85 protein-coding genes, 1 other RNA gene, 3 pseudogenes and 1 riboswitch are annotated in these 95,734 nt (G+C 57.6%); of the genes and pseudogenes, 57 read left to right on the forward strand and 32 right to left on the reverse strand.

Annotated elements, in window-relative coordinates:
• Positions 1–121: 121 nt before the first annotated feature.
• The 4 genes from B5F12_RS05290 to B5F12_RS05305 form a co-directional block, all read right to left on the reverse strand.
• On the reverse strand, positions 122–577 hold the full coding sequence (locus tag B5F12_RS05290; RefSeq protein ID WP_087231411.1) for a low molecular weight protein-tyrosine-phosphatase: 456 nt from the start codon (positions 575–577) through the stop codon (positions 122–124).
• A gap of 103 nt (positions 578–680) precedes the next feature.
• On the reverse strand, positions 681–884 hold the full coding sequence (locus B5F12_RS05295) for a hypothetical protein (protein WP_087231414.1): 204 nt from the start codon (positions 882–884) through the stop codon (positions 681–683).
• The gene (locus tag B5F12_RS12160) at positions 863–1,273 is read right to left on the reverse strand and encodes a hypothetical protein (RefSeq protein WP_242954902.1); all 411 of its coding nucleotides are present in this window, start codon (positions 1,271–1,273) and stop codon (positions 863–865) included. The genes B5F12_RS05295 and B5F12_RS12160 overlap by 22 nt, the downstream gene beginning before the upstream one ends.
• Before the next feature lie 233 nt (positions 1,274–1,506).
• Positions 1,507–1,878 carry a hypothetical protein gene (locus tag B5F12_RS05305; protein WP_087231417.1) on the reverse strand — a complete coding sequence of 124 codons (372 nt, stop codon included), beginning with the start codon at positions 1,876–1,878 and terminating at the stop codon, positions 1,507–1,509.
• Between the two features lie 123 nt (positions 1,879–2,001).
• Between B5F12_RS05305 and B5F12_RS05310 the strand changes: the two genes are divergently transcribed.
• Positions 2,002–2,526: a TetR/AcrR family transcriptional regulator gene (locus B5F12_RS05310; RefSeq protein WP_087231420.1), complete on the forward strand. Its 525-nt coding sequence runs from the start codon at positions 2,002–2,004 to the stop codon at positions 2,524–2,526.
• 67 nt (positions 2,527–2,593) lie between these two features.
• Here B5F12_RS05310 and B5F12_RS05315 read toward each other — a convergent pair whose 3' ends face one another.
• The 6 genes from B5F12_RS05315 to B5F12_RS05340 all read right to left on the reverse strand — a co-directional run bounded on the left by B5F12_RS05315 (position 2,594) and on the right by B5F12_RS05340 (position 7,448).
• Complete coding sequence (locus tag B5F12_RS05315; RefSeq protein ID WP_087231423.1) at positions 2,594–3,349, reverse strand: hypothetical protein; 756 nt, start codon at positions 3,347–3,349, stop codon at positions 2,594–2,596.
• Positions 3,350–3,410: 61 nt separating this feature from the next.
• Positions 3,411–5,033 (reverse strand): recombinase family protein, encoded by a 1,623-nt coding sequence (locus B5F12_RS05320; RefSeq protein WP_087231426.1) that lies wholly within the window; start codon positions 5,031–5,033, stop codon positions 3,411–3,413.
• A gap of 99 nt (positions 5,034–5,132) precedes the next feature.
• On the reverse strand, positions 5,133–5,327 hold the full coding sequence (locus B5F12_RS05325; protein WP_002334813.1) for a hypothetical protein: 195 nt from the start codon (positions 5,325–5,327) through the stop codon (positions 5,133–5,135).
• A gap of 72 nt (positions 5,328–5,399) precedes the next feature.
• Complete coding sequence (mobV, locus tag B5F12_RS05330; RefSeq protein WP_087231429.1) at positions 5,400–6,344, reverse strand: MobV family relaxase; 945 nt, start codon at positions 6,342–6,344, stop codon at positions 5,400–5,402.
• Positions 6,345–6,527: 183 nt separating this feature from the next.
• Positions 6,528–6,923 carry a replication initiator protein A gene (locus B5F12_RS05335; protein WP_087231432.1) on the reverse strand — a complete coding sequence of 132 codons (396 nt, stop codon included), beginning with the start codon at positions 6,921–6,923 and terminating at the stop codon, positions 6,528–6,530.
• Positions 6,924–7,034: 111 nt separating this feature from the next.
• Positions 7,035–7,448 (reverse strand): cysteine-rich VLP domain-containing protein, encoded by a 414-nt coding sequence (locus B5F12_RS05340; RefSeq protein WP_002588751.1) that lies wholly within the window; start codon positions 7,446–7,448, stop codon positions 7,035–7,037.
• 340 nt (positions 7,449–7,788) lie between these two features.
• Here B5F12_RS05340 and B5F12_RS05345 point away from each other — a divergent pair, with 340 nt between their 5' ends.
• The 7 genes and pseudogenes from B5F12_RS05345 to B5F12_RS05375 form a co-directional block, all read left to right on the forward strand.
• Complete coding sequence (locus tag B5F12_RS05345) at positions 7,789–8,586, forward strand: helix-turn-helix transcriptional regulator (RefSeq protein WP_087231435.1); 798 nt, start codon at positions 7,789–7,791, stop codon at positions 8,584–8,586.
• 24 nt (positions 8,587–8,610) lie between these two features.
• Complete coding sequence (locus tag B5F12_RS05350) at positions 8,611–9,381, forward strand: nucleoside phosphorylase (RefSeq protein WP_002578723.1); 771 nt, start codon at positions 8,611–8,613, stop codon at positions 9,379–9,381.
• A 24-nt stretch (positions 9,382–9,405) separates the two neighbouring features.
• Positions 9,406–10,182, forward strand: coding sequence for an aminoglycoside nucleotidyltransferase ANT(9) (gene ant(9) / locus B5F12_RS05355; protein ID WP_002578722.1), 777 nt, complete (start codon positions 9,406–9,408; stop codon positions 10,180–10,182).
• Positions 10,183–10,381: 199 nt separating this feature from the next.
• A pseudogene (locus B5F12_RS05360) lies at positions 10,382–10,510 on the forward strand (zeta toxin family protein); the annotation flags it as partial.
• A gap of 90 nt (positions 10,511–10,600) precedes the next feature.
• The gene (locus B5F12_RS05365) at positions 10,601–11,638 is read left to right on the forward strand and encodes an IS1595-like element ISSag10 family transposase (protein WP_058962567.1); all 1,038 of its coding nucleotides are present in this window, start codon (positions 10,601–10,603) and stop codon (positions 11,636–11,638) included.
• Positions 11,639–11,661: 23 nt separating this feature from the next.
• Positions 11,662–12,156, forward strand: a complete 495-nt coding sequence (lnu(C), locus tag B5F12_RS05370) for a lincosamide nucleotidyltransferase Lnu(C) (RefSeq protein WP_019543803.1) — start codon at positions 11,662–11,664, stop codon at positions 12,154–12,156.
• An 81-nt stretch (positions 12,157–12,237) separates the two neighbouring features.
• Positions 12,238–12,660 (forward strand): annotated as a pseudogene (locus tag B5F12_RS05375) (chloramphenicol phosphotransferase CPT family protein); the annotation flags it as partial.
• Positions 12,661–13,384: 724 nt separating this feature from the next.
• Here B5F12_RS05375 and B5F12_RS05390 read toward each other — a convergent pair.
• Positions 13,385–13,510, reverse strand: coding sequence for a helix-turn-helix transcriptional regulator (locus B5F12_RS05390; RefSeq protein WP_087231441.1), 126 nt, complete (start codon positions 13,508–13,510; stop codon positions 13,385–13,387).
• Between the two features lie 148 nt (positions 13,511–13,658).
• A complete protein-coding gene (locus B5F12_RS05395) occupies positions 13,659–14,480 on the reverse strand; it encodes a DUF5131 family protein (RefSeq protein WP_087231444.1) in 822 nt (273 codons plus the stop codon).
• Positions 14,481–14,771: 291 nt separating this feature from the next.
• On the opposite strand from B5F12_RS05395, the gene B5F12_RS05400 reads away from it, so the two are divergent.
• Positions 14,772–14,969: a YlcI/YnfO family protein gene (locus B5F12_RS05400; protein ID WP_087231447.1), complete on the forward strand. Its 198-nt coding sequence runs from the start codon at positions 14,772–14,774 to the stop codon at positions 14,967–14,969.
• Between the two features lie 319 nt (positions 14,970–15,288).
• Here B5F12_RS05400 and B5F12_RS05405 read toward each other — a convergent pair whose 3' ends face one another.
• The 6 genes from B5F12_RS05405 to B5F12_RS05425 form a co-directional block, all read right to left on the reverse strand.
• Complete coding sequence (locus tag B5F12_RS05405; RefSeq protein WP_204221482.1) at positions 15,289–15,519, reverse strand: hypothetical protein; 231 nt, start codon at positions 15,517–15,519, stop codon at positions 15,289–15,291.
• Between the two features lie 250 nt (positions 15,520–15,769).
• A complete protein-coding gene (locus B5F12_RS11695) occupies positions 15,770–16,003 on the reverse strand; it encodes a DUF6440 family protein (RefSeq protein ID WP_143482336.1) in 234 nt (77 codons plus the stop codon).
• Entirely contained in the window at positions 15,997–16,488 is a 492-nt protein-coding gene (locus tag B5F12_RS05410) for a hypothetical protein (protein WP_087231450.1), read from the reverse strand. The genes B5F12_RS11695 and B5F12_RS05410 overlap by 7 nt, the downstream gene beginning before the upstream one ends.
• A 475-nt stretch (positions 16,489–16,963) precedes the next feature.
• Positions 16,964–17,875 (reverse strand): radical SAM mobile pair protein B, encoded by a 912-nt coding sequence (locus B5F12_RS05415; RefSeq protein ID WP_087231453.1) that lies wholly within the window; start codon positions 17,873–17,875, stop codon positions 16,964–16,966.
• A complete protein-coding gene (locus B5F12_RS05420; RefSeq protein ID WP_022190736.1) occupies positions 17,863–18,552 on the reverse strand; it encodes a radical SAM mobile pair protein A in 690 nt (229 codons plus the stop codon). Before B5F12_RS05420 ends, B5F12_RS05415 begins: the two co-directional genes overlap by 13 nt.
• Positions 18,553–18,580: 28 nt before the next feature.
• The gene (locus tag B5F12_RS05425) at positions 18,581–19,084 is read right to left on the reverse strand and encodes a flavin reductase family protein (protein WP_087231456.1); all 504 of its coding nucleotides are present in this window, start codon (positions 19,082–19,084) and stop codon (positions 18,581–18,583) included.
• 150 nt (positions 19,085–19,234) lie between these two features.
• On the opposite strand from B5F12_RS05425, the gene B5F12_RS05430 reads away from it, so the two are divergent.
• Positions 19,235–19,588: a helix-turn-helix domain-containing protein gene (locus tag B5F12_RS05430; RefSeq protein WP_087231459.1), complete on the forward strand. Its 354-nt coding sequence runs from the start codon at positions 19,235–19,237 to the stop codon at positions 19,586–19,588.
• Positions 19,589–19,847: 259 nt separating this feature from the next.
• Here B5F12_RS05430 and ssrA read toward each other — a convergent pair.
• Positions 19,848–20,193, reverse strand: a transfer-messenger RNA (tmRNA) gene (gene ssrA, locus B5F12_RS05435).
• A gap of 91 nt (positions 20,194–20,284) precedes the next feature.
• Between ssrA and B5F12_RS05440 the strand changes: the two genes are divergently transcribed.
• Positions 20,285–20,638, forward strand: coding sequence for a four helix bundle protein (locus B5F12_RS05440; protein WP_087231631.1), 354 nt, complete (start codon positions 20,285–20,287; stop codon positions 20,636–20,638).
• A gap of 84 nt (positions 20,639–20,722) precedes the next feature.
• Here B5F12_RS05440 and B5F12_RS05445 read toward each other — a convergent pair whose 3' ends face one another.
• Positions 20,723–21,244, reverse strand: coding sequence for a peptidylprolyl isomerase (locus tag B5F12_RS05445; protein WP_087231462.1), 522 nt, complete (start codon positions 21,242–21,244; stop codon positions 20,723–20,725).
• Between the two features lie 217 nt (positions 21,245–21,461).
• Positions 21,462–21,923 (reverse strand): SsrA-binding protein SmpB, encoded by a 462-nt coding sequence (smpB, locus tag B5F12_RS05450; RefSeq protein ID WP_087231465.1) that lies wholly within the window; start codon positions 21,921–21,923, stop codon positions 21,462–21,464.
• A gap of 216 nt (positions 21,924–22,139) precedes the next feature.
• On the opposite strand from smpB, the gene B5F12_RS05455 reads away from it, so the two are divergent.
• The 25 genes and pseudogenes from B5F12_RS05455 to B5F12_RS05575 all read left to right on the forward strand — a co-directional run bounded on the left by B5F12_RS05455 (position 22,140) and on the right by B5F12_RS05575 (position 51,753).
• Positions 22,140–23,123 carry a LacI family DNA-binding transcriptional regulator gene (locus B5F12_RS05455; RefSeq protein WP_158096756.1) on the forward strand — a complete coding sequence of 328 codons (984 nt, stop codon included), beginning with the start codon at positions 22,140–22,142 and terminating at the stop codon, positions 23,121–23,123.
• Positions 23,124–23,273: 150 nt separating this feature from the next.
• Positions 23,274–24,653, forward strand: a pseudogene (locus B5F12_RS05460) (PTS transporter subunit EIIC); the annotation flags it as partial.
• Between the two features lie 186 nt (positions 24,654–24,839).
• The gene (locus tag B5F12_RS05465; RefSeq protein WP_087231471.1) at positions 24,840–26,240 is read left to right on the forward strand and encodes a glycoside hydrolase family 32 protein; all 1,401 of its coding nucleotides are present in this window, start codon (positions 24,840–24,842) and stop codon (positions 26,238–26,240) included.
• 164 nt (positions 26,241–26,404) lie between these two features.
• Positions 26,405–27,220 carry a glutamate racemase gene (gene murI, locus B5F12_RS05470; protein ID WP_087231474.1) on the forward strand — a complete coding sequence of 272 codons (816 nt, stop codon included), beginning with the start codon at positions 26,405–26,407 and terminating at the stop codon, positions 27,218–27,220.
• Between the two features lie 16 nt (positions 27,221–27,236).
• Entirely contained in the window at positions 27,237–27,677 is a 441-nt protein-coding gene (locus B5F12_RS05475) for a DUF1934 domain-containing protein (protein WP_087231477.1), read from the forward strand.
• Between the two features lie 34 nt (positions 27,678–27,711).
• Entirely contained in the window at positions 27,712–29,460 is a 1,749-nt protein-coding gene (gene argS, locus B5F12_RS05480; protein WP_087231480.1) for an arginine--tRNA ligase, read from the forward strand.
• 260 nt (positions 29,461–29,720) lie between these two features.
• Positions 29,721–31,010, forward strand: coding sequence for a glycosyltransferase family 2 protein (locus tag B5F12_RS05485; RefSeq protein WP_087231483.1), 1,290 nt, complete (start codon positions 29,721–29,723; stop codon positions 31,008–31,010).
• An 852-nt stretch (positions 31,011–31,862) separates the two neighbouring features.
• Positions 31,863–32,309, forward strand: coding sequence for a ribosome maturation factor RimP (gene rimP / locus B5F12_RS05490; protein ID WP_087231486.1), 447 nt, complete (start codon positions 31,863–31,865; stop codon positions 32,307–32,309).
• 14 nt (positions 32,310–32,323) lie between these two features.
• Positions 32,324–33,514 (forward strand): transcription termination factor NusA, encoded by a 1,191-nt coding sequence (nusA, locus tag B5F12_RS05495; protein WP_087231489.1) that lies wholly within the window; start codon positions 32,324–32,326, stop codon positions 33,512–33,514.
• Between the two features lie 43 nt (positions 33,515–33,557).
• Positions 33,558–33,830 (forward strand): YlxR family protein, encoded by a 273-nt coding sequence (locus tag B5F12_RS05500; protein WP_087231492.1) that lies wholly within the window; start codon positions 33,558–33,560, stop codon positions 33,828–33,830.
• A complete protein-coding gene (locus tag B5F12_RS05505) occupies positions 33,827–34,234 on the forward strand; it encodes a hypothetical protein (RefSeq protein WP_087231495.1) in 408 nt (135 codons plus the stop codon). Before B5F12_RS05500 ends, B5F12_RS05505 begins: the two co-directional genes overlap by 4 nt.
• Positions 34,234–36,561, forward strand: a complete 2,328-nt coding sequence (gene infB, locus B5F12_RS05510) for a translation initiation factor IF-2 (protein WP_087231500.1) — start codon at positions 34,234–34,236, stop codon at positions 36,559–36,561. Before B5F12_RS05505 ends, infB begins: the two co-directional genes overlap by 1 nt.
• 78 nt (positions 36,562–36,639) lie before the next feature.
• Positions 36,640–37,560, forward strand: coding sequence for an N-acetyl-gamma-glutamyl-phosphate reductase (gene argC, locus B5F12_RS05515; protein ID WP_087231503.1), 921 nt, complete (start codon positions 36,640–36,642; stop codon positions 37,558–37,560).
• Positions 37,561–37,578: 18 nt separating this feature from the next.
• Positions 37,579–37,968, forward strand: coding sequence for a 30S ribosome-binding factor RbfA (gene rbfA, locus B5F12_RS05520; RefSeq protein WP_087231506.1), 390 nt, complete (start codon positions 37,579–37,581; stop codon positions 37,966–37,968).
• A gap of 2 nt (positions 37,969–37,970) precedes the next feature.
• Positions 37,971–38,921 (forward strand): DHH family phosphoesterase, encoded by a 951-nt coding sequence (locus tag B5F12_RS05525; protein WP_087231508.1) that lies wholly within the window; start codon positions 37,971–37,973, stop codon positions 38,919–38,921.
• A 17-nt stretch (positions 38,922–38,938) separates the two neighbouring features.
• Positions 38,939–39,811 (forward strand): tRNA pseudouridine(55) synthase TruB, encoded by an 873-nt coding sequence (truB, locus tag B5F12_RS05530; protein WP_087231511.1) that lies wholly within the window; start codon positions 38,939–38,941, stop codon positions 39,809–39,811.
• Positions 39,812–39,828: 17 nt separating this feature from the next.
• Complete coding sequence (locus tag B5F12_RS05535; protein WP_087231634.1) at positions 39,829–40,740, forward strand: bifunctional riboflavin kinase/FAD synthetase; 912 nt, start codon at positions 39,829–39,831, stop codon at positions 40,738–40,740.
• Positions 40,737–40,919: a DUF554 family protein gene (locus B5F12_RS05540; protein WP_087231514.1), complete on the forward strand. Its 183-nt coding sequence runs from the start codon at positions 40,737–40,739 to the stop codon at positions 40,917–40,919. Before B5F12_RS05535 ends, B5F12_RS05540 begins: the two co-directional genes overlap by 4 nt.
• A 305-nt stretch (positions 40,920–41,224) precedes the next feature.
• The gene (locus B5F12_RS05545; RefSeq protein ID WP_087231517.1) at positions 41,225–42,001 is read left to right on the forward strand and encodes an enoyl-CoA hydratase-related protein; all 777 of its coding nucleotides are present in this window, start codon (positions 41,225–41,227) and stop codon (positions 41,999–42,001) included.
• 508 nt (positions 42,002–42,509) lie between these two features.
• Positions 42,510–43,361 (forward strand): 3-hydroxybutyryl-CoA dehydrogenase, encoded by an 852-nt coding sequence (locus B5F12_RS05550; RefSeq protein WP_087231520.1) that lies wholly within the window; start codon positions 42,510–42,512, stop codon positions 43,359–43,361.
• Positions 43,362–43,427: 66 nt separating this feature from the next.
• Complete coding sequence (locus B5F12_RS05555) at positions 43,428–44,591, forward strand: acyl-CoA dehydrogenase (RefSeq protein WP_087231523.1); 1,164 nt, start codon at positions 43,428–43,430, stop codon at positions 44,589–44,591.
• Between the two features lie 20 nt (positions 44,592–44,611).
• On the forward strand, positions 44,612–45,415 hold the full coding sequence (locus B5F12_RS05560) for an electron transfer flavoprotein subunit beta/FixA family protein (protein ID WP_087231525.1): 804 nt from the start codon (positions 44,612–44,614) through the stop codon (positions 45,413–45,415).
• Between the two features lie 18 nt (positions 45,416–45,433).
• Complete coding sequence (gene acrA, locus B5F12_RS05565) at positions 45,434–46,540, forward strand: acryloyl-CoA reductase electron transfer subunit beta (protein WP_087231529.1); 1,107 nt, start codon at positions 45,434–45,436, stop codon at positions 46,538–46,540.
• A gap of 299 nt (positions 46,541–46,839) precedes the next feature.
• Entirely contained in the window at positions 46,840–49,860 is a 3,021-nt protein-coding gene (locus B5F12_RS05570) for a tetratricopeptide repeat protein (RefSeq protein WP_087231532.1), read from the forward strand.
• 85 nt (positions 49,861–49,945) lie between these two features.
• Positions 49,946–50,037, forward strand: a riboswitch (ZMP/ZTP riboswitch).
• A 51-nt stretch (positions 50,038–50,088) separates the two neighbouring features.
• Positions 50,089–51,753, forward strand: coding sequence for a formate--tetrahydrofolate ligase (locus B5F12_RS05575; RefSeq protein ID WP_087231535.1), 1,665 nt, complete (start codon positions 50,089–50,091; stop codon positions 51,751–51,753).
• A 55-nt stretch (positions 51,754–51,808) separates the two neighbouring features.
• Here B5F12_RS05575 and B5F12_RS12275 read toward each other — a convergent pair whose 3' ends face one another.
• Entirely contained in the window at positions 51,809–52,885 is a 1,077-nt protein-coding gene (locus B5F12_RS12275; RefSeq protein ID WP_087231538.1) for a metalloregulator ArsR/SmtB family transcription factor, read from the reverse strand.
• A 232-nt stretch (positions 52,886–53,117) separates the two neighbouring features.
• On the opposite strand from B5F12_RS12275, the gene B5F12_RS05585 reads away from it, so the two are divergent.
• Entirely contained in the window at positions 53,118–58,850 is a 5,733-nt protein-coding gene (locus B5F12_RS05585) for a S8 family serine peptidase (protein WP_158096757.1), read from the forward strand.
• A 330-nt stretch (positions 58,851–59,180) separates the two neighbouring features.
• Here B5F12_RS05585 and B5F12_RS05590 read toward each other — a convergent pair whose 3' ends face one another.
• Positions 59,181–59,354 carry a 4Fe-4S binding protein gene (locus tag B5F12_RS05590; RefSeq protein WP_087231544.1) on the reverse strand — a complete coding sequence of 58 codons (174 nt, stop codon included), beginning with the start codon at positions 59,352–59,354 and terminating at the stop codon, positions 59,181–59,183.
• Between the two features lie 167 nt (positions 59,355–59,521).
• Between B5F12_RS05590 and B5F12_RS05595 the strand changes: the two genes are divergently transcribed.
• The 7 genes from B5F12_RS05595 (at position 59,522) to argF (ending at position 69,207) form a co-directional block, all read left to right on the forward strand.
• Entirely contained in the window at positions 59,522–61,600 is a 2,079-nt protein-coding gene (locus B5F12_RS05595) for an ATP-dependent Clp protease ATP-binding subunit (protein WP_242954903.1), read from the forward strand.
• Between the two features lie 211 nt (positions 61,601–61,811).
• Positions 61,812–63,026: an argininosuccinate synthase gene (locus tag B5F12_RS05600; RefSeq protein ID WP_087231551.1), complete on the forward strand. Its 1,215-nt coding sequence runs from the start codon at positions 61,812–61,814 to the stop codon at positions 63,024–63,026.
• A 532-nt stretch (positions 63,027–63,558) separates the two neighbouring features.
• Positions 63,559–64,947, forward strand: a complete 1,389-nt coding sequence (gene argH / locus B5F12_RS05605; RefSeq protein WP_087231554.1) for an argininosuccinate lyase — start codon at positions 63,559–63,561, stop codon at positions 64,945–64,947.
• Positions 64,948–64,960: 13 nt separating this feature from the next.
• Positions 64,961–66,196 carry a bifunctional glutamate N-acetyltransferase/amino-acid acetyltransferase ArgJ gene (gene argJ / locus B5F12_RS05610; RefSeq protein WP_087231557.1) on the forward strand — a complete coding sequence of 412 codons (1,236 nt, stop codon included), beginning with the start codon at positions 64,961–64,963 and terminating at the stop codon, positions 66,194–66,196.
• 20 nt (positions 66,197–66,216) lie between these two features.
• On the forward strand, positions 66,217–67,074 hold the full coding sequence (argB, locus tag B5F12_RS05615; protein WP_087231560.1) for an acetylglutamate kinase: 858 nt from the start codon (positions 66,217–66,219) through the stop codon (positions 67,072–67,074).
• Positions 67,075–67,088: 14 nt separating this feature from the next.
• Entirely contained in the window at positions 67,089–68,270 is a 1,182-nt protein-coding gene (locus tag B5F12_RS05620; protein ID WP_087231563.1) for an acetylornithine transaminase, read from the forward strand.
• Positions 68,271–68,295: 25 nt separating this feature from the next.
• Positions 68,296–69,207, forward strand: coding sequence for an ornithine carbamoyltransferase (argF, locus tag B5F12_RS05625; RefSeq protein WP_087231566.1), 912 nt, complete (start codon positions 68,296–68,298; stop codon positions 69,205–69,207).
• A 326-nt stretch (positions 69,208–69,533) separates the two neighbouring features.
• On the opposite strand, the gene B5F12_RS05630 is transcribed toward argF, so the two are convergent.
• The 5 genes from B5F12_RS05630 to B5F12_RS05650 all read right to left on the reverse strand — a co-directional run bounded on the left by B5F12_RS05630 (position 69,534) and on the right by B5F12_RS05650 (position 73,820).
• Entirely contained in the window at positions 69,534–69,785 is a 252-nt protein-coding gene (locus B5F12_RS05630) for an IreB family regulatory phosphoprotein (protein ID WP_087231569.1), read from the reverse strand.
• Positions 69,786–70,117: 332 nt separating this feature from the next.
• Complete coding sequence (locus tag B5F12_RS05635; RefSeq protein WP_087231572.1) at positions 70,118–71,494, reverse strand: SH3 domain-containing protein; 1,377 nt, start codon at positions 71,492–71,494, stop codon at positions 70,118–70,120.
• 25 nt (positions 71,495–71,519) lie between these two features.
• Positions 71,520–71,810, reverse strand: coding sequence for a hypothetical protein (locus tag B5F12_RS05640; protein ID WP_087231574.1), 291 nt, complete (start codon positions 71,808–71,810; stop codon positions 71,520–71,522).
• Positions 71,811–71,950: 140 nt separating this feature from the next.
• A complete protein-coding gene (locus B5F12_RS05645; protein ID WP_087231577.1) occupies positions 71,951–72,229 on the reverse strand; it encodes a DUF1294 domain-containing protein in 279 nt (92 codons plus the stop codon).
• Positions 72,222–73,820 (reverse strand): ATP-binding cassette domain-containing protein, encoded by a 1,599-nt coding sequence (locus B5F12_RS05650; RefSeq protein WP_087231579.1) that lies wholly within the window; start codon positions 73,818–73,820, stop codon positions 72,222–72,224. Before B5F12_RS05650 ends, B5F12_RS05645 begins: the two co-directional genes overlap by 8 nt.
• A 379-nt stretch (positions 73,821–74,199) precedes the next feature.
• On the opposite strand from B5F12_RS05650, the gene rpoB reads away from it, so the two are divergent.
• The 4 genes from rpoB (at position 74,200) to B5F12_RS05670 (ending at position 83,709) form a co-directional block, all read left to right on the forward strand.
• Complete coding sequence (gene rpoB / locus B5F12_RS05655; protein ID WP_087231582.1) at positions 74,200–77,952, forward strand: DNA-directed RNA polymerase subunit beta; 3,753 nt, start codon at positions 74,200–74,202, stop codon at positions 77,950–77,952.
• A gap of 18 nt (positions 77,953–77,970) precedes the next feature.
• Positions 77,971–81,858 carry a DNA-directed RNA polymerase subunit beta' gene (gene rpoC / locus B5F12_RS05660; protein ID WP_087231585.1) on the forward strand — a complete coding sequence of 1,296 codons (3,888 nt, stop codon included), beginning with the start codon at positions 77,971–77,973 and terminating at the stop codon, positions 81,856–81,858.
• 140 nt (positions 81,859–81,998) lie between these two features.
• Positions 81,999–82,562, forward strand: coding sequence for a DUF3793 family protein (locus B5F12_RS05665; RefSeq protein WP_087231588.1), 564 nt, complete (start codon positions 81,999–82,001; stop codon positions 82,560–82,562).
• A gap of 715 nt (positions 82,563–83,277) precedes the next feature.
• Positions 83,278–83,709 carry a flavodoxin gene (locus B5F12_RS05670; RefSeq protein WP_087231591.1) on the forward strand — a complete coding sequence of 144 codons (432 nt, stop codon included), beginning with the start codon at positions 83,278–83,280 and terminating at the stop codon, positions 83,707–83,709.
• Positions 83,710–83,760: 51 nt separating this feature from the next.
• On the opposite strand, the gene B5F12_RS05675 is transcribed toward B5F12_RS05670, so the two are convergent.
• Both B5F12_RS05675 and B5F12_RS05680 read right to left on the reverse strand, forming a co-directional pair.
• Positions 83,761–84,429: a response regulator gene (locus B5F12_RS05675; RefSeq protein ID WP_087231594.1), complete on the reverse strand. Its 669-nt coding sequence runs from the start codon at positions 84,427–84,429 to the stop codon at positions 83,761–83,763.
• A 5-nt stretch (positions 84,430–84,434) separates the two neighbouring features.
• Complete coding sequence (locus B5F12_RS05680) at positions 84,435–86,051, reverse strand: sensor histidine kinase (RefSeq protein WP_087231597.1); 1,617 nt, start codon at positions 86,049–86,051, stop codon at positions 84,435–84,437.
• Positions 86,052–86,223: 172 nt separating this feature from the next.
• Here B5F12_RS05680 and B5F12_RS05685 point away from each other — a divergent pair, with 172 nt between their 5' ends.
• Genes B5F12_RS05685 through atpC form a run of 8 tightly spaced genes read left to right on the forward strand, consistent with a single transcriptional unit; the run spans position 86,224 to position 92,432 of the window.
• Positions 86,224–86,925: a F0F1 ATP synthase subunit A gene (locus B5F12_RS05685; protein WP_087231637.1), complete on the forward strand. Its 702-nt coding sequence runs from the start codon at positions 86,224–86,226 to the stop codon at positions 86,923–86,925.
• 40 nt (positions 86,926–86,965) lie between these two features.
• Positions 86,966–87,184 (forward strand): ATP synthase F0 subunit C, encoded by a 219-nt coding sequence (gene atpE, locus B5F12_RS05690; RefSeq protein ID WP_087231601.1) that lies wholly within the window; start codon positions 86,966–86,968, stop codon positions 87,182–87,184.
• Positions 87,185–87,198: 14 nt separating this feature from the next.
• Positions 87,199–87,687 carry a F0F1 ATP synthase subunit B gene (gene atpF / locus B5F12_RS05695; RefSeq protein ID WP_087231604.1) on the forward strand — a complete coding sequence of 163 codons (489 nt, stop codon included), beginning with the start codon at positions 87,199–87,201 and terminating at the stop codon, positions 87,685–87,687.
• Positions 87,684–88,208 (forward strand): ATP synthase F1 subunit delta, encoded by a 525-nt coding sequence (gene atpH, locus B5F12_RS05700; protein ID WP_087231607.1) that lies wholly within the window; start codon positions 87,684–87,686, stop codon positions 88,206–88,208. Before atpF ends, atpH begins: the two co-directional genes overlap by 4 nt.
• A complete protein-coding gene (atpA, locus tag B5F12_RS05705; RefSeq protein WP_087231610.1) occupies positions 88,205–89,725 on the forward strand; it encodes a F0F1 ATP synthase subunit alpha in 1,521 nt (506 codons plus the stop codon). The genes atpH and atpA overlap by 4 nt, the downstream gene beginning before the upstream one ends.
• Positions 89,713–90,591 carry an ATP synthase F1 subunit gamma gene (gene atpG, locus B5F12_RS05710; protein WP_087231613.1) on the forward strand — a complete coding sequence of 293 codons (879 nt, stop codon included), beginning with the start codon at positions 89,713–89,715 and terminating at the stop codon, positions 90,589–90,591. The genes atpA and atpG overlap by 13 nt, the downstream gene beginning before the upstream one ends.
• A 36-nt stretch (positions 90,592–90,627) precedes the next feature.
• Entirely contained in the window at positions 90,628–92,028 is a 1,401-nt protein-coding gene (atpD, locus tag B5F12_RS05715) for a F0F1 ATP synthase subunit beta (protein WP_087231616.1), read from the forward strand.
• Complete coding sequence (gene atpC, locus B5F12_RS05720) at positions 92,028–92,432, forward strand: ATP synthase F1 subunit epsilon (RefSeq protein WP_087231619.1); 405 nt, start codon at positions 92,028–92,030, stop codon at positions 92,430–92,432. The genes atpD and atpC overlap by 1 nt, the downstream gene beginning before the upstream one ends.
• A 56-nt stretch (positions 92,433–92,488) precedes the next feature.
• On the opposite strand, the gene sigK is transcribed toward atpC, so the two are convergent.
• The gene (sigK, locus tag B5F12_RS05725; RefSeq protein WP_087231622.1) at positions 92,489–93,178 is read right to left on the reverse strand and encodes an RNA polymerase sporulation sigma factor SigK; all 690 of its coding nucleotides are present in this window, start codon (positions 93,176–93,178) and stop codon (positions 92,489–92,491) included.
• A 262-nt stretch (positions 93,179–93,440) separates the two neighbouring features.
• On the opposite strand from sigK, the gene B5F12_RS11700 reads away from it, so the two are divergent.
• A complete protein-coding gene (locus tag B5F12_RS11700; protein ID WP_143482337.1) occupies positions 93,441–94,778 on the forward strand; it encodes a HEPN domain-containing protein in 1,338 nt (445 codons plus the stop codon).
• Between the two features lie 143 nt (positions 94,779–94,921).
• Here B5F12_RS11700 and B5F12_RS05730 read toward each other — a convergent pair.
• Positions 94,922–95,734, reverse strand: an 813-nt coding sequence (locus B5F12_RS05730) for an IS3 family transposase (protein WP_143482338.1), incomplete at its 5' end; no start/stop codon positions are given.

The following is a 95,734-nucleotide window of genomic DNA, read 5'->3' on the forward strand; positions in this document are numbered from 1 at the left end:
GCAAATTCGTAAACAGCACTTATGCGATTGAACCGCCGTGTACCGAACGGTATGCACGGTGGTGTGAGAGGACGGCTACTCAACTAATGGGTAGCCTCCTACTCGATTTGCCCAGGTGATATTAGTGCTGGCGCAGCTGTGCCAGAAGGCCGTTGCAGCCCTCCCATACATCCCGCCAAGTGGCCTCGAAGTTGCCGGTGTACCAGGGGTCTGCCACCTCTCCTGGACGGTCTGTGTAGTCCAGAAGCTGGTGGATTTTCCCCTGGGGATCGCCGCCGCACATACGCTGCATGTTGCGGATGTTGGCGTCGTCCATACCAATGAGCAGGTCGTAGCTCTCATAGTCCGCCTTGCGCAACTGGCGGGCGGCGTGGCCAGAGCAGGGGACACCGTGGGCGGCCAGGGTGCGGGCGGCAGGGGGATAGACGGGGTTGCCGATCTCTTCGGTGCTGGTGGCGGCAGAGGCAATGGAGAACTGGTCCGCTACCCCGGCCTCTTTGACCAGATGTTTCATCACGAATTCCGCCATGGGGCTTCGACAGATGTTGCCGTGGCATACAAACAAGATCTTTGTCATTTCAATGATTTCCCTTCTGTTGCAGGATACAGGTATTGTACCACATCAGGGCCCTGGTTTCATCCTAAATTTCCAGGCGGAATGGAGAGGGGGGCGGGGCAACTTACCGCTTCGACTCCTCCAGCTCCCGTTTCAGCCGTGCTTTTGCCTCCTCTACGCTCTCCCCGTCCCGGGTGAGATAGCGGTCCACAAAGGCGTCTTCCATTTTGGTGTAGCCACCTACCACGCGGTCTTGAATGGCGCCAAAGGTGGCGGTGACTTTTTCTGCGATTTTTTCATTTGCGTTTACAAGTTTGGATTTTGCCATGGTTCAACTTCCTTTCTCGATTTCCAGATTAGATAAATGCCTAGAGATAGAATGAAGGCACAGACGGCAGCACCGGTCAGGGCATTCATCCACTGGGAAGGTGTGTGTTCCGATGTGCCGAAGGAGACCAACATGGACCGCTGCAACGTCAATACCGAAGCCGCCACCTCCGCATATCGGATGTTGCGGATGACCACCGACAGGGGAGAGGTGTCCCAATGCCGAACTCTTTGGACCGCGGCCACCGTAATTTTATAGAAGGTATAGGTGGCTATAGTAATCATCGTCACCGTGTCATAGGCGGTGGCAATGTGCTGAGAGAGGCTGATTTCTATGATCCAGGTCAGGCTGCCACTGAGTACAAGGAGCAGAATACCGCATACCACCATCACAAATCGCCAGGATACGATGCAATTTCTTCTTGCACTTGCCCGTCCGGTTAACAGAGCACAGAACCGAGCCACAGCCAAGATGCTGTAGAAGATACACATCGACCGATACCAAAGCGAGGCATAGACAAAGCCCAAGATACCGTGGTACAGGGCATACAGGCAGTTTCCCACCAGAGGGAGCACGGCGGAACGAAAAAAGGGGGCCGTATAGAAACGATGGCGTAGGGGTCTCAAGCCCGGATGCCCTTGGTCAGGGGGAGCAGGCAGAGCAGCACCACAATCCCCACAAGGCCGATGCCAATCCCCAGAACCAGCTGATTCCATACCATGGTAAAGCACATGCCTATGCCCAGGGCCAAGGCCCCCACAATGCCCACGGCCACGGATGCCACCGCTTTCCGGGAAATCTGGATGGGCTGCTTGTGCTCCATGTGCCGCCATACCGCCACGGCGACCAGTCCAAGCGCAATGCCGGCACAACCCAGCGCCACACCGGGGCCAAAAGAATACCAGTCGGGAATGAGCGCCATGCACATGCCAAGGGCAAAGAGTACGCCGCTCACGGTTCCCAGCAGCATGGCCACAAACGTACTTTTCTTCATGATTTGCACCTCCAAAATTCATTAACACAACAGTTGTTGCCTCAGTCTAAGTGTAGTATAATTTCCGCCAGAGGAGAAAACAATCATCAATGTCACAACAAGTGTTGAGATAAAGGAGAGCATATGAATACACCCAACAATAAGCGCAGGCGGGAGTCGGTGGAACGCATGGAGAAGATATTCCTGGACCTGTTGCAGACCAAGGAACTGGGCCAGATCACCGTCTCTGAGCTGTGCAAGCGGGCGGGGGTGAACCGAACTACCTTTTACGCCAATTTTGCGGACATCTACGCCCTGGCGGACTCCATCCGGGACAAACTGGAGACCAACTTGGCCGAGTTGTATCAAGAGGAGATTACCTCAGGCGTCAACAGCAACGACTATCTCAAACTGTTCCGCCATATTCAGGCCAACCAGATTTTCTACCGTACCTATTTTAAACTGGGGTATGACAACAACTATAAAATCATTGCCTATGATATGGAGCTGGCAAAAAGACATTTCCAAAACCGCTTTATTCGCTATCACATGGAGTTTTTCAAAAGCGGTCTGACCAGTATCATCAAACTGTGGCTGGAAGGGGGATGCCAGGAGACCCCAGAGGAGATGTTTGAAATCGTGAAAAGCGAGTATCGGGGGAGAGAGTAGATAGAAAAATAGAATGAGCCACCTGCCCCAGAGAGAAGGGCAGGTGGCTTGAAAACGTGTATGATCATTATGAGAAGACCACGGAAAAGTAATATGCAAAGTCCATGGATGGCTCTGCGTGTCCTTGCTCCAATTGCTCTAGGGAGAGGGGCGCCAGTCCCCATTTCCCATAGCCCAGCGCCAGCAGGCCTTGCTCAGTATCATCGGCGATGGGAAGGGTTCCCTCTACCTGAGTGGAGCCTCGGATGTAGGAGGTAATGTCCTCGACACCCTCTAGAATGGGGAGTTCCTTGGTGTGCGTGGTGCCATCGTTGGTGACCACCAGACGCACTCTGGAAGCTTCAAATTCCGGAATGAAGGCCAGCATACCGTCGGACCAGGCGGTTTCGCCTGTGGATAAAAGATCTGCCACCGCTGTTTTGCCTACCAGCTCTCCGGAGCGATACTCATACTGATACACCGTCAGTTGGTGATAAGGTTTTTTGGCGTAAAACCGGAAGAGCATGGCTCCATCGTTCTGGGACAATAGCTCCGCTGTCGTTACCTCCGGGCCATTCTGGTCTAGTGCCTGGATGTAGTTTTGAGGTTGGGAGAAGTGCCTGTAGAGGACCACGCCCAGGCAGCCGCAAACCAGCAGGGTGAGGGCCATCAGAGTGGCGATGACCTGCTTGAGCCTTCGCTGTCGATGCTGGCTGTCCTGGGTCACTTGGATGAGATTGTCTTCCGATTTGGCTGGGAGGTCTTCCCGGGGGATGTCTTCTCCGGCGAGAAACTCGTTGATGGTGATGCCCAGAATCTCGCACAGTTCCAGATAGACGGACACGTCTGGCAGGCAGATACCGGTTTCCCTTAGTTAAAGATATTGTTGGGTATCTCAAGATGTGTCATTCGATTTTGCCGATAAAGCGGTAGAAGATTTCTACCTCCCGTTCCCGGCTTCCGTCCTCACTTTTGACCGCTTCATGGACAAGGATTTTTTCAATCAGCGTATTCAGAAGTTCAGCCGTCAATTCTGTGGGATTGACATACTGTTTCATCAGACCTATCCACTTTTCAGCGTCAACCGCTGTCTGGGCGGCGGCCTCCATCGCTTCGTGAAGCCGTTCAATTTTTGCGTCCAATTCTCGCTGTTCGCCCTGATACTTTTCGGACAGCATATTGAAATTGTATTCTGTAATGCGTCCGGCAGACCAGTCCTCATACATTTTTGCAAACAGGGTGTCTACTTCTGCTTTGCGCTTTTCCGCCTTTTTCAGTTCGGCTGTCTGCCGCTTCCTTGCAGTATTGCGTTCCTTGTCGCTGGCGTTAAGTAGCCGTTTCAGAAGTTTGTCCCCATCCTGCTGTGCCAGCACAGACCAGTATTGCAGACGGGAAAGGACATAGGCGTAAAGCACATCATAGCGGATATAGTGCATGGAACACTGGTGCAATCCTTGCCCGTACTTGCTACAATGGTAGTGGGCATAGGGATTTTTGTTCTGGCTGTTCATACCATAGGCCAGCGACCAGCCGCAGTCCGCACATTTTACCAGCCCGGAAAATATCTGTGTTGTGCCGTTCTTCTGCCGTCTGCGCCTGTTGCAAATCTGCTCCTGTACTTGACGGAACACATCTTCGGAAATAATCGCTTCGTGGGTGTTCTCCACACGATACCATTCCTCTTTTGGCTTGCGTACTTTCTTCTTGTTTTTGAATGAAATATTGGTCTGCTTATTGTGGACGCTGTGTCCGATATAGGTTTCCTCTTTCAGAATACTTTTCACCTGCGCTATCGTCCACGCATAGGCTTTTTCCTCCGGCGCTCCGGCATAGATATTTGCGAAAGTGCCGTATCTCTGGAAATTCAGCCAGCCGGGAGTAGGTACTTTTTCTTCGACCAAAATCCGTGTAATGCTGGCGGCTCCCCGGCCATGAACGGCAAGGTCAAAAATCTTTTCGATAATCCACCTTGTTTCCGGGTCAATCAGAAGATGGCCTTTCTTATCTGGGTCTTTGACATAGCCAAGCGGAGCATAGGCTCCATAGTGTGCGCCATTTGCGAACCGTGTCCGCATGGCCGCCTTTACCTTTTTGCTGGTCTGGCGGGCGTGCATTTCATTCAGAATGTTGAGGAATGGGGCAAGCTCATTCTCTCCGTTGATGGTGTCCACATTGTCATTGACAGCGATATAGCGGACGCCTTTGCTGGGAAAGTAGATTTCCGTGTACTGGCCGGTCAGAATGTAGTTTCTGCCTAAGCGGGATAAATCCTTCGTAACAACGCAGTTGATTTTCCTGTCCTCAATGTCATCAATCATTCTCTGAAAATCCGGCCTGTCAAAGTTCGTTCCAGACCATCCATCGTCGATATATTCATCTATGACATTCAGGCCATGCTCGGCGGCATATTGCCGGAGCATCATGCGTTGTGTCTGAATACTCCCGCTTTCTCCTTGCAGTTCATCGTCCCGGCTCAATCTCATATAAAGCGCCGTGTTGTAAATCGTAGTATTGTAAGGTTGTTTCACCGTAAAAATCCTCCTTCTAAAGAAACAACCCACGCTTACAATACTTTTGCTCTATGGCGATTATATCATAAGCGTGGGCGTGTTATCAATGATGGGCTATCAGGTTGAAGCGGCTTTTTCTGCGGTATGCCGCACCACATCTACAATCAGATCACCGAGGGGCTTCCCGCCTGCGGCGAAGTGTTCGGAGATTTTTATACGGTTGTTCCCACATACAAAATACTGCGTGCCGTTCTCTGCTTGTATAACCTGCCCTGTTCGGGGTGTAAAAATATCGCTTTCACTTTTTGCCATCCAGTGTCCTCCATATTCAGTTTTCAAGGTACAATGCCGCACAAAGGCGGCGAAAATTTCTGCTTATATCTATCACCTTTCCTTTACCGTGTGCCGCTGCTGACGTTTCAGTTCCGCCAGTATATCCGGCGGGATACGGTTAACCAGCCGCTGTAAATTGTCCAGTTCGCTTTTCAGCTTTGCCCGTTCCATCGTATCTTTCATCTTGCCTTTTTCACTGGCCTTTGCCCTTGCTTCCAGCTTTTTGTTTTCTTCCAGCAGGTCATTGATTGTGACCTTGTACTTTTTCAACTGCCCGGAGAAGTTCTCCATCTGCGGGAACCACTTTTTCAGCATGAAGAGGGCTTCCTCTTTTTTCTTTCCGGCGTTCAATGGGTTAATGCCGTCAAGGGCGGCTTCAATGGCTCTGGCCTGTTTGGAGAGGGAAACCGCCTGTTTGAAAAGCCGGGTGGGGATATGCTTCCGGCCTGTCTTGCTGGCACTCTCCCCACGCTCCAAATCCGGGTATTTCTCCACCATGTAGGCGTGAAAATCGTCCTGCCACTTCGTCAGGTTTGCCCGGTTGCCGATAATCTCCTTTGCACACAGGCGGTTGTCCTTTGTCAGCGGAACAAAGGTCAAATGCAGGTGGGGCGTTTTCTCGTCCATGTGTACCACCGCCGACACGATATTTTCCCGTCCTACCCGGCCAATGAGGAAGTCCGCCGCCCGCTGGAAAAACGCCTGTATCTCCTTTGGGGATTTCCCCTTGAAAAACTCCGGGCTGGCGGTTATCAGCGTATCGACAAACCGTGTGCTGTCCTTGCGTGTTCGGCACCCGGCCTGCTCGATACGGCTCTGAATGAAGTGGTAATAGCGTCCCTCCGGCTTGACGATATGGAAGTTGTATTTGCTCCGGCTTGTGTTAATGTCGGGATTGCTGGTATACTGTTCTTTCTGTCTTTCGTGATGGGCTTCCAGCGGCCTTGCCGGGTTGCCCTTGTGCTTCTCAAACCGCAAAATTGCGTGTTGTGCCATTCTGCTCCTTTCCCCATTCCTTTCCTATCCGGGGTTTTCTACAGGGAAAATCCCGCCGGAATTATCTCTGATACGATAAGAATGGAATGGATATAAATAAATCATTTTAATCTTTGTATTTCTATATACCGTCTGGTTTTCCTACTTCTCAAGATTGATTTCCGTACTTCAAGGGTACGGTTTTCAGTCCTCCGGCGTACCAGAACGGGATTTCTTGAAGTCGGTGTTTGGAACCGCTTCATAGGATTTTGGGAAAATGCGGTTGGGTTTTCCACAGCCCTGCTTCTGGATTTCCACCAGTCCGGCGTATTGCAGTTCCCGCAGGGTGTTCACCGCTTTTTGCCGCCCACAATGGAGCAATGTGACCACTTCACAGATAGGGAAATACAGGAAAATCCGTCCGCAGTCATCCGCCCACCCATTTTTGCGGGATAACTCTGTCCGGCGCAGAATAAAGGCATACAGAACCTTTGCCTCGTTGGACAGGAGCTTGAACGTGGGGGCTTCAAAGAGGAAATTCGGGAGCCGGGTGAAGCTGAACGCCCTTTCCGGCTGATGGATATAGATGGTATTTGTCATAGTGCGTTTTGTGGACGGTTAGAAGCCCGTTTTCCGGGGCGGGCGATACTTTATACCACCTGCCCCGGTTTGGGGCTTGCGAAGCCTGATAAATCAAGGCTTTTTTCGCTCCTAACTGTCCACAGCAGACCTCCTTTTCCGTTCACTTTCTGTTTTCTGCCGCCTGTGAACTCTGGCGGCACAGCCGGGGCAGTATTTTGCCCGGTTGGATTTGGGGACGAACACACCGCCGCAGACCTCACAGCGTTTCAAGTCCTTATCCCGGAAAATCTCCGCTTCCAGCGTCCCGTCCAGCGGCAAGACCGCCCAGCGGAACCACTTACAGCAGACCGAGAAAGAAATCGTCTGCGGACAGGTGCAGGTGTCCCCATCGTCAAGGACAATGCAGTTGCCGTCCTCACAGCAACAGCACTCCCGGCGTATCAGGCTGGCCGCCTGTTTTCTCTGCGCCGGGGTCATGCGGTAAAGGGAACCGTCCGGCCTGCGTTCCAGCGGCGGCAAGTCTTTATAGGGGTTATCTCTCATGCGTTCCCTCCATTTTGCTTTCCGTTGCCGTTCCCCCCCCGAAAAGGCTTCCTGCCTCATTCCTGCGGCGTGTTCCGGCGTTGGCACGCTCCCCGCAACTTCGGGACATTTTGTCCCGAAGTCCGGCTCCTTGCGGTGCTTCCCCAGCCGGGGTATTCCTTTTCGGACGGTCATTCTGTTTTCAAGGTGCCGTCCATCGATGAACTACCCTAAGTCTACACGAAAAAAATGCAATTCCCGGAATATTGCGAGAATTGCATTTTGATGAAGTTTACACTTTGGAAATTGCATTTTTGCAATCATTCTGTATAATGGAAGTATGCGGAGGAGGTGCGTATCTATGGCTTTACCCGGAACACCCGGACAGCGGATTTCCGATTTATGCAACGGGAACCACATCACACAAAAGGAACTTGCGGAGAAGATAGGCGTTTCCGCTTCCCAGTTGAGCCGCATTGTCAGCGGCGAAACAAGAACGGTCAGCAGTGATATTCTCATAGGTGTAGCAAAGGAATTTAAGGTATCGACAGACTACATACTGGGCTTGTCTACCGTGAGCGTTCGTAAAAGCTACGATATTTCTGAATTAGGCTTGTCCGAGGGAGCCGTGAGGGGGCTTGTGACGGGTGCTGTTGATGTGCAAATCCTCAACCGCCTGTTGGAACATAGGAATTTTCCTAAGCTGATAGATTTGATACGGATTTATTTTCAGGACACAGCGGCAAAAGGCATAACAGCAAGAAACCAGCTTATCGAGATGGCAACGGCTTCCCTGTCCGACCTGATGAAAGAACACCCGGAACACCGGGCGGAAGCAAAGCAGGATTTACAGCTTTTGAACGCCCAGAAGATGGGGGAACATGAGGCGGAGATTGAGAAAATCAAAAATGTGTTCCTTGCTATCCTGCGGGATATTAAGAAAGACATTGACAACGGGGAACAGCCGGGAGAAGCTGTGACCGCCGCGATGTTCCAAGCCATGCGGGACGCATTGGCGGAACAGAAGCAAAACCCGCTTTCCATTGACGATGTAACGGCGATGGTTGCCGGACAGATCGGACAGCTTGCACCGATGGATGAAGAAACTGCCGACCTGTTCAAGCAGTTGGCAAAAAAGATGATGAAAGGAATAGAATAATAGCCTGTTATTCGAGATAATAATATGCCATTAGTAAAGCATGACTACCCTGTTTTAGAGTACGATACCGCATCAAAAGCTGTTTTTCAGCCGGGAAATGGGAAAAAATGTTTTCCTGCAAAAGCAGTGTTTGCTTTTTTAGGAGACGAGGTTGAAAATTATGCACATACCCATGATGGAATACAGATAGATGAATTTGAAAGTGCAACAAGACGATATCCTATTTATGAATGTCTTTATAATCAGGAGAAAATATGTCTATGTCCGGCTCCTGTGGGAAGTGCTGCTGCCGTCCAAGTTTTAGAATATTTAATTGCAGGGGGTGTAACAAAGATTATTTCCGTCGGCTCCTGCGGCGTATTGGAAGACATCCCGGAAAATAGATTTTTGATACCTGTTTCTGCATTGAGAGATGAGGGAACATCTTACCATTATCTTCCTCCCTCCCGAGAAGTAGAGATTTCAAAGGCTGGTATAAATGCGATTGAATCTGCTTTAAGCCAAAAGAATATACCATATTGGGAAGTTAAAACATGGACAACAGACGGTTTTTATCGAGAAACAGTAGAAATGGTTCAGTATCGGAAAGAAGAGGGATGTCAAGTAGTAGAAATGGAATGTTCCGCATTGGCGGCGTGTGCAAAATTTAGAAAAGTTACATGGGCTATGCTGCTTTTTTCAGCCGATACTCTTGCAGACCCTCATAAATACCAAGAAAGAGAATGGGGAAAAACAAGTATATCCATAGCCTTAGAATTAGCCTTAGACGCTGTTTTATCAGTTGTTGAGGAGTAAAAATAAATACATATAGGAGTTACAATGAATATAAATGAATTTCCACAACAAGTAAATCAAGTTATTTCAATAGCAGAAACCATATTACAAGGTCAAATATTGGGGATATATTTATATGGTTCAGCAACAATGAATGGGCTGCGTCCAGATAGTGATATAGATATACTGATAATTACTAAACAAGAATTGAGTAATTCAATCAGAGCAGATCTAACAAAGCAATTATTGAAAATTTCTGGCTCCGTAGGCTGTATTGAAAAAAGACCTTTAGAGGTAACTATTATCAATCAATCTGATATTGTTCCGTTGCAATTTCCGCCAAAATGTCAGTATATGTATGGTGAATGGCTAAGGGGAGAGATGGAAGCAGGAGAATATCCGCAAGCCTGCAATGACCCAGATATAATGATTTTATTATGGCAAGCAAGAAAAAATAGCATAACTTTGAAGGGGGCGGAAAGCAAAGAGCTTATTCCCGCTATCCCATTTCACGAAATTAAAAAAGCAATTCGGTTTTCTTTACCTGGTTTGATTTCCAGCTTTAAGGGTGATGAAAGAAATGTGTTATTAACCTTATCACGAATGTGGTTTACTTTAGTAACAGAAGAAATCACGACAAAAGATGTTGCCGCAAAATGGGTAATTTTAAAATTGCCGGAGAGATTTCCCCCCCTGCTAACAACGGCAAAGGAAGCTTATTTGGGAAATTTGTCTGATGAATGGGAGACTGTAGAAAAGGAAGCGATGGCACTTGTAGAATATATGAAAAAACAAATTGAGGAATTACTTAGAACAGAGTAGCAAAGTTAGCGGGGCCAATCAACGGTCAAGATGAACGGCGCATAAATGCGCCGCCGTTGACAGTCCCGCCCGTCTTTGCTGATGGGCAATCAAGGCGGGAAAGCCCTAAAATGGCTTCCCGCCCATTTCAATCTTGAGAGAAGAAACGCTCCAAAATCAGAAAGAGAGCGGTAAATCTGAATTGCGAGGGAGAATGTAGATGAATCAAGGAAGAATTATTGTGATTACAGGTTCGCCGGGAACAGGAAAGACAACAACTGCGTCGATTGTCGCAAAAGAATCGAACATGGATAAATCTGTGCATATGCACACAGACGACTTTTTTCATTAGGCTCTGTCACAACAAATGGTTGATTTTTGACGAGAAATAGCGTATAATAATAGTAAGAAACAGTACCACCGAAGGAGGTAATTGGATATGCCTACTATCAAAGACGCATTAGATATTATCGGTAAGTTGACTGTCGCAGAGCAGGAAAGCCTTAAAACAATGCTTTTAAGTCCTGCCTTTGTAAAGTCTTTGAATATTGAAGATTTCGTAGCAAAGGAACGCTTTGCAAATGGTCGTGTATGCCCTCTTTGTGGCTGTATCCATGTGGTTCGCAATGGTCATCGTAAAGATGGCACACAGCGATATGTATGTAAGGATTGTGGCAAGTCCTTCGTGATTGCTACGAACTCCATTGTGTCTGGTACAAGAAAAGACTTGTCCGTGTGGGAGCAGTACATTGATTGTATGATGAATGGCTTATCCATTCGTAAGACTGCTGTTGCTTGTGGGATTCACAGAAACACCGCATTCCTTTGGAGACACAAGATTTTGGATGCACTTCAGAATATGGCAGACGATGTTACCCTTGACGGCATTATTGAGGCTGACGAAACTTTTTTCGCCATCTCGTACAAGGGCAATCATAGCAAGAGTAAGACATTTGCTATGCCACGCAAGGCTCATAAGCGTGGTCATTCTACACATATCAGAGGCTTGTCCCAAGAAAAGGTATGTGTTCCTTGTGCGGTTAATAGGAATGGCTTGTCTATCTCCAAGATTACGAATACTGGTAGAGTTTCTACAATAGATTTACATCATATTTATGATGGTAGGATTAAGACCAATTCCACTCTTGTTACGGACAAGATGAACTCCTATGTGAGATTTACAAATGCCAATGGCATTGACCTTGTGCAGTTAAAGACTGGCAAAGCCAAGAAAGGCATTTATAATATCCAACATATCAATAGCTACCATAGCCAGCTAAAGAGGTTTATGCGTGGCTTTAACGGTGTTTCTACCAAGTATCTGAACAACTATCTTGTGTGGAATAACCTTGTAAATTACGCCAAAGAAAGCGACATGGAGAAAAGGAACATCTTCTTAACTTTCGTTTTGGCAACATTGAAAACTGCTAAATGCAGAGATTTATCAAACAGACCAGCAGTTCCTCTGGTCGCCTAATTAGAATTTGTGGAGATGATAAGATGGTCAATATAACAGATGTAAAACAGATTCTTCAATTTGCAATAGATGCGGAGATTAAAGTCTTTCTTGATGGTGGCTGGGGTGTAGATGCTCTTCTTGGATATCAGTCAAGAGCCCATAATGATATTGACATTTTTGTAGAAAAGAACGATTATCAGAACTTTATAGAAATAATGAAAGCTAATGGCTTTTATGAGATTAAGATGGAATATACAACATTGAACCATACTGTATGGGAAGATTTGAAAAACAGAATTATTGATTTGCATTGTTTTGAATATACGGACGAAGGTGAAATTCTTTATGATGGGGATTGTTTTCCGGTAGAAACTTTTTCGGGTAAAGGAAGAATTGAGGAAATAGAGGTTTCCTGTATTGAACCATATAGTCAAGTAATGTTCCATCTGGGATACGAGTTTGATGAAAATGATGCACATGATGTGAAGTTATTGTGTGAGACACTTCATATCGAAATTCCAAATGAGTATAGATAACTGCAAATAACAGTTTGTAGGGGAGTTCTGATACTCCCCTATAAAAATGGCTATTTATCAACTGTTTGTTGTGACATAGCCTTTCATTATTTAAGCAAAGGAGCAATACCGCCGCATTTACCAGAGTCCAACGAACAAAATTTAGTTGTCATTGAAGCCTTTTTAGAAGCTGCAAAGCGCTATGCCCGCGGCGGATATGATGTAATTGTAGATGGAATTGTCGGGCCGTGGTTTTTAGAACCATGGAGAGCCCTTGTTCGAGAAGATTATGAAGTACACTATATTGTTTTAAGAGCCAGTAAAGAAGAAACTATGAAACGAGCTGTGGAACGTTCAAAATTAGACAGAAAAACAAATGTTGAATTAGTAGAAACAATGTGGGAGCAATTTTGTAATTTGGGGATATATGAATCGAATGTTATAGAAACGACAACCTATTCTATCCAAGAGGCTGTTTTTGCAGTAAAAGAAAAAATTTCAAGTGGAGCCGCATTGCTATCTTAAACGATTTCTAAAAATCGAAATTTCATTTATCAGAGAAATAGCAAAGCCAGTTAACGGTCAAGATGAACGGCGCATTTCATGCGCCGCCGTTGACCGTTCCGTCTGGCTTTGCTGATGGGCAATCAAGGCGGGAAAGCCCTAAAATGGCTTCCCGCCCATTTCAATTATGAGAAAAGAAACACTCCAAAATCAGAAAGAGAGCGGCCAAGCACTTTGAGGGATTGGTCGCCTTGTTCACCCATTCAGCGGAACGGCGGGTGGCGGTCAAGGCCGGGTGTAAGCCCGTTCATTTCAGCCTTGACGGTTGCCCGCTGTCCTGTTACTTTTCCGGGAGTGTAGCCACAACTTCGGGACACTTTGTCCACAAGTCGGAGCGTAGGACGAGGGACGGGGGCTTTCATATACGCCCAGTCTGCTGTTGAAACCAGACCTGTGCTTACGGCTCTACGCCACGCAAGCACAGCCCTGTTTTCCTGCCGCTCCAAATGCCCTTGCCCTCCCCGGCGGCAACGGCATTTTCACGGCAACGCCGACAGAGCGTATAACACACTACACTTTGCTTCGCAAAGTCGTGTGCCAAATGGGGGCGTTGCCCCCTTTGGAAACCCCCACAAGAAAAGGCGGTACGCTACCCCTCCACGGGGCGCATACCGCCTTTTCTTGTTATCCAGCCCTCCGGCTGTATCGGTTGAGCAAAAGTCAGCGTGGGATTGATGTGGTATCTTTATCTAAGTGAACCCCCGTTCTCCCAATTGGACACCGCCTGACGGGTCACGTTGAGCTGCTGGGCCAGCTCGTCCTGGGTCATCTGTTTTGCCGTGCGAAATTTTTTGATGTTCTTGCCAACCATACGGGCACCTTCCTTTTCTGGGGAGTTCTCCACTATGATAGGGGAGAAGACCCCCAAATGGCAAGCAACGATTTGTTGCGTGGGGAGGAAACAAAAGATTTCCACGAAAAAAGCGTCCCATGTGGAAGCTTGTTTCCATGGGACGCTGCTAGGGCTGGCATCGGCCGCACCAGCGGCACCCGTTGCAGGTCTCACGCCGGGCACAGGTGGCGCACCGCTTTTGCAGGGGAACCTCCTGAGCTGGGGCGGGATATTGCAGCCCGGAGCGCAGGGCCTGCACATGCTGATAGGCTTTGCAGATGTGATACGCCTTCCCGTCTTTCACAAAACGGTCCCCGGTGCCAAAGAAGGTAAAGGGCACCTGATATTGTCGGCACTGGTCATAGAGCTGTTTTACCCATTCATAGTGCAAGGGCCTGGCTCCTTCGTAGTTTTCCCCGTCTGCGATCACGTGTTCCAGTTGCCCAGTGGCTAGGTAGGGGGCCAAATCCACCGGACCTAGAAAGGGGGCTACCATGACGCCCTTGTGTTTGGCGGGAATGTCCAGGAGGATGGGGAGCCGCTCGTCGGCCCGCCGTTGGTTTTCTGCCGTGACATTCAGGGACACGTGGTCCCAGCCGTCCAGCCAGTCCCAGGGTAGGCACTCCCGGATGCGGTGGGCCCGCTTGGTCAGGAGGAAGAAGTGGACGTCGGAGCGCTGGCGTATCATGTCCCACACCTCGTCCCGCCACGGGTCCGCCTCTTCCAGAAAGAAGTCGCTGGTCATACATACCCGGAGGGATTCTCCGCTCTTGATTTTATAGTTGCCCTGTCGGTCCTTTTTCAAGGGCAGGTTAAAGTTGGTTTTGACCTTGTAAATGTCGCCGCCAAAGCGGTCCCGCTGGCTGTCCTGGTAAAACATGTAGCAGTGGTCGCAGCCCTCGCTGAACTTGCGGCAGCCGTGCCAGGGGTTCCAGATATCCCGACTCATGGTGGGCGTTCCTCCTTCCTCCAGGGGTATGGGTAGATACAGTATAAGTTTTGGATGGGAGAGCGTCAAGGAGGAGTCACGAACATCTTACCATTAAGCGGGAACTCGGGAAAATTGACAGGACCATTCGCCCGGACGTGAATGTGAAGCCAGGTAGGAAGATGTAACAGAGGGCCGCAAGATATCACCTCGCTTCCATCATACCAAGTATGCATTGCAAATGCAATGCATACTTTCCAGAAATCGTGCGATAGACTAATTGCAATACAAAAGTATTGCGAGGAAACATCTATGGCCAGATTTGAGATACCATCCACGCCGCCCACCGTCAACAAGACCATTCGCTTTCCCAGCGACGTAGTAGAAGAAGTGGAACAGGCAATTCAGGGGAAAAATTGTACGTTTTCTGCCTTTGTGATTGCCGCAGTCCGCACGGCCCTGGAGGATATTCATGAAGGGGATGCGTCGTGTGAGGAGCGGCATCCATAGTAGTTAGATGATTCAGATAGTATCGGTGACGGCCCCGCTTTCCTATTCCCTATTCACGCCCAAAATCCCGGGCAGGCAGAGGAGTTAGTGAAAAGTGAATAGTGAAGAGGTAATAAGTAAAAAGGGGCTGTTGCAAAATAGAATTTTGAAAAATCAGGCTAAAGAAAAAAGTTAGTGAGAACCGTCAAGGCGATGGTTCTCACTAACTTTTTGATGCGTAAATTTCTTGCTCGGGTCTGAAAACTGCATTTTGCAACAGATCCTTTTTGGCAAATGACTCTAATAGTGATACAAATGACCCCCCTTAGCATTAGGGGGTTCATTTTGTGCCAAGAGGTTCATTCTCGCCGTTGATAAACGGTGACTGGCTATCAAAGATATGGACAGGCCAAAGCTTCTCAATAGTTCTGTAGTTATCCATTAGCAAAAATTTATCTCTTCCAATCTCATCTTTGAGTTCTTTTGGAAATTTTGCCATATCCTCATAAGTATCTAAGACCACAAATTCAATTTGATCATATTCGAAAGAAAATGATGAGGAATTCGCCATTCTCTCCCATGGCTGTAATCACATGTTTGATAATGAACTCCAGAGATTTTGACCTATATGCTGGCCAAAACTGAGTTACATACGGTAAAATTTTTTATCCCATTTTTGATTATTGAAAGTCTCCAAACGAAATTTTAATTTATCCTTATCAATCATGGAATATCTTATTTATGTTCATTATTTCATAGCCTTTCGTATGCGGATATATTTTTGCCTACCTCAGATTTGAAATACTTTATTATAAATAATTCTATATATAGTTAGTTGCTTTAGCCTCTTTTGTGGCATGACTAACTAACTCGGTTATTTCGTGAGAAGGCGTTACCATAAAAGTTCCATCCGTATTATATCTAGGGCAAATTGCTCCGTTACGCATATAAAGATAATTAATTCCTGTGCGAACATCCACCATTATTTGAATCTCATGATCATATCTTTTTCCGTTTAAATTTATAAAATTCTTATTTAATTCCCATTCTAACATTTACGAATACTATCCTTTCTTCTTTTTTCTTCTTCTATTTCCCGAAGCCCCTCGTGAGCAATTACTTGGTAATTATCAATTACCCAACTTGCATGACGATCCTGTGATATATCCCTCTGATGTTCAACCCATCGGCCACCATATTTTTGAGCGATTGCCATAGCAAGTTGTTTTTTTGCTTCATCACCTGGGTCAAATCCATGAGCTTTATAGTTATATCTGAGCGTTTCATTTTTTTCATTTTGAATCTCAAAAAAGTGCTTGTCGTCCGAATTCCGCGTATAGCTCGCATATATAGTAATGTACTTAAAATTTGGTGCTACTCTATCAACTGTTGCTAATACATCTTCGATCAGTAGGTGTAAATTTTCCTCTCTTTGCTCCATTATAGGACGATTTTTCTGTTCTCGCAGATGGTTTGTATAACCAATCCATAATTTCCATATAGCAATACAAATAATTATTATAACTATCAATTCAAACATTAAAAATTCTCCTCCTCGTTTCTAGAATGATAAGCAAGAAATTAACAATAAGAATTTGCCTAACTTTTATTCAGTATAACTCAACTCTGTTCAATACGCAAGAAAAAGTACGCAAGACCTTCACATCTCCACAAGCAATTCAATTGTGCACAAAATTAAAATTTGTTGGGGAATTGTTCAATAGCACCCGTAACAGAACAAAACCCACAGGCCAGTGAAAGTAAAAATCCCGAACGTACAAAAACAAATAGCGGCCTTCTGGCCGTTGGTGCTTTTGCGCCGTACAAGTGTTTTCGCCAGAGGCGAAAACCTTGGCGCAAGCGGAATTGACTTCCGCCGAGCATGGAAATAAGCTTGCGGGTACCAAAAGAAAAGCACCTGCCGAGGCAGGTGCTTTTCTTTTGGCAAATGACCCTAATTGTGATACAAATGAACCCCCTTTTGCGTTAGGAGGTTCACTTGGCGTCAAGGGGGTTCACCGATTTCTAAGGCCGGTGTTCTCCGAGCCGCGCACTTCCTCGTGATAAAAGTAATCCACGATGACCGGATGCCCCGGCTCTGCCCGGCCGTAGGGGAGTTCGTTGTCCACAAAGGGACAATCATATTCTCTCGCAAGGCGCTCTGCCCGCTCCTCCAACTCCCGGAAATAGCCCCTGTCTCCTCTGGTATAGATGGCGTTGTACAGCGGCATGAGGTCAGGGTATTTCTCCTGAATATAGGCCAGGATGTCTTTTTTGAAGCCGCCCCGCAAATTCAGATTTTCCAGCCACACCAGGTCGCACTGGTCTTTCACCCGGTGGAAGATGGCCTCGAAATCCGTGATACCGGGAAAAACCGGAGCGATAAAGCACACGGTGCGGATGCCTGCATCATAGACCTGCTTCATGGCGTCCAACCGCCGCTGGATGCTGACGGCATTGTCCATGTCATTTTTGAAACCCTCATCCAGCGTGTTGATCGACCAGGAAACAGTGACTTTTCCCATCTCTTTCAGCAAGTCGATGTCCCGCACCACCAAGTCGGATTTGGTACAGATCAGGATCTCCGCTCCGCTGCCTTTCAGCTGCTCCAGCAGCTTGCGGGTGTTGCCGAATTGCTCCTCCTGAGGCAGGTATCCGTCTGTCACCGAGCCGATGACCACACGCTGCCCGGCATACTTCCGGGGATTTTTAATGGCAGGCCAGTGTTTCACATCCAGAAAGGTCCCCCATGGTTCGGTATGCCCGGTAAACCGCTTCATAAACGAGGCGTAGCAGTACTTACAGCCGTGGGTGCAGCCTACATAGGGGTTCACCGAATAGCCGCCCACTGGAAGGGTGGATTTGGTCATGATGTTTTTCGTTTCCACATCCCGGATCAGGACACCGCTTTCCACTATTTCCGCCATGCTTTCTGTTCCTCCAATACCCGGCAGAAGGCCGGGGGCAGCTCTTGTGTCATGCTTTCCTCGCCAATGATAGGAAGCAGATCTTCCTTCATGAACACAGGAGTACCAAGTGCGTGAGCCTGATGAGTCAAATTCCACACCCACTCCGGTTTGGAGACGGCCTTGCCCTTCCTGCGTCCAGTCTCAGTACCAATGACGATCCATTCGATGCCAGTGAGGTCTACTGTACCGATGTTGTCAAACATGGGTTCAAAGGTCACATGGTAATGCCCGCCGCGGATGTGCTCCCGTAAAGTCTGGATGCGGCCTTTCTCCCTGCTGGAAGTCACAGTCACGCCGAACCAGGCATTGTCTAATGGGGTGGAAAAGACGATGTCCTCCGGCCGCTTGGTCAAGAACAGATACTGGTGCTGTGGATTTTCAGCCATTTTGGAAAATACCTGATCTCGCCACTCTGTCTGCCAGTGGGCAAAATCGCTCATGCCGGTGAGCAGGAAATTTTGAGGACGCTTCTTCTCCATCAGCCGCAGCTTACCTGGGAAGAACTCCGGCTTTTCAAAGTCGTCGATCATGTGGAACCGGCGGACATTGTTTCTGGCGTAGCAGTAGCTGCAGCCAATGGGACAGCCGATCACCAGATTCATATTCTGAATACAGTCCTTGATGCAGATGGCCACCGCTGACGCCTCCTTCCTGCTTTAAGATTCAACCTTCTGCCGCAGATGCGACCTTTCCAAAGCCGTTCCAAGCATACAGACCTTTCTTGTCCTCATCGCCCAGGAACTTGTCCACCTGGCAGATGTGCAGGATGTGGTCGCCCACCTCCACGGACTGCTGCAGGGTCGCCGCCATAGCCAGACGGGTGTCCGCTGGAATCTGAATGTCGCTGCCGTCCACCGACTTCATTTCGATGTGATTTTCGGCCACCTTGTTTAACTTGGCGCCGGTGGAGGTGCCGCAGGCCATCACTGCGCCAGCCAGACTTTCACCGGGGACCGTGATGATGACTTTTCCGGTCTCGCGCACACGCTTGCCGGTGTGGGACTGCTTTCCGGCGGCGAATCCCACCATCGGCGGGTTGAAAGAGAGATAGGAGACAAAGCAGATGGGGGCCAGGTTGGTGGTGCCATCTTCATTCAAAGAACAGATCAAAGTCAGCGGATTGGGGGAAGAATAGACAGTGGCCTCCATAATGTTCAGTTCTCTCATCGTGTTTCATCCTTTCAGAGTGATTTGGAGATTGACATATCCAGCTTCTATTGGTACAATTATTATACTTGATTGTCATAATAAATCAAGTATGCAAATTGTTTTTACCTGGTATCAAAAACAATACCTGTCTAAAGTGGGGAATCAACAATGACTTACGAGGAGTTCAAAGAAAAGGTAAGCGACATCATTCTTACCGAGGGTGGAAACTGCCCTGTCATGCCGGTGGTGCAGATGCTCCAGGGAAAGTGGAAATTGCAAATTCTCTATGAGCTTTGTATTAAATCCCCCATGCGTTTCGGTGAACTGAAAAAGGGACTAAAGCCAATCACCAATACGGCGCTGACAAATGCCCTCAAAGAATTAGAAAAGGATGAACTGGTGCAGCGCATTCAATATAATGAGATGCCGCTGCGGGTAGAATATTTCCTCACAGAGAAAGGGCAGGACTTATTGCCGGTGTTTTATGCTATTTCACAGTGGGGGATGAAATACATTCCTTAAAAGTAAAGGGGACGGAAGCCTTCCGCCCCCTTTTTTAATAAAATTGATTCTTATTCAAGCATCTCATGCCCCGTCTGGAATTTGTACGATAGCCCACGGCAATCCGGTGCCTTTGCGGACTGGATTGGCGATGGGCTATCATTCTGCCGAGCAGCAGCAGATACCTCAAAAACCAGAAAGCACTTGAAATCAGGGCTTTTGGGCAAAAAGAAAGCACCGCAACCTTGATACCCATTGTATCAAAATTGCGGTGCTTCTTTGGTGGAGGCGAGGGGAGTCGAACCCCTGTCCGAAAACCATTCCACAGGACTTTCTCCGGGTGCAGACGGTTATTTACATTCCCTTCCCACGCCGTGAATCGTCACACTGCGCAGGTTGGTAGAGTCATGATGCGTGGCACGGTCAACTCTTTCCGTACGCACGGGCACCACTAACATGACGCCCCGGCCGGCTCGTGGTCCTTCCGGCAGGGACGGCCGCATTAAGCAGCGGCGAGAACGACGTTATCGTTGTTCTTTAATTTATAAGTTGCCCATTTTAAGGCGGCTGGGCGCCGCCACCCGCTTATCCTGCTTCCTAGTCCCCGTCGAAACCAGTACGCCCCCATTTCAAGTGAAGAATGAATAATGAAAAATGAAGAATGGGTTGTTGAAAGAACTGGTGTGCTATATTATGATAGCGTCAGGGAGGGAGAAGATGAAAGAAAATTTGTTGAAGACGAAATCTTTGGCGTTCTCAGTACGTATCGTGGGGCTGTACCGATATTTAACCGAACAAAAGAAAGAGTATATCCTTTCCAAGCAAATTCTGCGTTCCGGGACCAGTATCGGGGCCAACATCTACGAGGCAAATTACGGTCAGAGTAAAGTAGATTTTGCGGCAAAGCTGCAAATTGCACTCAAGGAGGCCGCAGAGACAGAATATTGGCTGCTTTTGCTCACCCAGACCAATTATCTGGAGGAGTCCATGGGAAAGTCCCTCAATGAGGATTGCCTGGAACTGAAACGATTACTCATTTCCAGTGTACGAACTGCACGAGATCAGAAATAAAGAATGAAACGAAAAGATGCAGGCCCTGGGAGAATAACACGCCCAAGGGCCTGCATTCTTCATTATTCATTCTTCGTTATTCATTTAAAGGGTCTCGGGCTCGGGATACTCCACGCCGAAGGTCTCCACGGTGACCGCCTTCATGCGCTGGTCCTCCAGAGGCTTGTCGTTGTAGTCCCGCTTGGCGGACACGATGCCGTCGGCCACTTCCATGCCTTCGATGACCTTACCGAAGGCGGCGTAAGCGCCGTCCAGGTGGGGAGCCTTCTCCACCATGATGAAGAACTGGCTTCCGGCGGAGTCAGGCCGCATGGAGCGGGCCATGGACAGCACTCCACGGTCGTGGGCCAGATCGTTCTTGAAGCGGTTCTGGGCAAACTCACCCTTGATGGAGTAGCCGGGGCCGCCAATGCCAATGCCCTGGGGGTCGCCGCCCTGAATCATGAAGCCGGGAATGACACGGTGGAAAATGAGGCCGTTGTAGAAGCCCTTCTTCACCAGAGAGATGAAGTTGTTGACGGTGTTGGGAGCCACCTCGGGATACAGCTCGGCCTTCATGATGCCGCCGTTCTCCATTTCAAAGGTGACAATGGGATTTTGAGCCATGGGAATTTCCCCTTTCCGTATATTAATTTAATATGTCATTGGGTTGATACCCTAGGACCTGGCCTTATAGGCAGAGAATATCGAATGGACGAGAGATTTTTCTGTCAGACAAGGCGCTTTTACGAAGTCATACTTTGTGTATGACAAGGGAAAGCAACGCAGTCTGGCGGGAAAAGGTCCGTTCAGGCGATGTTTGATCGCTTATAATGACAGGTCCTCAATAACGTCCGCGGGAAACACGGTCCATCTCCCGTTTGGCGTCCCGCTTGGCGGCCGCCTCTCGCTTGTCATACAGTTTCTTGCCTCGGGCCACTGCCAGCTCCACCTTCACCCGGGGACCGGAGAGGTAGACCGACAGGGGAATGAGGGAGTACCCGTCCTGCTGGACCTTGGCGTGGAGCTTTAGAATCTCCCGCTTGTGCAGCAGCAGCTTCCGGGTGCGCCGGGGGTCCTTATTAAAGATATTGCCCTGTTCATAGGGGGAGACATGCATCCCGTGGAGGAACATCTCTCCGTCTTTGACAATACAGAAGGAGTCCTTCAGGTTCACATTTCCCTTGCGGATGGACTTAACCTCCGTGCCGCACAGCTCAATGCCGGCTTCGTATTTGTCTTCAATGAAGTAGTCGTGAAAGGCCTTTCGGTTCGAGGCCAGTTGTTTCACCGATTGCTTTCCCACCCGGGACACCTCCTCTCTGGGCAGGGTAACAGTATACCACGGATTTGCCCACCCTGCAAGGGGGAGAAGGGGGGAGAAAGCGTAAAAAAAGCCCGTTCTGTGCCGGGAATCCTTCCCCTTCCATTGACAAAATTATGGGAGTATGGTTAAGATAGAGGTAACAAGAGAGGAAGATGGCGGGAAGGGGCCGTCGCAGACCTGGAAAGGGGAATGGGTATGAACATTACCGAATTTGCAGCGTTGGCAGGAGTTTCCAAAACAGCGGTCAGCCGATACTTTAACAACGGATACCTCAGCGCCGAGAAGCGAGCCGCCATTGAGGAGGCGGTGCGCCGTACCGGATATTCCCCCAGCGAGGCGGCCCGGGGTCTGCGCACCCGCCGCACCCGGCAGATCGGGGTGGTGCTGCCCCGGCTCAGCGGCGAGAGTACCGCCCGGGTGGTGGACGGCATCAGCCTGGTGCTGGGCGACAAGGGCTACCGGATGCTGTTGGCCAACACCGCCAACCGCCCGGAGCGTGAGGTGGAATATCTGGACGCCCTGCGCCAGAGTGGAGTAGACGGGGTGATCTTCCTGGCCAGCATTTTCACCCCCGAGCACCGGGCTGTGCTGAAAAGCATGCACATGCCGGTGGTGATTGTGGCCCAGCAGTACGACGGGTACAGCTGCGTCTACCACGACGACCTGGGCGCTGCCCGTGATTTGACCAGTTTACTCATCCAGCGGGGCAGCCACCCGGCGTACATCGGGGTCACGGCCCAGGACCGGGCCGCCGGCCTGTCTCGTCGGGAGGGCTATGTCCAGGCCATGCGCCAGGCCGGGCTGCCCGTGCGCACCGAGGACATGTGTGTGTCCGGCTTCCGGATGCAGGAGGGCTATGTCCAGGCCAAGGCGTTGATTCAGGCCCGCCGCCCCGACGGCATTTTCTGCGCCACCGACGCCATCGCCATTGGCGCCATGCAGGCCTGCCGGGAGCTGGGGCTCCGGGTGGGCAAAGACGTGCTCATCGCCGGAGTGGGTGACACCACCCTGGGACAGGTCACCGCCACCCCGCTCACCAGCGCCCACCTGCACTACGAGACCAGCGGCCAGGAGGCCGCCCAGCTGCTGCTGCGGCTGCTGCGCAGCCAGGGAGCCGGGGTGCGCAACGTGTGCCTGGGCTACGAGATCATGGAGCGAGCTTCCACCGGTGTTTTGTGAAACCTTGTGGAACTGACAAGATATTGAAGTTGCGTTCTCCCGGTAGAACAATAGATTTCCCCCTAAATTCGTGATATGATAGATTCAACAAGGATGAAACCGATTTCATTCTGGTTTCATCGAAAATCGTGAACAAGGGAGAGGAGATTTATGGACTACAGGCAGACAGCAGTGGAAATTCTCAATGCCGTTGGCGGATCGGAAAATGTCGTCAGCGCAGCCCACTGTGCCACCCGGCTTCGTCTGGTGATTGCAGACGACAAGAAGGTGGACAAGAAGACCTTGGAGAACGCCAACGGCGTGAAGGGCGTGTTCCAGGCACAGGGCCAGCTCCAGATCATTCTGGGCACTGGTACGGTAAATAAGGTGTACGCAGAGTTCATTGCGCTGTCCGGCACCGCTGCGGTGAGCAAGGACGAGGCAAAGGCTCAGGGAGCCAAGAAGGGCAATTGGTTCCAGCGTGCCATTAAGACCTTGGGCGACATCTTTGTGCCCATCATCCCCGCCATTGTGGCTTCCGGCTTCCTGATGGGCATCATGGAGTCGCTGAAGTTCATGACCAACAACGGATTCTTGGCTCTGGACACCAGCAGCTCTCTGTTTGTGTTTGCCGATCTGTTTTCCAACGTGGCTTACACCTTCCTGCCCATTCTCATCGCCTTCTCCGCGGCCAAGGTCTTTGGCGGCAATCCCTTCCTGGGTGCGGTCATCGGCATGATTATGCTCCACCCCAACCTGCAAAACGCCTGGACCGTGGCCACCGAAGGGGTGCACACCTACCAGGAAGTGTTCTTCGGCCTGTACGAGGTGCCACTGGTGGGCTATCAGGGCCACGTGATTCCCGTCATCATCGCTGTGTGGCTGATGTGTACCATTGAAAAGAAGCTACACAAAGTCGTACCCCCCATGTTTGACCTCTTTGTCACCCCGCTGGTGAGCGTGTTTGTCACCGGCTACCTGACTCTGGCCGCCATCGGCCCCGTGTTCACCACCGTGGAGAACTTCGTCATCAACGGCGTGCAGTGGCTCATCGCCATCCCCCTGGGCATCGGCTCCTTTGTCATGGGCGGCCTGTATGCCACCACCGTGGTCTCCGGCATCCACCACATGTACACCATCATCGACCTGGGGCAGTTGGGCCAGTATGGCCTGACCTTCTGGCTGCCCCTGGCCTCGGCCGCCAACGTGGCCCAGGGCGGCGCTGCTCTGGCGGTTGCCCTGAAGACCCGCAACAAGAAACTCAAGTCCATGGCCCTGCCCGCCTCTCTGTCGGCGTTCATGGGCATTACAGAACCTGCCATCTTCGGCGTAAATCTCCGCTTCTTGCGGCCCTTCATTGCCGGGTCCATCGGCGGCGCCTGCGGCGCTCTGTACGCCTCCATTGTGGGGCTGGGTGCCACCGGCACCGGCGTCACCGGTATCTTCGGCGTGCTGCTCCACCTGCACCGCCCGGTTCAGTACCTTATCACCATCGGCATTGCCACTGGCGTGGCCTTCGTCCTATCCTGGATGTTCGGCATCAAGGAAGAGGAACCTGACGCCCAGCCGGAACAGGCTGTGGAGCAGGCTCCTGCCTCCGCCCAGCTGGCGGCGGGCCAGGGAGAAGACGCAGTCTGAGCCCTCCCTCTTCCAGGCGCCTCTGGGAAGATTCCCTGGGGCGCCTGGATTTTTGGAAACCGACAACGATAAGCGCTGAATGAGGAGGACCACAATACCATGAGTAATGCATTGCAGCGGGATTTGGAGCGGCTGGTGGCCCGGGTGGAACGGGAAGACGGACCCCAGGCGGCCGCAGACCCCTTCCGCCAGACCTTTCACCTGATGCCCCCGGTGGGGTGGCTCAACGACCCCAACGGCCTGTGCCGATGCGGGGACTGGTACCACGTGTTTTATCAATACGGGCCCTTTGACGTCACCGGAGGGGTGAAGCACTGGGGCCACTATCGCAGCCGGGACCTGCTCCACTGGGAGGCTCTGCCCGTCATGCTCTACCCGGACCAGCCCTGGGACATCCACGGGGTGTACTCCGGCTCCGCCCTGGTGGAGGACGGAACGCTGTATCTCTACTACACCGGAAACGTGAAACACGCCGGAAATTACGACTACATCAAGGCCGGGCGGGGCCACAACACCGCCCTGGCTGTGTCCAAAGACGGGGTGACAGTGGAGTCCAACACCCTGTTGATGGAGAATAAAGACTACCCCGACGGCCTGACCTGCCACGTCCGGGACCCCAAGGTGTGGGCTCAGGACGGGAAATACTACATGGTCCAGGGGGCTCGCACCCTGGACGACCACGGCCAGCTGTTGGTGTTCGAGTCCACGGACAAGTTCAACTGGACCTTCCTCCAGGCCCTGAAGACCCCCCACCACTTCGGCTACATGTGGGAGTGCCCCGACCTGTTCTGTGTGGACGGGCAGTGGTTCCTGGTGTGCTCGCCCCAGGGGGTGCCCCACGAGGAGACCCGGTTCCAGAACGTGTACTCCTGCGGCTATTTTCCCCTCCACGGTGACTTCCGGGGGGAGTATTCCCTGGGCGAGTTCGTGGAGATGGACCTGGGCTTTGACTTCTATGCCCCCCAGACCTTCCAGGACGGGGACCGCCGCCTGATGTTCGGCTGGATGGGCATGCCCGACGCCGACTACACCAACCCCACCACCCAGCGCGGCTGGCAGCACTGCCTCACCGTGCCCTGTGAGCTGCGGCGGCAGGGGGACCGGCTGGTGCGCCTGCCCGCCGTGGAGGTCACGGCTCTGCGGGGAGCTGCCATCCCTGCCCATCAGGCCCAGGTCTTTGACCTGGAGGCCATGACAGAGCCCCGCGGGCGGATGGTGTTCCGGGACGCCGCCGTGCTGGAGTGGCAGCCGGGGCTGGTGACCCTCTCCTTCCTGGAGGGGGGGGCGGGACGCACCCTGCGCCGGGTGGCGGTGGACCAGCTGAACGCTCTGCGTATCTTGGGGGACCGCTCCAGCCTGGAGATCTTCCTCAACGATGGCCAGCAGGTGCTGTCCACCCGCTACTATCCCCAGCCGGAGGCCCAGGGCATTGCCATCACAGGTGCTCAGGCCCGGGTGTGGGAGATGGGCGCCATGCCGGTGACCCAAGCTGAAGGTTAAACCGATGACCGGACAAGCGGATGCACTCCTTCCTGGGTGCATCCGCTTTTTTAGCAAAAGGAGAGGGGAAAGAGGGGGGATTCTGTGGCAAATCACCACTTGTTTTTCGGTTAAGAATGACATATAATACTATGGTTTCATATGAAGGAAAGGAGGGGCGTCGGATGGATACACGTCCCATTGGAGTGTTTGACTCCGGCCTGGGCGGCCTCACCGCCCTGCGGGAGCTGGCCCGACGGATGCCCCAGGAGGATCTGGTGTACTTCGGGGACACCGGACGGGTGCCCTATGGCAGCCGCTCCAAAGAGACCATCATCAAGTACGCCCAGCAGGACGTGGCCTTTTTGAGCACCTTTGACCCCAAGGCCATTGTCATTGCCTGCGGCACCGTGTCCACCACCGCTCTGGACACTCTGCGCCAGCAGTATGCCGTGCCCCTGTACGGGGTGGTGGAGCCCGCCGCCCGGGCCGCCGCCCATCGCACGAAAAACGGCAAGGTGGGGCTCATCGGCACCCAGGCCACCATTCGCTCCGGAGCCTACGAGCGGGCGCTGGATGCCCTGCGCCCTGGCACCCAGGTGACCGCCCGGGCCTGCCCCCTCTTTGTGCCTCTGGTGGAAAACGGCCGCTTCCACCCCGGCGACATCGTGGTGGAGACGGTGGTGAAGGAGTACCTGGAAGAGGTGAAGGCCCAGGAGGTGGACACCCTCATGTTGGGCTGCACCCACTATCCCTTGCTGCGAGAGGTCATTGGGGCCTGTATGGGCCCTGAGGTGGAGCTGGTGGACGTGGGCGCGGAGTGCGCCCGCTGGGTCATGGGACAGCTCTCCGGCCGGGACCAGCTGGCCCCTCAGGACCGGAAGGGCAGCCACCGCTACTTCGTCAGCGACAGCACCGGGGACTTTGCCGCCCTGGCCTCCATGTTCCTGGGTGAGGACGTCACCGGGGACGTGGAGCAGATTGACATCACCGTGTACTAATGGGAGGACGGGAGCCATGACAGACAATGTGATTATTTCCATCAAAGGCACCCAGGTCAGCGCCGAGGGCGGACCCGATGAGATGGAGCTGGTGACGGCGGGCGTGCTCAACCAGGAGGGAGAGGGGCGCTACACCATCTCCTACGAGGAGAGCGAGCTCACCGGACTGGAGGGCACCACCACGGTGGTGCGGGTGGACGGCCCCCGGGTGACCCTGCTGCGAGAGGGGAGCATCAACTCCCAGATGGTATTTGAAGAGGGACAGCGCCACCTGTCCATGTACGAGACCCCCTACGGCTCTTTGTCCGTGGGTATCCTCACCCGGCGTATGCGCTCCACCTTGGGTGAGGCCGGGGGAGACCTGGAGATCGACTACGCCATTGAGATCGACCATCTGCTGGCGGGTCAGAACATCTTCCGCATGAACGTGAAAAAGGACCCGTCTATTGCTCAGTGACAGGCGGAGTTAGACTACAAAGGAGAGAATAACCATGGCAAATTTGATTCAGACCGCCCGGGACCAGGTGGCGGAATTGACCCAGAAGGCCTATGAGAAGGCCGCCGCCCAGGGCCTGCTGCCCCAGGGTGAGACCATCCGAGGCACCGTAGAGGTGCCCAAGGACAGCCGAAACGGGGACTTTGCCTCCTCCTTTGCCATGGCGGGGGCCAAGGCATTGAAGATGGCCCCTCGCGCCATTGCCCAGATCATTCTGGACAACCTGGAGCTGGAGGGCACTCTGTTCCAGCGGGCTGAGATTGCCGGCCCCGGCTTTTTGAACTTCTTCTACTCCCCCAACTGGTACCAGCAGGTGCTGGGTGCGGTGGAGGCGGACCCCGCCGGATATGGCTCCAGCGACGTGGGCCACGGCCAGAAGGTGATGGTGGAGTTCGTCTCCGCCAACCCCACCGGCCCCATGCACATGGGCAACGCCCGTGGCGGCGTGCTGGGTGACACCCTGGCCAACGTGCTCTCCCGGGTGGGCTACAACACCTGGAAGGAGTTCTACGTCAACGACGCCGGCAACCAGGTGCACAAGTTCGCCCAGTCCATCCACGCCCGGTACATGCAGATCATCCTGGGTGAGGACGGCTACGAGTTCCCCGAGAAGGGATACCAGGGCGAGGACATCAAGGAGCTGGCTCAGGCCTTCTACGCTGTCCACGGCGACAGCTACAAGGACGCTCCCGAGGAGAAGTGGCTGGAGGACATGAGCGCCTTCGGCCTGGAGCGCAACATCCCCAAGATGAAGGCCGACCTTAACAAGTACGGCATCGAGTACGACCAGTGGTTCCTGGAGTCCGAGCTGCACAACTCTGGCTATGTGGCCCAGACCGTGGACCTGCTGGCTCAGAAGGGCTGGACCTACGAGAAGGACGGGGCTCTGTGGCTGGACACCACCGGACTTTTGAAGGAGAAGTACCTGCGGGAAGGCAGAAGTCAGGAGCAGGTGGATAAGCTGGATTTGAAGGACGACGTGCTGCGCCGGGCCAACGGCTTCTACACCTACTTTGCCGCCGACATCGCCTACCACCGCAACAAATTCGAAGAGCGTCACTTTGACAAGGTCATCAACGTCTGGGGCGCTGACCACCACGGCCACGTGGCCCGTCTCCAGGCCGCTCTGGACGGCCTGGGCCTGGACGGCTCCAACCGCCTGGTCATCGTGCTCATGCAGTTGGTGAACCTGCTCCAGGACGGCAAGCCCGTGCGGATGTCCAAGCGCACCGGCAAGGCCATCGCCCTCCACGACCTGCTGGACGAGATCAGCGTGGACGCCGCCCGCTACTACTTCAACAACCGGGCCTCCACCAGCCCCCTGGACTTCGACCTGGACCTGGCTGTGCGTCAGGACGCCGACAACCCCGTCTACTACGTCCAGTACGCCCACGCCCGTATCTGCTCCCTCATCGCCAACCTGGCTGCTGAGGGCGTGCAGGTGCCCGCCTGTGCCGACGTGGACGCCGCTCTGCTCTCCACCGAGGAGGAGCGGGGCCTCATCAAGACTCTGGCCCAGTACCCCAACGAGATCGCCCAGGCGGCCCAGCACTACGACCCCAGCCGCATCAACCGCTATCTCACCGGTCTGGCCGGGGACTTCCACCGCTTCTACAACGCCTGCCGCATCAAGGGGGAGGAGCCCCAGGTGCAGGCAGCCCGGCTCAAGCTGGCCCACACCGTGCGTCTGGTGCTGGCCAACGGCCTGGGACTGCTGGGCGTGACCGCTCCGGAAAAAATGTAAGTCCCGCTTCCGCCCTCCGGCTTGCAACAGGAGGGCGGATTTTTGCGGAGGATTTGAAAAAGTGCACAAAAGAGCCTTTGGATTTTTATAGATTATGAATATAATATGGAGAAGTTCTAAAGAATCTATTAAGAAATGGAACAACCCCTTGCAAGTTGCGTCCAAAGGGAATAGAGTAGTACAACCGATCGGTGTGGAGACCGATGGGTTGGAGATAGAAGAATGAAAAAGAACGAAGAAAAGGATATGAGGTGTGAACTATGTTGATGATGCTACAGAAATTCTGCGGCGTACTCACCTTGATCTTGGCGGTCTTGTATGCATATCAGGCGTTTTACGTCGTGGTGGGACTGCTGCGCCGGAAGTATCCGGTGTCCGGGCAGGCCAAGACGCTTCACCGATATGCAGTGCTCATCTCCGCCCGTAACGAAGAAGAGGTCATAGGTGAGCTCATTGAAAGCTTGCAACAGCAGGACTATCCCAAGGAACTGCTGGACATTTATGTGATTGCCGATAACTGTACCGACGCCACCGCCCAGGTGGCCCGCCAGGCTGGCGCCCACGTCTATGAGCGCTTTGATCGGGTGCGGGTGGGCAAGGGCTACGCCATGGACTGGTTCTTCCACCGCCTGGAAGAGGAGGGGAAGGGCGAAGTCTATGACGGCTACTTTGTCTTTGATGCGGACAACATTGTGGACCCTGCCTTTGTGCGGGAGATGAACAATGTGTTCGATTCCGGCGACTATGCCGCCATCACCTGCTACCGCAACTCCAAGAACTACGCCTCCAACTGGATTTCCGCCGGCTACTCCCTGTGGTTCCTCCGTGAGGCCCGCTTCTTGAACTTCTCCCGCATGCAGATGGGCACGGGCTGCGCCATCTCCGGTACCGGCTTCCTGGTCTCTGCCCAGGTGGTGCGGGACAACGGCGGCTGGCCCTACCACCTGCTCACCGAGGACATTCAGTTCTCCATTGACTGCGCCGTCCAGGGCCGCCGCATTGGCTACTGCGACAAGGCTGTGGTGTATGACGAGCAGCCCACCACCTTCCAGCAGTCCTGGACCCAGCGGATGCGCTGGTCCAAGGGCTTCTATCAGGTGGCTGCCCGCTACATAGGAGGCCTGTTCCGGGGCTGCTTTACCCAGAAGAAGGGGCGCTTCGCTTGCTACGACATGATGATGACCGTGGCTCCCGGTATGCTGCTGACCATGGGCGTGCTGGGTGTGAACATCTTCATCTTCCTGTCCGCCCTCACCGAGCCCCGCATTGTGGCCACCGAGCTGGTGCAGGACTCCCTGCTCTTTGTCATGGATAACCTGTTCAACTTCTACCTGGTCATGCTCCTCTACGGCGCTGTGACCCTGGCGGTGGAGTGGAAGGCCATCCATGCCCGGGCTGTGGATAAGGTGATTTATCTCTTTACCTTCCCTCTGTTCATGCTCACCTATATCCCCATCTCTCTGGCCGCTCTGGTGCGCCGAGTGGAGTGGAAGCCCATTCGCCACAACTCTTCGGCCAGCTTGAAGGCCAAGAATGGCTCTTTGACTTAACGTTTAAAATGACTCCCTGGGGTGTAAGCTCCAGGGAGTTGTTTTTTGAACGTGGATGTCAGGGAGAAATTGGACTTCTCTTGTTTCAAGGCATAGGCTTGCCAGCCTGGTGGGGACGCTTCCCGCTTGGGGTTCCTTTTGCTCGGTCAAAAGGAACCAAAACCCGCTTAGGGCGTTCCCCCCTAAGTACCCCCCTGGGGTACGAGGCTGGCCCTGCGTCAAGACTAGGTTCGGCCCGTCACCCTTGCTGTGGCCCCTGTCGCTGCCACCACACCAGGCCACCTTGGGTAGCTGGCCCTATAACCAGGCGGTTTCCATGGCCGGGCCTACCCTGGAGAAGCGGCGTTCCCGCCGCCGGAAGCCAGGCTTTCGTTAGCTGGGAACAGCGGCTCACCAGGGTTAGGCCCTGGCAATAGAAGTACACCCACACAGAGGAGTCGTTGCTTTCGGTAGAATTTCCACGCCATCTATGTGACCCCACTAGCCCAAGGGCCGAAACGAGAAGGACGCAGGGACATCCAGTACCGCGGGGTGGATTCCACAAGGAGGGGGAAGGCCCCTCCTTTGGCGATTCTTTGGTGACTTTCTCATCGGGGAGAAAGTCACCCCAGCGGAGCGCGTCTCCCCTCGCCAGGGGAGAAAGGCTGCGCCTGAGAACTGGAAGAAGCACCAGCTTCTTCACCAAAAGGCGTGGGCCAAAGTCCACAGAGATTTTTCCATCTGTGCGCCTTGGGGGCTTGCAATCCAGGCAGGGGTATGGTATACTGCTATCGTAAGTAGGGTAGTTTAGGTAAGAGTGAGGCATCCGCCTCACTCTTTCTTTTCGGACATCAGGAAAGGAGCTGAGTGAACATGGCAAAAGTGACCGACGTGGTGGCCCAGCTGGCACAGCCCATCGTGGAGCAGGCCGGATGCACCCTGTGGGACGTGGAGTACGTCAAGGAGGCCGGAGAGTGGTTTTTGCGAGTCTACATCGACAAAGAGGGCGGTGTGGACATCAACGACTGCGAGGCGGTGTCCCGACCCCTGTCCGATCTGTTGGACGAGGCCGACCCCATCCAGGGCAGCTACACCTTTGAGGTGTCCTCTGCCGGGCTGGACCGCCCCCTGAAAAAGCCCGAGCACTTTGCCGCCTGCGCCGGACAGCAGGTGGATGTGCGCTTCTACCGCCCCGTGGACGGGCGCAAGGAGTACACCGGCGCCCTGGTGGGCTGCGACGGGGACGGCAACGTCACCGTGGATGACAAGACGTTTGAGAAAAAGGACGTGGCGCAGGTGCGTCTCCACGTCACATTTTAAAGGAGTTCATTGATATGGCCAAGAAAAAGACTGCTGCAAAGAGCATGGAGCTGGACGCCAAGGAATTCTTTGCCGCCATCTCCGACATTGAGAAGGAAAAGGGCATTCCCAAAAGTTACATGATCGACAAGATCACCCAGGCTCTGGTGGCCGCCTACAAGCGGGACCACGCCGGGATCACCGACAACGTGATCGTGGACGCCAATGAAGAGAAGTGCTCGGTGCGCATGTTTGTCAAAAAAGAAGTGGTGGAGGAAGTGACCAACCCCAACACTGAGGTTGCTATCGCCGACGCCCGCCGGGCTCTGCCCCGGGTGGCTCTGGGCGACGTGCTGCGCATTGAGATCAAGCCCAAGAACTTCGGCCGTATCGCCGCTCAGACCGCCCGCCAGGTCATCGTCCAGGGTATGCGGGAGGCGGAGCGCTCCATGATTTTCGACGCCTTCTCCGCCAAGGAGCACGAGATCATCTCCGGTGTGGTCACCCGTGTGGACGCCCGCAACGGCTCTGTGTCCGTGCGCCTGACCTCCGGGTCCGAGTTCACCGACTCCTTCCTCTCCGCCGACGAGCAGGTGCCCGGCGAGGTGGTCAAGGAAGGCGACCGCATCCGGGTGTATGTGGTGGAGGTGCGCCAGGCCAACCGTGGTCCTCAGGTGGTCATCTCCCGCACCCACCCCGGCCTGGTCAAGCGCCTGTTTGAGCTGGAAGTGCCTGAAATCTACGACGGCACCGTGCAGGTCATGTCCATCTCCCGTGAGGCAGGCAGCCGCACCAAGCTGGCCGTGTGGAGCGAGGACGAGAACGTGGACGCCATCGGCGCCTGCGTGGGCCCCAAGGGCCAGCGGGTCAACGCCGTGGTGGAAGAGCTGCGGGGCGAGAAGGTGGACATCATCAAGTACTCCGAGGACCCCGCCGAGTATGTGGCTGCCGCTCTGGCTCCCGCCGAGGTGCTCAGCGTGGTGGAGCTGGAGCCCGGCAAGCGCTGCCGTGTGGTGGTGCCTGACGACCAGCTGTCCCTGGCCATCGGCAAGGAGGGCCAGAACGCCCGCCTGGCTGCTCGCCTCACCGGCCTGAAGATCGACATCCGGCCCGCCAGTGACCCCGAGCCCGCCGAGGAGCTCATGGAGGAGACCGCTGAGGAGCCCGTGGAGGTCGTAGAGGATCAGCCTGAGCAGGCCGAGGAGCTGATGGGCGAGGAGGAGTAAGCCTCCCGCCCCACCGAACATGAATCATTGGGGGTGAAGGAGAATGCCGAAAAAAATACCCATGCGCCAGTGCCTGGGCTGCCGGGAGATGAAGCCCAAGGGCGAGCTCATTCGTGTGGTGCGCTCCCCTGAAGGGGAGATCTCCCTGGACTTCAAGGGAAAGAAGCCGGGACGGGGGGCCTATGTGTGCCCCAACCAGCAGTGTCTGGCCCGGGCCAAGAAGGCCAGGAGCCTGGAGCGGGCCTTTTCCGCCCCCATTGCCCCAGAGGTGTATGAGGCCCTGGAGGAGCAGATGAAGGCGGGTGAGACGCCGTGAGCCAGAAGGCATTGAGACTGCTGGGGTTGGCCCTGCGGGGCAACAACCTGGCGGTGGGTGAGCTCCCTGTGGGGGAGGCCTGCCAGACCCACCGGGCCCGCCTGGTGCTCCACGCCGCCGACGCTGCGGAGAATACGGTACGTCGGGCCGGGCGAGAGGCCCAACGGGCGGGAGTGGAGCTGGTGGCTCTGCCCTGCACCAAGGAGGAGCTGGGGGCGGCCTTGGGCCGCAACAGCTGCGCCGTGGCGGCGCTCACCGATAAGGGGCTTGCCGCAGCGGTGGTGGCGGACCTGGCCCAGACCAACGGCGACCTGGAGCCCTTGGCCCAGGCCCTGGCAGAGTCCAGCCGTGGAAAACAAACCAAAACTGTGGGGCGTCGTCGCACCCCACGCAACGCGAACTGATGGAGGTGGCCGATTTGAGCCTTACGAAATATAGCGCCCGTGACGTGGCCAAGGATTTTGGGGTACAGCCCAAGGAAATTGTGGGTGTGCTGGCCCAGCACGGGATGAGCAATGTCTCTCCCACCAAGACCCTCACCGACAAGGAACTGACGGTGATTTTTGAGCACCTGACTCAGAACAACCAGGTGGCGTCCATTGAGAGCATCTACGCCGACGTCTACCACGAGAAGAAGCCCGCGGCTCCCGCCGCCAAGGCCCAGGGCAACCAGGCCCAGCAGGCCGCCCCTGCCAAGCAGGGCGAGAAGGAGCCTGCCAAGGCCGTCGAGCACAAGCCCCACAGCCGCACCCCCGAGAAGAAGATTGTGGACACCCGTAAGGGCGGCGGGGTGAACCTGGAGAAGTACGACCAGCGTCTGGAGGACCTGGCTCCCGATAAGGCCAACCGCATGCAGACCGGCAAGCAGAAGTTCCAGAACCGCGGCGGCAAGAACCGTGGACAGAACTTTGGCAACAAGCGCAAGCAGGAAGAGGCGGAGAAGATGCGCCGCCTCCAGCTGGAGATTGCCAAGAAGACCCCCCTCACCGTGAAGATTCCCGACGAGATCGGGGTGGGCGAGCTGGCCAGCCGCATGAAGAAGACTGGCGCCGAGGTGGTCAAGTGCCTGATGAAGAACGGCATTATGGCCTCTCTGTCCGAGATCATCGACTACGACACCGCCGCCCTCATCGCCATGGAGCTGGGCTGCAAGGTGGAGAAGGAAGTCATTGTCACCATCGAGGAGAAGCTCATTGACGTCTCCGAGGACAAGGAAGAGGACCTGGTGCCCCGCGCCCCCGTGGTGGTGGTCATGGGCCACGTGGACCACGGCAAGACCTCTCTGCTGGACTATATCCGTCACGCCAACGTGGTCTCCGGCGAGGCCGGCGGCATCACTCAGCACATCGGCGCTTACCAGGTGGAGGTCAACGGTAAGCCCATCACCTTCCTGGACACCCCCGGCCACGAGGCCTTTACCGCCATGCGTGCCCGTGGCGCCATGGTCACCGACGTGGCCATCCTGGTGGTGGCCGCCGACGACGGCATCATGCCCCAGACCGTGGAGTCCATCAACCACGCCAAGGCCGCTGAGATTCCCATCATCGTGGCCGTCAACAAGATGGATAAGCCCACCGCCAACCCCGAGCGCATCAAGCAGCAGCTCACTGAGTACGGCCTGGTGGCCGAGGACTGGGGCGGCGACACCATCATCTGCCCCATCTCCGCCAAGACCGGTATGGGCATCGACAACCTGCTGGAGATGGTCACCCTCACCGCCGAGATGCGGGAGCTGAAGGCCAACCCCAACCGTACCGCCCACGGTACCGTCATCGAGGCCCGTCTGGACAAGGGCCGCGGCCCTGTGGCCACTCTGCTGGTGCAGAACGGTACCCTGAAGCAGGGCGATGTCATCATCGCCGGCATGGCCGTGGGCCGTGTCCGTGCCATGACCGACTACAAGGGCAACAAGGTCACCGAGGCCGGCCCCTCCGTGCCTGTGGAGATCATCGGTATGGGCGAAGTGCCCGGCGCCGGTGACGACTTCCACGCCGTGGCCGACGAGCGCATGGCCCGTGAGCTGGTGGCCCAGCGAAAGGAAGAGATGAAGAACGCCACCACCGGCCACGCCAAGCAGAAGGTGTCTCTGGAGGAGCTGTTCAGCCAGATTCAGGCCGGCGAGATGAAGGATTTGAACATCATCGTCAAGGCCGACGTCCAGGGCTCTGCCGAGGCTGTGAAGGCCAGCTTGGAGAAGCTGTCCAACGCCGAGGTGCGGGTGCGTGTCATCCACTGCGCCGTGGGTGCCATCAACGAGTCCGACGTGATGCTGGCCACCACCTCCAACGCCATCATCGTGGGCTTCAACGTGCGTCCTGACAAGAACGCCGCCGACTCCGCCCACCGCAACAACGTGGATATGCGCATGTACCGGGTCATCTACCAGGCCATCGAGGAGATCGAGGCCGCCATGAAGGGCATGCTGGCTCCCAAGTTCAAGGAAGTGGCCCTCGGCGAGGCCGAGGTGCGCCAGGTGTACAAGATCACCGGCGTGGGCATCGTGGCCGGCTGCTACGTCACCGAGGGCAAGGTGGCCCGCAACGCCCAGATTCGTCTGGTGCGCGACGGCATCGTCATCCACGAGGGCGTCATGAACTCTCTGCAGCGGTTCAAGGACTCCGTCAAGGAAGTGGCCCGTGGCTACGAGTGCGGCATCGGCATTGAAAAGTACAGCGACATCAAGGAGGGCGACATCATCGAGGCATTCCAGATGGAGCAGGTGCAGCAGTAATTACGCTCTATTTTTGTGTGGGGGCGGGCGGCAACTCGCCTGCCCCCACATTCCATATTTCAAACTGGAAGTGGTAATATGAAGCCCAAAGTATACATTGACGGCAAACAGGGCACCACCGGCCTGCAAATCTATGACCGGCTGGCCCAGCGCAGCGACATTGAGCTGCTGCTCATCCAGGAGGACAAGCGCAAGGACGTGGAGGAGCGGAAAAAGCTTTTAAACGCCGCCGACCTGGTGTTTTTGTGCCTGCCGGACCAGGCGGCAAAAGAGGCGGTGGCCCTGGTGGACAACCCCAACACCCGCATCATCGACGCCTCCACCGCCCACCGCACCAACCCCGACTGGGACTACGGCTTTGCGGAATTGTCCGAGAACCATCGAAATAACATCGTCCGGTCCAAGCGGGTGGCAAACCCCGGCTGCCACGCCAGCGGCTTCATCGCCTCGGTGTACCCCCTGGTGCAGCGGGGGGTGATTCCCGCCCACTTCCCCCTGACCTGTTACTCCCTCACCGGATACTCCGGCGGCGGCAAGAGCATGATCGCCGAGTATGAGCAGGAGGGACGGGAGGCATGCTATGATAGCTGCCGCATCTACGGCCTGACCTTGCAGCACAAGCACCTGCCAGAGATGCAGAAGATCTGCGGCCTGGACCGGGCCCCGGTGTTTGCCCCTGTGGTGGGAGACTACCCCCAGGGCATGGCCACCACCGTGCTGCTGCCCTGGGTGGACGCCAAGCTGGCCCATGAGGCCCTGTGCGAGCACTACGCCGGGCAGGCCCTGGTGAGCGTGGCCCCTCTGGGCGGGGACGCGCCCATGATCTACTCCAATGCCCTCTCCGGCAAGGACACCATGCGTCTGGTGGTGTACGGCCACGAGGGGCAGACCGCCGTCACCGCCGTCTTTGACAACCTGGGCAAGGGTGCGTCCGGGGCTGCGGTGCAGAATATGAACCTGATGCTGGGCTTTGACGAGACCTGTGGTCTGAGCCTGTAACCAAAGGAGGAAAACACTATGGCAAGCAATCGCCTGGGACGTATCAACGAGGAGATTCAGCGGGAGCTGTCCGCTCTCATCCCCACGGTGAAGGACCCCCGGGTCACTGGCCTCATCTCTGTGACCCGTGTGGAGACCACCCCCGACCTGCACTTTGCCAAGGTCTACGTGTCCGTGCTGGACAAGACCGAGGTGGCCGGAGTGATGAAGGGGCTCAAGTCCGCCGGGGGCTACCTGCGCCGGGAACTGAGCCGGGCCCTGAACCTGCGCCACACCCCCGAGCTCATCTTCGAGCGGGACGACTCCATCGACCACGGCGCCCACATCCTGGAGATGCTCCGGGACCCCAACGTGGTCAAGCCCGCCAACCCCGCCAACGCCCACATCGTGCTGGACGAGGAGGATTGAGCATGACCCACCAGGAAGCGGCTCGGTTTCTCACCGAGCACGACAACTATCTCATTTTGACCCACAAGCGCCCCGACGGGGACACCATCGGCTGCGGCGTTGGCCTGTGCCACCTGCTGCGCAAGATGGGCAAGACCGCCTGGCTGCTCCCCAGCTTGGACGCCACCGCCCTGTTCCGGGAGTACCTGGAGGGGGTGGAGGCCCCCGAGGGGTACACCCCGGACACGGTGGTGAGCGTGGACGTGGCCACCCTGGGGCTGCTGCCCCCCAATGCCCAGCCCTATGTGGAGCGCATTGACCTGGCCATCGACCACCACCCCTCCCAGGAGTTCTTTGCAAAGGAGACCTGCCTGGAGGCGGACAAGGCCGCCTGCGGCGAGATCCTGTGGGAGATCGCCCAGGACCTGGGGGTGATGGACGAGACCATCGCCACCCCCCTCTATGTGGCCGTGTCCACCGACACCGGGTGCTTTGTCTACGCCAACACCACCCCCCACACCCACCGGGTGGCGGCGGGGCTCATGGAGCAGGGCATTGACTTCAAGCGCCTGAACAAAAAGCACTTCCGCACCAAGTCCGTGGCCCGGATGCGCCTGGAGAGCCTGCTGCTCCAGGGCCTCTACCTGTGCCACGACAATACCGTGGCGGTGGCCACTCTGTCCTTGGACGTGATGGCCAAGGCCGGAGCCACCAACGACGACACCGAGGACATCGCCGCCTTTGTGGGTCAGTTGGAGGGACTGCGCCACTCCGCCACCATCCGGGAGCTGAAGCGGGGAGAGTGCAAGATCTCCATGCGCACCAACGCCGACTACCTGGACGCCTGCGCCGTGTGCGCCCATCTGGGAGGCGGCGGACACAAGGCCGCCGCTGGCTGTACCGTCATGGGCAGCGTGGAGGAGGCCAAGGCCGCCATTTTGCAGGCCATCGACCAGGAATTAAACCGTAAGTAACCGGGGAGGAACACAGGATGCCCAACGGAATTATCATCATTGACAAGCCCCAGGACTGGACATCCATGGATGTGTGCGCCAAGCTGCGGGGCGTGCTGGGAGAGCGGCGGATTGGACACGCCGGGACCCTGGACCCCATGGCCACCGGAGTCCTCCCCGTGTTTGTGGGCCGGGCCACCCGGGCGGTGGAATTTGCCGAGCGGGGGGACAAGGAGTATGTGGCAGGGCTGAAGCTGGGCCGGGTCACCGACACCCAGGACACCAGCGGCAACACCTTGGAAGAGCACCCGGTGGCGGTGACGGCCGAGCAGGTGAAGGCGGTGCTGCCCCAGTTCACCGGGGACATTCTCCAGGTACCCCCCATGTATTCCGCCATTAAGATCAATGGTAAGAAGCTCTATGAGCTGGCCCGGAAGGGGAGAGAGGTGGAGCGGCCCGCCCGGCCCGTGACCATCCATGCCCTCACCCTGGAGGGGCAGATCGCCCCCGACGAGTTTACCATCCGGGTGAAGTGCTCCAAGGGCACCTATGTGCGCACCCTGTGCCACGACATTGGAGCGGCTCTGGGCTGCGGCGGGTGCATGAGCTCTTTGCGCCGCACCATGGCCTGCGGCTTTACCCTTCAGGAGGCCCATCCTCTAGCTGAGGTACTGGCCTGCGAGGACCCGGCGGGGCTGCTGCGGCCCATCGACTCCCTCTTTGCGGACCACCCCGCCCTCACCCTGGGCAAGCGGGGGGCAGACCGGGTGCGCCACGGCGCTCAGGTGTGTCAGCCGGAGGCTCAAGACGGCACCTACCGCATTTACGGGCCGGAGGAGGAATTCCTGGCCCTGGGACGGGTGGAGCAGGGGAAGCTCCTCATGGTCAAACGCTTTTTTCAACCCACTTGAACGGAGAGAGAACCATCATGGCAGAGAAACAACGAGTCATAGCCCTGGGCTTTTTTGACGGGGTACATCGGGGCCACGGGGCGCTGCTGCGCACCGCCCGGGAGCTGGCGGACGAGCGGGGAGCCATTGCCGCCGCCGTCACCTTCGACCACCACCCCCGGGACCTGATTCGGGGTGAGCCCACCCCCCTCATCAACACCCACCAGGAGCGGGCCGTCATTATGAAGCGGTACTACGGCACCGACGAGGTGCTGGTGCTCCCCTTTGACCGGGCCATGATGGAGATGCCCTGGCGGGAATTTGCCACCCACATCCTGTCCGAGCAGATGGGGGCCGTCCACGTGGTGGCGGGCCACGACTACCACTTCGGCTACAAGGGAGAGGGCAACGTGGACCGGCTGCGGGAGATCTGCGGGGAGATGGGCATTGGCTGCACCATCATTCCCCCGGTGCAGATGGACGGCATCACCGTCTCCTCCACCTACATCCGTGGGCTCATTGCCCAGGGGGATATGGACCGGGCCTGTGATTTTTTGGGTCACCCCCACCTCATCAGCGGCACCGTGGTCCACGGCAAGCAGCTGGGCCGCACTCTGGGCATTCCCACCGCCAACCTGGTGCTGCCCCCCAATGTGCTGGTGCCCGCCTTCGGGGTGTACGCCACCCGGGTGCATGTGGCAGGGGGGACCCACCTGGCGGTGACCAATGTGGGGGTGCGCCCCACGGTGGACGACTCCAACCAGGTCACCGTGGAGCCCTGGATTCTGGACTTCGAGGGCGACCTGTACGGCCAGACCATGGAGGTGGAGCTGCACACCCATCTGCGGGGCGAGCGGAAGTTTGACGCCCTGGAGCAGCTCCAGCAGGAGATTTTCCGCAATGCAGACCAGACCCGGGCGTTCTTCGCCAGGGGAGAGGCAGAGGGATGATCGCCACGGTGGTGATTGTGGAGATGTCGGCGGTGGGGGGCGCCCTCATTGTGGGCATCGCCATCAACATGCTGGGGCTGGGCAGAGAGAAGATAAAGGTGGGGAATATGCTCCCCGCCATGTTCCTGCCCCTGGTGTATTTCCCTATTTCTCACGTGATCGGCAGCCTGGTGTCCTAGGCTGTCGATTTTTTGCTCTGAAAATGGGCACTATGCACAAAAACATAGGAAAAAATACCGTTTGGAATGTACAGGTAATTATAAGAAAATTCCTTGCAAATGGGCCTGGAAAGCAGTATACTGGATGGCAGGAAGCGACATTCCGGATTTTTTTGCGGCAAATTTGTTAAAAAAATAACGACAAGTCTGCCGCTCGCCTTTTGTAAAGTCGTGTTAAAAATATAACGTTCCACCGCAGTTTGATGGAAATTCGATGAAGAAAAGGTAGTCTGGATGTAAAATTTGATTGCAAGGAGGCAATCCACATGTCATTTGTGAAGTTTGAAAAGCAGGGCAATGTGGCCGTTCTGACCATCGACCGTCCCGAGGCCCTCAACGCCCTGAACTCTCAGGTCCTGTGCGACCTGGACGCCGCCATCTCCCAGGTGGAGGCCGACGACGAGGTCCGTGTTGTGGTGCTCACTGGCGCTGGCCGTTCCTTCGTGGCTGGTGCTGATATCGGCGAGATGGTGAACTTCTCCGCCATCGACGGCAAGAAGTTCGGTGTCCACGGCGGCTCCATCTTCCTGCGTCTGGAGAACCTGTCCAAGCCCGTGATCGCTGCCATCAACGGCTTCGCTCTGGGCGGCGGCTGCGAGCTGGCCATGGCCTGTGACATCCGCATTGCCTCTGAGAAGGCCAAGTTCGGCCAGCCCGAGGTGGGCCTGGGCATCACCCCCGGCTTCGGCGGCACCCAGCGTCTGCCCCGCATCGTGGGCATCTCCAAGGCTATGGAGCTGATCCTCACCGCCAAGGTCATCGGCGCTGCCGAGGCCAAGGAGATCGGCCTGGTCTCCCAGGTGTATGCTCCCGAGGAGCTGATGGACAAGGCCCTGGAGCTGGCCAACGCCATCTGCGCCAACGCCCCCATCGCCGTGTCCGAGTCCAAGCGCTGCATCCGCATGGGCATGCAGACCGACATCGCCACTGGCTCCGCCTTCGAGGCTGAGGCCTTCGGCGTGACCTGCGGCACCCAGGACAAGAACGAGGGCATGGGCGCATTCCTGGCCAAGCGTGCCGAGAAGAACTTCCAGAACAAGTAAGGGCTCTCAAGAAAGTACCAAGTTCTTCGCCCATGCACTCGTGGGGCCCCGCAAGGCGGGGCGGCGCTAGCGCCGACAAGTGTTTTGGCCTGGGCCAAAACCTTGAAATCGACGGAATTGATTTCCGGCGATTTGAGTGAAATCATGGGGTCCCCGCACGGTGTGTTACACCGGGTGGGGCGGGCATGGGTGCCTTCCTGGAGAAGAGAGCTGAGAAGCACTTCCAGAACAAGTAAGCACCTCTTGGAACATAAGCCCTCGGCAGAGTTTCGCCGTCCGCAGACGGCGAAAGAAAATGAAATCCGTATTTTCTGAGGACATGTGCATCAGAAAATACACTTCTCAGCCCGCAAACGTGCGAGCAAGGCGAGTGCGATGCAGCGGGCTGCAATCTCCTCGAGAAAACGCTTGCGTTTTCGAGACTTAGTCGAGAAGCACTTCCAGAACAAGTAAGCTATTTCCCTTATCATATATTAAAACTGGTCATTCCAGTGAGGAGGAACTTATCATGAAGAAAGTTGTAGTCATCGGTGGCGGCACCATGGGTCTGGACATCGCCCAGGTCTTCGCTCGCAAGGGCTTTGACGTGGTTGTCCGTGACATTAAGGACGAGATCATCCAGGCTTCCGAGGCCCGTCTGAACAAGGGTCTGGACAAGCTGGTGGCCAAGGGCAAGATGGACGAGGCTGGCAAGCAGGCCATCCTGGACAAGATGTCCTTCACCACCGACCTGAACGCTGCTGCTGATGCTGACCTGGTGGTTGAGGCCGCCATCGAGAACCTGGAGATCAAGAAGTCCATCTTCGCTGAGCTGGACGCCATCTGCAAGCCCGAGACCATTCTGGCTTCCAACACCTCTTCCATCTCCATCACCGCCATCGCTGCCGCTACCAAGCGTCCCGACCGCTTCATCGGCATGCACTTCTTCAACCCCGCCACCGTCATGAAGCTGGTGGAGGTCATCCGCGGCGCCAACACCTCCGACGAGACCTACAAGGCCATCTATGACCTGTCCGTGGAGATCGGCAAGGAGCCCGTGGAGGTCAACGAGGCCCCCGGTTTCGTGGTCAACAAGATCCTGATCCCCATGATCAACGAGGCCTGCGACCTGCTGTACACCGGCGTTGCCACTGCTGAGGGCATCGACACCGCCATGAAGCTGGGCGCCAACCACCCCATGGGCCCCCTGGCTCTGGGCGATCTGGTTGGTCTGGACGTGTGCCTGGCCATCATGGACACTCTGTACAATGAGACCCACGATCCCAAGTACCGCGCCTCCCTGCTGATGCGCAAGATGGTGCGCGCTGGCCACCTGGGCCGCAAGACCGGCAAGGGCTTCTTTGACTACACCAAGAAATAATTTGCTCCCATCCGGGGGGCGGCAATGCCACCCCCCGGTCTCATACTGATAAGGAGGAAACATTCCATGGATTTCAAACTGTCCAAAGAACAAGAAATGATGCGCAAGCTGTTCCGTGAGTTTGCGGAGAACGAGGTCAAGCCTCTGGCTGCCATGGTGGACGAGGAGGAGATGTTCCCCGAGAACACCGTCAAGAAGATGGCTGAGCTGGGCATGATGGGCATCTACTTTCCCAAGAAGTACGGCGGCGCTGGCGCCGACGTGGTGAGCTACGCCATGGCCGTGGAGGAGCTGTCCAAGGTCTGCGGCACCACCGGCGTTATCGTGTCCGCTCACACCAGCCTGTGCTGCGCTCCCATCTACGAGAACGGCACCGAGGAGCAGAAGATGAAGTATCTGCCCAAGCTGTGCTCCGGTGAGTGGCTGGGCGCCTTCGGTCTGACCGAGCCCGGCGCTGGTACCGACGCTCAGGGTCAGCAGACCACCGCCGTGCTGGATGAGTCCGGTGAGAACTGGATCATCAACGGCTCCAAGATCTTCATCACCAACGCTGGCTTCGCCAACGTGTTCGTCATCTTCGCCGTCACCGGCACTGTGCTGGACAAGCGCGGCCGCAAGAGCAAGGAGATCTCCGCTTTCATCGTGGAGCGCACCGATCCCGGCTTCAAGGTCGGCAAGCACGAGAAGAAGATGGGTATCCGCGGCTCCTCCACCTGCGAGCTGATTTTCGAGGATTGCGTCATTCCCAAGGACCGTCTGCTGGGCAAGCAGGGCAAGGGCTTCGCCATCGCCATGAAGACCCTGGACGGCGGCCGTATCGGCATCGCTGCTCAGGCTCTGGGTCTGGGCGAGGGCGCCGTGGAAGAGGCCATCAACTACACCAAGGAGCGCGTGCAGTTCGGTCGCCGCATTTCCCAGTTCCAGAACACCCAGTTCCAGCTGGCTGAGATGCACACCAAGATGCAGGCCGCTCAGTTCCTGGTCTACTCCGCCGCTGCCAAGAAGCAGGCTGGCGAGAAGTACACCATGGACGCTGCCATGGCCAAGCTCTTCGCTGCTGAGGCTGCCAGCGACGTGACCCGTCGTGCCGTTCAGCTGTTCGGTGGCTACGGCTACACCCGTGATTACCCCGTGGAGCGCATGATGCGTGACGCCAAGATCACCGAGATCTACGAGGGTACTTCCGAGGTTCAGCGTATGGTTATCGCTGCCAACCTGGGCATTAAGTAATTGAGGAGGAAGAGCGCATTATGAAAATCATTGTCTGTGTCAAGCAGGTGCCCGACACCTCCGGCAAGGTTGCTGTGAAGGCTGACGGCACCATGGACCGTGCCGCTATGGCCACCATCTCCAACCCCGATGATATGAACGCTCTGGAGGCCGCCCTCCAGATCAAGGATAAGAACCCCGACACCAAGGTGGTTGTCATCTCCATGGGTCCCCCTCCCACGGAGTCCATGCTGCGTGAGTGCCTGGCTATGGGCGCTGACGAGGCTGTGCTGGTGTCCGCCCGTGAGTTCGGCGGCGCTGATACCTTCGCCACCTCCACCACTCTGACCGCTGCCATCCGCAAGATCGGCGTGGAAGAGGGCGACATCGTGTTCTGTGGCCGTCAGGCCATCGACGGTGACACCGCTCAGGTCGGTCCCCAGATCGCTGAGAAGCTGGGCCTGCCCCAGGTCACCTATGTCACCGGCATCGACTACACCGACGGCCAGCTCACCGTTCGCCGCGAGCTGGAGGATGGCTACATGACCATCAAGGTGCAGACCCCCTGCCTGCTGACCTGCATCAAGGAGCTGAACACTCCCCGTTACATGCGTGTGGCTGGCATCATGGATTGCTATTCCAAGCCCTACACCGTGCTGGACTTCAACGCTCTGGTGGACGATCCCATGGTGGAGCTGGAGACTGTCGGCCTGAAGGGCTCTCCCACTCAGGTGTACAAGTCCTTCTCTCCCCCCGTCAAGGGCGCTGGCACCATGCTGGAAGGTGCCGACAAGGCTACCTGCGAGCAGCTGGTGTCCATTCTGGGCGAGAAGCACATCATTTAAGGGAAGGAGCACTGAATTATGGCTTTCAATAGTAAAGACACCGCCGCCTTCAAGGGCGTGTGGGTATTCTGCGAGCAGCGCGACGGCGTCATCCTGAGCACCGGCTACCAGCTGCTCAGCGAGGGCCGCAAGCTGGCCAACGATCTGGGCGTGGAGCTGTGCGGCGTGCTGCTGGGCCACGAGGTCAACGAGACCTACGCCAAGGCTCTGGGCGGCTACGGCGCTGACCGTGTGTACATCTGCGATCACCCCCTGCTGAAGGACTACACCACCGATGCCTACACCAAGGTCATCTGCGACCTGGTGGAGGACAAGAAGCCCGAGATCTTCCTCATCGGCGCTACCAACATCGGCCGTGACCTGGGCCCCCGTGTGGCTGCCCGTCTGAAGACCGGTCTGACCGCCGACTGCACCCACCTGGACGTGGATGTGGAGAAGTACAAGGCCTTCCTGAAGACCACCTCCACCATCGACGTGGACAACACCAAGTTCGAGGAAAACACCAACCTGAAGATGACCCGTCCCGCCTTTGGCGGCCACCTGATGGCCACCATCGTGTGCCCCGACTATCGTCCTCAGATGTCCACCGTGCGTCCCGGCGTGATGCAGACCCAGGCCTACAACGAGGAGACCGCTGCTAAGACCGTCCTGGAGAAGGTGGACGTGCAGCTGACCAAGGAAGACATCCACGTGGACCTGGTGGAGATCGTCAAGTCCGCCAAGAAGGCCGTTGACCTGATTGGCGCCGACGTGGTTGTCTCCGTGGGCCGTGGTATCAGCGCCGACCCCAAGCGCGGTCTGGAGATCGCTGAGGAGCTGGCCAACGTCCTGGGCGGCGTGGTTGGCGCTTCCCGTGCCGTGGTGGACGACGGCTACATCGGTGTGGACCACCAGGTTGGTCAGACCGGTAAGACCGTTCATCCCAAGATCTATGTGGCCCTGGGCATTTCCGGCGCCATTCAGCACGTGTCCGGCATGCAGGACGCTGAGTGCATCATCGCCGTGAACAAGAATGCCAACGCCCCCATCTTCGACGTGGCTACCTACGGCATCACCGGCGACCTGTTCAAGGTCGGCCCCATGCTGGCTGAGGCCATTGCCAAGTACAAGGCTGAGAAGGCCTAATTGACCATTTCAAACATGGGTCCCCTCGGGGACCCATGTTTTTTGCCCTTTTCCAGCAAGAAATTTCCAATTATGTGGATTTTATCGCCGGTTCAGCCACTTTAGCAGGATAGAAAACTACCAGTTCCGGCCCTGCGTAATTTTGGAAAAAACCTGGAATCCCTTGTACCACAACGGATTGAGGATGTTGAAAACTTTGTGGAAGCTGTGGATAACTCTCTGTATAGCGGTTGTAAGTGGAGGGCAACTATGGTACCATAAGGAAAATATAGGCGAATACAGGGGGAGGGGATGGAACCATGATAAACTTTTGGGGGACAAAAGAGACTTTGAACTGGACGGTAGACAACCTCATACAGGGAGAGAAGATGGATTCGTTTGGTGATTGCAAAGAGGCGGATATAACGGAGTTGTTCAAACGCTGTTTTGATTTGGCTGACCAGCTGTTTGATCAGACCCTGGTGCAGCGGGAGGTGCACACCGCTGCCTGTGACCGACTCAAGGGTCTCATCGAGAAGATATGTGAGAAACCAGAGCAAACCGCCGCAGCGCCCTACTATCACCTGGCCCGAGGAAATGTGCGGTTTCGTCAAGCCCTGATTTTGAATCGGTGGAAGCCCTTGCCCTATTCCATGTGCCAAGAGGCACAAACGTGTTTTGAAGAAGCTCAAAAGGCAGAGGATTCCGTGTGCCGCTGGCTGGCCCAACTCATGGCGGCCAAGTGTGAGCGGGAGATGGAAAAATTTCGTTATCACCACAGCAGCAGCCCGTCCTTCCAGAGAGGGGAAGGGGCGATGAACGCATTTGAGCGCATCGTAAAGGAGATTCCTTCCGACAACGGGGAGCTGAGGAAAATCACTCTGGATGCTGTCATCAACATGGGGCGCTGCAAGCGCAATCAGATGGAGCATCAGGAGGCGATTCCGTATTTTGCGGCGGTGTGCGCAGCGTTGGCGCCCAAGTGTGATGATAGTGAGGGAAATAATATCATTGCGCAAATGGAGTTTGTGAAAAAGTATGGGGAAATTGATGCTGGAATCAAGGACAATTTGCACACGGCAGTGGAAGACTTACAACAGGAGCGGAAAAAGGATGATCCACAATATTTGCAGGCCCTGGTGAATCTGGTTTCTTGCCTCACCGATGGACCCAGAGCTTATGCCGAGGCTCAGGAATTGGCATTGCATGTGTTAAAAAATATTCAAAAGGAAAATACAGACATGCAAAACAATCTGGGCAGGCTGTACCGCAAGAGAGGGGATTACCTCAAGGCCAAGGAAGCGCATAGAGTTGTGATGGACAACCAGAGAAGGGCCAGAGAAGAGAATAAAAACTACTTTGTGGACGAGACGGCCTCGCTTAACCGCTACGCCGAGTTGGAACAGGCCAAGTGTTCCATCCGTCTGAAATATTTTGAACAGGCCTTGGAGCAGTTGGAGCGTCTGCTGGGGTTTTATGACAAGGACCCGGAGGTGCTGCTGTGGAAGGGGCTGTGCTATCGCAATCAGGGACAGCTGACCCAAGCGGTGGAGGTACTGAAATCCCTGTGCGACGCAGAGAAGGTAATTCGTCCCGGCACCGTAGGCCTCAAAGCCCGCTATGCGATGGGGACTTGTTATCTGCCGAGCGCCCCGGCCCAGGCCAAGGTGTGGTTTGAGCAAATCGTCCAGGCGGAGCCCAGCGATATCCCCGCTTTGAAAAATTTGGGGTGGTGTCAACAGATGCTGGGGGAATATCAGGAGGCCATTAAAAGCTATCAGGAGGTCCAGGAGTACAATGAGAATGGCCCCTATCTGCGAAGGGATTTTACATGGATATCCACATGCAACGACTTGGGGCAGTGCTACCTGTATCAGGAGAACGTGGAGCAGGCCTTGGAGCAGTTTAAAAAAGTGGTCGAACAGGAGTCCTCCAATTATATAGCCTTGAGTGGTGCTGCCTGCTGCCTGCGCCGACTCAAGAAGAACGTAAAAAATATCGATGTAGATTTTGTAAAAAAGCTAATTGGCGAGAATGAAACAGAATCCAAGGACTTCAAGGACTTCAAGGGGATGGCGGTGGCCTTAGCCAAAAAAGCCAGGGAAGTTGCGCCTGGCAACCCCCATGTGGAGTCGGAGTATGTACTGTGTTTAATTAGAAATGGAAAGAAGAGCAGAGATGAAGTAATAAACCAGGTACTGAACATTGACCAAGTGTTTCCACGAGAACTGTGCGTGCAGGCTTTAGCGGAATTGGCAAGATGCGTAGAAAGGATAACAGACGAGCAAGAAAGAAAAAATAAATATCAAGCATTTCATTATTTGCGCCCTATGAAATGGGAAGCGGCTTCTCAGCAGGTAGAGGCTCTGGTGAATAGTACAGAGTTTCGGGAAATGTACAAAGAACCCGAGTCGGGGAAACAGTCGGAGGTGGACAGAGAGCGGCAAGGGAAACTTCTGGCCTATGTCTACCGCCTCCACGACACTATGGAGCAGATCAAAACGACCCTGCGTTTGAATCGAGCGCAGCTGAGGGAAAACCCATGTTGGCACTACACCCGGATGAGCACCATGCAAAAGCTACTCCTGGCCCAGGGGGAACAGCAGCCCAGGTTCCGTCTGTCCAATGTGGCATACATGAATGACTCGGCGGAAGGGGAGTCCTTTGGTAAGTTGTTGGAGCAGTATGGGAGCACCCCGGAGACGTTACAGGCATACGGACTGCTGCCGGGCGGCGAGGCACCCAACGACTCCAGCTTGCGCAACGTCTACCTCACCAGCCTTTGTACTGCGGACGACTATATCTATATGTGGGCCATCTACGCTGACAAGGGTACCGGGTGCAGCTTAAAGTTTGACGAGAACTTTTTTGATGTGAAGGATTCCTACCCCCAGGGCTATATTCCCTTTCACGTGGAGAAAAACAGCTATCCCCTCTACCGGATTGTATACCTGACCGATCAGGGAAAATTCAAGGATAGAGGGAGGAAACTCAAAAAATACCTGAGAAAAATAAAGAACATTTTAAAGGATATACAGCAGGAAATGCAGGACATTCCCTTAGCCTATATCACCGCCATGCTGGACCAGGTGCGCTATCTCTTTAAGTATGATGAATATTCCAGTGAGAAAGAAGTGCGGTGCCTGGTGGTGACAAGAAAGCGCGAACTGGCGGCGGGAGAGGGTGACACCCCCTACCTGTACACAGAAATCGACAAGGAGATTCGATTGGACGAGGTGCGTTTTGGCCCCAAGGTATTCAAAAGCCCGGAAAAGGAGGCGTGGATGTATGCTACCGACCGGGTCAAGAAAGTGTCCTACTCCAACCGCCACTACCGATGACACAACGCCCCCACATCTGCTTTGAGATGTGGGGGCATTTCAACGGATTCAACCCTTGACGGGGGTGGGCGGGCATGGTAAGATAAATCTGCTGTATGACTGACGGAAGTGGAGTGACCACGTGGAGTACAGCCGACGCCCATGTGCGCCGTATTGCCGACCGTCTGGGCGCACGAGAAATCAGTGCGCCCTTTTTTTGTTTTTGAGGCGCAGGAAGGAGCATGGAAGATGAAAACAGACATTCAAATTGCCCAGGAGGCCCAGATGCTGCCCATCGGACAGGTGGCGTCCATGGCCGGGATTGACGAGAACCTGCTGGAGTATTACGGCAAGGTGAAGGCCAAGATCGACATCACCCCGTTGCGCAATGTGCCCCGGAAGGGCAAGCTGATTCTGGTCACCGCCATCAACCCCACCCCCGCCGGAGAGGGCAAGACCACCACCTCCGTGGGCCTGGCCGATGCCCTGCGCCGCATGGATAAAAACGTGATGCTCTGCCTCCGGGAGCCCTCTCTGGGCCCCGTGTTCGGCGTGAAGGGCGGCGCTGCCGGCGGCGGCTACGCCCAGGTGGTGCCCATGGAGGACATCAACCTCCACTTCACCGGCGACTTCCACGCCATCGGTGCCGCCAACAACCTGCTGGCCGCCATGCTGGACAACCACATTCAGCAGGGCAACGCCCTGGGCATTGACGTCAAGAAGATCACCTGGCGCCGCTGCGTGGATATGAACGACCGCCAGCTGCGCAACATTGTGGACGGCCTGGGTGGCCGGATGCAGGGCGTGCCCCGGGAGGACGGCTTCGACATCACCGTGGCCAGCGAGATTATGGCCGTGCTGTGCCTGGCCACTGGACTGTCCGACCTGAAGGAGCGGCTGGGCCGCATGATCGTGGGCTACACCTACGATGACAAGCCCGTCACCGCCGCCGATTTGAAGGCCCAGGGTGCCATGGCTGCCCTCTTGAAGGACGCCATCAAGCCTAACCTGGTGCAGACCCTGGAGCACACCCCCGCTCTGGTCCACGGCGGCCCCTTCGCCAACATTGCCCACGGCTGCAACTCCGTCTCCGCCACCGACACCGCTTTGAAGCTGGCCGACTACGTGGTCACCGAGGCGGGCTTCGGCGCCGATCTGGGCGCTGAGAAGTTCCTGGACATCAAGTGCCGGGCCGCCGGGCTCACCCCCGACGCCGTGGTCATCGTGGCCACGGTCAAGGCTCTGAAGTACAACGGCGGCGTGCCCAAGACTGAGCTGGGGGCGGAAAACCTGGAGGCTCTGGAGCGTGGCCTGCCCAATTTGCTCAAGCACGTGGAGAACATCACCCGTGTGTTCGGCCTGCCCGCCGTGGTGGCCATCAACCGCTTCGCCAATGACACCGAGGCCGAGCTGAACCTCATCCGCACCCGCTGCCAGGAGCTGGGGGTCAATGTGGCCCTGTCCGAGGTGTGGGGCAAGGGCGGCGAGGGCGGCCTGGAGCTGGCCGAGGAAGTGCTGCGCCTGTGCGACCAGCCCCAGGACTTCCACTACGCCTATGACCTGGACCTGCCCTTGAAGGACAAGATTCAGACCATCGTGGAGAAGGTGTACGGCGGCGCTGGCGTGCACTACACCGCAGCCGCTGCCAAGGAGCTGGCCCGTCTGGAGGCCATGGGCTTTGACAAGCTGCCTGTGTGCATGGCCAAGACCCAGTACTCCCTGTCCGACGATGCCTCCCAGCTGGGACGGCCCGAGGGCTTCACCATCACCGTGTCCAAGGTGAAGGTGTCCGCCGGCGCTGGCTTCGTGGTGGTGCAGACCGGCGACATCATGACCATGCCCGGCCTGCCCAAGGTGCCTGCCGCCGAGAAGATCGACGTGGACGAAAACGGCGTCATCTCCGGCCTGTTCTGAGATATAAAATTCGTTTGGCGGCCATCCCCCCACGGGGATGGCCGCCATTTTTGCGTCATTTTTTGCCGAATAGCGCCGCCTGCCGCTCCAAAAACAGCTGGACCTGTTCTTCGTCTAAGGTGTAAAAGGTGCGGTTCCCGTGGATGGTGCACTGCACCAGGCCGCAGTCAGAGAGCTTATTCATATGGTGGTGGATGGTGTTGCGGCTGAGAGAGAAGCGGGTGGACAGCTCCTGCACATAGGCGGTGCGTCCCCGCAGATAGCACAGAATGTCAAACCGGGTGGAGTCCCCCAACAGACGGTAGGTCTCGCACACCTGGTCCTGGGCGGAGGTGCGGCCGCTGACCAGCTCCATGAGCTCCCGCCGCAGCACGCCGCCGTAGATGCGCACCTGGCCGGGGGCCTCGTCAAAGGTCAGGTTGGTGTCCGCCCCGAAGAGGAAGGGGTGGAGGGTGTAGGTGGTCTCCGGGGCGGGGCGCAGGTGGGACAGCTGGGTGAAAAACTCCAGCTGAGACAGGGGGGCGCACTGTTGGAGATAGGGGGCGGCCAGCTCTTCCAGCTGGGCCTGGTGTTCCTCCAGGTGGGCCACAATGGGGCGCAGGCACGCCAAGGCCCGCGCTCCCACCGCCCGGTGGGAGCGGGAGAGCTCCAGCAGGGCCACCTTGGTGGAGTCCGGGGCGTTGAGCCCCAGTACCAGGTCGGTGAAGACCTGGGCGTCCATCCGGCGCTGGTTGGGCAGGTCGTCCTCAAAGATGCTGGCAATGCCCCAGACCACCTCCTCCCGGTCCAGCCCGTCCACCAGCTGGGAGAAGGCCTCCCAATCCCCTTGGAATCGGTCCAGCAGGGGATAGAGGAGGAAGAAGGCGGGAGAGCTGGAGCCGATGGTGTTGTAGGGGAAGCCCTCCAGGTTGCCAAACAGCGCCTGGATTTCCTTTTCCTCAGCAGTGGCCACCCGGTCCAGCTGGTGGGTGAGGGCCTTGAGTCGCTCCAGAGCCTGGCACAGAGCGGGGCTGGGCAGCACCTTGCGCTGCTGAATGCGCTGCTCCATCTGGTCCCAGGTTTTGTTGCTGGCACGCCGTCCCAGATAGGCCAGTGCTTCCAGAATGAGGTTTGGTTTGTGTTGAATTATCATAGAAATTCCTTTCTGCCCCGGAGTTTCAGCTGATACGGTAAGATTGGCTGGGGCTTGCAGTTGACAATTTTTTGGAGAGTTGACAATTTCTCTTGACAAAGGGAATGGGTGGAGGTATCATTTGACCATGACATACGCCTATCGTACAAAACGAACGATGTCCATATGATAGCATGGCAGAGCCCTTTGGGCAATGGGGGTATGTGAGATTCAGATAGAAGGGAGAAGAACAATGGAAAAAGTCAGAAAAAGCATGGCAATGTTACTTGCCGTCATGATGCTGGCTGGCGCACTTCCCGGCGAGGCTTGGGCTGAGGGCACTCAGACCAATGAGCGCACGGTCCAGGCCCAGGAAGTGGAGTCCGAGTCCCGGGTGCAGTATCAGGACGCCCAGGACGACAGCCAGCCCCGATATGCAGAGAATGAGGTGGTAACCGTCATCGTGGAGATGGAAGCTCCTGCTGTGATGGATTACTACCAGGTCAGCAGCTACGCTGCCTCTGTGGGCGACGAGACCAGCGCTGGTGAGGCGGTGTCTGAGTACCTGGCCTCCGCCGATGCCCAGCAGACCACCCAGCAGCTGCTGAATGACCAGCAGGGCATCATCGACCAGGTGACCGCTCTGGCCGCTCAGCAGCCTGCGGTGACCGATGCCACCGAGGAAAACAGCGGTGAGCCGGTTGGTACCATTGTAGGCCAGTGGGCCACTCTGGTCAATGCCATGGCTATCCGGGTGCCCTACAGCGCTCTGGATGAAATTCGCAACCTGGACGGGGTCAAGCGGGCCTATGTGGAGCTGGTGTATGACCGGCCCGAAGAGACCAGCGGCACCGTGGACGGGGACAAGGCCTGGTACTCCTACAGCTATGATAAGGTAGGGGTGGAAGGTGTCTGGAGCCAGGGCTACACCGGTCAGGGCATGCTGGTGGCCGTGCTGGACACCGGCCTGGACCTGAAGTGGGGCGTGACCCAGAACGAGGATGGCACCCAGGGCCGCGGCGTGGTGCGGGTCCACGAGGCCTTCACCGACAACTCCTTTAAAAACGACCCCAGCGATGCCGAGAGCGGCTGGAATCTGCGCTACACCTCTGAGAGCCTGGCTGCCTTCCTGGAGGACAACCAGCTCAACTCCACCACGGGTGCCGATGGCGGCGTGATCGTGTGGGACTACAACGGTCTTTATAAGAACCTCAAGGTGCCCTACGCCTGTGACTACGCAGACGGCGACATCAACGTCCTGCCCACCTCCAGCGACCACGGCACCCACGTCTCCGGTACGGTGGCGGGCTATGCCGAGACCAGCGAGGGCGAGGTCATTTTCTCCGGCGTGGCCCCCGATGCCCAGATCATGATGATGAAGGTGTTCCCCGATCAGGACGGCGGCGCCCAGCAGTCTGTGACCCTCAACGCTCTGGAGGATGCTCTGGCCTTGGGCGCAGACGTCATCAACCTGAGCTTGGGTTCTGACAACGGCTTTGCCGACGACGACACCATGCAGAACGAGCTGTATGCCCGCATTGAGGAGGCCGGCATTGTGCTCATGACCTCCGCCGGCAACAGCAGCTACTCCTCTGCCAGCAACAACTACGGGGACAACCCCCTGACCTCCAACGTGGACACCGCTATGATGTCCTCTCCTGCCATTTACGACTCCAACCTGAGCATTGCCTCTCTGGAGAACTCCATCCAGGTACAGTCCTACCTGACCTGGACCAACGAGGACGGGGAAGTGCGGGAGATCTCCTACACCGACCCCTGGACCGTGGCCATGAAGGCCACCTTCGCCGACGGCAAGGAGTACCCCGTCTACCTGGTAGAGGGCACCGGTACCTGGAGCGACTACAACGCCGTGGGCTGGTACAATGAGTACTCCAATCAAAATGGCAAGACCGGCTTTGCCCTGGTCAAGCGCGGCGACCTGTCCTTTGCCGATAAGGTCACCAACGCCCAGTCCTTCTCCACTGTGGTCCACGGAGAGAAACGGGGCATTCTGGGCGTGCTGATCTATGACAGCGATCCCAATGCCACGGAACTGATCAACATCAGCGTGGAGAACACCAGCCTCACCAGCGCCTTTATCAACGGCCAGGACGGCGCTGCCATGGAGGCTGCCCTCAAGGCAGGTCAGTCCGTGAACATCGTGGTTCCCGAGGACGACAAGGCCGTGGAGAGCCCCACCGATGGTCAGATGTCCACCTTCTCCTCCTGGGGCGCCGGTCCCAGCCTGGAGCTGAAGCCTGAGATCACCGCCCCCGGCGGCAACATCTGGTCCACCATCATTGACCAGATCAACACCGCCGACCAGGGCTACACCGGCAGCTACGGCATGATGAGCGGTACCTCCATGGCCGCCCCTCACATGTCCGGTATTGGAGCTCTGGTGCGCCAGTACGTGCAGTCCAGCGCAGCCTTTGCCGGCTTGGAGGCCAGCGAAGTGGGTGACGTGGTCAACCAGCTGCTGGTGAGCACCGCCGTGCCTCAGACCGATACCAATGGCGTGTACTACTCTCCCCGTCAGCAGGGCGCCGGTCTGGTCAACGCCACCGCCGCCGTGGAGACCCCTGCCTACGTCACCGTGGACGGTCAGAACGTGGGCAAGCTGGAGCTGTTGGACGACCCCGACCGCACCGGCAGCTACGACATCACCTTTGATGTACACAACATTTCCGACAAGGCCGTGACCTACCATGTGGCCATCACCCTCATGCGCCCCGACACCCAGACTGTGGACAGCGCCTGGGGTGAGCGGGACACCATGATGCACCAGGACGTGGTCATCAAGACTGTGGAGCTGGGCCAGGTCACCGTGGAGGCGGGCCAGACCGTCACCTTCTCCAAGACTGTGACCCTCACCGACAGTGAGAAGGCCCAGATGGACCAGCTGTTTGAAAACGGCGTGTATGTGGAGGGCTTTGTCTCCCTCACCGACACCGCCGGCACCGCTCCTACCCTGGGCCTGCCCATGCTGGCCTTCTACGGCGACTGGACTGCCGCCCCCATCTTTGACCAGGGCGACTGGACCGACGAGGCCGAGGACGGCGAGAACGTGATGAACAACGAGTCCACCTGGGGCGTGTCCCTGCTGGGCTGCACCATGATCAACTGGAGCTCCGGGGGGATCGTCGGCTACCTGGACCTGGGCCAGAATCCCTTTGACTCCGACGCTGTCATGAACCAGACCCTCTATCACGAGGAGAACATCACCATCTCGCCCAACGGAGACGAGTACTTCGACCGCATCGACGACTACATTCTCTATCAGCTCCGTGATGCCAAGATGATTGTGGTGCGGGTCACCGATGCCGAGACCGGTGAGGTGTACTTTGCCGACTGGAACTCTTACATCACCCGTACCCTGTACAACGCCTCTTACGCCACCGCCATTCCCCAGAGTGCCATGTACTACGGCCTCATTCCCACCTGGGACGGCACCGACCAGGAGGGCAACGTCCTGCCCAGCGGCACCCAGTGCACGTATGAGATCATCGCCTATGGCGAGGGTGACTACGGCGACAAGGTGTACAACGAGGAAGTGGGCTATGACATCACCAACTTTGACGCCGTGGCCGCTGGGGAGCTCACTCCCACCTTCAACGGCCATGAGATGGACATGACCGGCGACGTGATCTCCTTCTCCGTCACCGTGGACACCGTGGCCCCCGAGCTGGAGAACAACACCGTCTCCATCTACGAGAAGAATGGCCGCACCTACATGACCGGCACCGTCTATGACGAGGACGGCTCTCTGGCCAATATCGAGGTCTCCCCCTATGTGGTCCGTACCTATAAGGACGGCTACGGCGATCCCAACTACTCCGAGGTGGGCGTGGATGCCACCAACGCCTTCCTGGTGGAGAACTTCTATGACCCCGCCGTGAAGACCCACACCTTCACCGTGGACGTCACCGAGTACGCCCACACCGTTGAGAGCTATCCCGGCGAGAACAGCTGCTATGACTTCGAGTGGACCGGCAACGTGCTGGTGTCCTGCGGCGACTACGGCGCCAATGACCGCAGCTATGCCATCACCGTGGATTCCACCCAGGGCCTGGTGCTGTCTCAGACCTCCGCTCTGCTCCATCCCGGCAGCACCTTCGACCTGAGTGTCATCGACAACACCGACCAGGAGGGCGCTATGACCCGTACCTCCAGCAACCCCGAGGTGGTCACCGTTGACGATTACGGCCATGTCACTGCGGTGGCTCCCGGCCAGGCCGTGATTACCGTGGCCAAGGGCGACGCCAGCGCTGCCTGCGTGGTGGCGGTGGAGGAAGTGCCCACCGTGGTGGAAGACTTCGACCTATCCATCCAGAGCTTTGACGGCCTGAAGCCCGACGGCCAGGTGGTGGTGAAGGTGGAAAACCTCCAGCCCGCCAATGTGGATCTCTCCGAGATTCGCTGGACGGTGTGGGAGGATGAGGACTACGCCGAGGACTATGCTGAGGGTCTCATTGATGTGGACCAGTACACCAGCGATGGACTCTCCGGCGTGCTCTACCTCACCGTGTCCACCTCTCAGGAGGGCCTGGAGCTGCCCGAGGGCAACGGCCGCCTGGATGTGACCCTCAACGGTGTCACCCGTTCCATGGACATCAACTGGGACGACATCTACACCACTTCCGATCAGGATGACCTGGTCTCTGACATGGCCATGGGCGACCAGGTGGTATACGTGGATCAGGGCCAGACCGCCGAGCTGGTGGCCAAGTATCGCCAGAACAAGCTCCACGAGACCAGTGAAGTGCTCACCGAGCTCACCGGTCTGCAGCTGGACGGACCCGACTTCTACTATGTGGGCGGCACCTATGATGGCACCCTGGTCAACGAAGCGGGATATGAGCTGCCCGAGGAAATCCACCTGTACACCCGGTACAACTACGCCGACGGCTCCACCTCCGATGTGGAAATCGTCAACTACAGCTGGTACCATGCCTATGACTATGACCCCGAGACCGGCGTGCTCCACGTCAATTACGCCCCCAACGGTGCCAACAACAACCTGGTAATCAAGGCAGAGGGTGTGGAATCCCAGGGCGCTGAGGCTGGCACCATGTCCGGCCAGACCTGGACCCGTCCCGATTCCCTGTATGGTCCCTTTGACTGGACCGTCACTTCCGGCAACGGCGAGCTGACTCAGGGTACGGTAGAGGACAACTGGGGCCAGGAGATCAATGCGGCTCTGTACACCCCCTCCGAGCCCGGCGTGAGCTACATCACCGCCACCACCAAGGACGGCCAGTACTCCGTCAATTTCGCCGTGGTATGCCAGGGCGTGATGGCGGATACCTTGGATTTGGACACCCACAGAATGGACCTGGAGGCTGGCCAGAGCCAGACCCTCACCGCCACTCTGAGCCCCGAGCCCACTCTGGCCGAGGATGCCCAGGTGCGCTACATCAGCTTCAACCCCGATGTGGCCTCTGTGGATGAAAACGGTGTGGTCACCGCCCACAAGGAGGGCTATGCCTACCTGAAGGTGGAGAGCGTGGCCGACAACCAGGTCACCAGCTACTGCGTGGTCAAGGTCACCGGTAACATGTATCAGGTGAAGTTCGTGGACGACACCGGCAACATCTACAAGCTGGTGGAAGTGGCCGAGGGCAGCTGCGTGTCCAAGCCCCAGGACCCCGTGCGGGAGGGTTACACCTTCGACGGCTGGTTTATGGACGAGGACGGCACCCAGGCCTACGACTTCAACACCCCTGTGGATGCTGACCTGACCCTGTACGCCCACTGGACCAAGGAGGACACCGAGCCCACCCCCAATCCCGGTGGTGACGGCGGCTCCCAGGGCGGCGGCAGCGGTACCGGCGACGGTTCCCAGACCGGGGGCAACACCAAGCCTGACGGCTCCGTCCCCGGCACCGGCGACGAGAGCAACCTGATTGTGCCCATGGCCACTCTGGTGTGCGCCATGGCAGGCGTGGCCGTGCTGAGCGTGGTACGCCGCAAGGAAGAGGACTAAAACCCAACGCCGAAAACGCATAAAGGCGGGGCCGGATTTTTCCGGCCCCGCCTTGTTTATGGTTGAAACAGCAGATTTTCTTTTGAATGATAAAAGCCCTCGGCAGAGTTTCCCCGCCCTGAGGGGCGGGGAAATAAAATGAAATCTGTTTTTTCCGGGGACATGCGCCTCGGGAAAAACACTTCTCAGCCCGCCAGTGTGGAATTGGGTCGCCCTTTGACCCAATTATGCATGCAGCGGGCTGCATCCCCTCGAAAAAATGCTGGCATTTTTTCGAAAAAATAGGCCGCACAGCCAAAGCTGTGCGGCCTACTTTTTTGCAGACTGAAATTAGTCGGCGGGAGCGATGGCGCCCACGGGGCAGGTGCCGGCGCAAGCGCCGCAGTCGATGCAAGTACCAGCGTCGATCTGCATGTGATCGTCACCCATGGAAATAGCGCCCACGGGGCAAGCGGACTCGCAGGAGCCGCAGGACACGCAGGTGTCATTGATTGCATGTGCCATGTAAAATACACCTCCATCATTAGAGTTAGAACCATTCTCATTGTAGCATAACTGGCGAAAAATGCAACAAGGAATTTTGGGAAATGGACGAGGGAGAAAAATCTGGCCACAGGGGTATAAACTGGGGAAAAGCAACCCATGATTGGAGGGAAGACAGGAGGGATTCCATGGAAGACAGGAAGGAATGGAAGGAACGTTCCCCAGTGGGGAAGAAGGGCGGCCTGCCCCGGGATTCTGCGGGGTGGGGCGGAGAGATGCAAGCCACCCGGGCGGAACGGGCCAGAGTGCGGGAGGGTGGGGAGACCAAGCTCACCGACCGCTACTCCCGGGACCTCACCCGTCTGGCGGCCATGGGTGCCCTGGACCCTCTCATTGGACGGGACGAGGAGGTGGGCCGGGTGGTGCAGATCCTCTCCCGGCGCACCAAAAATAACCCTGCCCTGGTGGGAGAGCCGGGGGTGGGCAAAACCGCCGTGGCTGAGGGCCTGGCCATGCGTATGGCTTCCGGACAGGTGCCCCCGGTGCTGCGGGGCAAGCGACTTTTGTCCCTGGACCTGGTGTCCATGGTGGCGGGCACCAAGTACCGGGGTGAATTTGAAGATCGGGTGAATCAAATCCTGGCGGAGGTGCACCGGGCGGGCAACGTCATCCTCTTTTTGGACGAGCTGCACAACATTGTGGGTGCTGGCTCGGCGGAAGGGGCCATTGACGCCGCCAACATCTTAAAGCCCGCCCTGGGCCGGGGGGAAATCCAGGTGGTGGGTGCCACCACCCTGGAGGAGTACCGGAAGTATATTGAGAAGGACTCCGCCCTGGAGCGGCGGTTCCAGCCTGTGCGGGTGGGGGAGCCCACCCCGGAGCAGACCCTGGAGATCTTGAAGGGCATCCGCCCCCGGTATGAGGCCCACCACGGCATTGTCATCACCGACCGGGCCCTTCAGGCGGCGGTGGAGCTGTCCCGGCGCTACCTCCCCGACCGCTTCCTGCCGGACAAGGCCATTGACCTCATGGACGAGGGGGCGGCCAAGCTGCGGATGCAGGGGGAAGTGCCCCACTCCCTGCGGGGCCTCATGGGCCGCATTGAACAGGCCGCCCGGGAGCGGCGGGCAGCCGCAGCGGAGCAGAATTACGAGCGGGCCGCCATGCTCCGGGATGCCGAGTGGGACTTCCGGGGGGAGCTGGAGCGGAAGCTGGCCCGGAAGCAACTGGCCCCCCACCAGCAGCTGGAGCCGGAGCACATCGCCTCGGTGGTGGCCCAGTGGACGGGGATCCCGGTGGAGACGGTGACCAAGGGGGAGGCCCGGCGGTTGCTGGAGCTGGAGGACGAGCTGCGGGCCCGGGTGGTGGGCCAGGACCAGGCGGTGGCGGCGGTGTCCGCCGCCATCCGCCGCAGCCGGGTAGGGCTCAAGGAGCCCAACCGCCCGGTGGGGGTGTTCCTCTTCCTGGGCCCCACCGGAGTGGGGAAGACCGAGCTGTGTCGGGCTCTAGCCGCCGCCCTCTTCGGCAGCGAGGAGGCCATTGTCCGTTTCGATATGTCCGAGTATATGGAGAAGCACTCGGTGTCCCGGCTGGTGGGTGCGCCCCCCGGCTATGTGGGCCACGAGGAGGGGGGACAGCTCACCGAGCGGGTGCGCCGCCGCCCCTGGTCGGTGGTGCTCTTTGACGAGCTGGAAAAGGCCCACTCCGATCTGCACAACATCCTGTTACAGGTCATGGAGGACGGGGTGCTCACCGACGGACTGGGGCGAAAGACGGACTTCCGCAACACCGTGGTGGTGATGACCTCCAACGTGGGGGCCCGCCACATGGTCAGCCACACGCCCCCCATGGGCTTTGCCGGGGGAGACCTGGACGCCTACCGCACCCGGGCCGTGATGGAGGAACTCAGACGCCAGTTCCCGCCGGAATTTCTCAACCGCCTGGACGAGGTGGTGCTCTTCCACCGCCTGGACCAGCCCCACTTGGAGCGCATCGCCGGGCGGCTGCTGGGTGGCCTGGAGGGCCGTTTGGCCGCCCTGGGGGTGGGGCTCAAGGCGGATGAGAAGGCGGTATCCCTGCTGGCCAGCCCCATGGAAGAGCGGGAGCGGGACCAGGGGGCCCGCCCCATCCGCCGCTCGGTGCGCCGCCGGGTGGAGGAGCCCGCCGCCCAGATGCTCCTCTCCCGGGACCTGGAGCGGGGAGACGTGCTGTGCCTGGGGGTGGAAAAGGAGCAGCTGGTGCTCCACCGGGAGAAAAAGCAAATCTGAATGCGCAGCGGGCCGTCTCTCCAGTGAGATGGCCCGCTGTCTTTGTATGAATATGCATATATGCGTGAATAAACCCCGGATATTGTGGAATATTACCCATAGAATTTTGGGAACAATTGAATAGTTATGCAAATTAGGGGTTGCAATTTTCCAGAAGAAGGGGTATACTCTACTTCACTAATACAGAGAAACGCATTGGAGGAATGCAACCATGGCAGAAGTGAAAAAAGTAGTGCTGGCCTATTCCGGCGGCTTGGATACATCCATCATCATCCCCTGGCTGAAGGAGAACTACGGCAACCCTGAGATCATCGCCGTGTCCGGCGACGTGGGCCAGGGCACCGAGCTGGACGGCCTGGAGGAGAAGGCCATCCAAACCGGCGCCTCCAAGCTGTACGTGGAGGACCTCACCGACGAGATGGTGGACGACGTGATCATCCCCTCCATGATGATGGGGGCCAAGTATGAGGACTATCTGCTGGGCACCGCCTTCGCCCGTCCCATCATTGCCAAGCGTCTGGTGGAGATCGCCAAGGCTGAGGGCGCCGACGCCATCTGCCACGGCTGCACTGGCAAGGGCAACGACCAGGTGCGGTTCGAGCTGGCCATCAAGCGTTTCGCCCCCGAGATGACCATCATCGCCCCCTGGCGGGAGTGGGACATCAAGGGCAGAGAAGAGGAGATCGCCTACGCCGAGGCCCACAACGTGCCGTTGAAGATCAGCCGGGAGACCAACTACTCCAAGGATAAGAACCTGTGGCACCTGTCCCACGAGGGCCTGGACCTGGAGGACCCCGCCAACGAGCCCCAGTACGACAAGCCCGGCTTCCTGGAGATGGGCGTGTCCCCCGCTATGGCTCCCGACCAGGCGACTTATGTGACCATCGACTTTGAGAAGGGCTGGCCCGTGGCGGTGGACGGCCAGAAGATGAAGGCCAGCGACATCATCCGCAAGCTCAACGAGCTGGGCGGGGCCAACGGCATCGGCCTGCTGGACATCGTGGAGAACCGTCTGGTGGGCATGAAGGACCGGGGCGTGTACGAGACGCCCGGCGGCACCATCCTCTACCGGGCCCACGAGGTGCTGGAGATGATCACCATCGACAAGGACACCAAGCACATGAAGCAGAAGCTGGCCATTGACTTTGCCGACCTGGTGTACAACGGCAAGTGGTTCACCCCCCTGCGGGAGGCCCTCCAGGCCTTCGCCGTCAAGACCCAGGAGTTCGTCACCGGCACCGTGAAGCTGAAGCTGTACAAGGGCAATATCATCACCTCTTCCGTCACCTCTCCCTGTTCTCTCTACTCCGAGAATCTGGTGACCTTCGAGGAGAGCGACTACAACCAGGACGACGCCACCGGATTCATCAATCTGTGGGGTCTGCCTGACACCGTGCAGGCGCTGCGGGAGCAGGGCAAGCTGTAATAATAGAGTGGCGTCGTCCTGCTCTGGCGGAGCCAGAGACGGCGCGAGTGCGCCGCCAATGGCCGTAGGCCATTGAAATCGCCGGAATTCACTTCTGGCGATTTGAGTGAAATCGAGGGGCCCCCGGCGAGTTTGCTCGCTGGGGAGGGACGCCACCGGATTCATCAATCTGTGGGGTCTGCCTGACACCGTGCAGGCGCTGCGGGAGCAGGGCAAGCTGTAATAACCTTTTGCGTAAAGGAGGGCTTTTCGTTCTCACCTCAGACGCTCAAAACTCTCTTGGTATAGAGCCTCGCAGAGTTCCGTCACCCGCAGGTGACGGAATAAAATGAAATCCCGTCATTTCCGGGGACATGCGCATCGGAAATGACACTTCTCATGACGGGTGGGGTGACTTTTTCGTAAGAAATCGAACCCCATCCGTCATGCAATCCTTTCGCCAAAGAAGTCTTGGGACTTCTTTGGCATGTTGCGCAGGGGCGGTTATCCTCCGCCCCTGCTGTGGTTTATTTTTCCGAAAGGCTGTGTTATTATGAAACTATGGGCAGGACGCTTCCAGAAGGAAACGGATACACAGGTCAATGACTTCAACTCCTCCATCACCTTTGACGCCCGCCTCTATGAACAGGATATCCGTGGCTCCATTGCCCACGCCACCATGCTGGGCCGTCAGGGCATCATTGAAGCGCACGAGGCGGAGAAGATTGTGGAGGGCCTGAAGGCCATTTTGGAGGACATCGAGGACGAGAAGGTGGAGTTCTCTCTGGACAACGAGGACATCCACATGAACATCGAGGCCCTCCTCACCCAGCGCATCGGCCAGACGGGCAAGCGTCTGCACACCGGACGCAGCCGCAACGACCAGGTGGCCACCGACTTCCGCCTCTATGTGAAGGAGCAGATTCCCACCATCATCGACATGATTGTGGATTTGCAGAAGGTGCTCATCAAAAAGGCCAAGGCCAACGTACATACCGTCATGCCCGGCTACACCCACTTGCAGCGGGCCCAGCCCACCACCTTCGGCCACTACATGATGGCCTACGCCAACATGCTGCGCCGGGATGTGACCCGGCTGGAGGACTGCCTGGAGCGCATGGACGAGTGCCCCCTGGGCGCTGGCGCCCTGGCCACCTCCACCTATCCCGTGGACCGGTTCCAGACCGCTGCCGCCCTGGGCTTCACTAAGCCCTGTGACAACTCCATGGACGCCGTGTCCGACCGGGACTACGCCATTGAGTTGCTGTCTGCCCTGTCCATCCTCATGATGCACCTGTCCCGGTTCTCCGAGGAGATCATTCTGTGGTGCTCCTGGGAGTTCAAGTTCGTGGACCTGGACGACGCCTACTCCACCGGCTCCTCCATCATGCCCCAGAAGAAGAACCCCGACGTGGCCGAGCTGGTCCGGGGCAAGACGGGGCGGGTGTACGGCTCCCTCATCACCCTGCTGACCGTGATGAAGGGTCTGCCCCTGGCCTACAACAAGGACATGCAGGAGGACAAAGAGCCGGTGTTTGACGCCATCGACACCGTGGAGCTGTGCGTGCCCGTGTTCGCCGCCATGCTGGACACCCTGACCGTGCGGCCCAAGAACATGTCTAAGGCGGCCTCCGGCGGCTTCATCAACGCCACCGACTGCGCCGACTACCTGGTGAAGAAGGGCATGCCCTTCCGGGAGGCCTATATGATCGTGGGCCGCCTGGTGAATATGTGCATCAAGTCCGGGGAGAGCCTGGACACCCTGCCCTTGAAGGACTTCCGCTCCATCAGCGCCCTGTTTGACGAGGACGTGTACGAGGCCCTCCAGCTCAAGACCTGTGTCAACGGCCGCACCGTGTACGGCGGCCCCTCGGAGGAGTCTGTCAACCAGCAAATTCAGCTCATGGAGGAGTTTGTCGCCCTCCACAGTCCAAAGCAATAAGGAGAGATTGCATATGAAAACCATTTCCGGCGGTGTCACCGCCCCCAAAGGCTTCCGGGCCGCTGGGGTGTACTGCGGGGTCAAGGCCAGCCATGCAGGGGTGCCCGGCACCCAAGGCAAGCCCGACCTGGCCATGATTGTGTCCGACTGCGAGTGTACTGCCGCCGCCACCTATACCCTCAACCGGGTGAAAGCCGCCCCTCTCTATGTGACCATGGGCCACCTGGAGGACGGGGTGTGCCGGGGCATTGTGGCCAACAGCGGCAACGCCAACGCCTGTGCCCCCCTCAGCCACGAAAACGCCGAGAAGATGTGTGAGCTGGCCGCCGCCGCCACCGGGCTCAAGCCCCAGGACTTCGCCGTGGCCTCCACCGGCGTCATCGGCCAGACCCTGAACATCGCCGCCATCCAGCGGGGGATGCCCCAGGTGGCCGGGGAGCTGTCCTACGAGGGCTCCGCCGCCGCCGCCCACGCCATCATGACCACCGACACGGTGAAAAAGGAGATCGCCGTCACCGTCACCATCGGCGGCAAGCCGGTGACGGTGGGCGCCATCGCCAAGGGCTCCGGCATGATTCACCCCAACATGGGAACCATGCTGTGCTTCATCACCACCGACTGCGCCATCACTTCCGAGATGCTCTCCGATGCCCTCCACGACATTGTGCCCCGCACCTTCAACCGGGTCACGGTGGACGGGGACACCTCCACCAACGACATGTGTGTGGTGCTGGCCAACGGCATGGCAGAGAACACTCAGATCGAGTGGAAGGACGACGACTACACCCTCTTCTACAAGGCCCTGTATCAGGTGTGCGAGACTATGGCTCGGTCCATCGCTGGAGACGGCGAGGGGGCCAGCCGCCTCATCACCTGCACCGTCACCGGGGCACGCAGCGAGGAGACCGCCGAGCGTTTGGCCAAGGCCGTGGTGGGCTCCTCCCTGGTGAAGGCCGCCATGTTCGGCGCGGACGCCAACTGGGGCCGGGTGCTGTGCGCCATGGGCTACTCCAAGGCCCCCTTCCGCCCCGAGTATGTGGATGTGTCCTTCTCCTCCGACCAGGGCGAGATTCTGGTGTGCCAGCATGGCACCGGGGTGGACTTTGACGAGGACCTGGCCAAGAAGATTCTGAGCCAGGACGAGGTGGTTATCGCCGTCAACCTCCACGAGGGAGACGACCAGGCCACCTGCTGGGGCTGCGACTTGACCTATGAGTATGTAAAAATCAACGGAGATTACCGCTCCTGATAAAAACGAAGGTGCTGAACATGGCTTATACACTGGCAGACCGGGCCCAAGTGCTGGCTGAGGCTCTGCCCTACATTCAGAAATACAACGGCAAGACCATTGTGGTGAAGTACGGCGGCAACGCCATGATCTCTCAAGAGCTGCGCTGCGCCGTCATTTCCGACATCATCCTCCTGTCCCTGGTGGGTCTCCACGTGGTGGTGGTCCACGGGGGCGGCCCCGAGATCAACCAGATGCTCAAGCGCCTGGGCAAAGAGGGGAAGTTCGTGGACGGCCTGCGCTACACCGACGAGGAGACCATGGACGTGGTGCAGCAGGTGCTGTGCGGCAAGGTGAACAAGGACCTGGTGGCCACCCTCAACCGTATGGGTGGCCGGGCCCTGGGGCTGTGCGGCATGGACGCCCAGCTGTTCCAGGCGGTGCAGCTGGACGAGAAATACGGCCTGGTGGGTGAGATCACCGGGGTGGACCCCAAGGTGGTGCAGGACGCCCTGGCCCAGGGGTATATCCCTGTGGTGTCCACCGTGGCCCAGGGTACCGACGGCAACACCGCCTACAACATCAACGCCGACACCGCTGCCGCCAAGCTGGCGGTGGCTCTGGGGGCGGAGAAGCTGGTGCTGCTCACCGACGTGCGGGGCCTGCTGCGAGACCCCAAGGACGAGTCCACCCTCATCCATTCCGTGGGAGTGTCTGAGATTCCCGGCCTCATCAAGGACGGTATCATCAGCGGCGGCATGATTCCCAAGATCGACTGTGCCGTGGAGGCGGTGCGCTCGGGGGTCAACTCCACCGTCATCCTGGACGGACGCATTCCCCACTCTATTTTGATCGAATTGCTCTCCGACGACGGAGCGGGCACCATGCTGGTGCGATAAAGGAGGAGAAACCCATGAACACCCAACAACTGATGGACTTGGACCATCAATATCTGGTACAGACCTATGGCCGCAACCCCATCGCCCTGGACCACGGGCTGGGGGCCACCTTATATGACTTGGAGGGGAAGGAGTACATCGACTTCGCCTCTGGCATCGGCGTGCTGTCCCTGGGCACCGCCCACCCCAAGTGGCTGGCGGCGGTGACCATGCAGGCGGCCAAGCTGGGCCACGCCTCCAACCTGTACTACACCCAGCCCTACGCCCAGTTGGCGGAGAAGCTGTGTACCCGGTCCGGCATGTCCGCTGCCTTCTTCGGCAACTCCGGCGCCGAGGGCAACGAGGGCATCATCAAGCTGGCCCGCAAGTATTCCTTTGACAAGTACGGCAAGGGGAGAGGCACGGTGATCACCCTCAACCGCTCCTTCCACGGCCGCACCATCACCACTCTGGCCGCCAACGGCCAGGAGGTGTTCCACCAGTATTTCTTCCCCTTCACGGAAGGCTTCCGCAGCGCCGACCCCACCATGGAGGCCATCCAGGAGGTGTCGGGCCACGACGTGTGCGCCGTGCTGCTGGAGCTGGTGCAGGGCGAGGGCGGCGTGCTGCCCATGGACAAAGAGTTTGTCCAGCAGCTGGCCCAGTTGTGTGAGAAGCGGGACTGGCTGCTGCTGGTGGACGAGGTGCAGACGGGCATTGGCCGCACCGGCACCCTCTTTGCCTTCCAGCAGTACGGCATTCAGCCCGACGCCTGCTCCTTTGCCAAGGGCATTGCCGGGGGACTGCCCATGGGCGGCTTCCTGGTCAACGAGAAGTGCCGCAACATTCTGGGCCCCGGCACCCACGGTTCCACCTTTGGCGGCAACCCGGTGAGCGCCGCCGCTGGCTGCGCTGTGCTGGAGGTGCTGGACGACGCCACCATCGCTCAAGTCAAGGAGAAGGGCGCTTACATTCGCCAGTCCATTGAGGACATGCATCTGCCCTGCCTGGGTAAGACCCGGGGCCTAGGGCTGATGATTGGCATTGATGTGGCGGAAGGCTACAACAACAAGGAACTGTGCGCCAAGCTCAACGTGGGTGGCCTGCTGACCCTCACTGCCGGAACCGGGCTGCGGTTCCTGCCCCCGCTGCTCATCACCCAGGAGGAGATGGACAAGGGCCTGAGTGTGTTCCACGACGTGCTGTCCAAGGTATAATATGGTTCCCAGGGAGGTTCGAAGAATGAAAAAGGATTTACTCAAGCTGTTGGATTTGAGCGGGGAGGACATCAAGGAGATTCTGGACACTGCCGACCAGATGAAGTACAGCCAGAAGCATGGCATTCCCCACGATGCGCTGCGGGGCAAGACCCTGGCCATGATCTTTGAGAAGAACTCCACCCGCACCCGTGTCTCCTTTGAGGTGGGCATGTACCAGCTGGGCGGCCACGCCCTGTTCCTCTCCGGCAAGGAGAGCCAGATCGGCCGAGGCGAGCCCATTGAGGACACCGCCCGGGTGCTGGCCCGCTACTGCGACGGCATCATGATTCGAACCTACTCCCAGGAGGAGGTGGAGGCTCTGGCCAAGTACGCCTCCATCCCCGTCATCAACGGCCTCACGGATTTTGCCCACCCCTGCCAGGTGCTGGCGGACCTGATGACCATCCGGGAGAAGATGACCCGGCTGGAGGGGCTGAAAATGGCCTTTGTGGGGGACGGCAACAACATGGCAAACTCCCTCATCGTGGGCGGCCTCAAGTGCGGCATGGATGTGTCGGTGGCCTGTCCCCAGGGGTACGACCCGGACCCCCGGGTGCTGGACTTTGCCGCCACCGTAGAGGGCCCCAAGTTCCAGCTGTGCCGCAAGCCGGAGGACGCCGTGGTGGATGCCGACGTGGTCATCACCGACGTGTGGGCCTCCATGGGCCAGGAGGAGGAGCGTGCCCAGCGGGCAAAGGCCTTTGCCGGGTACTGCATTGACGACAAGCTCCTGTCTCTGGCCAAGCCCGGGTGCATGGTGCAGCACTGTCTGCCCGCCCACCGGGGGGAGGAGATCACCGCCGAGGTGTTCGAGGCCCACGCTGACGAGATCTTCGAGGAGGCGGAGAACCGGCTCCACGCCCAGAAGGCGGTTATGTACTTACTGATGAAATAAAATAAAGTCCTCTCTTGCCAGCCAAGAGAGGACTTTATTTTATTTCCAATGAAGAATGAAAAATGAATAATGAATAATTGAGGTGTGCCGCTGTGCGGCACGGATTTTAATTTAGGGATGCAGTTCCGATAGAACGCCGTAGGGGAGGGGCTTGCCCCTCCCGAATCCCCCAGGGCAAGGCCAGGGTAGCCACGGGCCGGGCAAGCCACGGCCCCTACCACAGCGTAACAGGATGGCACGGCGGCAACACCCCAAAAACAAACCAACCCAAGCAGACAAGCACAGCCTGTCCGCTTGGGTCAACGTTTATGTGGAGGCAGGACCGCTCAAATGCCCAAATAGCTCTTGAGCAGCGTCTGCAACAGCTCGTCCCGGTCCAGCTTGCGAATCAGGGCCCGGGCGTTGTTGTGGTTGGTGATGTAGGTGGGGTCTTCACTGAGGATGTAGCCCACCAGCTGGTTGATGGGATTGTAGCCCTTCTCCTGCAAGGAGGCGTAGACGGAACTGAGGATGGAGTGAATCTCGTCGTCCTTGTTCATATTGACGCTAAACTTGCGGGTATAATCAATATCATTCATTGGGAGCACCCCCGATAAAAATCTTCCAATCCGATTCACCGGATGAAAGTATTGTACCCCAAACGGGGCGAATTGTAAAGAGGGAGGAGGAAAAAACCCGTGGCAACCCAGGAAATGGATTGCCACGGGAAATAACTTGAAAACGCTTTTTGTGTAAAAAGCCTCGCAGAGTTCCGTCGCCCGCAGGTGACGGAATAAATTGAGATTTCGTATTTTCCCAGGACATGTGCATGGGAAAATACACTTCTCAGGCCGCAAACGTGCGAGCGCAAGCGAGTGCGATGCAGCGGACTGCAACTCTCTCACGAAAATGCTCGCATTTTCGTGAAGCGTCAGCCCATGCGCTTGACTGCCACCACGTAGTTGCCGTAATAGCCGCCGAACAGAGTGTCGGTGCGCACGGTGTTGCTGGTGGTAGAGGCGTGGAGCACGGTGTTGTCGCCGATGTACATCAGCACGTGAGTGGTGGGCAGGGTGCCGCCGGAGTAGTCATACTTGGAGTCGAAGATGTACACCAAGTCGCCGGGCTGCATCTCGTCCACGGAGACGAAACGACCACTGTTGTAGTACTGGCTGGAAGAGCCACGGGCGATGGACACGCCCAGCTGGTTGAACACGTAGTAGAACAGGCCGGAGCAGTCAAAGCTGTTGGGGCCGGCGGCCCCGTACACGTAGGGCTTGCCCAGCTGCTGCTTGGCCAGGGCCACAGCCTGCTCCCCGATGGAGGAGGTGGAGCTGTTGCCGCCGTCGTTGTTGCCGCCATCCTTGATGGAGACGTACTCAGCGCTGACGTAGCCCACGCCGTTCTTGTAGGAGATCTTGTACCAGCCGTTGCTGCTGCCCAGGATGGTCACAGAGTTGCCCTTGTACAGCAGGCCCAGACGGGAGTAGCCGGTGCCAGCACCGGAGCGCACGTTCAGGGCGTCGGCGGTGATGGTGCCGATGGACTGGGTGTCGCTGCTGCCGGAGTCGGAGCCGCCGGAATTGCCGGAGTTGCCGTCGTTCCAGGTGATGTACTCAGCGCAGACAAAGGCGCTGCCGCTGCCGTAGGAGATCTTGTACCAGCCATTGCCGCAGTCGGCCAAAATGGACACGGAGTTACCGTTGTACAGGTAGCCCACACGGGAGTAGCCGGTGCCAGCGCCGGAGCGCACGTTCAGACAAGCGGTGTTGACGGTGCCGGTGCCAATGGGGTTGGAGCTGCCGGAGTCGGAGCCGCCGGAGCTGCCGGACACCTTCACCCACTCGGCGGACACGTAGCCGGAGTAGCCGGCGCCGGTGATCTTATACCAGCCGTTGCCGCAGTCCTCCTGGATGATCAGAGTGGTGCCCTTGTACACCAGACCCTTGCTGGCGTAGCCAGTGCCGGCGCCAGAGCGGACATGGAGGGCGTCGGCGGTGACGGTGCACTGACCCACCACAGCCTCGCTGCCGGTGAGGGTCACATCCAGCCAGTCGGCGGACATGTAGCCCACCTGATCGCCGTAAGAGACCTTGTACCAGCCGTCCAACTCCTCCAGGAGGGTGACGACGCTGTTGTGGGGGGCCAGGGTGAGAATGCTGGAGTTGGTGTTGGCCTGGCTGCGCAGGCGCAGGGCATCTGCCGTCACGGTACCGGTGCCAATGGAAGCCATGGCAATGCCGGTGGTCATGACCAATGCAAGGCCGGTGATGGCGGCGACCTTGATCAGTCCCTTCTTACTGTGCATGGGTTTCAGCCTCCTGTTGGTTTGGTTATTTTCCAGACAGGGCACGCATCAGCCAGATGGAGCCCATGTCGATGGCAGAGAACAGATCGGGGAGATCGGACTTCTTCACCACCCGGTCCCGGCTCTTCAGGTCGGGGTCGGTGAGCTGAAGCTCCAGATGGACCTTGTCGGCAATCTCCAGATCGCCGGACTTGGTGGTGCTCATCACCTGGATCATAATGATATACTTATCCGCCATGGACCCGTAGTAGATCAGGTTGTCCTTGCGGCGCAGGGGATGTCCCTTGTACATGAGAGTGCTGGATTTATCAGCCATGATAGCCTCCTTAGAAGTATGCGAAAGATTCATTGTAACCAATTTGTAACTATTGTAACTCTTTGTTTCCCCTTTGTCAACCATAGATATTGTCGAAAAAGGCCCTCCTGCCACTTTTTTCAGGGCAGAAGGGCCTTTTATCAAGTTCGCATCAGAACCACGGCGAAAAGCACCGCATCCAGAATAACCAGCAGGGGAACCGTCACATAGAACTTGGGCTTTCGGATTTTGTGGTGAAACAGGTACATGCCTGTAAGCCCTCCCACGGCCCCGCCCGCCAGGCAGGCAAAGAGGAGGGAGGCCTCGGGAATACGGCGGCGGCCCAGCTTGGCCATGAGCTTGTCCCAGCCGAAGAGGAGCAGGGTGAAGGCGGAGAGTACCCCCAGCCACACCAGCGCCAAGTAGACGGGCTTAGTCATGGTGGAGCTGAGACTCCAGGTAGTCCTCGTAGCTCATGCGCTTGTCAATGAGCTTGCCGTCGGGGGTGAAGTCGAAGATCCGGTTGGCCACGGTCTGCACCAGCTGGTGGTCGTGGGAGGACACCAGCACGTTGCACTTGACGGACTCCAGGCCGTTGTTCAAAGCGGCGATGGACTCCAGGTCCAGGTGGTTGGTGGGCTGGTCCAGCAGCAGCACGTTGGCTCCGGACAGCATCATGCGGGAGAGCATGCACCGCACCTTCTCACCACCGGAGAGCACCTTCACGGGCTTGAAGATATCGTCGCCGGAGAAGAGCATCCGGCCTAGGAAGCCCCGCAGGTAGCTCTCGTGCTGGTCCTCGGAGAACTGGCGCATCCAGTCCAGGATGTTCAGGTCACAGTCGTTGAAGAAGGGGGAGTTGTCCTTGGGGAAGTAGGAGAAGGTGGCAGTCTGGCCCCACTTCACGGTGCCCTCGTCGGGCTCCCACTCGCCGGTGAGAATCTTAAAGAGGGCGGTGTGGGCGTTCTCGTTGTCACCCACAAAGGCGATCTTGTCTCCGTGGCCCACGATGAAGGACACCTTGTCCAGCACCTTCACTCCGTCCACGGTCTTGGACACGTCGGTGACAAAGAGAATATCCTTGCCCACTTCCCGGTCGGGGGAGAAGCCCACCCAGGGATAGCGGCGGGAGGAGGCGGGCAGCTCCTGGACGGTGAGCTTGTCCAGCAGCTTGCGGCGGGCAGTGGCCTGCTTGGACTTGGACTTGTTGGCGGAGAATCGGGAGATAAACTCCTGGAGTTCCTTGATCTTATCCTCGTTGCGCTTGTTCTGCTGCTTGATGAGGTTCTGCACCAGCTGGGAGGACTCATACCAGAAGTCGTAGTTGCCCACGTACATCTTGATCTGGTTGTAGTCGATGTCCACGATGTGGGTGCACACGGTGTTGAGGAAGTGACGGTCGTGGCTGACCACGATGACAGTGCCGTCGTAGTCCAGCAGGAAGTCGTTGAGCCACTCCACGGCGGCAATGTCCAGGTTGTTGGTGGGCTCGTCCAGCAGCAGGATGTCGGGGTTGCCGAACAGGGCCTGAGCCAGCAGCACCTTCACTTTGAGACGGGCGTCCAGGGTCTCCATGTTGTTATAGTGCAGGTCCACCCCGATGCCCAGGCCCTGGAGAATGCGGCTGGCGTCGGACTCGGCCTCGTAGCCGCCCATCTCGGCGTACTCTGCCTGGAGGTCGGCAGCCCGCAGGCCGTCCTCGTCGGTGAAGTCCTCCTTCTCGTAGAGGGCGTTCATCTCCCGGCCAATCTCGTACAGAGTCTGGTTGCCCATGATGACCGTGTCCAGCACGGTGTAGGCGTCATAGGCGTTCTGGTCCTGCTTCAGCACGGACATGCGCACCTTGGGCAGGATGGACACCGAGCCGCTGGTGGGCTCCAGCTGGCCGGAGAGGATTTTCAGAAAGGTGGATTTACCAGCGCCGTTGGCGCCGATGATGCCGTAGCAGTTGCCCCGGGTGAACTGCAAGTCCACGTGGGAGAACAGGGGGGCGCCCTGATAGCTCAGGGACAGATCAGAAACAGTAATCATGTGGGACTCCTTTATGGTGATTCAATGGTTTGTAGACATACTCCTCTATATCCTACCATATGTAACGTGAAAATGGTAGAGTGAATTTTAAGGGATTCCGGAGGGAATCGGGGAAAAGAGACAAAAAACAAGCGGGGATTTCTCCCCGCTTGTGGCTTTTGTCCATGGGCCAGCCCTTGACAGATGCGCAATCCTATGGTATCATTAATTGCTTTTAACATATGGTCAAAAGCCCGGAGAATACTCCCCCAGGCTAAGCACAGTATACCAGACCATACCAGGAAATGCAAGAGCGAATTTTCCGATTGTGACAACAACCCCGGGTGTGCGCAACTGCGCCCACCTGCAAAATTCTTACGAAGTGGAGCGTGATCAGCAAATGGCAAGAGCGGTCAAAGACGTCTATTACGGCAAGACCTTGCGCAAGAGCTTCGCCCGCAGCGAGGAGATTCTGGAGATGCCCTACCTGCTGGAAATCCAGAAGTCTTCCTACAAGTGGTTCTTTGAGACCGGGCTGCAGGAAGTGTTCAACGACGTGGAGGCCATCACCGACTATGCCGGGAACCTGGAGCTGAGCTTTATCGGCTTCTCCATGGACGACCCCCCCAAGTACACCATTGAAGAGTGCAAAGCCCAGGACGCCACCTATGCCGCCCCCATTAAGGTGCAGGTGCGTCTGCGCAACAAGGAGACGGGCGAGATCAAGGAGCAGGAAATCTTCATGGGCGATTTCCCCCTGATGACCGATGCCGGCACCTTCGTCATCAACGGCGCTGAGCGTGTTATCGTCTCCCAGATCGTGCGTTCTCCCGGTGTGTACTACGCCAAAAACGCCGACAAGGCCGACAACATCACCTACGCCTCCACCGTGATTCCCTATCGCGGCGCTTGGCTGGAGTATGAGACCGACCTGTCCGACGTGTTCTATGTGCGCATCGACAAAAACCGCAAGCTGCCCATTACCTGCCTCATCCGTGCTGTGGGTCCCAAGACCGACGCCGAGATTCTGGACATGTTCGGCGAGGATCCCCGCATCCTGGCCACTCTGGAGAAGGACTCCTGCAAGACCTATGAGGAGGCCCTGCTGGAGATCTACCGCAAGATGCGGCCCGGCGAGCCCCCCACGGTGGACTCCGCCGAGAGCCTGCTCAATGCGCTGTTCTTCGACCCCCGTCGCTACGACCTGTCCGCCGTGGGCCGCTACAAGTTCAACAAGAAGCTGACCATGTGGACCCGTCTGTCCGGTCAGAAGCTGGCTGCCCCCGTGGCCGACCCCTCCACCGGCGAGATCGTGGCCGAGGCTGGCGAGGTGCTCACCCGTGAGCGGGCCATGGAGCTGGACCGCCTGGGCGTCAACGAGGCCTTTGTGGAGGTGGAGGACCTGCACACCGGCACCCACATCGTCAAGGTGTTCTCCAACGGCATGGTCAACATGGCCGATTTCGTGGACTTCGACCCCGAGACCGTGGGCGTGTCCGAGAAGGTGCGCTTTGTGGTCCTGAAGGAGCTGCTGGCCAAGCGAGACGAAGAGGGCCTCTCTCAGGAGGACTTCGCCGACCTCATCCGGGAGCGCATCACTGACCTCATCCCCAACCACATCATTGTGGATGACATGATGGCCACCATCAACTACCTCAACTGCCTGGCCTTTGGCGTGGGCACCCCCGACGACATCGACCACCTGGGCAACCGCCGCCTGCGCTGCGTGGGCGAGCTGCTGCAAAACCAGTTCCGCATCGGCTTTACCCGCATGGAGCGTGTGATTCGGGAGCGTATGACCATCCAGGACCTGGACATCGTCACCCCCCAGTCCCTCATCAACATCCGTCCCGTCACCGCCGCCATCAAGGAGTTCTTCGGTTCCAGCCCCCTGTCTCAGTTCATGGACCAGACCAACCCCCTGGCTGAGCTGACCCACAAGCGCCGTCTGTCCGCTCTGGGCCCCGGCGGTCTGAGCCGTGACCGCGCCTCCTTCGACGTGCGAGACGTCCACTACAGCCACTACGGCCGTCTGTGCCCCATCGAGACGCCCGAAGGTCCCAACATCGGCCTGATCTCCTACCTGGCCTCCTACGCCCGCATCAACCGCTACGGCTTCATCGAGGCCCCCTACCGCAAGGTGGAGCGCATCTATGACGAGAACGGCAAGTGCGTGGCCGCCCGTGTCACCGACCAGGTGGAATACATGACCGCCGATGTGGAGGACGAGTTCAACGTGGCCCAGGCCACCGAGCCCGTGAACGAGGATGGCACCTTCCTCAACCGCCGTGTGGCCTGCCGTCACCGCAACGAGATCATCGAGGTGGACTTCAACAAGGTGGACTACGTGGACGTGTCCCCCAAGATGATGGTGTCCGTGGCTACCGCCATGATCCCCTTCCTGCAAAACGACGACGCCAACCGTGCTCTGATGGGCGCAAACATGCAGCGTCAGGCCGTGCCTCTGCTGACCACCCAGGCCCCCATCGTGGCCACCGGTCAGGAGTACAAGAACTGCCAGGACTCCGAGGTGGTTGTACTGGCTGAGGGCGACGGTGTGGTCACCCGTGTGGATGCCACTGCTGTCTCCGTGCGCTATGACGCCGGTGAGACCAAGACCTACAAGCTCACCAAGTTCCTGCGCTCCAACCACGGCACCTGCATCAACCAGCGTCCCATCGTCTCCGTGGGCGATCGGGTGAAGGCCCGGGACACCCTGGCCGACGGCCCCTCCACCTGCGACGGCGAGATCGCCCTGGGTAAGAACATCCTCATGGGCTTTATGACCTGGGAAGGTTACAACTACGAGGACGCCATTCTGCTCAACGAGCGGATGGTGAAGGAGGACGTGTTCACCTCCATCCACATTGAGGAATATGAGACCGAGGCCCGTGACACCAAGCTGGGCCCCGAGGAGATCACCCGTGATATCACCAACGTGGGTGAGGACGCCCTGAAGGACCTGGACGAGCGCGGCATCATCCGCGTGGGTGCCGAGGTCCACGCCGGCGACTACCTGGTGGGTAAGGTCACCCCCAAGGGCGAGACCGAGATGACCGCCGAGGAGCGCCTGCTGCGGGCCATCTTCGGTGAGAAGGCCCACGAGACCCGCGACACCTCCCTGAAGGTGCCCCACGGCGAGTGCGGCATCATCGTGGACGTGAAGGTGTTCACCCGGGAAGAGGGCGCCGAGCTGGCTCCCGGCGTCAACCAGGTGGTCCGCGTCTACATCGCCCAGAAGCGTAAGATCAGCGTGGGCGATAAGATGGCCGGTCGTCACGGTAACAAGGGTGTTGTGTCCCGCATCCTGCCCCAGGAGGATATGCCCTTCCTGCCCGACGGCACCCCCCTGGACATCGTGCTGAACCCCCTGGGCGTGCCTTCCCGAATGAACATCGGTCAGGTGCTGGAGGTCCACCTGGGCTACGCCGCCAAGGCTCTGGGCTGGAAGGTGGCCACCCCCATCTTCAACGGCGCCGACGAGAAGGACATTGCCGATACCCTGGAGCTGGCTGGCCTGCGCCGGGACGGCAAGAGCTGGCTGTACGACGGCCGTACCGGCGAGCGGTTTGACAACCCCGTCACCGTGGGCTATGTGTACTTCCTCAAGCTCCACCACCTGGTGGACGATAAGATCCACGCCCGTTCCACCGGCCCCTACTCCCTGGTCACCCAGCAGCCCTTGGGCGGCAAGGCCCAGTTCGGCGGCCAGCGCTTCGGCGAGATGGAGGTGTGGGCGCTGGAGGCTTACGGCGCTGCCTACACCCTGCAGGAGATCCTCACCGTCAAGTCCGACGACGTCACCGGACGTGTGCGCACCTACGAGTCCATTGTCAAGGGCTTCAACGTGCCCAAGCCCGGCGTGCCTGAGTCCTTCAAGGTTCTGGTCAAGGAGCTCCAGGCCCTGTGTCTGGACATCCAGGTCCTGGACGAGCACGGCAACCAGATCGAGCTCAAGGACGAGGACGAGGATACCTATCAGCCCGGCCGCTTCAAGGAGGATTACGACCGCTACCAGGATTACGGCAGCGAGAGTGACTTCGCCCAGGCTGGCTTTACCATGAAGGAGACCAGCGACGACGACGATCTGTCCGTGGCCATCAATGAGAATGATACCGCCGACCAGGATGACTCCTACGGCGATGAAGACTAAGAAAGGGAGGTTGAGGTAATGAGCTACGCTGAATTTAACGCCATCCGCATTGGCATCGCCTCCCCAGAGCAGATCCGGGAGTGGTCCTACGGCGAGGTCAAGAAGCCTGAGACCATCAACTACCGCACCCTGAAGCCGGAGCGGGACGGTCTGTTCTGCGAGCGCATCTTTGGTCCAACCAAGGACTGGGAGTGCCACTGCGGAAAGTATAAGAAGATTCGTTTCAAGGGCAAGGTGTGTGACCGCTGCGGCGTGGAGGTCACCCGGGCCAAGGTGCGCCGTGAGCGCATGGGCCACATTGAGCTGGCCGCCCCCGTGTCCCACATCTGGTACTTTAAGGGCATCCCCTCCCGGATGGGCCTGCTGCTGGATATCAGCCCCCGCATCCTGGAGAAGGTGCTGTACTTCGCCTCCTATATCGTCACCGATCCCGGCCCCGACTACACCCATCTGACCAAGAATCAGATTCTGTCCGACGCCGAGTACCGCAAGCTGCGGGAGTACTACGAGGACGACTTCCAGGCTGGCATGGGCGCTGAGGCCGTCAAGAAGCTGCTGCAAGACCTGGATTTGGAGCAGCTGTCCGAGACCCTGCGTGCCCAGCTCAAGGACGCCACCGGCCAGAAGAAGGCCAAGATCGTCAAGCGTCTGGAAGTGGTGGACGCCTTCCGCCTGTCCGGCAACAAGCCCGAGTGGATGATCATCGACGTGCTGCCCGTCATCCCCCCCGAGCTGCGCCCCATGGTGCAGCTGGACGGCGGCCGCTTCGCCACCTCCGACTTGAACGACCTCTACCGTCGTGTCATCAACCGCAACAACCGCCTCAAGCGCCTGATCCAGCTCAACGCCCCTGACATCATCGTGCGCAACGAAAAGCGCATGCTCCAGGAGGCTGTGGACGCCCTCATTGACAACGGCCGCCGTGGCCGTGCTGTCACCGGCGCCAACAACCGGGCTCTGAAGTCCCTGTCCGACCTGCTCAAGGGTAAGCAGGGCCGTTTCCGTCAGAACCTGCTGGGTAAGCGTGTGGACTACTCCGGCCGTTCCGTTATCGTGGTTGGCCCTGAGCTGAAGATCTACCAGTGCGGCGTGCCCAAGGAGATGGCCATTGAGCTGTTCCGCCCCTTCGTGATGAAGAAGCTGGTGGAGGACGGCCACGCCAACAACATCAAGTCCGCCAAGAAGATGGTGGATAAGGCCTCTCCCGCCGTGTGGGACGCCCTGGAGTTCGTCATCAAGGAGCACCCCGTCATGCTCAACCGTGCTCCTACCCTCCACCGTCTGGGCATCCAGGCCTTCGAGCCGGTGCTGGTGGAAGGCCGCGCCATGAAGCTCCACCCCCTGGTGTGTACCGCCTTTAACGCCGACTTCGACGGCGACCAGATGGCTATCCACGTGCCCCTGTCCGCTGAGGCCCAGGCTGAGGCCCGCATCCTGATGCTGGCTGCCAACAACCTGTTGAAGCCCTCCGACGGCGGCGCTGTGGCCGTGCCCACCCAGGACATGGTGTTGGGCTCCTACTACCTGACCTACGAGAAGGACCCCGAGCACGATCCCGACTGTGCCTACGAGACCACCGCCGACGCCGCTGCCGCTCTGGAGCGGGGCGAGGTGGGCATCAACGACCGCATCTGGGTGCGGGACGAGGAGGCAAACCGCTGGTACCGTACCACTCCCGCCCTGTGTTCCGAGGCTGTGGACGGCAAGGCCCGTGAGGTCTACCAGACCTTCGAGAACGACCAGGCCGCCAAGCTGGCCTACGACGAGGGCGAGCTGGACCTCCACGAGCCCATTCTGGTGCGCCGCACCGCCGAGCTGGACGGCGTGACCCAGGAGAAGATGGTGCGCACCACCGTGGGCCGCCTGATCTTCAACGAGGGTATTCCCCAGGACCTGGGCTTTGTGGACCGCAACGACCCCGAGAAGGCCTTTGATCCTGAAATCAACTTCGTCTGCGGCAAGAAGCAGCTGGGCAAGATCGTGGACAGCTGCATTGCCAAGCACGGCTTCACCGTGTCCGCCACCGTGCTGGACATCATCAAGGCCCGTGGCTATAAGTTCTCCACCCGCGGCTCTCTGACCGTGGCCATCGCCGATATGACCGTGCCTCCCCAGAAGAAGGAACTCATCGCCAACACCGAGAAGGAAGTTGTGAAGATCGAGAACCAGTACAAGCGCGGCTTCCTCACCAACGAGGAGCGGTACCGCTTGGTGGTGTCCGCCTGGGAGAAGACCACTGCCGACGTGTCCGACGCCCTGCAAAAGGGTATGGACCGCTACAACCCCATCTTCATGATGGCCGACTCCGGCGCCCGTGGTTCTGCCGCTCAGATTCGTCAGCTGGCTGGTATGCGTGGTCTGATGGCCGATACCTCCGGCCGTACCATTGAGATCCCCATCAAGGCCAACTTCCGTGAAGGTCTGTCCGTGTTGGAATACTTCATCTCCTCCAGAGGCGCTCGAAAGGGCATGGCCGATACCGCTCTGCGTACCGCCGACTCTGGTTACCTGACCCGCCGTCTGGTGGACGTCTCCCAGGAAGTCATCATCCGGGAGGAGGACTGTGGTACCCACGATGGTATCACCGTGTTCGAGATCAGCGAGAACGGCCAGGTCATCGAGCCCCTCAACGAGCGTCTCCGGGGCCGCTACCTGTGCGAGGACTTCAAGGACTTCCGCACCGGCGAGGTCCTGGTGGGCCACCACGAGATGGTCAGCGCCGACCAGGCCAAGCTCATCGAGGCCAAGCTCCGGGAGCAGGCCGAGGCCGAGGGCGATCCCGACCGCAAGGTGTCCATCCGGGTGCGCTCCGTGCTCACCTGTGAGGCCCGCAACGGCGTGTGCGCCAAGTGCTACGGCATGAACATGGCCTTCGGCGAGCCCGTGGGCCAGGGCGAGGCCGTTGGTATCATCGCCGCTCAGTCCATCGGTGAGCCCGGTACTCAGCTGACCATGCGTACCTTCCACACCGGCGGCGTGGCCGGCGGCGATATCACTCAGGGTCTTCCCCGTGTTGAAGAGCTGTTCGAGGCCCGCAAGCCCAAGAAGATGGCCCAGCTGGCCGAGATCTCCGGCACCGTCTCCATGGAGGAGGCCAAGCGTGCCACCCTGTGCAACGTCACCATCACCGCCGACGACGGCGAGGTGGTCACCTACGCCATCCCCTACAGCGCCGGTATCCGGGTCAAGGCCGGAGACCGTGTGGTCAAGGGTCAGGAGCTCACCGACGGCGCTCTGTCCCCCCACGACGTGCTGCGGGTGCGTGGTGTGGACGCTGTTCACAACTACCTCATTCAGGAAGTTCAGAAGCCCTACCGTCAGCAGGGCGTAGATATCAACGACAAGCACATCGAGGTCATCGCCCGTCAGATGATGCGCAAGGTGCGTGTGGAGGACGCCGGGGATTCCACCCTGCTGTCCGGCTCCACCGTGGATATCATCGAGTACAAGGACGCCTACAAGGCCGTGGAGGCCCGTATCGCCGCTGGCGAGAAGCAGGAGACCGGCGAGGACCTGCGCCTGCCCACCTGCACCCGTCTGCTGCTGGGTATCACCAAGGCCTCTCTGGCCACCGAGTCTTTCCTGTCCGCCGCCTCCTTCCAGGAGACCACCAAGGTGCTCACCGAAGCCGCCATCAAGGGTAAGGTGGACCACCTGCTGGGCCTGAAGGAGAACGTCATCATCGGTAAGCTGATCCCCGCCGGTTCCGGCCTGGCTGCCTACCGCAAGTATGACAAGATCGAGGACGAGATGCCTCAGGAGGAGAGCCGCTTTGACGCGGTCAACGCCGCCGCTGAGGCCGCCCGGGACGCCGAAGAGCCCGTGGAAGAGGACGTGGACAACGCTCCCGAGGAAGTGGAGGAGGACGAGATTCTCTCCATCTCCATTGAGGGCGACGAGGAGTAAGCTTCCATTCCATCCAATTAAGATTCCCACCGCTGTACACGCAGCGGTGGGAATTTTTTTGTCTCTGGGGCCTTGACAAACTCGTTAGCCTGTGCTAACTTATAGGCAGTTAGCAAGAGCTAACCAAAGGAGGACCCACCATGCAACCATCTCTGGATCAACTGTTTGCCACCCACTGTGCCCCGGCCTTGGCCGGTGTGGTCCCCGCCAACCTCATCTCCCTGCGGCGTGGAGATGTTCCACACTTGGAGGAAGAGCTGCGGAAGTATCAGCAGGCCTTTGCCCGCCGGGGTGTGAAATTTGACCGCCTGTGCTCCTGCACCAACCGGGAGCTGATCCTGGTCTATCGGCCCCAGCTCATGGCCCAGGCCTTGAAGCGAGACGGGGTAGAGGAGATTCTCACCCCCTGTGGCTACGACCTGAGCCGTCCGGTGGAGGAGATTTTGGCCCATCTGGGGCTTCGTGTCCGGCAGGGCGGCTCCTTTCCCCACGAGATTGGCCTCTTCCTGGGCTATCCGGTGGAGGATGTGGTGGGCTTTATCGAGAATCAAGGGCAGAACTTCAAACTGTGCGGCCCGTGGAAGGTGTACGGGGATGTGGAAGCTGCCCAGCAGTGCTTTACCCGGATGCAGAAGGTGAGCCAGAAAATCCGGGAGCGAATGGAGCAGGGGAATACCTTGTTTCAGGTGTTTGCAGTGGCATAAACTTCGAGAGCTTAGCCTACTCCAGTTTCCAGGAGCAGGCTTGCCAGCCTGGTGGGGACGCTACCCGCTGGGGGTTCCTTTCTGCTGCCAGAAAGGAACCAAAGACCACCAAAGGCGGGGCCTTTCCCCGCCTTGTGGAATCCACCCCGCGGTACTAAGTGGAGGGTGCAACCTTCTCTTTGCGGCCCTTAACCTGGTGGGGTCACATAGATGGCGTGAAACTTCTACAGAAAGCACCTGCTTCTCTGAAAGACAATCTTTCTACTGCCAGGGCCTCAGCTTGGTGAGCCGCTGTTCCCAGCTAACGGTGGCCTGGCTCCCGGCGGCGGGAACGCCGCTTCTCCAGGGTAGGCCCGGATGTGGAGACTGCCAGGCCATAGGGCCGGCTGCCCAGGGTAGCCTGGTGTGGTGGAAGTAACAGGAGCCACAGCAAGGGTCACGGGCCGAATGGACTTTGACGCATGGACGGCCTCGTACCCCAGGGAGGTCCTTAGGGGGGAACGCCCTAAGCGATTCTTTCCCCAATTTCTCATCGGTGAGAAATTGGGCCCAGCGGAGCGTCCCCGGCTGGGGCGCTGTTCTCTGCCTGAGAAATCGGAGAAGAGCAAGCCTTCACCCCAAGCCCTGACGGACTGCACCTCTCCCAGAGGGAGCGGAGAAACATATTCACTCAACGAGTCATATCAAATCATATATCTTTTAGGAGGTCTTACACATGAGCAAAGTAGCTGTGATCTATTGGAGTCAGACCGGGAACACCCAGCAGATGGCCCAGGCCATTGCCGACGGCGTTACCGGAGCCGGGGCGGAATGCGACCTGATGGAGGTATCCGCCGTCACCCCGCAGCAGGCCCTGGAATATGACAAGCTGGCCCTGGGCTGTCCTGCCATGGGGGCGGAGGTGCTGGAGGAGTCTGAGTTCGAGCCCTTCTTCACCCAGCTGGAGGGTCAGCTGGGCGGCCATACCGTGGCCCTGTTCGGCTCCTACGGCTGGGGCGACGGACAGTGGATGCGGGACTGGGTGGAGCGCACCCAGAGCACCGGAGCCAATCTGTTGGACGAGGAGGGCCTCATGGTCAACGAGACCCCCGACGCCGAGGCCCTGGAGGCGTGCAAGAACCTGGGCGCCCGACTGGCCAACGCATAACAAAGAAAAAAGATGTGCCGTAGAGGAATGACCTTCTACGGCACATCTTTTTTACTTTTTCAGCTGATACAGACGGCAGGGACGGCCCCCGGTGTCATAGTTGACGGTGGAGCAGGCCTCCCCACGCTCCACCAGGTAGTTGGCGTAGCGGCGCACCGTGACCACCGACAGGTTGGTCTGTTTGGAGATGGCCTCGCTGGGCAGCCCCTGGGCGGGGGCGGCGTGGAGACAGTCCCGAATGAGCTTTAGGGTGCTCTCCTGGAGCCCCTTAGGGGCGGAGCGGTCCCCGCTGTCCGGGGGAGCAAATAGCTTGTCCAGCTCTCCCTGGGTCACCGCCTGGCCGTGGACGGCCTCTTTGTGGCGGCAGAAGGTGTCCAGGGCCTGCTGGAACCGCTCATAGGTGAAGGGCTTGACCAGGTAGTCCACCACACCCATCTTTAAAAGGGTGTCCACCGAGGCGGCGTCGTTGGCCGCAGTGACCATGATGGCGTCCACGGGAATGGCCTGGGAGCGCAGAGCCCGCAGCAGCTCTACCCCGGTGCACAGGGGCATGTACACGTCCAGAATCACCAGGTCGGCGGGGTTGTGGCTCAGCCACTCCAAGGCGGCCCGACCATCCGAGCAGGTCTGCACCACGTGGAACCGGGAGTCCTTTTCGGTGAATGTACGGTTTAACAGGGAGACCATGGGGTCATCCTCTACAATGACGACTCGATACAAGGGGTTCACTCCTTCTCTCCGGGCAGTTCCTCCCGGCAAAAGCTGATGAAAAATGAGGTGCCCACGCCGCTCTCCGACTCCACCCGGATGTCCCCGTGGTAGGCCTCCACCACTTCCTGCACCAGGGACAGCCCGGTGCCCCGGTGGCGGCCCTTAGTGGAGGCGCCCCGCTGGAACATGGTGTTGCGCAGTACGGTGGGGATGCCGGGTCCGGTGTCCTCCACGCACAACAGCAGACTGTCCGGGTTTTCCCGGATGCTGACGAAAATCTCCTTGGTAGCGCTGCGGGACTGGTTGAGTACCTCTATGGCATTCTCAATGAGGTTGCCCAAGATGGTCACGTAGGCGTCCGGGGGCAGCCAGTCGCTGTCTTCGCTCAGTCCACTCTCCCGGTCCAGGGTCAGGCGGATGCCCAGCTCGTTGGCCCGGCTGGTCTTGCCCACCAACAGGGCGGCCACCGACGGCTCGTGGAGCTGGTTCATGATGCGGTTCACCGCCTCCCGGTGGATTTGGGTGGTGTCCATGATGTACTGCTGGGCCTTTTCCGGCTCTCCAATTTGCAGAAGACCCAAAATCACGTGGAGCTTGTTCAAAAACTCGTGGGTGTAGGCCCGCATGGCGTCCACCATGTGGCGCACGCCGGTGAGGTCGTCGGCCATCCGGGCCAGCTCGGTGCGGTTGCGGAAAATGCTCACCGCTCCGTTGAGCTGGCCGTCCTCGTACAGGGGCAGGCGGTCAGCCAGCACCCGTACATGCTTTAAAGAGTTGATGCTCACGTTGTACTCCGGCTTTCCCGTGCGGAGAATGCGGTCTAGGGTGGAGCGGGGGTAGAAGTCCGCCAGGGACTGGCCCAGCACCTCGTCCCGGTTGAGGGAGAACATCTCCGCGGCGGCGGTGTTGAGGAAGATGAGCTTTTTGTCCCGGTCAATGGCCATGATGCCCTCCTCCAGGGCGTCCATGATGTCCTCCCGCTGGTGGAAGCGGTGGACAAAGGCGTCGGGCTCGTAGCCCATGAGGGAGTCCTTGATGCGCTTGGACAGCCGCAGGGCCAGGGTGGAGCCCACCACCGCTGCGGCCAAACCCACCACCGACAGGACAACCACGGTGTGGCGGGTGAGCTGGGCCATGCTGCGGAAGTACACGCCGACAATGATAAAGCCGATGATGTTGCCGTCGTCGTCCCGGACGGGGGCGTAGGCGGAGTGCTCCGAGCCCATGGGGCCGGTCTCGTCGGAGGTGTAGGGGGCGGCCCCTGCCAGGGCATCGGTCTGGGCGGTGCCGGAGTAGGGGGTGTCCAACAGATCGTGGTCCGGGGCGTAGAGCAGATTGGACTGGGTGTCACCCACCAAGATGAGGTCTATGTCCCGGGTATTCTGGGTGGCCTCATCCAAAAACTCCGCCAGCTCCTGGGTGGAGCGCGTTCCCTCCAAGGCCTCTTGAATCAGGTCAATCCGGGAGAGGATGGAGGCGGAGTTGACCAGGGTACTGTCTAAGGCGTCCTGACTGTTGTGGAGGGTGAAATACAGGTTTCCCGCCGTGGACAGGACGATGGAGACGATGACGACAATGAGGTTCATTCGGGTCATACGGGCCCGAATGGAGGCCCCGGACGGTGTGGACATGAAAACTCCCCCTTTTCTATATCAGTATAGTAAAAAGGGGGGAGGCTGTCAAACCAAACCCTGGGAGAGAACGGTAAGAAATACATTCGCTGTTTTTCTTACTTTTTTTACTTTCGTAAGCCTTACGGGAAGGGGGGGAGTGGGGTACAATGGCACACGCGAAAACGAGGTGATGTGTTTGGATGCATTCAAGGAAATGCTGCTGGAAGAGCTGGGGACACCCACGGCATTTACCATCCCCCTGCTGGGCGGCATCAAGGTGTCGCAGTCGGTGGTGGTATCGTGGATTGTCATGGCGGTGCTCATCTTGGCCTCTGTGTGTCTGACCCGGAATTTAAAGGTAGAGAACCCGGGTAAGGTACAGGTGGCCCTGGAGAGCGCGGTGGAGTTTCTCAATGGCTTTGTCAAGACCAACATTGGGGAACACTGGAGACCCTTTGCCCCCTGGCTTGGTACCGTAGCGCTGTACATCGGCTTTGCCAACATCATCGGCATCTTCGGCTTTGCCCCGCCCACCAAGGACGTGAGCGTCACAGCGGGCTTGGCCATTCTGAGTATGCTGCTGATCTACGGCTCCCAGTTTCGATACAACGGACTGGTGGGCGGCCTGAAACGGTTTGCCGAGCCCATGCCCCTGCTGCTGCCCATCAACCTGATGGAGGTGGCCATCCGGCCCCTGGCATTGTGTATGCGACTGTTCGGCAACGTGCTGGGCGCCTTCATCATCATGGAAATGCTGAAATTTGTGGCCCCGATTCTGTTCCCGGCGGTGTTCAGCATCTATTTCGACCTGTTTGACGGGTTGATCCAAACCGTTGTCTTTGTGTTCCTGACCACCCAGTTTGTGGGCGAGGGCATCAAAGAGGAAGAGTAAATCTATCAACAAAACATGGAATTAACAGGAGGAACTTATTATGTCTATCGGAATCATTGCTGCAGCTCTGTCTGTGTTCACTGGAATCGGCGCTGGTATCGGCATCGGCGTTGCCACTGGTAAGGCCAGCGAGGCCATTGCCCGTCAGCCCGAGGCCTCCGGCAAGATCAACAGCGCCCTGCTGCTGGGCTGCGCTATGGCAGAAGGTACCGCCATCTTCGGCTTCATCACCGCTCTGCTGATCATCTTTATGGGTTAAGGGGGGAGCCTCCCATGCTGGAGTTCCATCTTTCCACCATCATCTTTACCATCATCAACCTGCTGGTGCTGTACGTCATCCTGCGCAAGGTGCTCTTTGGCAAGGTCAATGCCGTGCTGGAGCAGCGTGCCCAGCTGGTGCAGCAGGAGATTGACGCCGCCCAGGCGGGCAACCGCCAGGCCCAGGAGTTGAAGGCCCAGTACGAGGGCCAGCTCCAGGACGCCCACCAGGAGGCGGCCAAGATCGTCTCCGACGCCCAGACCCGTGCCCAGCGGGTGTACGACGGCACCGTGGCCGAGGCCCAGAGCGAGGCCCAGCGGCTACACCGTGAGGCCCAGGCCCAGATCGCCACGGAGCGGGAGACCATGCTCCGCAGCGCCCGCCAGGAGGTGGCCTCTCTGGCCCTGCTGGCCGCCGCCAAGGCCGCAGGCCGGTCCATGGACGGCAACGACGACAAGGCCTTTGTGGACGAATTTCTTTCGGAAGTAGGTGAGCAGGCATGAGTGAGTTGGCCCGCCGTTATGCCCAGGCCCTCTATGGGATTTACCCCAACGAGGGCACCCTGGACCTCACAGCCAAGCGGCTGATGGAGAACCAGGAGCTGTGGGAGAGCCTTTGCTCTCCTGCGGTACAAGCAGAGGAGAAGGAGCGTGTACTGACTCGGCTGCCCATGCTGGACGGACACCGGATTCTGCTCAGCTTCTATTCTCTGCTGGCAGACAAGGGCCGCATGGCTCTGCTGCCCCAGATTGTGGAGGCATTCCACGACATCGCCCTGGAGGACCGGGGTGCGGCCCGCTGCCGCCTGACCTGTGCCCGAGTGCCCCAGGAGGAGGAGCTGGAAAAGCTCAGAAAGACCCTGTGTCATCTGCACCGCAAGAAGGATGTGGTCTTTGACATTCACACCCAGCCCGACCTCATCGGCGGCTTCGTGCTGGATATCGAGGGCGTGACCTATGACAAGAGCGTCCAGGGGACGCTGACCGGCATGTTCCGGCAACTGGAAGAGAGGCGAATGGCATGAAAACCAACCCCGAAGAGATCGTCTCCATCCTGCGGGAGGAGATTCAAGGATACGACACCCGAGTGCGCCGGGACGAGACCGGCACCGTGTTGGAAGTGGGCGACGGCATCGCCACTGTCTACGGCCTGGACAAGGCGGTGTACGGCGAGCTGGTGGAGCTGGACACCGGCGTCCAGGGCATGGTGATGAACCTGGCCCGGGACAGCGTGGGCGTGGTGCTGCTGGGCAGCGAGCGAGGGGTAAAGGAGGGCACCGTGGTGCGCCGCACCGGACGTGCCGCCGACGTGCCTGTGGGCGACGCCCTGGTGGGCCGTGTGGTCAACGTGCTGGGCCAGCCCATCGACGGCCTGGGCCCCATTGAGACCACCGAGACCCGCCCCATCGAGCATGAGGCCAGCGGCGTGGTCACCCGGGAACCCGTCAACGTGCCCATGCAGGCCGGTATCCTGGCCATTGACGCCATGGTGCCCATCGGCCGTGGCCAGCGTGAGCTGATCATCGGCGACCGCCAGACCGGTAAGACCGCCATCGCCGTGGACACCATTCTGAACCAGAAGGGCCAGGATGTGATCTGCATCTACGTGGCCATCGGCCAGAAGGCCTCCACCGTGGCCCGCATTCAGGACACCCTGAAAAAGCACGGCGCCATGGACTACTCCATCATTGTCTCTTCCACTGCCAGCGAGTCCGCCCCCCTGCAATACATCGCCCCCTATGCCGGTGCGGCCATGGGCGAGTACTTTATGAGTAAGGGCAAGGACGTGCTCATCGTCTACGACGATCTGTCCAAGCACGCCGTGGCCTATCGTACCCTGTCTCTGCTGCTCAAGCGGTCCCCCGGCCGTGAGGCCTACCCCGGCGACGTGTTCTATCTCCACTCCCGTCTGCTGGAGCGGGCCTGCCGCCTGACCAAGGAATATGGCGGCGGATCCATGACCGCCCTGCCCATCATCGAGACCCAGGCCGGCGACGTGTCCGCCTACATCCCCACCAACGTCATCTCCATCACCGACGGCCAGATCTATTTGGAGAACGACCTGTTCTTTGCCGGTCAGCGCCCCGCCGTCAACGTGGGCCTGTCCGTGTCCCGTGTGGGCGGCTCCGCCCAGACCCGGGCCATCAAGAAGACCGCCGGTACCCTGCGTATCGACCTGGCCCGTTTCCGGGAGCTGGAGGTGTTCACCCAGTTCGCCTCCGACCTGGACCCCGCCACCCAGCAGGCTTTGGACCACGGCCGCCGTCTGCTGGAGCTGCTCAAGCAGCCCCTGTACCACCCTCTGCCTGTGAGCCGTCAGGCCGTCATCCTCTATGTGGCCACCAACGGCCTGGTGGACGACGTGCCTCTGGACAAGGTCCGGGATTTCGTTATGGACTTCGCCCAGGAGATGGAGCAGGAGCACGCCGACGTCATGGACGAGATTCAGTCCACCGGAAACCTCAGCGGTCCTGCCATTGAGACCATCCGCGGGGTGCTGGAGGACGCCAAGAAGCGGGTGAGCGCCACATGGCAAGCATAAAGGAAATCCGTACCCACATCAAAAGCGTGGAGCAGACTCTGAAGATCACCAACGCCATGTTCCTCATCTCTTCCTCGAATCTTCAGAAAGCCCGCAAGCAGCTGGCCGATGTGGAGCCCTACTTTCAGAAAATCGGCACCACCATCTCTGACATCCTCCACCACTCCCCGGAAATCAACCATGTCTTCTTTGATAAGCGTCCCCACATTCCGGCGGAGAAGCGGAAGATCGGCTACATTGTCATCACCGGAGACAAGGGCCTGGCCGGTGCCTATAACCATAACATTCTCAAGCTGGCGGAGGAGAAGCTGCGCCAGTCTGCCAACACCAGTCTGTTTGTGGTGGGCCAGGTGGGACGCTCCTACTTCATGGAGCACGGCATTCCCATTGATGTAGAGTTCCTCTACACCGCCCAGAACCCCAACGTGGGCCGGGCCCGGGACATGTCGGAGACCATGCTGGAGCTGTTCCGTAGGGAACAGCTGGACGAGGTGTATGTCATCTTCACCCGCATGGTCAACTCCTTCCAGATGGAGCCCACCATCCACAAGCTGCTCCCCCTGGACCCGGACGCTTTCCCCCAGGAGGAGGAGACCAGCTCCTATAACCGGGACGTGGCCTATGTGCCCTCGGTGAAGGCGGTTATGGACCGCCTGGTCCCCGGCTATGTAAAGGGCGACCTGTTCGGCGCTCTGGTGCAGTCCTACTGCTCGGAGCAAAATGCCCGCATGACCGCCATGAAGTCGTCCAGCGACAACGCCCGGGCCATGCTGCAAACCCTGAACCTGTCCTACAACCGTGCCCGTCAGACCGCCATCACCCAGGAGATCACTGAGGTGGTGGGCGGCGCTCAGGCGGCCCAGTAACCCCACGAAATCATGACACCCGAAAGGTGAGACGATATGAAGGAAAATAGAGGAACCATTGTACAGGTCATGGGACCTGTGGTAGACGTGGCCTTTGGCGGCGGCGTCCTGCCCGAGATCAAGGAAGCCCTTGAGGTGGAGCTGGACGGGAAGCGTCAGGTCATGGAAGTGGCCCAGCACATGGGCGGGGACACTGTGCGGTGCATCATGCTCTCCCCCAGCGAGGGCCTGGGCCGTGGCATGACTGTCACCGCCACCGGAGCCCCCATCTCCGTGCCCGTGGGCAAAGGCGTCCTGGGCCGTATGTTCAACGTCCTGGGCGACACCATCGACGAGAAGGGCCCCGTGGACGCCAAGGAGACCTGGTCCATCCACCGTCAGCCCCCCGCCTTCGAGCAGCAGCGCCCCGTGGTGGAGGTGTTCGAGACCGGCATCAAGGTCATCGACCTGCTGGCCCCCTACGCCAAGGGCGGTAAGATCGGCCTGTTCGGCGGCGCCGGCGTGGGCAAGACCGTTTTGATTCAGGAGCTTATTCACAACATCGCCACCGAGCACGGCGGCTACTCCATCTTCACCGGTGTGGGCGAGCGTACCCGTGAGGGCAACGACCTGTGGCGGGACATGACCGACTCCGGCGTCATCGAGAAGACCGCCCTGGTCTTCGGTCAGATGAACGAGCCCCCCGGAGCCCGTATGCGTGTGGCCCTCACCGGCCTGACCATGGCCGAGTATTTCCGGGATCAGGAGAAGCAGAACGTGCTGCTCTTCATCGACAACATCTTCCGTTACATCCAGGCTGGTTCTGAGGTCTCCGCTCTGATGGGCCGTATGCCCTCCGCCGTGGGCTATCAGCCCACCCTGGCCAACGAGCTGGGCGCTCTTCAGGAGCGTATCACCTCCACCAAGGACGGCTCCATCACCTCCGTCCAGGCTGTGTACGTCCCCGCCGACGACCTTACCGACCCCGCCCCCGCCACCACCTTCGCCCACCTGGACGCCACCACCGTGCTGTCCCGTAAGATCGTGGAGCAGGGCATTTACCCCGCCGTGGATCCCCTGGAGTCCACCTCCCGCATTCTGGAGCCCGACGTGGTGGGCCAGCGGCACTATAAGATCGCACGTGGCACCCAGGAGCTGCTGCAGCGCTATCGTGAATTGCAGGACATCATCGCCATTCTGGGTATGGAAGAGCTCAGCGAGGACGACCGCCGCACCGTGGAGCGGGCCCGCCGCATTCAGCAGTTCTTCTCCCAGCCCTTCTCTGTGGCCGAGCAGTTCACCGGCCTGGAGGGCCGCTATGTGAAGCTGGAGGACACCCTCCGCTCCTTCGAGGTGATTCTGGGCGGCGAGCTGGATAAGTACCCCGAGGTTGCCTTCAGCAACGTGGGCAACGTGGACGAGGTCGTGGCCAAGGCCAAGAAGATGGGGGCGGTATAATGGCAGAAGCCAATACCTTCTACCTGGAGATCATCACCCCCGAGCGGCAGTTCTACATTGGACCCGCCCAGGCCCTGATCTTCCCTGCTGTGGACGGCCAGATGGGCGTCTATGCAGGCCACGCCCCCACGGTCACCGCCATTGAGCCCGGCGAGCTGCGCTACAAGGTGGACGACGTGTGGGAGCCCGCCGCCGTGGGCGCTGGCTTTGCCGAGATCAAGCCCGACTATGTGATCTTGCTGGTGGGCTTTGCTGAGCACCCCGAGGAGATCGACCGCAAGCGTGCCGAGGCCGCCAAGCTGCGTGCCGAGGAGCGTCTGCGCCAGAAGCAGAGCATCCAGGAGTATTACCACTCCAAGGCCGCTCTGGCCCGGGCCATGGCCCGCTTGAAGACCCGGAGATAACAGAATATAGATAAAAGCGCATGTCTCACCCCGAGACATGCGCTTTTTTATGCGTTTTAATGGGCTTCGTAGGCCTGACGCAGCTTTTCCAGGGCCTTTTTCTCAATGCGGGAGACGTAGGAGCGGCTGATGCCGCACAGGGTGGCAATTTCCCGCTGGGTGAGGGGGGCTTGCTGGTTGAGGCCGTAGCGCAGCTTGATGATGTGGGCCTCCCGGGGGGTGAGGCAGGTGTCCACGCACTCCCGCACCCGCTGGCAGGAGTCCCGCAGGTCCAGGTCTTCCAGCATGGTGTCGTCCACGCACACCACGTCCATCAGGGACAGGGAATTGCCCTCCGGGTCTCCGTCCAGGCTGTCGGAGAGGGATAGCTCTCCCTGGGTTTTCCGCTGGGAGCGGAAGTACATGAGAATTTCGTTTTCAATGCAGCGGCTGGCGTAGGTGGCCAGGCGCACATTTTTGTCCCCCTTGAAGGTGGACACCCCTTTGATGAGTCCGATGGTGCCAATGGAGATAAGGTCGTCCTGATCTCCTGTCTGCGTGTAGTATTTTTTCACGATATGAGCCACAAGCCTCAAATTGTGCTCAATGAGTTTATCCCGGGCGTCGCTGTCCCCCTGGGCCATGCGTGTTAAGCAGTCCTGTTCCTCCTCCCGGGTCAGGGCCCGGGGGAAGGACCCGGTGTTGTTGGCCAGCCGCAGGGTGAAAAAGAGTCCGTTGAGCATTAACAAGAGCCATGCCGTCCACATGGTCACCACCTCCATGGGGAAGTGTATGCATGGGCGGCGTGTCCCTATGGCTGGGGAAGGGGAAAACAAGAAAATGTGTAAATTGGAGGCTTTGAAATGAATTGATGAATGTGGGAAGATGTGGTAGGATGGGAAATGAAAATTGGTGTACATCACTCAAAGCATCGCTCATTGAAATAGAAAAATGATGGATGAAATGAGCGATGGAGTAGGAACTGAATGTATAGGGACACTAATTAACTGGTTCTTGAGGAGACACAAAATGCACAATATTAGCGAGATTATTGGCCGTATAGGTGACTTTTATTTTGCTGTTCAATCACAAGTGTTTGAGATTACGGGTGTTTTGGAGGATTCAAATGGAAGGATAAAGCTAAATGCTAGGATAAACGAAGAAATCCTTCGCAAAGTCAAGCTCGATAATGAATATCAAATATGGGGTACTGTTGATGGAATAGACATTACACTTCTTGGTTGCTATGTCTTTCCTAGTTGTAGATGTGGGAAAGACACCATATTTGCAAATCTATTGGCTGAACCTAGTGAAATAATTATTGGAAGAAGCTGTTCTGGAGATTTAAAAATAACGAAAATAAGTGCAGCCATATCTGCACTCAATTATATGCTCCCGAGGATGCCTTTTAAGCAAACGGTAACATCCTCTAAAGATGCGATCACTATTGAGAGCGTCCTTTCCTGGGAAGAGATATCTGCGTGCGATAAATATGGAAAAGTATCTTTTAAAGCGGGACTATCATGTAACGACTCATGGGAAAAGGTCGAGTATATTTCTGCGCCAAGTGTGGAGTATCATTTTTCAAAACCGACCTCGATAAAAGAAGCCATTCCTAAAATTGCATCAGTCAGAAATTTATTTTCATTTTTTGCAGATCACTATTTGCCTTTGGAAAATATGGAGTTTGCGGATGAAGATACTAGAAGGTTAGAAAGTGGAAATGTGTTGTGTGATTGTTGTATTTATTTGAATAATATTGAAAATATAGATTTCCCTAGAGCTCCTTTCCTTATTGGGACTAGATGCTTTGCGCATAACTTTGATGAAGTCTGGAACAATTGGTTGCAATTCTATAATGAAAATCGGGTTATCCCAACCTTGTTTTATGAGATTATTTGCAATCACTCTACTCATATCAACCGTTTTTTAAATTTATCTCAATCGCTTGAATTATATTCAAGGTATTATCGCGAAAAAAGTGCATGGGAATTGGCTATACGGGATAAGTATCCATATAGAAATCTCTCACTAAAATACCGAATTGAAGATATTTTGCTTTATCTTGATGGATATATAGAAATAGAGCCTGAGAAAATACCAATTTTAGCAAAGAAAATTAGTGATTTTAGAAATTATTTTACACATTATGATAGAACAAGACAACCAGAACCATCTTTTTATGAAGTATCTTCTGCCAATATTATTTTACGATATATTCTTCTTGTAATTGTTTATAAAACCGTTGGAATTGAGCAGCAATATATCTCGGAATGTAGGCGTCGTTCGGAATATAAACATCTAAAAGAGGATATCTCTATCATTTTGAAAGAGAACAAATCCCTAGAACATAAAGATGATAAATAAAACCATCTTATTACGCATTGGGGGGAGTATGCATAAAGTATAAGAGGAGACAGCCAAACGGCTGAACCGCTCCCCGTCAAGAGGACAGTGAAAAAATATAAAGTTTTCCCGGCCAGTAGCCTATATGTGCTGCTGGCCGCTTTTTATGCAGCGAGATACAGTTCATGCTTTTCCATAGGCGTCAGCACACCCAGATTTCGCTGCACTCTCCTGGTGTTGTAATAGTGGATGTAATGTCTGATCATCTGGACAAGTTCTTTCTTGCTGGTAAAGCGTCTGCCGTAGTAACGCTCCCGCTTTAAGATGCCCCAGAAACCTTCCATAGGGCCGTTGTCAATGCAGTGGGCCACACGGGACATACTCTGTGTCATCCCCGCCTGCACGAGCTTGTGGTGGAATGTTCGGTTTGTATACTGAAAGCCTCTGTCACTGTGGAACAGTGGATGAGCAGTTGGATTTGCCTTCACCGCTTTGTCAAAGGTCTTGAATACGAGAGGGTTATCGTTGCGTTCACCAATGATATAGGACACAATGCGCCGATCATATAGATCCAGAATGGCACTGAGATAGATCTTGTGTACTTCGGTACCCTCATACCACTTGAACTCGGTCACATCGGTCAGCCATTTCTCATTCGGCTTTACCGCATAGAATTGGCGATCCAGCAGGTTCTCAGCTAAATACTGAGGGTTCTTGGCCCGCCTGGTACAGCTGTGGTTACTGTACTTCACGGTAGACCGAATATCTCTGGCCCGGCAGATACGAAGCACTCTCTTGTCATTGACATGGATACCGTAGTCATGGCGCAGGTCGTCATTGAGCCTCCGATAACCCTTATCTGGACTTTCTAAGTGAATTTTCTCAATGGTGTCGGCCAACTGCTCATTCTCCGCAGCTCTGTGGCTACGCTTGCCAGTAGCCCATTTGTGGTACGCAGACCGAGCCACGTGGAGCAG

The organism is Pseudoflavonifractor sp. An176, assembly GCF_002160435.1.
Classification (GTDB): Bacteria; Bacillota; Clostridia; order Oscillospirales; family Oscillospiraceae; genus Enterenecus; species Enterenecus faecium.

Bases quoted from the DNA above. Each gene is read 5' to 3' on its own strand.
- B5F12_RS05290 (WP_087231411.1), bottom strand. From the start codon at position 577: ATGACAAAGATCTTGTTTGTATGCCACGGCAACATCTGTCGAAGCCCC.
- B5F12_RS05295 (WP_087231414.1), bottom strand. From the start codon at position 884: ATGGCAAAATCCAAACTTGTAAACGCAAATGAAAAAATCGCAGAAAAA.
- B5F12_RS12160 (WP_242954902.1), bottom strand. From the start codon at position 1,273: ATGGTGGTATGCGGTATTCTGCTCCTTGTACTCAGTGGCAGCCTGACC.
- B5F12_RS05305 (WP_087231417.1), bottom strand. From the start codon at position 1,878: ATGAAGAAAAGTACGTTTGTGGCCATGCTGCTGGGAACCGTGAGCGGC.
- B5F12_RS05310 (WP_087231420.1), top strand. From the start codon at position 2,002: ATGAATACACCCAACAATAAGCGCAGGCGGGAGTCGGTGGAACGCATG.
- B5F12_RS05325 (WP_002334813.1), bottom strand. From the start codon at position 5,327: ATGGCAAAAAGTGAAAGCGATATTTTTACACCCCGAACAGGGCAGGTT.
- mobV (WP_087231429.1), bottom strand. From the start codon at position 6,344: ATGGCACAACACGCAATTTTGCGGTTTGAGAAGCACAAGGGCAACCCG.
- B5F12_RS05335 (WP_087231432.1), bottom strand. From the start codon at position 6,923: ATGACAAATACCATCTATATCCATCAGCCGGAAAGGGCGTTCAGCTTC.
- B5F12_RS05340 (WP_002588751.1), bottom strand. From the start codon at position 7,448: ATGAGAGATAACCCCTATAAAGACTTGCCGCCGCTGGAACGCAGGCCG.
- B5F12_RS05345 (WP_087231435.1), top strand. From the start codon at position 7,789: ATGGCTTTACCCGGAACACCCGGACAGCGGATTTCCGATTTATGCAAC.
- B5F12_RS05350 (WP_002578723.1), top strand. From the start codon at position 8,611: ATGCCATTAGTAAAGCATGACTACCCTGTTTTAGAGTACGATACCGCA.
- B5F12_RS05365 (WP_058962567.1), top strand. From the start codon at position 10,601: ATGCCTACTATCAAAGACGCATTAGATATTATCGGTAAGTTGACTGTC.
- B5F12_RS05390 (WP_087231441.1), bottom strand. From the start codon at position 13,510: ATGGTTGGCAAGAACATCAAAAAATTTCGCACGGCAAAACAGATGACC.
- B5F12_RS05395 (WP_087231444.1), bottom strand. From the start codon at position 14,480: ATGAGTCGGGATATCTGGAACCCCTGGCACGGCTGCCGCAAGTTCAGC.
- B5F12_RS05400 (WP_087231447.1), top strand. From the start codon at position 14,772: ATGGCCAGATTTGAGATACCATCCACGCCGCCCACCGTCAACAAGACC.
- B5F12_RS05405 (WP_204221482.1), bottom strand. From the start codon at position 15,519: ATGGCGAATTCCTCATCATTTTCTTTCGAATATGATCAAATTGAATTT.
- B5F12_RS11695 (WP_143482336.1), bottom strand. From the start codon at position 16,003: ATGTTAGAATGGGAATTAAATAAGAATTTTATAAATTTAAACGGAAAA.
- B5F12_RS05410 (WP_087231450.1), bottom strand. From the start codon at position 16,488: ATGTTTGAATTGATAGTTATAATAATTATTTGTATTGCTATATGGAAA.
- B5F12_RS05415 (WP_087231453.1), bottom strand. From the start codon at position 17,875: ATGGCGGAAATAGTGGAAAGCGGTGTCCTGATCCGGGATGTGGAAACG.
- B5F12_RS05425 (WP_087231456.1), bottom strand. From the start codon at position 19,084: ATGAGAGAACTGAACATTATGGAGGCCACTGTCTATTCTTCCCCCAAT.
- B5F12_RS05430 (WP_087231459.1), top strand. From the start codon at position 19,235: ATGACTTACGAGGAGTTCAAAGAAAAGGTAAGCGACATCATTCTTACC.
- B5F12_RS05440 (WP_087231631.1), top strand. From the start codon at position 20,285: ATGAAAGAAAATTTGTTGAAGACGAAATCTTTGGCGTTCTCAGTACGT.
- B5F12_RS05445 (WP_087231462.1), bottom strand. From the start codon at position 21,244: ATGGCTCAAAATCCCATTGTCACCTTTGAAATGGAGAACGGCGGCATC.
- B5F12_RS05455 (WP_158096756.1), top strand. From the start codon at position 22,140: ATGAACATTACCGAATTTGCAGCGTTGGCAGGAGTTTCCAAAACAGCG.
- B5F12_RS05465 (WP_087231471.1), top strand. From the start codon at position 24,840: ATGAGTAATGCATTGCAGCGGGATTTGGAGCGGCTGGTGGCCCGGGTG.
- murI (WP_087231474.1), top strand. From the start codon at position 26,405: ATGGATACACGTCCCATTGGAGTGTTTGACTCCGGCCTGGGCGGCCTC.
- B5F12_RS05475 (WP_087231477.1), top strand. From the start codon at position 27,237: ATGACAGACAATGTGATTATTTCCATCAAAGGCACCCAGGTCAGCGCC.
- argS (WP_087231480.1), top strand. From the start codon at position 27,712: ATGGCAAATTTGATTCAGACCGCCCGGGACCAGGTGGCGGAATTGACC.
- B5F12_RS05485 (WP_087231483.1), top strand. From the start codon at position 29,721: ATGTTGATGATGCTACAGAAATTCTGCGGCGTACTCACCTTGATCTTG.
- rimP (WP_087231486.1), top strand. From the start codon at position 31,863: ATGGCAAAAGTGACCGACGTGGTGGCCCAGCTGGCACAGCCCATCGTG.
- nusA (WP_087231489.1), top strand. From the start codon at position 32,324: ATGGCCAAGAAAAAGACTGCTGCAAAGAGCATGGAGCTGGACGCCAAG.
- B5F12_RS05500 (WP_087231492.1), top strand. From the start codon at position 33,558: ATGCCGAAAAAAATACCCATGCGCCAGTGCCTGGGCTGCCGGGAGATG.
- infB (WP_087231500.1), top strand. From the start codon at position 34,234: ATGGAGGTGGCCGATTTGAGCCTTACGAAATATAGCGCCCGTGACGTG.
- argC (WP_087231503.1), top strand. From the start codon at position 36,640: ATGAAGCCCAAAGTATACATTGACGGCAAACAGGGCACCACCGGCCTG.
- rbfA (WP_087231506.1), top strand. From the start codon at position 37,579: ATGGCAAGCAATCGCCTGGGACGTATCAACGAGGAGATTCAGCGGGAG.
- B5F12_RS05525 (WP_087231508.1), top strand. From the start codon at position 37,971: ATGACCCACCAGGAAGCGGCTCGGTTTCTCACCGAGCACGACAACTAT.
- truB (WP_087231511.1), top strand. From the start codon at position 38,939: ATGCCCAACGGAATTATCATCATTGACAAGCCCCAGGACTGGACATCC.
- B5F12_RS05535 (WP_087231634.1), top strand. From the start codon at position 39,829: ATGGCAGAGAAACAACGAGTCATAGCCCTGGGCTTTTTTGACGGGGTA.
- B5F12_RS05540 (WP_087231514.1), top strand. From the start codon at position 40,737: ATGATCGCCACGGTGGTGATTGTGGAGATGTCGGCGGTGGGGGGCGCC.
- B5F12_RS05545 (WP_087231517.1), top strand. From the start codon at position 41,225: ATGTCATTTGTGAAGTTTGAAAAGCAGGGCAATGTGGCCGTTCTGACC.
- B5F12_RS05550 (WP_087231520.1), top strand. From the start codon at position 42,510: ATGAAGAAAGTTGTAGTCATCGGTGGCGGCACCATGGGTCTGGACATC.
- B5F12_RS05555 (WP_087231523.1), top strand. From the start codon at position 43,428: ATGGATTTCAAACTGTCCAAAGAACAAGAAATGATGCGCAAGCTGTTC.
- B5F12_RS05560 (WP_087231525.1), top strand. From the start codon at position 44,612: ATGAAAATCATTGTCTGTGTCAAGCAGGTGCCCGACACCTCCGGCAAG.
- acrA (WP_087231529.1), top strand. From the start codon at position 45,434: ATGGCTTTCAATAGTAAAGACACCGCCGCCTTCAAGGGCGTGTGGGTA.
- B5F12_RS05570 (WP_087231532.1), top strand. From the start codon at position 46,840: ATGATAAACTTTTGGGGGACAAAAGAGACTTTGAACTGGACGGTAGAC.
- B5F12_RS05575 (WP_087231535.1), top strand. From the start codon at position 50,089: ATGAAAACAGACATTCAAATTGCCCAGGAGGCCCAGATGCTGCCCATC.
- B5F12_RS12275 (WP_087231538.1), bottom strand. From the start codon at position 52,885: ATGATAATTCAACACAAACCAAACCTCATTCTGGAAGCACTGGCCTAT.
- B5F12_RS05585 (WP_158096757.1), top strand. From the start codon at position 53,118: ATGGAAAAAGTCAGAAAAAGCATGGCAATGTTACTTGCCGTCATGATG.
- B5F12_RS05590 (WP_087231544.1), bottom strand. From the start codon at position 59,354: ATGGCACATGCAATCAATGACACCTGCGTGTCCTGCGGCTCCTGCGAG.
- B5F12_RS05595 (WP_242954903.1), top strand. From the start codon at position 59,522: ATGGAAGACAGGAAGGAATGGAAGGAACGTTCCCCAGTGGGGAAGAAG.
- B5F12_RS05600 (WP_087231551.1), top strand. From the start codon at position 61,812: ATGGCAGAAGTGAAAAAAGTAGTGCTGGCCTATTCCGGCGGCTTGGAT.
- argH (WP_087231554.1), top strand. From the start codon at position 63,559: ATGAAACTATGGGCAGGACGCTTCCAGAAGGAAACGGATACACAGGTC.
- argJ (WP_087231557.1), top strand. From the start codon at position 64,961: ATGAAAACCATTTCCGGCGGTGTCACCGCCCCCAAAGGCTTCCGGGCC.
- argB (WP_087231560.1), top strand. From the start codon at position 66,217: ATGGCTTATACACTGGCAGACCGGGCCCAAGTGCTGGCTGAGGCTCTG.
- B5F12_RS05620 (WP_087231563.1), top strand. From the start codon at position 67,089: ATGAACACCCAACAACTGATGGACTTGGACCATCAATATCTGGTACAG.
- argF (WP_087231566.1), top strand. From the start codon at position 68,296: ATGAAAAAGGATTTACTCAAGCTGTTGGATTTGAGCGGGGAGGACATC.
- B5F12_RS05630 (WP_087231569.1), bottom strand. From the start codon at position 69,785: ATGAATGATATTGATTATACCCGCAAGTTTAGCGTCAATATGAACAAG.
- B5F12_RS05635 (WP_087231572.1), bottom strand. From the start codon at position 71,494: ATGCACAGTAAGAAGGGACTGATCAAGGTCGCCGCCATCACCGGCCTT.
- B5F12_RS05640 (WP_087231574.1), bottom strand. From the start codon at position 71,810: ATGGCTGATAAATCCAGCACTCTCATGTACAAGGGACATCCCCTGCGC.
- B5F12_RS05645 (WP_087231577.1), bottom strand. From the start codon at position 72,229: ATGACTAAGCCCGTCTACTTGGCGCTGGTGTGGCTGGGGGTACTCTCC.
- B5F12_RS05650 (WP_087231579.1), bottom strand. From the start codon at position 73,820: ATGATTACTGTTTCTGATCTGTCCCTGAGCTATCAGGGCGCCCCCCTG.
- rpoB (WP_087231582.1), top strand. From the start codon at position 74,200: ATGGCAAGAGCGGTCAAAGACGTCTATTACGGCAAGACCTTGCGCAAG.
- rpoC (WP_087231585.1), top strand. From the start codon at position 77,971: ATGAGCTACGCTGAATTTAACGCCATCCGCATTGGCATCGCCTCCCCA.
- B5F12_RS05665 (WP_087231588.1), top strand. From the start codon at position 81,999: ATGCAACCATCTCTGGATCAACTGTTTGCCACCCACTGTGCCCCGGCC.
- B5F12_RS05670 (WP_087231591.1), top strand. From the start codon at position 83,278: ATGAGCAAAGTAGCTGTGATCTATTGGAGTCAGACCGGGAACACCCAG.
- B5F12_RS05680 (WP_087231597.1), bottom strand. From the start codon at position 86,051: ATGTCCACACCGTCCGGGGCCTCCATTCGGGCCCGTATGACCCGAATG.
- B5F12_RS05685 (WP_087231637.1), top strand. From the start codon at position 86,224: ATGTGTTTGGATGCATTCAAGGAAATGCTGCTGGAAGAGCTGGGGACA.
- atpE (WP_087231601.1), top strand. From the start codon at position 86,966: ATGTCTATCGGAATCATTGCTGCAGCTCTGTCTGTGTTCACTGGAATC.
- atpF (WP_087231604.1), top strand. From the start codon at position 87,199: ATGCTGGAGTTCCATCTTTCCACCATCATCTTTACCATCATCAACCTG.
- atpH (WP_087231607.1), top strand. From the start codon at position 87,684: ATGAGTGAGTTGGCCCGCCGTTATGCCCAGGCCCTCTATGGGATTTAC.
- atpA (WP_087231610.1), top strand. From the start codon at position 88,205: ATGAAAACCAACCCCGAAGAGATCGTCTCCATCCTGCGGGAGGAGATT.
- atpG (WP_087231613.1), top strand. From the start codon at position 89,713: ATGGCAAGCATAAAGGAAATCCGTACCCACATCAAAAGCGTGGAGCAG.
- atpD (WP_087231616.1), top strand. From the start codon at position 90,628: ATGAAGGAAAATAGAGGAACCATTGTACAGGTCATGGGACCTGTGGTA.
- atpC (WP_087231619.1), top strand. From the start codon at position 92,028: ATGGCAGAAGCCAATACCTTCTACCTGGAGATCATCACCCCCGAGCGG.
- sigK (WP_087231622.1), bottom strand. From the start codon at position 93,178: ATGTGGACGGCATGGCTCTTGTTAATGCTCAACGGACTCTTTTTCACC.
- B5F12_RS11700 (WP_143482337.1), top strand. From the start codon at position 93,441: ATGCACAATATTAGCGAGATTATTGGCCGTATAGGTGACTTTTATTTT.